Source organism: Flavobacterium ginsenosidimutans (genome assembly GCF_037478105.1).
GTDB lineage: Bacteria > Bacteroidota > Bacteroidia > Flavobacteriales > Flavobacteriaceae > Flavobacterium > Flavobacterium ginsenosidimutans.
The window spans coordinates 4,671,388-4,786,730 of the sequence record NZ_CP147988.1 but is presented as its reverse complement, the minus strand read 5'-3'; the positions used below and the strand labels follow the sequence as shown (position 1 = coordinate 4,786,730).

Annotated in this window: 97 protein-coding genes, 1 tRNA gene and 2 pseudogenes (2 of these 100 only partly in view); 37 read left to right on the top strand and 63 right to left on the bottom strand. The window is 34.3% G+C overall.

The features are described 5' to 3' along the window. The 7 genes from V6624_RS20520 to V6624_RS20490 all read right to left on the bottom strand — a co-directional run. Nucleotides 1-589, bottom strand: partial view of a HAMP domain-containing sensor histidine kinase gene (locus tag V6624_RS20520; protein WP_338840006.1) — the 5' portion only. Its footprint begins 515 nt before the window's first position; 589 of the gene's 1,104 nt are visible here — the first part of the coding sequence; the start codon lies at nt 587-589; the stop codon falls past the left edge of the window. Nucleotides 590-1,009: 420 nt separating this feature from the next. Further along, a complete protein-coding gene (locus V6624_RS20515; RefSeq protein WP_338840005.1) occupies nt 1,010-1,735 on the bottom strand; it encodes a LytTR family DNA-binding domain-containing protein in 726 nt (241 codons plus the stop codon). Between the two features lie 24 nt (nt 1,736-1,759). Next, on the bottom strand, nt 1,760-2,797 hold the full coding sequence (locus tag V6624_RS20510) for a sensor histidine kinase (protein ID WP_239455558.1): 1,038 nt from the start codon (nt 2,795-2,797) through the stop codon (nt 1,760-1,762). A gap of 12 nt (nt 2,798-2,809) precedes the next feature. After that, a complete protein-coding gene (locus V6624_RS20505; RefSeq protein WP_111283484.1) occupies nt 2,810-4,027 on the bottom strand; it encodes an ABC transporter permease in 1,218 nt (405 codons plus the stop codon). A gap of 2 nt (nt 4,028-4,029) precedes the next feature. Continuing rightward, entirely contained in the window at nt 4,030-4,773 is a 744-nt protein-coding gene (locus V6624_RS20500) for an ABC transporter ATP-binding protein (RefSeq protein ID WP_111283486.1), read from the bottom strand. A 2-nt stretch (nt 4,774-4,775) separates the two neighbouring features. Continuing rightward, on the bottom strand, nt 4,776-5,990 hold the full coding sequence (locus tag V6624_RS20495; protein WP_111283488.1) for an efflux RND transporter periplasmic adaptor subunit: 1,215 nt from the start codon (nt 5,988-5,990) through the stop codon (nt 4,776-4,778). 4 nt (nt 5,991-5,994) lie between these two features. After that, nucleotides 5,995-7,317: a TolC family protein gene (locus V6624_RS20490; RefSeq protein WP_111283490.1), complete on the bottom strand. Its 1,323-nt coding sequence runs from the start codon at nt 7,315-7,317 to the stop codon at nt 5,995-5,997. A gap of 223 nt (nt 7,318-7,540) precedes the next feature. Between V6624_RS20490 and V6624_RS20485 the strand changes: the two genes are divergently transcribed. Then, nucleotides 7,541-8,503: a YheT family hydrolase gene (locus V6624_RS20485; protein ID WP_111283492.1), complete on the top strand. Its 963-nt coding sequence runs from the start codon at nt 7,541-7,543 to the stop codon at nt 8,501-8,503. A gap of 19 nt (nt 8,504-8,522) precedes the next feature. On the opposite strand, the gene V6624_RS20480 is transcribed toward V6624_RS20485, so the two are convergent. After that, nucleotides 8,523-9,293 carry a DUF2490 domain-containing protein gene (locus tag V6624_RS20480; RefSeq protein WP_111283494.1) on the bottom strand — a complete coding sequence of 257 codons (771 nt, stop codon included), beginning with the start codon at nt 9,291-9,293 and terminating at the stop codon, nt 8,523-8,525. Nucleotides 9,294-9,917: 624 nt separating this feature from the next. Here V6624_RS20480 and V6624_RS20475 point away from each other — a divergent pair. The 7 genes from V6624_RS20475 (at nt 9,918) to V6624_RS20445 (ending at nt 25,739) form a co-directional block, all read left to right on the top strand. Continuing rightward, nucleotides 9,918-14,861: a tail fiber domain-containing protein gene (locus V6624_RS20475; RefSeq protein ID WP_338840004.1), complete on the top strand. Its 4,944-nt coding sequence runs from the start codon at nt 9,918-9,920 to the stop codon at nt 14,859-14,861. A gap of 413 nt (nt 14,862-15,274) precedes the next feature. After that, on the top strand, nt 15,275-16,528 hold the full coding sequence (locus V6624_RS20470) for a tail fiber domain-containing protein (protein ID WP_111282897.1): 1,254 nt from the start codon (nt 15,275-15,277) through the stop codon (nt 16,526-16,528). Nucleotides 16,529-16,919: 391 nt separating this feature from the next. Beyond that, on the top strand, nt 16,920-19,850 hold the full coding sequence (locus tag V6624_RS20465; protein WP_338840003.1) for a hypothetical protein: 2,931 nt from the start codon (nt 16,920-16,922) through the stop codon (nt 19,848-19,850). Nucleotides 19,851-19,939: 89 nt separating this feature from the next. Next, nucleotides 19,940-21,184: a tail fiber domain-containing protein gene (locus tag V6624_RS20460; RefSeq protein WP_111289287.1), complete on the top strand. Its 1,245-nt coding sequence runs from the start codon at nt 19,940-19,942 to the stop codon at nt 21,182-21,184. 325 nt (nt 21,185-21,509) lie between these two features. Beyond that, nucleotides 21,510-22,799: a gliding motility-associated C-terminal domain-containing protein gene (locus tag V6624_RS20455; RefSeq protein WP_338840002.1), complete on the top strand. Its 1,290-nt coding sequence runs from the start codon at nt 21,510-21,512 to the stop codon at nt 22,797-22,799. Nucleotides 22,800-22,818: 19 nt separating this feature from the next. Continuing rightward, nucleotides 22,819-23,736: a PorP/SprF family type IX secretion system membrane protein gene (locus tag V6624_RS20450; RefSeq protein ID WP_111289291.1), complete on the top strand. Its 918-nt coding sequence runs from the start codon at nt 22,819-22,821 to the stop codon at nt 23,734-23,736. A gap of 23 nt (nt 23,737-23,759) precedes the next feature. After that, nucleotides 23,760-25,739, top strand: a complete 1,980-nt coding sequence (locus V6624_RS20445; protein ID WP_338840001.1) for an OmpA family protein — start codon at nt 23,760-23,762, stop codon at nt 25,737-25,739. A 143-nt stretch (nt 25,740-25,882) separates the two neighbouring features. On the opposite strand, the gene V6624_RS20440 is transcribed toward V6624_RS20445, so the two are convergent. Next, complete coding sequence (locus V6624_RS20440; protein ID WP_338839999.1) at nt 25,883-26,575, bottom strand: TlpA disulfide reductase family protein; 693 nt, start codon at nt 26,573-26,575, stop codon at nt 25,883-25,885. 143 nt (nt 26,576-26,718) lie between these two features. Here V6624_RS20440 and V6624_RS20435 point away from each other — a divergent pair, with 143 nt between their 5' ends. Beyond that, nucleotides 26,719-28,074, top strand: a complete 1,356-nt coding sequence (locus V6624_RS20435; protein ID WP_338839998.1) for a HAMP domain-containing sensor histidine kinase — start codon at nt 26,719-26,721, stop codon at nt 28,072-28,074. Further along, nucleotides 28,071-28,772, top strand: a complete 702-nt coding sequence (locus V6624_RS20430; RefSeq protein ID WP_338839997.1) for a response regulator transcription factor — start codon at nt 28,071-28,073, stop codon at nt 28,770-28,772. The genes V6624_RS20435 and V6624_RS20430 overlap by 4 nt, the downstream gene beginning before the upstream one ends. A 768-nt stretch (nt 28,773-29,540) precedes the next feature. Here V6624_RS20430 and V6624_RS20425 read toward each other — a convergent pair. The 15 genes from V6624_RS20425 to V6624_RS20355 form a co-directional block, all read right to left on the bottom strand. Further along, nucleotides 29,541-30,356 (bottom strand): alpha/beta hydrolase, encoded by an 816-nt coding sequence (locus V6624_RS20425; protein WP_338839996.1) that lies wholly within the window; start codon nt 30,354-30,356, stop codon nt 29,541-29,543. Nucleotides 30,357-30,590: 234 nt separating this feature from the next. Then, on the bottom strand, nt 30,591-32,957 hold the full coding sequence (locus V6624_RS20420; RefSeq protein ID WP_111289303.1) for an FdhF/YdeP family oxidoreductase: 2,367 nt from the start codon (nt 32,955-32,957) through the stop codon (nt 30,591-30,593). A gap of 18 nt (nt 32,958-32,975) precedes the next feature. After that, nucleotides 32,976-33,848: a formate dehydrogenase accessory sulfurtransferase FdhD gene (gene fdhD / locus V6624_RS20415; protein ID WP_111289305.1), complete on the bottom strand. Its 873-nt coding sequence runs from the start codon at nt 33,846-33,848 to the stop codon at nt 32,976-32,978. Nucleotides 33,849-33,963: 115 nt separating this feature from the next. Continuing rightward, complete coding sequence (locus V6624_RS20410) at nt 33,964-34,479, bottom strand: DsbA family protein (protein WP_111289307.1); 516 nt, start codon at nt 34,477-34,479, stop codon at nt 33,964-33,966. 13 nt (nt 34,480-34,492) lie between these two features. Then, the gene (locus V6624_RS20405) at nt 34,493-34,945 is read right to left on the bottom strand and encodes a redoxin domain-containing protein (RefSeq protein ID WP_111289309.1); all 453 of its coding nucleotides are present in this window, start codon (nt 34,943-34,945) and stop codon (nt 34,493-34,495) included. After that, complete coding sequence (locus tag V6624_RS20400) at nt 34,929-35,648, bottom strand: YoaK family protein (protein WP_162615000.1); 720 nt, start codon at nt 35,646-35,648, stop codon at nt 34,929-34,931. The genes V6624_RS20405 and V6624_RS20400 overlap by 17 nt, the downstream gene beginning before the upstream one ends. Nucleotides 35,649-35,659: 11 nt before the next feature. Then, nucleotides 35,660-36,700, bottom strand: a complete 1,041-nt coding sequence (locus V6624_RS20395; RefSeq protein WP_338839995.1) for a cupin domain-containing protein — start codon at nt 36,698-36,700, stop codon at nt 35,660-35,662. 244 nt (nt 36,701-36,944) lie between these two features. After that, nucleotides 36,945-37,496, bottom strand: a complete 552-nt coding sequence (locus V6624_RS20390) for an antibiotic biosynthesis monooxygenase (protein WP_111289313.1) — start codon at nt 37,494-37,496, stop codon at nt 36,945-36,947. Nucleotides 37,497-37,541: 45 nt separating this feature from the next. Continuing rightward, complete coding sequence (locus V6624_RS20385) at nt 37,542-38,510, bottom strand: NAD(P)H-quinone oxidoreductase (RefSeq protein ID WP_111289315.1); 969 nt, start codon at nt 38,508-38,510, stop codon at nt 37,542-37,544. 11 nt (nt 38,511-38,521) lie between these two features. Continuing rightward, nucleotides 38,522-38,953, bottom strand: a complete 432-nt coding sequence (locus tag V6624_RS20380) for a lipocalin-like domain-containing protein (RefSeq protein ID WP_338839994.1) — start codon at nt 38,951-38,953, stop codon at nt 38,522-38,524. Nucleotides 38,954-39,003: 50 nt separating this feature from the next. Further along, on the bottom strand, nt 39,004-39,561 hold the full coding sequence (locus V6624_RS20375; RefSeq protein ID WP_111289319.1) for a hypothetical protein: 558 nt from the start codon (nt 39,559-39,561) through the stop codon (nt 39,004-39,006). Between the two features lie 421 nt (nt 39,562-39,982). Continuing rightward, nucleotides 39,983-40,438 carry an Hpt domain-containing protein gene (locus tag V6624_RS20370; protein ID WP_338839993.1) on the bottom strand — a complete coding sequence of 152 codons (456 nt, stop codon included), beginning with the start codon at nt 40,436-40,438 and terminating at the stop codon, nt 39,983-39,985. Nucleotides 40,439-40,441: 3 nt separating this feature from the next. Continuing rightward, nucleotides 40,442-42,190 carry an ATP-binding protein gene (locus V6624_RS20365; protein WP_338839992.1) on the bottom strand — a complete coding sequence of 583 codons (1,749 nt, stop codon included), beginning with the start codon at nt 42,188-42,190 and terminating at the stop codon, nt 40,442-40,444. 84 nt (nt 42,191-42,274) lie between these two features. Beyond that, entirely contained in the window at nt 42,275-42,970 is a 696-nt protein-coding gene (locus tag V6624_RS20360; protein WP_111289323.1) for a LytR/AlgR family response regulator transcription factor, read from the bottom strand. Nucleotides 42,971-43,016: 46 nt separating this feature from the next. Continuing rightward, nucleotides 43,017-43,490, bottom strand: coding sequence for a Dps family protein (locus tag V6624_RS20355; RefSeq protein WP_111289325.1), 474 nt, complete (start codon nt 43,488-43,490; stop codon nt 43,017-43,019). 293 nt (nt 43,491-43,783) lie between these two features. On the opposite strand from V6624_RS20355, the gene rpiA reads away from it, so the two are divergent. Next, entirely contained in the window at nt 43,784-44,455 is a 672-nt protein-coding gene (gene rpiA / locus V6624_RS20350; RefSeq protein ID WP_111289327.1) for a ribose-5-phosphate isomerase RpiA, read from the top strand. Between the two features lie 99 nt (nt 44,456-44,554). Here rpiA and V6624_RS20345 read toward each other — a convergent pair whose 3' ends face one another. From V6624_RS20345 to V6624_RS20310, 8 genes are all read right to left on the bottom strand, one after another. Then, complete coding sequence (locus V6624_RS20345; protein ID WP_111289329.1) at nt 44,555-45,556, bottom strand: NADP-dependent oxidoreductase; 1,002 nt, start codon at nt 45,554-45,556, stop codon at nt 44,555-44,557. Nucleotides 45,557-45,704: 148 nt separating this feature from the next. Beyond that, nucleotides 45,705-46,508, bottom strand: a complete 804-nt coding sequence (locus V6624_RS20340) for an enoyl-CoA hydratase/isomerase family protein (protein ID WP_111289331.1) — start codon at nt 46,506-46,508, stop codon at nt 45,705-45,707. A 33-nt stretch (nt 46,509-46,541) separates the two neighbouring features. Then, the gene (locus V6624_RS20335) at nt 46,542-47,375 is read right to left on the bottom strand and encodes an alpha/beta hydrolase (protein ID WP_338839990.1); all 834 of its coding nucleotides are present in this window, start codon (nt 47,373-47,375) and stop codon (nt 46,542-46,544) included. Nucleotides 47,376-47,447: 72 nt separating this feature from the next. Beyond that, entirely contained in the window at nt 47,448-48,347 is a 900-nt protein-coding gene (locus V6624_RS20330; protein ID WP_111289333.1) for an AraC family transcriptional regulator, read from the bottom strand. Nucleotides 48,348-48,491: 144 nt separating this feature from the next. Further along, a complete protein-coding gene (locus tag V6624_RS20325) occupies nt 48,492-49,379 on the bottom strand; it encodes a helix-turn-helix domain-containing protein (protein WP_111289335.1) in 888 nt (295 codons plus the stop codon). A 111-nt stretch (nt 49,380-49,490) separates the two neighbouring features. Beyond that, complete coding sequence (locus tag V6624_RS20320; RefSeq protein WP_111289337.1) at nt 49,491-50,330, bottom strand: alpha/beta fold hydrolase; 840 nt, start codon at nt 50,328-50,330, stop codon at nt 49,491-49,493. A gap of 38 nt (nt 50,331-50,368) precedes the next feature. Then, a complete protein-coding gene (locus V6624_RS20315; RefSeq protein ID WP_111289338.1) occupies nt 50,369-51,103 on the bottom strand; it encodes a hypothetical protein in 735 nt (244 codons plus the stop codon). Nucleotides 51,104-51,221: 118 nt separating this feature from the next. Then, entirely contained in the window at nt 51,222-52,046 is an 825-nt protein-coding gene (locus tag V6624_RS20310) for an SDR family NAD(P)-dependent oxidoreductase (RefSeq protein ID WP_111289340.1), read from the bottom strand. Between the two features lie 238 nt (nt 52,047-52,284). On the opposite strand from V6624_RS20310, the gene V6624_RS20305 reads away from it, so the two are divergent. Then, nucleotides 52,285-53,088: an SDR family oxidoreductase gene (locus tag V6624_RS20305; RefSeq protein WP_338839989.1), complete on the top strand. Its 804-nt coding sequence runs from the start codon at nt 52,285-52,287 to the stop codon at nt 53,086-53,088. Nucleotides 53,089-53,126: 38 nt separating this feature from the next. Next, the gene (locus V6624_RS20300; protein ID WP_338839988.1) at nt 53,127-54,032 is read left to right on the top strand and encodes a helix-turn-helix domain-containing protein; all 906 of its coding nucleotides are present in this window, start codon (nt 53,127-53,129) and stop codon (nt 54,030-54,032) included. 54 nt (nt 54,033-54,086) lie between these two features. Here the strand turns inward: V6624_RS20300 and V6624_RS20295 are convergent, their stop codons facing one another. Next, nucleotides 54,087-54,626, bottom strand: a complete 540-nt coding sequence (locus V6624_RS20295; protein WP_338839987.1) for a carboxymuconolactone decarboxylase family protein — start codon at nt 54,624-54,626, stop codon at nt 54,087-54,089. A gap of 47 nt (nt 54,627-54,673) precedes the next feature. After that, a complete protein-coding gene (locus V6624_RS20290) occupies nt 54,674-55,495 on the bottom strand; it encodes an SDR family NAD(P)-dependent oxidoreductase (RefSeq protein WP_338839985.1) in 822 nt (273 codons plus the stop codon). Between the two features lie 177 nt (nt 55,496-55,672). Here V6624_RS20290 and V6624_RS20285 point away from each other — a divergent pair, with 177 nt between their 5' ends. Continuing rightward, nucleotides 55,673-56,575: a helix-turn-helix domain-containing protein gene (locus V6624_RS20285; RefSeq protein WP_111289351.1), complete on the top strand. Its 903-nt coding sequence runs from the start codon at nt 55,673-55,675 to the stop codon at nt 56,573-56,575. A 43-nt stretch (nt 56,576-56,618) separates the two neighbouring features. Here the strand turns inward: V6624_RS20285 and V6624_RS20280 are convergent, their stop codons facing one another. The 3 genes from V6624_RS20280 to V6624_RS20270 are packed head-to-tail and all read right to left on the bottom strand — an operon-like array spanning nt 56,619 to nt 60,194. Then, a complete protein-coding gene (locus V6624_RS20280) occupies nt 56,619-58,106 on the bottom strand; it encodes an L-dopachrome tautomerase-related protein (protein ID WP_111289353.1) in 1,488 nt (495 codons plus the stop codon). Between the two features lie 2 nt (nt 58,107-58,108). Beyond that, entirely contained in the window at nt 58,109-59,197 is a 1,089-nt protein-coding gene (locus V6624_RS20275) for an L-dopachrome tautomerase-related protein (protein ID WP_338839984.1), read from the bottom strand. A 55-nt stretch (nt 59,198-59,252) separates the two neighbouring features. After that, nucleotides 59,253-60,194: an NADP-dependent oxidoreductase gene (locus tag V6624_RS20270; protein ID WP_338839983.1), complete on the bottom strand. Its 942-nt coding sequence runs from the start codon at nt 60,192-60,194 to the stop codon at nt 59,253-59,255. 116 nt (nt 60,195-60,310) lie between these two features. Between V6624_RS20270 and V6624_RS20265 the strand changes: the two genes are divergently transcribed. Continuing rightward, a complete protein-coding gene (locus tag V6624_RS20265; protein ID WP_338839982.1) occupies nt 60,311-61,162 on the top strand; it encodes an AraC family transcriptional regulator in 852 nt (283 codons plus the stop codon). A 158-nt stretch (nt 61,163-61,320) separates the two neighbouring features. Next, nucleotides 61,321-61,470 (top strand): hypothetical protein, encoded by a 150-nt coding sequence (locus tag V6624_RS20260; RefSeq protein WP_162615002.1) that lies wholly within the window; start codon nt 61,321-61,323, stop codon nt 61,468-61,470. 182 nt (nt 61,471-61,652) lie between these two features. On the opposite strand, the gene V6624_RS20255 is transcribed toward V6624_RS20260, so the two are convergent. From V6624_RS20255 to V6624_RS20235, 5 genes and pseudogenes are all read right to left on the bottom strand, one after another. Beyond that, nucleotides 61,653-61,733, bottom strand: a tRNA-Tyr gene (locus V6624_RS20255). 437 nt (nt 61,734-62,170) lie between these two features. Further along, a pseudogene (locus tag V6624_RS20250) lies at nt 62,171-62,557 on the bottom strand (TlpA family protein disulfide reductase); the annotation flags it as partial. Between the two features lie 18 nt (nt 62,558-62,575). Beyond that, nucleotides 62,576-63,337 carry a DUF4369 domain-containing protein gene (locus V6624_RS20245; RefSeq protein WP_111289363.1) on the bottom strand — a complete coding sequence of 254 codons (762 nt, stop codon included), beginning with the start codon at nt 63,335-63,337 and terminating at the stop codon, nt 62,576-62,578. A gap of 262 nt (nt 63,338-63,599) precedes the next feature. Then, nucleotides 63,600-64,040, bottom strand: a complete 441-nt coding sequence (locus tag V6624_RS20240) for a KTSC domain-containing protein (protein WP_095931645.1) — start codon at nt 64,038-64,040, stop codon at nt 63,600-63,602. Between the two features lie 195 nt (nt 64,041-64,235). Further along, complete coding sequence (locus tag V6624_RS20235) at nt 64,236-64,484, bottom strand: hypothetical protein (RefSeq protein WP_111289365.1); 249 nt, start codon at nt 64,482-64,484, stop codon at nt 64,236-64,238. An 85-nt stretch (nt 64,485-64,569) separates the two neighbouring features. Here V6624_RS20235 and V6624_RS20230 point away from each other — a divergent pair, with 85 nt between their 5' ends. The 9 genes and pseudogenes from V6624_RS20230 to V6624_RS20190 all read left to right on the top strand — a co-directional run bounded on the left by V6624_RS20230 (nt 64,570) and on the right by V6624_RS20190 (nt 72,883). After that, nucleotides 64,570-65,112, top strand: coding sequence for a hypothetical protein (locus tag V6624_RS20230; protein WP_111289366.1), 543 nt, complete (start codon nt 64,570-64,572; stop codon nt 65,110-65,112). Next, nucleotides 65,112-65,258, top strand: a complete 147-nt coding sequence (locus V6624_RS20225) for a hypothetical protein (protein ID WP_204251695.1) — start codon at nt 65,112-65,114, stop codon at nt 65,256-65,258. The genes V6624_RS20230 and V6624_RS20225 overlap by 1 nt, the downstream gene beginning before the upstream one ends. Nucleotides 65,259-65,358: 100 nt before the next feature. Beyond that, a complete protein-coding gene (locus V6624_RS20220; RefSeq protein ID WP_111289368.1) occupies nt 65,359-65,592 on the top strand; it encodes a hypothetical protein in 234 nt (77 codons plus the stop codon). After that, nucleotides 65,564-65,962: pseudogene (locus tag V6624_RS20215) on the top strand (YchJ family protein). Before V6624_RS20220 ends, V6624_RS20215 begins: the two are co-directional and overlap by 29 nt. A gap of 106 nt (nt 65,963-66,068) precedes the next feature. After that, complete coding sequence (locus V6624_RS20210) at nt 66,069-67,187, top strand: vWA domain-containing protein (protein ID WP_111289372.1); 1,119 nt, start codon at nt 66,069-66,071, stop codon at nt 67,185-67,187. A 170-nt stretch (nt 67,188-67,357) separates the two neighbouring features. After that, a complete protein-coding gene (locus tag V6624_RS20205; RefSeq protein WP_338839979.1) occupies nt 67,358-68,821 on the top strand; it encodes a magnesium chelatase in 1,464 nt (487 codons plus the stop codon). Between the two features lie 104 nt (nt 68,822-68,925). Beyond that, nucleotides 68,926-69,780: an EamA family transporter gene (locus V6624_RS20200; protein ID WP_338839978.1), complete on the top strand. Its 855-nt coding sequence runs from the start codon at nt 68,926-68,928 to the stop codon at nt 69,778-69,780. Between the two features lie 456 nt (nt 69,781-70,236). Then, nucleotides 70,237-71,523: a Glu/Leu/Phe/Val family dehydrogenase gene (locus tag V6624_RS20195; RefSeq protein WP_204251696.1), complete on the top strand. Its 1,287-nt coding sequence runs from the start codon at nt 70,237-70,239 to the stop codon at nt 71,521-71,523. 136 nt (nt 71,524-71,659) lie between these two features. Further along, a complete protein-coding gene (locus tag V6624_RS20190) occupies nt 71,660-72,883 on the top strand; it encodes a sterol desaturase family protein (RefSeq protein ID WP_338839977.1) in 1,224 nt (407 codons plus the stop codon). Between the two features lie 127 nt (nt 72,884-73,010). Here the strand turns inward: V6624_RS20190 and V6624_RS20185 are convergent, their stop codons facing one another. After that, entirely contained in the window at nt 73,011-74,609 is a 1,599-nt protein-coding gene (locus tag V6624_RS20185; protein WP_111289382.1) for a DUF6377 domain-containing protein, read from the bottom strand. A gap of 473 nt (nt 74,610-75,082) precedes the next feature. On the opposite strand from V6624_RS20185, the gene V6624_RS20180 reads away from it, so the two are divergent. From V6624_RS20180 to V6624_RS20155, 6 genes are all read left to right on the top strand, one after another. After that, on the top strand, nt 75,083-75,604 hold the full coding sequence (locus V6624_RS20180) for a DUF5004 domain-containing protein (protein ID WP_111289384.1): 522 nt from the start codon (nt 75,083-75,085) through the stop codon (nt 75,602-75,604). 8 nt (nt 75,605-75,612) lie between these two features. Beyond that, nucleotides 75,613-76,695, top strand: coding sequence for a hypothetical protein (locus V6624_RS20175; protein WP_111289386.1), 1,083 nt, complete (start codon nt 75,613-75,615; stop codon nt 76,693-76,695). A gap of 25 nt (nt 76,696-76,720) precedes the next feature. Then, nucleotides 76,721-79,735, top strand: coding sequence for a SusC/RagA family TonB-linked outer membrane protein (locus tag V6624_RS20170; RefSeq protein ID WP_239455718.1), 3,015 nt, complete (start codon nt 76,721-76,723; stop codon nt 79,733-79,735). 28 nt (nt 79,736-79,763) lie between these two features. Beyond that, a complete protein-coding gene (locus tag V6624_RS20165) occupies nt 79,764-81,266 on the top strand; it encodes a RagB/SusD family nutrient uptake outer membrane protein (RefSeq protein WP_111289390.1) in 1,503 nt (500 codons plus the stop codon). 291 nt (nt 81,267-81,557) lie between these two features. Then, entirely contained in the window at nt 81,558-82,802 is a 1,245-nt protein-coding gene (locus V6624_RS20160) for a glycoside hydrolase family 71/99-like protein (protein WP_111290118.1), read from the top strand. Nucleotides 82,803-82,827: 25 nt separating this feature from the next. After that, a complete protein-coding gene (locus V6624_RS20155; RefSeq protein ID WP_111289392.1) occupies nt 82,828-84,846 on the top strand; it encodes a glycoside hydrolase family 97 protein in 2,019 nt (672 codons plus the stop codon). A 327-nt stretch (nt 84,847-85,173) separates the two neighbouring features. Here V6624_RS20155 and V6624_RS20150 read toward each other — a convergent pair whose 3' ends face one another. Continuing rightward, complete coding sequence (locus tag V6624_RS20150) at nt 85,174-86,085, bottom strand: hypothetical protein (protein ID WP_111289394.1); 912 nt, start codon at nt 86,083-86,085, stop codon at nt 85,174-85,176. Nucleotides 86,086-86,260: 175 nt separating this feature from the next. On the opposite strand from V6624_RS20150, the gene V6624_RS20145 reads away from it, so the two are divergent. The 3 genes from V6624_RS20145 to V6624_RS20135 all read left to right on the top strand — a co-directional run bounded on the left by V6624_RS20145 (nt 86,261) and on the right by V6624_RS20135 (nt 89,663). After that, the gene (locus V6624_RS20145; protein ID WP_111289396.1) at nt 86,261-86,737 is read left to right on the top strand and encodes a MarR family winged helix-turn-helix transcriptional regulator; all 477 of its coding nucleotides are present in this window, start codon (nt 86,261-86,263) and stop codon (nt 86,735-86,737) included. Between the two features lie 59 nt (nt 86,738-86,796). Next, on the top strand, nt 86,797-88,218 hold the full coding sequence (locus V6624_RS20140) for an MATE family efflux transporter (RefSeq protein ID WP_111289398.1): 1,422 nt from the start codon (nt 86,797-86,799) through the stop codon (nt 88,216-88,218). Nucleotides 88,219-88,493: 275 nt separating this feature from the next. Then, nucleotides 88,494-89,663, top strand: coding sequence for a hypothetical protein (locus tag V6624_RS20135; protein WP_111289400.1), 1,170 nt, complete (start codon nt 88,494-88,496; stop codon nt 89,661-89,663). Here the strand turns inward: V6624_RS20135 and V6624_RS20130 are convergent. Continuing rightward, entirely contained in the window at nt 89,660-90,094 is a 435-nt protein-coding gene (locus V6624_RS20130; protein ID WP_111289402.1) for a DUF6526 family protein, read from the bottom strand. The two genes, V6624_RS20135 and V6624_RS20130, sit on opposite strands and share 4 nt — an antisense overlap. Before the next feature lie 291 nt (nt 90,095-90,385). After that, the gene (locus V6624_RS20125; protein WP_111289404.1) at nt 90,386-90,880 is read right to left on the bottom strand and encodes a DNA-deoxyinosine glycosylase; all 495 of its coding nucleotides are present in this window, start codon (nt 90,878-90,880) and stop codon (nt 90,386-90,388) included. A 192-nt stretch (nt 90,881-91,072) separates the two neighbouring features. Between V6624_RS20125 and V6624_RS20120 the strand changes: the two genes are divergently transcribed. After that, nucleotides 91,073-92,098, top strand: a complete 1,026-nt coding sequence (locus tag V6624_RS20120; protein ID WP_111289406.1) for a helix-turn-helix domain-containing protein — start codon at nt 91,073-91,075, stop codon at nt 92,096-92,098. Nucleotides 92,099-92,271: 173 nt separating this feature from the next. Here the strand turns inward: V6624_RS20120 and V6624_RS20115 are convergent, their stop codons facing one another. The 8 genes from V6624_RS20115 to V6624_RS20080 all read right to left on the bottom strand — a co-directional run bounded on the left by V6624_RS20115 (nt 92,272) and on the right by V6624_RS20080 (nt 102,990). Then, nucleotides 92,272-93,471: an NAD(P)/FAD-dependent oxidoreductase gene (locus tag V6624_RS20115; protein ID WP_111289408.1), complete on the bottom strand. Its 1,200-nt coding sequence runs from the start codon at nt 93,469-93,471 to the stop codon at nt 92,272-92,274. Nucleotides 93,472-93,477: 6 nt separating this feature from the next. Beyond that, complete coding sequence (locus tag V6624_RS20110) at nt 93,478-93,978, bottom strand: low affinity iron permease family protein (protein ID WP_111289410.1); 501 nt, start codon at nt 93,976-93,978, stop codon at nt 93,478-93,480. A gap of 2 nt (nt 93,979-93,980) precedes the next feature. Continuing rightward, entirely contained in the window at nt 93,981-96,803 is a 2,823-nt protein-coding gene (locus V6624_RS20105; RefSeq protein WP_111289412.1) for an AsmA-like C-terminal region-containing protein, read from the bottom strand. Nucleotides 96,804-97,022: 219 nt separating this feature from the next. Beyond that, a complete protein-coding gene (locus V6624_RS20100; RefSeq protein WP_338839975.1) occupies nt 97,023-97,850 on the bottom strand; it encodes an MlaD family protein in 828 nt (275 codons plus the stop codon). Between the two features lie 22 nt (nt 97,851-97,872). Further along, the gene (locus V6624_RS20095) at nt 97,873-98,649 is read right to left on the bottom strand and encodes an ABC transporter ATP-binding protein (RefSeq protein ID WP_394364529.1); all 777 of its coding nucleotides are present in this window, start codon (nt 98,647-98,649) and stop codon (nt 97,873-97,875) included. 4 nt (nt 98,650-98,653) lie between these two features. Continuing rightward, nucleotides 98,654-99,412, bottom strand: coding sequence for an ABC transporter permease (locus V6624_RS20090; RefSeq protein ID WP_338839974.1), 759 nt, complete (start codon nt 99,410-99,412; stop codon nt 98,654-98,656). 268 nt (nt 99,413-99,680) lie between these two features. Then, entirely contained in the window at nt 99,681-101,951 is a 2,271-nt protein-coding gene (locus V6624_RS20085) for a glycosyltransferase (RefSeq protein ID WP_338839972.1), read from the bottom strand. Beyond that, on the bottom strand, nt 101,932-102,990 hold the full coding sequence (locus V6624_RS20080; protein WP_111289422.1) for a pesticidal protein Cry7Aa: 1,059 nt from the start codon (nt 102,988-102,990) through the stop codon (nt 101,932-101,934). The genes V6624_RS20085 and V6624_RS20080 overlap by 20 nt, the downstream gene beginning before the upstream one ends. Before the next feature lie 269 nt (nt 102,991-103,259). Between V6624_RS20080 and V6624_RS20075 the strand changes: the two genes are divergently transcribed. After that, on the top strand, nt 103,260-103,421 hold the full coding sequence (locus V6624_RS20075; RefSeq protein WP_111289424.1) for a DUF1328 family protein: 162 nt from the start codon (nt 103,260-103,262) through the stop codon (nt 103,419-103,421). A 100-nt stretch (nt 103,422-103,521) separates the two neighbouring features. Here the strand turns inward: V6624_RS20075 and V6624_RS20070 are convergent, their stop codons facing one another. The 6 genes from V6624_RS20070 to V6624_RS20045 all read right to left on the bottom strand — a co-directional run bounded on the left by V6624_RS20070 (nt 103,522) and on the right by V6624_RS20045 (nt 107,257). Beyond that, complete coding sequence (locus V6624_RS20070; RefSeq protein ID WP_111289426.1) at nt 103,522-103,989, bottom strand: DUF1440 domain-containing protein; 468 nt, start codon at nt 103,987-103,989, stop codon at nt 103,522-103,524. Between the two features lie 28 nt (nt 103,990-104,017). Then, nucleotides 104,018-104,524, bottom strand: a complete 507-nt coding sequence (locus V6624_RS20065; RefSeq protein ID WP_111290120.1) for a DinB family protein — start codon at nt 104,522-104,524, stop codon at nt 104,018-104,020. Nucleotides 104,525-104,703: 179 nt separating this feature from the next. Continuing rightward, nucleotides 104,704-104,913 (bottom strand): hypothetical protein, encoded by a 210-nt coding sequence (locus V6624_RS20060; RefSeq protein ID WP_111289428.1) that lies wholly within the window; start codon nt 104,911-104,913, stop codon nt 104,704-104,706. A 13-nt stretch (nt 104,914-104,926) separates the two neighbouring features. Further along, nucleotides 104,927-105,307, bottom strand: a complete 381-nt coding sequence (locus tag V6624_RS20055) for a DoxX family protein (RefSeq protein WP_111289430.1) — start codon at nt 105,305-105,307, stop codon at nt 104,927-104,929. Between the two features lie 541 nt (nt 105,308-105,848). After that, entirely contained in the window at nt 105,849-106,580 is a 732-nt protein-coding gene (locus tag V6624_RS20050; protein WP_111289432.1) for a GNAT family N-acetyltransferase, read from the bottom strand. Between the two features lie 71 nt (nt 106,581-106,651). After that, nucleotides 106,652-107,257 carry a Crp/Fnr family transcriptional regulator gene (locus tag V6624_RS20045; RefSeq protein ID WP_111289434.1) on the bottom strand — a complete coding sequence of 202 codons (606 nt, stop codon included), beginning with the start codon at nt 107,255-107,257 and terminating at the stop codon, nt 106,652-106,654. A 270-nt stretch (nt 107,258-107,527) separates the two neighbouring features. Between V6624_RS20045 and V6624_RS20040 the strand changes: the two genes are divergently transcribed. Continuing rightward, complete coding sequence (locus V6624_RS20040; protein WP_338839969.1) at nt 107,528-109,810, top strand: hypothetical protein; 2,283 nt, start codon at nt 107,528-107,530, stop codon at nt 109,808-109,810. Between the two features lie 395 nt (nt 109,811-110,205). Here V6624_RS20040 and V6624_RS20035 read toward each other — a convergent pair whose 3' ends face one another. The 3 genes from V6624_RS20035 to V6624_RS20025 all read right to left on the bottom strand — a co-directional run. Then, nucleotides 110,206-111,624 carry a TolC family protein gene (locus tag V6624_RS20035; RefSeq protein WP_338839968.1) on the bottom strand — a complete coding sequence of 473 codons (1,419 nt, stop codon included), beginning with the start codon at nt 111,622-111,624 and terminating at the stop codon, nt 110,206-110,208. A 326-nt stretch (nt 111,625-111,950) separates the two neighbouring features. Next, nucleotides 111,951-115,115 (bottom strand): efflux RND transporter permease subunit, encoded by a 3,165-nt coding sequence (locus V6624_RS20030; RefSeq protein ID WP_111289442.1) that lies wholly within the window; start codon nt 115,113-115,115, stop codon nt 111,951-111,953. 12 nt (nt 115,116-115,127) lie between these two features. Then, a protein-coding gene (locus V6624_RS20025) for an efflux RND transporter periplasmic adaptor subunit (protein WP_111289444.1) crosses the window boundary here: on the bottom strand, nt 115,128-115,343 show its 3' portion. It continues 1,002 nt past the right edge of the window; 216 of the gene's 1,218 nt are visible here — the last part of the coding sequence; the start codon falls outside the window, past its right edge; the stop codon is at nt 115,128-115,130.

The following is a 115,343-nucleotide window of genomic DNA, read 5'->3' as shown; positions in this document are numbered from 1 at the left end:
ATAATTTGTAGATGTTTTTATTTGAATCATGAAGCATTTCAGATATTTCCTTAATTTCTTCACGGCTGTATTGTTCGATATTTTCCAATAGAATTTCAGAAAGCGAAACAGATGATCCTAATGGCCCTCTTAAATCATGAGAGATAATTGAAAAAAATTGATTTTTATCGTTCAAAAGCTTTTTGATTTTATGATCCTGATTTTCTTTTACTAAAAGCAAAAATCCTACGATTCCAATAAGAGTTAGAAGAAACAAACAAATGCTATACAAACTATCAAAAAGATCATTAGAAATAATAAGATTTTGCGGATACAGATATCTGTAGATTGTTCGTATGACGATTAAAATTTCAAATCCGATATAACAGAGTACATAAAAGGTTTTAAAAAAGCTTTTTTCTTTCTCTGTAAAATAAGTAATTGTTGGGAGTAAATAAATAGCAAATATTCCGATTCCGCCAATTATAACTCGAGTATTCATTGTGGCTTCAAAAAGAGTTCCAATATTAAAAATCAATATGAAAACTGCGGTAATTGCAATTTGCAGCTGATAATGTTTTTTTGCATGTGTTTTAATAAGCGATAACATTGCTATCGTTTCAAAACAGCAGGCACAAAAAATTAAGGAATTGGAAATATTAATTGAAACAAAATCACTGATGATATTTCGAAAAAGAGCAAGCACCCAAGCAACCGTAAGAATCAATTTGCCTAAGCCAAACCATTTTAATGTTTTTCTATTATCGCTCGTCGCATAAGAAAAAGAAAAACTGAAAATAAGAATGCAGGTAAAAAAATTCCCCCACAAATAAAGCAGAAAAATAGTTTTTGGATCTACAGGTAGAAGTTCAAACATTTAGTGGCTTAAGCTTGATTAAAATTCGGATACACAAATATACAAATTAACGAAATAATCTGCGAAGTATTGTATTTAAAGGACTTGAGCAAGAAGATGGTTCTGTGGGGCTTGTATTAAAGGAAATGCTTTTTTTACATTTAAAGTCGGATTTTAGTCCAATGAATTTTCAGATAAATAATTCATGAATTGTGCTTTATATTGATCTGAAACTGTAATTCTTTGTTTGTTGATTACAATCTGGCTTCTTTCAATTACTTCAACATTTTTTAGTGCCACAATAAAAGAGCGGTGAACACGCATAAATTTATCTGCAGGTAATTCTTCTTCCATTGTTTTCAAACTCATTAAAGTGAGAATAGGATGCGGTTCATTTTTAACCCAAATTTTGATGTAATCTTTCAAACCTTCAATATATAAAATCGAATCCAGATTTATTTTCAGCTGTTTGTATTCTGATTTTACAAAGATGAATTCCATCTGATCGGTTTTTTCTTTTTTGGCATTTTTCACCATCGAAAACCATTCTCTCGCTTTATTGACAGCAGTAAAGAATTCTGTATAATCAAAAGGTTTTAATAAATAATCAATTGCTTCAGCTTTAAGGCCTTCTAAGGCATATTGATCAAAAGCGGTTGTAAAAATAATTCGTGTAGATTTCGGAATCAATTTGGCAAGTTCTAAACCTGTTAAATCTGGCATTTGAATATCTAAAAAAATTAAATCGACACGTTCTTCATTTAGAAACTCCAAAGCTTCGATAGCGCTGTTGCACTTTTTTTGTAATTGTAAAAAAGGAGTCTTTACCACATAACTTTCAACTAAATTCAAAGCCATTGGTTCATCATCAACAATCAGACAAGTTATTTTATCAGACATAGATTCGTTTATTAATTACAAAAATTAAGTTTCTAAAGTAAGGTTTACTATAAAAAAGCCATCTACAACAGCTGCATTAAATTCATGTTTATCAGGATACAATAATTTCAGCCTTTTTTTCATGTTTTGCAAGCCAATTCCCGAACCGCTTTTATCACTTTCGGTTTTAGGAAAATTATGATTTTTGATACTGAAATCAATTCGGTTTTCATCAATCGTCATCTTAAAGATAATTTCTGATTGCTGACTTGCCGATACGCCGTGTTTAAAAGCATTTTCGATTAAAGAAATAAATAAAAGCGGTACAACTTGCAGATCTGTTTTTAGAACAGGAAAGTCATATTCAATTTTGGTGTTTTCTGTAAATCGCAGTTTCATCAATTCAATATAATTTACGATAAACTGGATTTCACTTTTTAGGCTAACTTTTTCATCATTAGTCTGATACAATAAATATCGCATCAATTTGCTCAAACTATGAATGGTCTGTTTGGCTTGTTCGGGAGAAGTGTCTACCAAAGAATAAATGTTGTTTAAAGAATTAAAAAAGAAATGCGGCTGTAATTGATATTTTAAATGCTGCAGTTCTGATTCTAATTTGATAGTGACAGCTTCTTTGCGTTCGACTTCGGTTTTTATCCAGCGTTCTGTTGTTTTTACTGCAATAGAAAAAACGACAGGAACGCTAAATAATATAAAATCACTATAGATAAAAAGACTTCTTGAAGGTCTAAAGTCATCATTTTTATCATTATGCGGTACGTGAAAATCGAAGAAAATCTCTTTGATCGATTGGTTTGCCCAAATAAATAAAGTAATCAGTATTAGGTTTGCAATAACGAACCAAATTATTTTTTTTGAAAACAGAAAACGTTCAATAAGAACAAAATAGTTGCAATAAAATATGATAGAATACAAGAATAACGGAATCCAAGAAAAGAAAAGTACCGCTTTTATTGCTTGATTTTGACCTGATGATAACAAATAGGGCAGCATAAATAATACAAACCATATCATGATATGCAGAAACCCTATTATTAATTTATTCTGTTTAAAATTCATTAGTTTATCGTTTTATTCATAACGCAATGCGGTAATCGGATCTAAAGAAGCCGCTTTTTTAGCAGGATACCATCCAAAAAATATTCCTGTAATGGCACAAACTAAAAACGAAATTACAATAGAATAACTTGTTACAGCTGTTGGCCAATGGAGTACTTTTTCGATGAAAAGAGTTGTCCCTAATCCCAAAGATACACCAATTATTCCTCCAGTGACACTAATCATAATGGCTTCTATTAAAAATTGCATCAAGATATCGGTATCTTTTCCGCCAACAGCAAGACGCAATCCTATTTCTCTTGTTCTTTCTTTTACCGAAACATACATAATATTCATAATTCCAATTCCGCCCACTAATAATGAAATGCTGGCAATTGCAACTAATAAAATAGTAAGCATTTCGCTCGTTGAACTAAAAGTAGAAATCATTTCTTCCATGGAGAAAACATTAAAATCATCTTCTTTGTCTCCTGTAATTTTATGTCTTTCTCTTAAAATCTGCGAAACTTCGTCAACAGCTTGCTGTGATTTTTCTTCGCTTAAAGAAGAAGCCACAATAGATTCTAAATAATCTTGAGCTAGAATACGTTTTTGGACTGTAGTATAAGGAGATAAAATAACATCATCTTGATCTTGTCCAAAAGTACTTTCTCCCTTTTTCTCCAACACTCCAATTACTTTAAACGGAATACTATTGAAACGAATCATTTTACCAATTGGATTTTCATTCTGAAATAAATTTGTAGCTACAGTTTGTCCAATCACAGCTACTTTTGCAGCCGATTTTACTTCTTGATCTGTAAAAATACTTCCTGTTTTTACTTCCCAAACTTTGATTTTTAAGTATTCTTCAGTGATTCCGTAAATAGAAGTTGGCCAGTTGCGTGAGCCATAAATAGATTGTCCGCTTCCGTTTACCAACGGAGAAACTGCTGAAAGCATTTTGGTTTGTGTTTTCAGTGCTTCATAATCGCCTAAAGTTAAGGTTTGCATTGCGCTCGGATCTAAACGAACACCGCCACGCATATCGGCGCCAGGACGAACCGTAATCATATTAGAACCCATACTCGAAATTTTGGTTTTGATGCTTTCTTTAGAACCTTCACCAATAGCGAGCATTGCAATAACCGAAGCTACTCCAATAATGATTCCGAGCATTGTAAGCAGAGTTCGAACCTTGTTTAGAATAATGGCTCTCCATGCGATCTTAAATAAATTTAGAATTCTCATAATTATTCATCTTCTTTTCCCAGTGCAGCAAGTGCTTCTGCTGCAGAGTGAATATTAGTATTGGGACTATCTTTTATAATATGTCCGTCTTTTAGCACTATGGTGCGACTGCTGAATGTGGCAATATCCGGTTCGTGAGTTACAAAAACGATTGTTTTTCCTTGTTTGTTTAACTCCTGAAATAATGCCATAATTTCATAAGAAGTTCTGGTGTCAAGATTTCCCGTGGCTTCGTCGGCTAAAATCACAACAGGATTATTGACCAAAGAACGCGCAATTGCAACACGCTGCTGCTGACCACCCGAAAGCTGTGCTGGAGTATGATGCAGTCTATTGCTTAGATTTACCTTTTCGAGAGAGGCTAATGCTAATACATCCATTTCCTCTGAATCGTATTTTGTATTGTACATCAAAGGCAATTTTACATTCTCGATCGCTGTAGTTTTGGGCAGTAAATTGTAAGATTGAAAAATAAAGCCTATTTTCTCATTTCGAATTTTGGCCAATTCCTTTTTAGTCTGCTGTTTTACAGCCACATTATCAATATCATAAATTCCCGAAGTTGGCTGGTCCAAACAGCCTAAAATATTTAAAAGACTACTTTTTCCCGATCCGCTGGAACCCATGATAGTTACAAATTCACCTTCTTCTATAGTAAAAGAAACTCCTTTTAAAGCGTGAATGGTTTCTTCGCCCATTACAAACGAACGCTTTAGATCTTCTATTTTTATAATTGTTTTAGCCATTGTTATTTCTTTTTTCCTGGAGGTTTAGGCATAAAAGGACTGTCATTGTCTCCAGACGTTTCTGGCGCATCTTGTTTTGTAATTTCTCTTAAGCCGTAAACCAATTGATCATCTTGTTTTAATCCGCTTAAAACTTCTACATTAATACCGTCACTTGTTCCTAATTTAACTATTGTAGGTACTATATTTTTACCGTCTAAAATCCAAACCTGAGCCGTTTTTTTATCCTCATTTTTAGGAGATGCTAATGGACTAACAGAAATATTATTTTGTTTTTGATAATTGGCTAAAATTTTAGCATCTGGTTCAAAATTGGCCGCTTTGGCTTCTATTGTTAAAACATCTTTTAATTCTAATGTGTAAATAGAAATTGTAGCCGTAAGCCCTGGTTTTAATTTTAAATTTGAATTATCCGCTTTAATTACCACAGTATAAGTCACAACATTTGAAGTTGTCGTTGCATTAAGTCTTACTTGTGTAATGACACCGTTAAACTCTTCGCCCTGATAAGCATCAACTGTAAAAGTTACGCGCTGTCCTTGTTTTACCTGACCAATATCAGCTTCGTCAACATTTGCTTCAACCTGCATTTCAGTTAAATCTTTAGCAATTGTAAATAGAGTAGGCGTACTGTAACTTGCCGCTACTGTTTGCCCTTCGTCAACTGCTTTAGATAAAATTACGCCATCAATAGGAGAGTAAATAGTTGCATAACTTAAATTAGTCTCTGCTTTCTGCAAATCTGATAAACGCTGAACTACAGTGCTTTTTGCGTTGTTTAAATTGTATAAAGCTTCATCATAATCAGATCTGCTGATTACATTGCTATCATACAAAGTTTTTTGTCTGGCAAAAATGCCTTGTAAATATCTCTGTTCGTTCAAAGCACTGTTATATAAAGCTTTTGCTTGAACTAAAGCCGCTTGTAGATTAGTTTTATCTAATTCTGCCAAAAGCTGTCCTTTTTTAACCACGCTGTTGTAATCAACATATATTTTTTCTACAACACCAGAAACTTGAGTTCCTACTTCAACTTCATTAATTGGCTGAACTGTTCCTGTAGCCGTTACTGTTGTTTTAATATCTGCTATTTTCGCTTTAAGAGATTCTACTTTTATAGGAGTTTCTTTAGATCCTGGAATAAAGGAAAAACAAATTGCTACAATTAAGAGACCTATCGCAGATAATACAAAAATTTTGTTCTTTTTAGTTTTCATTGTTTTAGATTTTAATTTCGTTTCCTTGATAAAAGGATAATAATTGTGTGTATAAAATGTTTAAGTATTTTGCCTGAATGTAATTCTGAGCAGCGTTTGTATAAGTATTTTGGCTGATAACCAAATCTGTTGTACTCAAAGCACCTAATTCATATTTTTTTTGTGACAAAACATACGACTCTTCTGCAGCTTCTTTAGCTGATTGGGCAGAGGTCATTTGTTCGCTCGAAGCAGTTGCATTTTCCCAAGCGGTTTGAATTTTCTTATACAAATCTTTTTGTGCAGTTTGCAAAGCGATTTCGGCTTTATCAATACTTATTTTTGCATTTTGAACTTGCGCTTTAGTTTGATTTCTGTTGAAAATTGGCACTGTCAACGACAAACCTACACGCTGATTGAAATTCAGGTTTAATTGATCTGAGAAATTTAATTCTTGAGTATTTGTGTAACCAGAACCCAAACTTCCTGATAGTGATAAGGTTGGAAGATAAGAACCTTTTGCTATATCAAGTTCTTTCTCAGAAACCGCCACATTAATTTGCGATGCTTTTATTTCAGGCATTAGAGCGATAGCTTTATTGTAGACCTCAATTTTGCTCGGAATTACATCAGGTGTTTTGCTTTCGAGAGGAAATGCAATTTCAAAATCTTCTTCAGGACCTAATTCTAGTAATTGTTTTAAAACCAGAATTTGTTTCGAAAGATCATTTTGAGCAGCAATAAGATTGTATTTATTAGTTGCTGCTTGCGAAAGCGCATCTGTATAATCTTTTCTCGCAATACTTCCTGCGTCCAATCTTAGTTTGGCTCTTTGAACCTCTTTTTCACTTGCTTTTAAATTATTTTCAGCAATTCGAATTCCTTCATTATTGTATAAAATTTGCAGATAAGCTTCTGTAATACTTAATATTACATTGTTTTGCGCTTCTTCAACAAATGAGGAATTTTGGTCAACCAATAATTTATTTTGCTTGATTTGATTCGAAATCTGATTTCCCTGATATAAAGTGACAGATGAATTGATTCCAACACTTGTCGAATTAACTTTCTGACTTACATAATCACTTGTTATGGGATCAATAGAGTTACCGAATGATAAATTTTGTGATGCAGAACCCGTTAAATTGGGTAATCTTGAAGATTTCGATTGATCATAATTTACTTCAGCAGCGTTTTTACTCAATACCGTTGTTTTGATGCTGATGTTTTTTTCTTTAGCGTAAGCAAAACAATCTTCGAGCGTCCATTGCTTTTTAGTATTTGATGTTCCCTGTCCGTAACCGAAAAAGGAACATAGTATAAAACTTATTATTACAGCGACTTTCATTTGATACTTTTTTAATTTGAATCAAAATTCTGAAGTATCTGTAAACTATTGTAATGCAATAGACTGGCGGATGGCTGATATAGATAGAAAGTCTATTTGTATAGATGAAAAATTCTGGAAAAACATAAAAAAACTTCGTTTATAGAATAATTTTAAAAAGAGAAATAGACCTACATATTGATTGATTTCTTAGATTTGTAGTAAGCACCATAAAAAAAATGTCATGCCACTAATTGAACAATCAGAATATAATTTTCCTTCTATTATTCATCGCAACAGACATGTTTCTACTATTTATGCGGCTTTGTTTAAAAAATTTGAAGCCCCAGGTTATACAAGAGAAAAAATGGAGTTGAACGATGGAGATTTTATCAATATCGATTTTATTATAAACGACTCCAAGAAAGCGGTTATTTTATGTCACGGTTTAGAAGGAGATTCCCGCCGAACCTATAATAATAGCTGTGCGGTATATTTTCAGGAAAAAGGATTTTCAGTTTTTGCTTGGAACAATCGCACTTGTGGAGGAGAAATGAATCGTTTGCCAAGACTTTATCATCACGGAGCGGTTGATGATCTTGATGAGGTGGTTCAGTTTGTTTTACAAAAAGGATTCGAAGAGGTTTATATGATTGGATATTCGATGGGTGGTGTTCAGCTTTTAAATTATTTAGGATGGACAAAAGTTGATGAACGTATAAAAGCAGCAGTTTCAATTTCGGTTCCAACTCATATTGCAACAAGTGCAGAAGTTCTTAAACAAGGTTTTAACCGAGTTTATTTAAAAAATTTCACAATTGATATTAAGCGAAAGCTGAAATACAAAGCAGCTCAATTTCCTGATTTTATAAATAGTGATCAGATTGATAAAATTTCAACATTTGATGAGGTTGACCAATATTTTACAGCGCCGCTTCATGGATTTGCAAGTCGAGACGATTATTATGAGCGTGTTTCTCCCGAATTTTCGCTTCAAAATATTACTACTCCTGTTTTAATTATTAATTCGCTCGATGATCCTTTTTTGGGCGAAAGATGTTATCCAAGAGCTATAGCGCAAGATAGTGCGTATGTTTATCTGGAAACTCCAAAATATGGCGGACATTGTGCTTTTCCGCTCCGTAATTCAATGTATTCTTATGCAGAAAAAAGAGCCTATGATTTTTTTAAATCACAGTTGGTTTAGTGAATATTAAAGAAAAGAATCATTCATCACCAGAATTTTCAATTGCTGAAGGAGTTTTTTTTCTGATACTGGTATTCAGATAAAAAAACAATCTAATTGTATGATTCATGTCATATTGATAGCCTGAATATTTCTGTTGATAAACATTCATATAACCAAAATCATAACTCCATTTTGGGTTAATAGTTTTTTTTATTCCAATAAAAAAGCGGTTTTGATCAAATGTATTATAAACAACTTCTTCTCCAAAATGCAAAAGAATTTCATCTGAAAGAACCATTTTCGGCCACGATTTATTATTGAAAACGCTGAAAGTAAAACTCATTAAATAACGAATTCTATTGGTAAAACGCCAATCTCCGCTTGGTTTGTCATCAACAATTTTTTCCTGCCAGCGCTGTTCGTTTCTAAGGCGCTGAAGAATGCTTACGTTTCCCACTTTAGTATTTAACTGCGCTTGCTGGTAAATCCTATTTTCACCTGCAAAAGTACTCCAATCAGGATTTGAAGGTGCAAGCCACATATGAGCATATCCAGCTGTCAACGAAATAGTTGAATTTGGGATATAACTGAATCCGCCTCTTATAAAATAGAAACTGGGATCAGCCACAAAATCATTTCGTCTGATGTGAAAATCGCCAATTACAGCCCAATGATCTGTAAATTTAGTTACACTATTTATAGAAACCCAGGTTTGAAGCTGCTGGTTAATTTCTTTTTCCTGAGTACTTTGTGCTAATAGTCTTAATGGAAGAAAGAAAATAAGAATCCAGATAAGATTGTTCTTCATATTAAATTACAATAGAAATTATTAATTAGAGAATAAATTTCTTGTGAATGGGCAGAAACAATAAAAGGAAGCAATAAGACAGTAAAGGTATTCTTTTTTAGTTTTATCTACCTAAAACATTGTAAATAATGTAATTACATTTAAATAAAAAAAGCTCATTACAATTTCGGGCTTTTTAAATTTTATTTTTTTCTTGCAGTAAATCAAAAATTTAAATGAGAATTAAAAAGTCGTAATCTATTATTTTAAAAATTTATAAGGGCAATGGCGTTGTTTTATTAATAAGAAATTTGCAACTGTTAACACTAAATTTAGCAGTTAATGTTTTTGGTTTTAATATTTAAAAAAAAGGTGAGAACGATATGTTTCTAACCTTTTTTGTTTTAATAGGTTAAGAATATTATTTTTTGAATATATTTTTAAAAATACCCTATAATGTAATTTAAAAAACTTTTACTGGCAATTTCAGTTTCAATTTCGAAGGAACTTTGTACCCTCAAATCAAGCATAAATTATTTTGTATTTTATTGATAGCTAATCATTTAGTTTTTATCTCTTCATACAAAAGGAAATGAGTGCTCTTTTTTGAAACAAAGAAAAAATCGAATTGATAATTTAAATGCTATGAAAAATAAATTACTTCCTTTATTATTTGTGTTAGGTGGTTATTCTGCCTATTCGCAAGTTGTGATAGGAAAACAGCAAACAATCCCTTCTGCACAGTTAGAAGTTTATGCAAAAGACAAAGGTCTTTTGATTCCGCAGATTCCGTTGAAAAGCAGTACAGATCGTACTACTATTAAAAACGGAAATGTAAACAGTCTGCTTGTTTTTAATACATCTACAATTGCAGACATTAAGCCTGGGTACTATTACTGGTATATCGATAAATGGTGCAGACTTGCTATTTCTGATGAAATTGGTACAGGAAACAACGGAAAAAATATTTCGAATACAGTAATTAATCCTGCTGGTAACCTTATTATTACCTTTTCTGACGGAACAACTATTGACGCCGGAAAAGTAAAAGGCGATAAAGGAGACAGAGGTAACGATGGAATAGGAATTACTGGAACCGCAGTTGATGGTTCAGGAAATCTTATTATTACGTATACTGACGGTTCTACAAAAGACGCTGGAAAAATAAAAGGTGCTGATGGAAAGAATGGATTAGACGGGAAAAGCATCACAAATACAATAGTTGATTCTTTAGGTAATCTTATTATTACGTATTCTGACGGATCTACAAAAGATGCAGGAAAAGTAAAAGGAGCTGATGGAAAAAATGGACTAGACGGAAAAAGTATCACAAATACAATAGTTGATTCTTTAGGAAATCTTATTATCACCTATTCTGACGGTTCTACAAAAGACGCTGGAAAAGTAAAAGGCGCTGATGGAAAGAATGGATTAGATGGGAAAGGTATAGCTGGAACTGTTATTGATGGTTCAGGAAATCTTATTATCACGTATTCTGATGGTTCGACTAAAGATTTAGGAAAAGTTAAAGGAATTGACGGAACAAATGGAACTAACGGAATCGACGGACGTGATTTCAAATATGATGATTTTACTCAAGACCAGTTATTGGCTTTAAAAGGAGATCCGGGTACTAACGGTACAAATGGAATTGATGGAACCAATGGAACCAATGGAACAAATGGAGTTGATGGACGTGATTTTAAATACGAAGATTTTACCGATGCGCAGTTAGAAAACTTACGTGGTCCTCAAGGAAAACAAGGCGAAAAAGGAAATGATGGAAAAGGAGTTTTTACATCAGTTTCAGACAGCGAAGGGAATCTTACCATTACCTACACAGACGGGACGACATCAGTTATTCCGAGCGTGAAGGGAGATCCTGGAAAAGATTTCAAATATTCAGATTTCACAGATGATCAGCTTGCGGCATTGAAAGGAGAGCCTGGAAATGATGGAAAAGGAGTTTTTACATCAGTTTCAGACAGCGAAGGGAATCTTACCATTACCTACACAGACGGGACGACATCGGTTATCCCGAGCGTGAAGGGAGATCCTGGAAAAGATTTCAAATATTCGGATTTCACAGATGACCAGCTTGCGGCATTGAAAGGAGAGCCTGGAAATGATGGAGCGCCAGGATTGCCTGGAAAAGATTTCAAATATTCGGATTTCACAGATGACCAGCTTGCGGCATTGAAAGGAGAACCTGGAAATGACGGAGCGCCTGGAGCACCTGGGAATGACGGAGCGCCAGGATTGCCTGGAAAGGATTTCAAATATTCGGATTTCACAGATGACCAGCTTGCGGCATTGAAAGGAGAGCCTGGAAATGATGGAGCGCCAGGATTGCCTGGAAAGGATTTCAAATATTCGGATTTCACAGATGATCAGCTTGCGGCATTGAAAGGAGCGCCTGGAAATGACGGAGCGCCTGGAGCACCTGGAAATGACGGAGCGCCAGGATTGCCTGGAAAGGATTTCAAATATTCGGATTTCACAGATGACCAGCTTGCGGCATTGAAAGGAGAGCCTGGAAATGACGGAGCGCCAGGATTGCCTGGAAAGGATTTCAAATATTCAGATTTCACAGATGACCAGCTTGCGGCATTGAAAGGAGCACCTGGAAATGACGGAGCGCCAGGATTGCCTGGAAAGGATTTCAAATATTCGGATTTCACAGATGACCAGCTTGCGGCATTGAAAGGAGAGCCTGGAAATGACGGAGCGCCAGGATTGCCTGGAAAGGATTTCAAATATTCAGATTTCACAGATGACCAGCTTGCGGCATTGAAAGGAGCACCTGGAAATGACGGAGCGCCAGGATTGCCTGGAAAGGATTTCAAATATTCGGATTTCACAGATGACCAGCTTGCGGCATTGAAAGGAGAGCCTGGAAATGACGGAGCGCCAGGATTGCCTGGAAAGGATTTCAAATATTCGGATTTCACAGATGATCAGCTTGCGGCATTGAAAGGAGCGCCTGGAAATGACGGAGCACCTGGAGCACCTGGAAATGACGGAGCGCCAGGATTGCCTGGAAAGGATTTCAAATATTCGGATTTCACAGATGACCAGCTTGCGGCATTGAAAGGAGAGCCTGGAAATGACGGAGCGCCAGGATTGCCTGGAAAGGATTTCAAATATTCAGATTTCACAGATGACCAGCTTGCGGCATTGAAAGGAGCACCTGGAAATGACGGAGCGCCAGGATTGCCTGGAAAGGATTTCAAATATTCGGATTTCACAGATGACCAGCTTGCGGCATTGAAAGGAGAGCCTGGAAATGACGGAGCGCCAGGATTGCCTGGAAAGGATTTCAAATATTCAGATTTCACAGATGACCAGCTTGCGGCATTGAAAGGAGCACCTGGAAATGACGGAGCGCCAGGATTGCCTGGAAAGGATTTCAAATATTCGGATTTCACAGATGACCAGCTTGCGGCATTGAAAGGAGAGCCTGGAAATGACGGAGCGCCAGGATTGCCTGGAAAGGATTTCAAATATTCAGATTTCACAGATGACCAGCTTGCGGCATTGAAAGGAGCACCTGGAAATGACGGAGCGCCAGGATTGCCTGGAAAGGATTTCAAATATTCGGATTTCACAGATGACCAGCTTGCGGCATTGAAAGGAGCGCCTGGAAATGACGGAGCGCCAGGATTGCCTGGGAAAGATTTCAAATATTCGGATTTCACAGATGATCAGCTTGAGGCGTTGAAAGGAGCGCCTGGAAATGACGGAGCACCAGGATTGCCTGGAAAGGATTTCAAATATTCTGATTTCACAGATGATCAGCTTGCGGCGTTGAAAGGAGCGCCTGGAAATGACGGAGCGCCTGGAGCACCTGGGAATGATGGAGCGCCAGGATTGCCTGGAAAGGATTTCAAATATTCAGATTTCACAGATGATCAGCTTGAGGCGTTGAAAGGAGCGCCTGGGAATGATGGAGCGCCAGGATTGCCTGGAAAGGATTTCAAATATTCAGATTTCACAGATGATCAGCTTGCGGCATTGAAAGGAGCGCCTGGGAATGACGGAGCACCTGGAGCACCTGGAAATGACGGAGCGCCAGGATTGCCTGGAAAAGATTTCAAATATGAAGATTTTACCGATGCGCAGTTAGAAAACTTACGTGGTCCTCAAGGAAAGCAAGGAGAAAAAGGAGACACACCAGAAATTACAAAAGGAAGTTTACTAGCAGGAAGTGATAAAGTCATAGTAGGCGGAGGAGGAAAAGTCCTTGATGCAGATATTACAGTTGATTTAAATTCTAAAGATCTTACAAGTAAAACTTCTAGTAGTGTTTTAGAAATTATAAATAACAAAGGAGCGGTTTTGACAGATGCTCAGATAAATATTGTACCAGCAGAAAGCAAACCAGCTATGTTGATAACTGACGAGCCAGGTACGGTAAGATGGTCTGATGATATGCCGTGGTTGTTAAATGGTAATACAGTTCCTGTTCTAAAAACGTTAGGAACTAAAAATTCTTTTGACCTTCCATTTATTACAAATAATAAGGAATGGATGAGATTGACAACAAATGGTAGATTAGGTATAGGTACTACAACACCACTAGGGGGTATACATTTAATAAGTGCTGATAAGGCAGGAAATGATGTGATTTTTGAAGGAATTAATGATAACACAGCGCTACAGTTAATTCTTACAGGATCGCCATTAGCAAAAGGAACTAGATTAGGACAGCTTAATTTTGGATACAATGATGGTGCTTACAAGTTTAGTTCTAATATTGTGGCTAACTATAGAGGAACAGACGCAGGGGTAACGAATTTATCAGACCTTCAGTTTTATACTTCAAATACGGTAAAAATGACTATTGATGAGAAAGGTTTTGTAGGTATTAATACAACAACTCCAAGTGGGGCTTTACATATTCTTAATAATGGAAATGCTAATAATTTTGATGATCTTATGGTGACATCTTATGGTGATACTGCTATAACTCCAGGAGTCTTCTTACAAAAATGTAAAGGAAACATTTCTGCTCCTGATAATTTACAATTTGGAGACGGATTAGGAACTTTCAATTTTGCAGGAAGATATAATGGAGTAATGGCTCAGATGTCAGGAATGCTTGGTTATTATAAAGGAGATGGAAAAACTCTTCTGAGTGATTTAAGATTTAAAACGTCTGATGTAGTAAGAATGACGATTGATGAAAATGGTGTTGTATATCCTTCAGGAAATGGAAGTCAGGATTTAGGTACTTCATCCCTAAGATGGAAAACAGTATACGCTGCAAATGGTGTGTCTCAAACATCAGACATTCGTTTAAAGAAAAATATTCAACCTTTAAAATACGGTTTAGCAGAGGTTATGAAAATAGATCCAATTACATACAACTGGAAAGACAGTTCAGATAACAATTTAAAAGTGGGTGTTTCGGCACAACAAGTGCAGACTATATTGCCAGAAGTGGTAACCGTAGGACAAGATGAAGCTAAAACACTAGGTGTAAATTATGCTGAAATGGTTCCAGTATTGATTAACGCAATAAAAGAACAACAAGCTGAGATTGACCAATTAAAATCGCTTGTGAAAGAATTGATGGATAAGAAATAAGCTCCCCTTCAAAAATCTAAAAATCCGATTATTTATAATCGGATTTTTTTTTTTGCTTTATATCGAGCAAATAATTGAATTAAATAAAAAAGGAGCGAAAGCTCCTTTTTTATTTAAACAACTAACAACTAACAACTAACAACTAACAACTAACAACTAACAACTAACAACTAACAACTAACAACTAACAACTAACAACTAACAACTAACAACTAACAACTAACAACTAACAACTAACAACTAACAACTAACAACTAACAACTAACAACTAAAAAAATATGTCCTAAAATGTAAGAATTAAAACATTTAAGGGTAATGCGAGTAATGTATTTGTAGGACTTTTGCATGCTTAAAACAAGTGTCTCGATATACCGATGGTATATTTTTAATGGAAATAATTAAAAGAAATAAAGATGAAAAGAATTTTATGTATGTTATTGCTGGTTCAGAGCGGTTTTATAATGGCTCAGACAGAAAAAGTGGTTACAGCAAATGGAAAAAGAATAACCATCAATCCAAGCGGGCTTAATAATGCAGATAATGGTTTAACAGTAACTAATGGAAATGTCCAATTGGGAGGAACGCTTACAAAGCCTTCAATTTTAACTACGACTTCTGCTTTTACATTGGCAATTCAGGGACTTCAGAATGGTGCCGTAACAGATCAATTTTTAACAACAGATGCAAACGGAGTAATTCGTAAAATAACAAATACCGGCTGGAGCACAACCGGAAATGCAGGAACAAGCGCAGGAACAAATTTTATAGGTACAACTGATAATCAGGATATTGTTTTTAAAAGATTTAACTCAATAGCTGGTCGAATAGGAGATAGTAATACGGTTATTGGAGCGTTTAGCATGTTGAATAATACAGGAAATACAAATACAGCATTTGGTGCACGAGCTCTTTATAATAATACCTCTGGAGGTCAGAATGTAGCAGTTGGAAATGGTGCTCTTTTCAATAATACAACGGGTAATAGAAATGCTGCTCTCGGTACAGGTGCTGTAAATTACAATAAAACGGGTAATTATAATACAGCAATAGGAGATAGTGCATTGTCGAATAATGTAGATGGTGAAAATAATGTGGCTATTGGTTTTAATAGTGGGAGTAATTTTTATGGAACAGGATCAAAGACTCTAAAAAATACAAAAGAAAGTATTTTTATAGGAGCTGGTGCACAAGCACCAAGTGATAATTCTGTAAATCAAATTGTGATAGGGAACTATGCAGTTGGTAGAGGTTCAAATACGGTACAAATAGGAAATGATAAAGCAACCATTATTGGTGGTGCAGTAGAGTGGTCGAGTACTTCAGATTTACGGTTAGAAAACACTATTTCTACAAGTGCTTATGGTTTAAACTTTATAAATAAATTACGTCCAGTGACATATGAATTGAATTCAGGAGATTCTAGTTTGCAATCAGGATTTATTGCTCAAGAAGTTGAAACTGCAGCTAATAGTATCGGGTATAGTTTTAATGGTATTGTAAAACCACAATCAGCAAATGATTATTATAGTTTGCGTTATTCACAGTTTGTAGTGCCTTTGGTTAAAGCAGTTCAAGAACAGCAATTGCAGATTGAAGCAAAAGACGCTAAAATTACTGAACTTGAAAGACGTTTAGAAAGAGTAGAACAATTGTTAGAAAATAGATAAAAAAATCTAGCAAAAAATAAAAAAAGGAGCGCCAGCTCCTTTTTTTATGAGCAAAATCTAAAATCTAATCCCGAGGCTTCGGGACTAAAATCTAAAATCTAATCCCGAGGCTTCGGGACTAAAATCTAAAATCTAATCCCGAGGCTTCGGGACTAAAATCTAAAATCTAATCCCGAGGCTTCGGGACTAAAATCTAAAATCTAATCCCGAGGCTTCGGGACTAAAATCTAAAATATGTCTTAAAATGTAACAATTTAAACTTTTAGTGGTAAGAAAAAAGCTATTATAATTAAACCTTTGCAAAATAAAAATATACGATAAGTATAATGTGTTTTTAAAAGAGACACATATCATAATCAATAATTTAATAACCCTTTAAAGATTAAATCTTATGAAGAATAGATTACTTCCTTTACTTTTTGTCTTAGGTAGTTACTCAGCTTACTCTCAGGTAATAGTTGGAGAAAAAGAAATAAAAAATCCTTCTGCTCAGTTAGAAGTTTTTGCAAAGGACAAAGGTATGTTGATTCCGCAAGTAGCCTTGACAGGTCCTACTGATGCTAGTACAATTACAAATGGAAATGTACCGAGTTTATTAGTTTTTAACACTTCTAATTTACTAGATATTAAGCCAGGATATTACTATTGGTACGATAATAAGTGGAATAGAATGATTGCGTCTGGAGAATCTTCAGATGGTAACGGAAACGTTATTTACAATCCAACAACCAATCAGTTTACTTACATTGATGCATCAGGAAATACAAAGATTATCAAGATAAGTGATATTATAAAAGCTAATGAAACTGTAACTACGCTTACAGATAACAAAAACGGTTCTTATACTTATGTAAGTGAAAACGGCACACCGACTACAATCAATGTGGTTAAGGATGTTATAGATAACTCAAAAACAATTTTTGTAGACCAGTCAGTAAAACAGGAAATCGAAAAACTGATTGAATCTGGACAGACTTTGACATCATTGGAATATAATAAAATAGCTAACACGCTTACTTACAAAGATGAGAATGGAAAAGAAAACGTGATTTTGCTGACAGATTTAGTTAAAGGAGCAGAAACTGTAACTACGCTTACCGATAACAAAAACGGTTCTTATACTTATGTGAGTGAAAACGGTACACCGACTACTATCAATGTGGTTAAGGATGTTATTGACAACTCAAAAGAAATTTTCATAGACAAGTCGGTAAAACAGGAAATCGAAAAACTGATTGAATCAGGGCAAACCTTGACTTCGTTATTTTATGATAAAGCTGCTAACACGCTAACCTATACAGACGAGGAAAAAGTGCCTCATATACTTCCGTTAAAAGATTTAGTTGCGGGCGGAGAAACTCAGACAAGTTTAGTTTATGATGCAGCAACAAATAAACTGACGTATACAGGAGAAAACGGAAAACCAACAGTAATCGATTTAAAGGATTTAGTTGCAGGAGCAGAAACGCTTACAGCTTTAGATTACAATAAAGCCACTAATAAGCTTACGTTTACAGACGAGGATAAACAGGATACGGTAATCGATTTGAAAGATCTGGTTGCAGGAGCAGAAACGCTTACGGCTTTAGATTACAATAAAACCACTAATAAACTTACGTTTACCGATGAGGATAAAAAGGATACGGTAATCGATTTAAAAGATTTAGTTAAAGGAGCAGAAACCCTAACTACGCTTGAAGATAAAGGTAATGGATTGTATACTTATACAAGCGAAAATGGTAGGACTACTGATATCAATGTAGTTCAAGATGTTATTGACAACTCAAAAACAATTTTTGTGGACCAGTCAGTAAAAAAGGAAATCGAAAAACTGATTGAATCAGGGCAGACGCTTACAGCTTTAGATTATGATAAAGCCACTAATAAGCTTACGTTTACAGACGAGGATAAACAGGATACGGTAATCGATTTGAAAGATTTGGTTGCAGGAGCAGAAACGCTTACAGCTTTAGATTACAATAAAGCCACTAATAAGCTTACGTTTACAGACGAGGATAAACAGGATACGGTAATCGATTTGAAAGATTTGGTTGCAGGAGCAGAAACGCTTACAGCTTTAGATTACAATAAAGCCACTAATAAGCTTACGTTTACAGACGAGGATAAACAGGATACGGTAATCGATTTGAAAGATTTGGTTGCAGGAGCAGAAACGCTTACGGCTTTAGATTACAATAAAGCCACTAATAAGCTTACGTTTACAGACGAGGATAAACAGGATACGGTAATCGATTTGAAAGATTTGGTTGCAGGAGCAGAAACGCTTACGGCTTTAGATTACAATAAAACCACTAATAAGCTTACGTTTACAGACGAGGATAAACAGGATACGGTAATCGATTTGAAAGATTTGGTTGCAGGAGCAGAAACGCTTACCGCTTTAGATTACAATAAAACCACTAATAAGCTTACGTTTACAGACGAGGATAAACAGGATACGGTAATCGATTTGAAAGATTTGGTTGCAGGAGCAGAAACGCTTACGGCTTTAGATTACAATAAAACCACTAATAAGCTTACGTTTACAGACGAGGATAAACAGGATACGGTAATCGATTTGAAAGATTTGGTTGCAGGAGCAGAAACGCTTACGGCTTTAGATTACAATAAAACCACTAATAAGCTTACGTTTACAGACGAGGATAAACAGGATACGGTAATCGATTTGAAAGATTTGGTTGCAGGAGCAGAAACGCTTACCGCTTTAGATTACAATAAAACCACTAATAAGCTTACGTTTACAGACGAGGATAAACAGGATACGGTAATCGATTTGAAAGATTTAGTTAAAGGAGCAGAAACCCTAACTACGCTTGAAGATAAAGGTAATGGATTGTATACTTATACAAGCGAAAACGGTAGAACTACTGATATCAATGTGGTTAAAGATGTTATAGACAATTCAAAAACAATTTTTGTAGACGAGTCAGTAAAAAAAGAAATACAAAAACTGATTGAATCTGGAGAGACTTTGACATCATTATCTTATAATCCAACGACTAATAGATTAACGTATAAAGCAGAAAATGGACCAGACACAGTAATAGATTTAAGTACTGTAGCTCCTAAACAGGTTGTAAACGAAATAGTTCCTACAGATGGTCAAACTGTTTTTACTTTAGATTACACTCCATCTTCATTATCAGAGGTGGTAATGTATATCAATGGTGTGCGTATCAATAAAAATGCATTCTCAGTAGATGGTAATAAAGTAACTTATGATCCTACAAAAAATGGAAATAACATTTTAGGTTTAGACCAAGCTGACAATGACAATGTAATGTTCGATTATTCAAAATAATATTTTAAAATAGGGAAGGCTGTAAAAAGCAAACAGCCTTCCTAATTTATTATTATTTCATAAAAATATATTTTTAAAATAATTTGAGAATGAAAAAAATAATATACATGTTATTATTACTTCAAGGAGGAGTAATGATGGCACAAACAGAAACCGTTGTCACGGTAAATGGAAAAAAAGTACAAGTTGCACCAAATGCAGGAACTGCAGATAATGGTTTAACAGCAGATAATGGTAAAATTCAATTAGGAGGGAAATTAAATAAACCAACAACTTTGACCACGTCTTCTGTAAATACTTTAAAAATTGCAGGATTGCAAACAGGAACAGTTGCTGACTCATTATTGACGAAAGATGCGAATGGTGTACTAAGACAAATAGCCAATACAAGCTGGAGCACAAAAGGTAATGCCGGGACAGATGTTAGAAAACACTTTATAGGTACAACAGACGATGTAGATTTAATATTTCGAAGAAATTATTGGTTTAGTGGAAGAATTGGTACTGAAAATACTTCATTAGGTCAGGGTGCATTAGAAGAACTTACTGATGGTATTAATAATGTAGCAATGGGGGATTTTAGTTTAACATCTAACAAATCAGGTAGTAATAATACGGCTATTGGTTCTCAGGCTCTTACTGATAATCAAACTGGTGAAGAAAATACGGCAATAGGCTCAGGTGCATTATATCATAATATTGATGGTAAACAAAATACTGCAATTGGTGTTTCTGGTTTACATTATTTGATTAAAGGGGATAATAATATTGCTTTAGGTTATAATGCTGGTGTGAATTACGGTTATAATAGCGAATTGACACAAACATCTAATTCTATTTTTGTCGGAAACAATGTAAAAGCTAAGGCAAATAATAGTATTAATGAAATTGTAATTGGTTATAATGCTACTGGTAGAGGTTCAAATACTGTACAAATAGGAAACTCAAGTATTACAAGTATTGGCGGTGCCGTAAATTGGTCAATTGGTTCAGATTCTCGTTTGAAGAAAGATGTGGTGACCAGTACCTATGGTTTAAATTTCATAAATAAATTACGTCCTGTAATTTACAGAATGAAAACAGGAACTACAGATTTGCAATCAGGATTTATTGCCCAGGAAGTAGAAACTGCTGCTAAGAGTATTGGTTACGAATTTAACGGTATTGTAAAACCTCAAAGCGAAAACGATTTTTACAGCTTACGTTATTCAGAGTTTGTGGTGCCTTTAGTAAAAGCGGTTCAAGAGCAACAGCAAATGATAGAAAGCCAGAAAGCCGATATTGCAGAATTGAAAGCTCAGGTACAGGCACTTTTGCAGGCAGCTAAAAAATAAAAATAAGCTGAGAGGTAAATCTGAAGTACAATTGTTTTCAGTTGCATAAATAAAAATCTAGAAAACAAAATAATTACCTTGATTGTAAAAAATATGATCGAGGTTTTTTTAAACTTCAAATCAAGAGAGACAAAGCCTTTTGTATAATTGGCAAACATCTAATGAAAGCAACTTCATTCATTAGAACCAACTGTTTCATCTAACAAACAGATTAACCCTATTCTAATACAACAATAACTTTTTCGGGGCATACAGGTTTTACACCTGAATTAATTTTGCATAGAAATTAAAATATAAAAAATACCGAATTAAATAAAGACAAGAAATGAATAATGATTACTTGGATATTATAGAAAAAAACTCAGTTTCTGAAAAAACTGCAGTTTGTTTAATTGGTTTTGCGGCAAGTTTGTTTGCTTGTCAAAATGCAAATGCACAAATGGTAAATGCTGGCGATGTAAAAATTGACCCAAATACCATAATGGCCGTTTACATGGATTATGAAAATACACCATCAGGAAATTTTATAAATGACGGTAAACTGTACATTTTTCAAAATTGGAAAAATGATGGTGTAGTTTCATATACAGAAAACCAAAATGGTTCTACCTACTTTAACGGAACAGAAGATCAATTTATTGAAGGAACTCAAGTTTCTAATTTAAAAAATGCATTTTTTGAAAATTCATCTTCTCCAGTGCCTTTTCATTTATCAGGTAAGATAGCCGTAGGAGGTAACTCGGAATTTAAACAAGGAGTTGTTCTGGCTGGCGATTATGGAGGAAAAGTAATTTTCAGAGAAAAAGCAGGTCATACACTTACGAGCGACTTAAGTTTTGTGGATGGTCAGGTAGAAAAAGATGGTAACGCCGCTTTTGAATTCCCAGTTGGGGCTGGTAATTATTTTAGACCTTCTTATCATGCAGCAGGCACTAATAACGGAGATATTTACACTACACAGTATTTTAATAAAAACTCACACTACATTCATTCACATGACAGTAGAGATGTAAAAATTATCACAATCAATAATAATGAGTATTGGGAAGTAACACAAGATAGAGGCGCTGAAAAAATAATCTTGAGCTTAACAATGGATAGCCGTACAACACCTTCAGAATTTTTTAATCCTGGAGACGATTATCAGGTTGTTATAACACGATGGGACGCTGTTTCTGGTAAATGGATAAACGAAAAAGGAGAGGTAAGTGATCCTTTGCCTGGAAAGCCTTATGAAAAATTATTAACAGCACAGGTAAGCGGCTACGGGCTTTTTACAATGGCTTTGGTTAAGAAAACAGACGATGTAAAAGATCTTATTATTTATAATGCGGTTTCACCAAATGATGACGGTTTAAATGACAGCTTTGTTATTAAAGGAATTGATCAATTCCCAGATAACCAAGTCGAGATTTACAATAGATGGGGAGTTAAGGTTTATGACGCTAAGTCTTACAATGAAAGCGATAACATGTTCAGAGGATACTCAGACGGACGTGCAACAATTAAGAGAGGCGATAAACTTCCAACAGGAACATATTTCTACATAGTGAAATATAATACTGGTACAGAGGTAAAAGAGAGAACAGGTTATTTGTATATCAATAATCAATAATTAAAAGAAATTAGAACTAATGAAAAAGATTTCATATTTATTAATCTTGTTGTTCGTGGGAATTTTGGAAGTCTCCGCACAGCAGCAGTCACAGTATACACAGTATATGTACAATACTCTGACAATAAATCCAGGATACACGGGAACACGTGGTATACCAAGTATTTTTGGAATGTATAGAACGCAGTGGGTAGGATTGGATGGAGCACCAAAAACAGCAAACTTTTCTATAGAAGCGCCTATTACAGAGAATGGACAAGGTTTAGGATTATCTGTAGTAAATGATAAAATCGGACCATCACAAGAAACTACTTTGACAGCAAGTTATGCTTATCCAATTCAGCTTTCTGCAGATACATTTTTGTCTTTAGGTATTAGTGCATCAGGTAACTTTATGCAGATTGACTATAATAAGCTAAATGTTTTGAATCCAGAAGATCCATTCCTTTCAGGAAATCTTACTAAGACTTCTCCAAATTTTGGGGCAGGAGCCTATTTTCACTCTTCAAAATGGTATGCAGGTTTATCTGTGCCAATGATTTTGGAAACGAAGTTTTATGATGATGTAAAAACATCTGTAGCTTCTCAAAAAATGCACGTCTATGCAATGGGAGGTTATGTATTTGATCTAAACGATAATCTTAAGTTCAAGCCAGCTGCTATGATAAAAATGGTCAGCGGTGCACCTTTAGCTGTTGATTTATCTGCAAACTTCCTGTTTAATGAAAAATTAACTTTAGGAGCAGCTTACAGATGGGATGCAGCTGTAAGTGCTATGGCTGGATTCCAGGTTACATCAGGAATGAATATTGGTTACGCTTATGACTATGATACACAGAAAATAGGGAATTATAATTCAGGATCTCATGAAATTTTCCTTCGTTTTGACTTATTCTCTGGAACCAAATACAGACTTGTTACTCCAAGATTCTTTTAATAACCATAAACTAGGATAAAAAAATGATATCTAAAAAGATAAGAACTGTACTAACTATTCTTTGTATTTGTTTATTACAAATAGGAGTTGTTAATGCGCAGGATAAAAAGATTGAAAAAGCAAATGAAACTTATAATAAGTTTGCTTTTATTGAGGCGGCTAAGTTGTATAAAAATCTGGTCGATAAAGGTAATACTTCTTTAGAAGTTTATACAAAATTGGGTAATAGCTATTATTTTAATGGTCAATACCCTGAAGCTGCAGAAGCTTATTCAAAGGTTTTTAATTCAGGGCAATCTGTAGATTCTGAGTTTTATTTCAGATATGCACAGGCTCTAAACAATACAAAAAAATACGATGAAGCTAGTGCTGTCATAAAAAAATATTATGCAGTAACGGGTAAAAAAGATCTTAGCGCAAATTGGAAAGAGCAAAAATTACTGTCTGATATTCAAAAAGAGTCTGGACGTTACAGTTTTAAACCAGTTAGCATCAATACACCAGTTTCAGATTTCGGAACTGCATTTGATGGAAAAGATAAAGTGATATTTGCTTCAGCAAGAGATACAGGAGTAATTATTAAACGTAAACACAGCTGGAATGAAAAATCATTCATGAAATTGTATTCGGCTAAACTTACTACAGATGGAGGATTGGAAGATGCTACATTAATTAAAGGAGATGTAAATACTAAATACCATCAGAGTAGTGCAGCAGTAACAAAAGATGGTAAGTATATGTATTTTACCAGAAATAACATTAAAGATGGTAAGTTAGGAGCCGACAAAAACGGGACTACTTTCTTGAAAATTTACGTTGCAGAAAACGTTAAAGGAGAGTGGAAAAATATAAAAGAACTTCCTTATCCAATAAATAGTGATGGTTTCTCTTCAGCGCATCCAGCGATTAGCCCAGATGAATCACAGTTATATTTTGCATCTGACCGTAATAATAGTTTTGGTAACTCAGATTTGTATGTTGTAAGTTTGAAAAAAGGAGTTCTAGTAAACAATGACGTTACGAAATTAAGTGACGAAATAAATACACCAGGACGTGAAACTTATCCTTATGTTGATAACAATGGTATTTTGTACTTTGCTTCAGATGGTCACCCAGGACTTGGTGGTTTAGATGTATTTGCTGCAATGAAAGACAATGAAGGAAAATACCATGTGGTAAATGTTGGTGATGGAGTTAACACGGCTTCGGACGACTTTGCTTATGTGATCAATACAGAAAACAAAAAAGGTTATTTCTCTTCAAACAGAGATGGTAATGATGATATTTATAGTTTTACAGAAAATTCACCAGTAATTTTTGATTTTGACTACAGATCAATAGTATTTGGAACTATTACAGAAAATGGTAAACCAATTGCCAACTACAATGTTCAGTTATTCAATTCAAATAATGAAAATGTTGGCACTACAAAAACCGATGAGGCAGGAAACTACAAAATTGCTGTAGATCCATATATAAATTATAGAGTGTTATACACTAAATTATCTTATGCAGATAAAACGGTAAACACAGAGCTTTTGAAACCTTTAGAGAAAAAGGAAATCAGTTTTGAAATAGTGAGAGAGTTAGAAGTTGTTGTTGATGGTGAGAAAGTCAAAATTCAGGATGGAGATGATTTAACAGACAAATTAAAACTAAGCCCTATTTATTTTGATTTGAATGGTTATAAAATTAGACAATCTTCTAAGAAAGAATTAGATAAGGTAGTTGCTTTACTAAAAGACCGTCCAAATTTATCTTTAAAAGTAAATTCTTATACAGATAGTAGAGGTAGAGACGAGTTTAACATGAAGCTTTCTGAAAACAGAGCAAAAGCAACTGTTGAATACATCGTAAATTCAGGTATTGCACAAGAAAGAGTTAGTGGAGAAGGATTTGGTGAAACACATTTATTAAATCATTGTTCAAATGGTGTAACATGTTCAGAAAAAGAACATGAACAAAACAGACGTTCAGAGTTCATTATAAATTTTAGTAAATAGTTCTTTTTTTATTTAGCTGCTGTTCAATTGAAATATTATTGTCAGCAGCTTTTTATAAAATTTAAAAGGTAAGATCATTTTTTTTGATTTTGCCTTTTTTTGTTTTTGACAAAACGATCTTAGCTTGTTTTGGCAAAAAAGGATCAATTCAAATCAATGATCGTTTTTAAATCATGATATATATTGTCACTTTTGTCCATAATACCTTTAATAATACCGTTTTTATCAATTACAAAACTTGTAGGGAAATAGAAAATATTATACTTAGTGCTAATTTCGCCCGCATTTGGCAATTGTGTGTAGTTAAAAGCACGTTTTTTCAGAAAAGCTTCAACATGTTGAGAAGTGTTATATGTAAGTCCAAGAAAAACAACATCTTTATTTTTGTATTCGTCTACTAATTTATTGAGTTCCGGAATTTCCTTGATACACGGAGCGCAAGACGTAAACCAGAAATTTAGCACTACAGTTCTACCGCGAAGTTCCTTTAGAGACCATGTTTTACCTTCAAGATCTTTGAGTTCAAATTCCGGAGCCGGATTATTAAGCATTTCTGCTAAAGCTTTTTTGCTTTTGGTTTCTTTATCTGTATAATCTGAAGATTTTTTTACAAGATGCATCACGCCGTTTTTATCATCTTCTTCATTATGTCTAAATAGGATCTGACCTTTTCCCCAGGCATTTTCAAGACTGTCAAGATTTTTAAGAACCTTACCATCTGGTAAAAGAAATTGAATTGTTTTTTTTGAAGTATCGCCTCCAAATGAAGTCTGACCTTTCATATTTACAAAGAGGAAACATGCAGTCGCGCACATTAAAAGTTTTCCAGTATTCATGATTTCAATTGTTTAAGTTATACATGTCAAATGTAGTCGTAAACTTTTTCCGGTAGGTTAAAGCGCTCTTAACCAATGTTAACTAGTGTTAACTGAGTTATTCAAATGCCAAAATGAGATATATTTGTATATTATAATTTGCTATGAAAAATCAGTTTAAAATTATTCTAATCACTTCTATTACTGCTTGCAGTATTTTGCTTTTTCAATTTTTTTGGGTTTATAGGACTTATGAGGAAAGTCAGGAAAATTTTCAAGTCAAGGTAAAAAATGCATTACAGCGAAGTATCGATTTATTCTTTCTCGAAAAGGTAAGAACCCCAACGAGTTTATCTAACAGCGATCCTTATTTGTCAATTATAAGTGAAGTTACAGATGAAAATAAAGAAAATTTAAACTTAAAAAAAGATTTTCCAAAATCTGCTGGATCTCTTAAAATAGGAATGCAACCTTTAAAAATAGATAGTGCAAACCTCGAAAGTGTTCGTCTGTTTTTAGTAAAACTAATAGCTGCATCAAATAAGCAAAGTGTTGATTTGTTATTGGTTAATGAAAATTTTAGGAAAGAACTCGACAAAGAGAAAATTTTTATTGACTATAAATTGTCATTGAAAAAAAAGGCAATTTTAGATTCTGAAGAAGTTGTAAGCATTCCATTAGGTACAAATGAAAAAAACTGGATAATTGAAGCCAGACTTTTTAAAACGGGAAAGTACCTGCTCTTAAAAAATAGTATTCCACTGGCAGTTTCTATAATTCTTGTAATTCTAACGGGCGGAAGTCTTTGGTATTTGGGTTTAATAATCTACAGACAGAAACAGCTGGATTCTAAAAAGAATAATTTCATAAGCAATATTACGCACGAATTGAGAACACCAATTTCTATTCTTAAATCGACTAATGAAGCATTATTACAATTTGGCGAAGCTGCTAATCCAGAGAAGACAATTCGCTATTTAAAAATTAATGCAGATGTTTTAAATAAACTGGATTACAATATAGATCGTCTTTTGGACATAACGAGATACGAATTAGGAGTAAAATATGTAAATTTAAATCATGTAAATATTGTTGAATTAGTAAGAAGCATAGTAAATAAGTTTCAGGTAAATGATACTAATCAGATATCAATTAGTACTGAATTGGAAAATGAAACTATTCGAACTGATAAAGATATGATTGACGCAATATTGACTAATCTTATAGATAATGCTTTGAAATACAGTGCTAATTCTGCTGAAATTGTAGTGAAAGTTTTGAGTACATCAAAATACTGGCAATTGGAAGTTCAAGATAATGGTAGTGGAATAAGCGAAGAAAATCTTCCTTTAATTTTTGACAAATTTTACAGAATTACATCTGGCGACCTGCACGATGTAAAAGGTTATGGAATAGGATTAAGTTATGTAAAAGAACTAGTTAGTTTACTTTCGGGTGAAATAACTGTAAAAAGTGATTTAGGATCGGGTACAACCTTTATTATTAAATTTCCATTATGAGTGAGATAATTCATGTTTTGCTGGTAGAAGATGAAGAGGTGTTGTCAACTATTATAAAAGAAACTCTTGAATTGCGAGGGTTCAGTTTTACAATTGCCAAAAATGGAGTAGAAGGCTGGGAACTATTTCAGAGCAAGAAACCAGATATTTGTGTAGTCGATATTATGTTGCCTAGAAAAGATGGATATTCGCTTGTAGAAGATATTCGAATAGTAGATCAGCTGACTCCGATAATTTTTCTTACTGCAAAAAATGAAATCACAGATGTTTTAAAAGGACTAAAAATTGGTGCCGATGATTATATGAAAAAGCCTTTTAGCATGGAAGAGCTTATTCTGCGAATTCAAAAACTAGTAAGACGAAAGTATATCCATTCGGGTAAAGAAATTTCCACAACTTACGATAAAAACATAAAAGTTGGAAATTTTCAATTTAATCTTCACAGACTTGAATTAACAATTGATGGCAAATCGGTCAATCTTTCACAGCGTGAATCGGAATTATTGGATTTACTTATCCAAAATAAAAATCAGTTACTAGATCGCAATAAAGCTTTGTTACTGCTTTGGGGCGATAATAATCCTTTTACGGCCAGAAGTATGGACGTTTACATTACACGTCTCCGAAAATACTTAAGCGCCGATCCGACTGTAGAAATTCTTAGTATCAGAAATAAGGGATTTAAGTTGATTGATTAAATGTCTCGGGTCTAAACTTCTTAGAGCCTAATTTTGATGGGTTTTTATTTTTCTAAAATGTATTGTGGTACAATTCTACTACAAAATTTAGACAGACGCAACATCTGTAAAATTCATCTTAGTTATTATTGGCAAAAATGGAGGTAACTCCAGATTGAAAGTACCACGATTTTGCCACAGAAATTTTGTTCGGTTTGAAAAAAAATGAAAAGTAGCATAAAAGAAAAAAACCTGCGAATCTTACGATTTGCAGGCTTTACCACGTTTTTTTGTGGGGAGAGCAGGATTCGAACCTTAAGCCCAGAACCCGCATATTTCCTGCGTTTCTTTTTTTTAAAACCGGTGTTGTCACGATGTTGCCCAGTGGGTAAAGTTTAATTGTGTAAACAATGTTTGAGAATGCAACCTGATTATAATGAGCATTATAATTCTGCTTATGCATTCAACAAAAGTACTTTTTTTTTGCTGATAAGATTCATAAAAAATCAGTGAGATTTTTTTTATAACTGTTTTATCCCGAATTAGCAGACTATAAAACGGTTGACAGTATTTTCTATCAATCCATTTTTAAATTAAGGTTTGAAGTTGGATTTTAAACAAGCAGATAGCAACGCAAATATAAACTCAGCCATTAATATCAAATAATTTTGAGGACTATCTTAACTTTTTTTAGCGAAAACGAAGGTAATTTCAATATAGATTTATACAGCCAAAAGTCCCTTAAAAACTTTAAGGGACTTAATTTTATATTCTAAATAACTTTAGTAATTATTTTATAAAAGCTAAAATATCTTTATTTATAGTTTCTGCTTCTGTCGTAGGCATACCATGAGGAAATCCAGGATAAGAAATTAGTTTTCCATTTTTCAAAAGTGCAGCTGCTTTTGGAGCCTGATTGTAAGGAACGATCTGATCATCTTCTCCATGAAGTACCAAAACAGGAATATCTAAACTTTTAAGATCTTCTGTAAAATCAGATTCAGAGAAAGCTTTAATGCCTTCATAATGAGCCAGTACAGATCCCATCATTCCCTGACGCCACCAATTGTGTTTAATTCCTTCCTGAACTGTTTTTCCTTCACGGTTCCATCCATAAAATGGAATAGGGAAATCATAGAAGTATTGTGATCTGCTAGATCCAGTTCCTTCTCTAATTTCATCAAAAACTGATAATGGCACACCATCTGGATTGGCTTCATTTTGTATCATAATTGGCGTTACGGCACTAATGATAACTGCTTTTGCAACGCGGCCTTTTCCATATTTTGCTGCGTAGCGAATTACTTCCCCTCCGCCGGTTGAGTGGCCAATATGAATTGCATCTTTTAAGTCAAGTGCAGCGGTTAATTCTGCTACGTCTGCAGCATAGGTTTCCATATTGTTGCCTTCAGAACTTTGACCAGAACGACCGTGTCCGCGTCTGTCGTGAGCAATAACTCTATATCCTTGTTTTAAGAAAAACATCATTTGCGCATCCCAGTCGTCTGCTGATAAAGGCCATCCGTGGTGAAAAACGATAGGTTGTCCTGTTCCCCAATCTTTATAATAAATTTCTGTTCCGTCTTTTACTGTAATTGTGCTCATTTTTTTTGGTTTTAAGATTAATAAAATTAAGAGTATCCTAATTTTGATATTGTCGTTAAATTCTAAGTTTTTATCATTTTTTATTTGACTTAGATTTCTTTGACAAATTTATATAGCAAGAGTAGAGCAGTCGATTAACCTAGATTAAGTAATGAATTGTAACAGCGCTATTACTATTTTAATCTAGATAAATGCCTCAAAAGTCTTCGCTAACTTATTTTTATTTGAAAAGAATTACATGTGTTTTATCTTTTCGTAGATGGCAGGATCGTGTTTTTTTACTTTTATTTTTACGTATTTAGAAGCTGGCATATTGCTTTCTTTCACCACATTATTTACAGAAACCAAAACATTGGTTTCAGGAAAATAAGTGACCGTATTTCGCTCTGGAATTTGATAAGAGACGATAAGGAATAAAGGCGCAATTCTTTCAATGCCATCATTATAATTAAAGAGATCTACTATGTCTCCCGCTTTAAATCCTGCTTTATCAATATCATTTTGATTCATGAAAATAACACGGCGTTCATTTTTTATTCCCCTATAGCGGTCATCCATACCATAAATAGTAGTATTAAACTGGTCATGCGTACGAGTTGTGGCCATCATATATTCATCTGGTTCCAATTCATTATCCGGAATTTCTGTTAAAGTAAATGCCGCACGATCAGCTGATTCTTTAGCAGTAAATTGACCATGACGAGGAGCATTAGGCAGATAAAAACCGCCTTTTTCGCGAACTCTACTATTGTAATTTTCAAAACCTGGAATGCAATTTTCAATAGCTTCTCTCACATCATCATAACTGTCGTGGTATTGCTTCCAGTCGATAACTGATTTTTCTCCAAGAACCTCCATCGCCATTCGGCAGACAATTTGAGTTTCGTTTATCAACTGATCCGAGATAGGTTTAAGCACGCCTTTTGAAGACTGCACCACGCCCATAGAATTTTCTGTACTGATAATCTGCACTTCGCCGTTAACGATATCCATATCACTTCGGGAAAGCGTAGGAAGTATAAGGGATTCTTTCCCGTGTATCAAATGACCTCTGTTGAGTTTTGTCGATACACAGACCAGCAGTTTCAGTTTTCGAAATGCTTCTGCGGTATAAGTCGTATCTGGTGCCGCCGATAGAAAATTACCGCCCATGCAGAACATAAATTTTACTTTCTCGTCATGAATCGCTTTTATCGTTCCAACCACATCATAACCATGATTTCTCGGCGGATTAAATCCAAAGTAAGTTTGAAGACGATCTAATTGTTCATTTGTAGGTTTTTCATCAATAAGCATGGTTCTGTTTCCTTGAACATTACTGTGTCCGCGAACGGGACAGACTCCTGCGCCGGGTTTACCAATACTTCCTTTAATCAATAAAATATTAACAATCTCTCGGATCATATCGACACCATTTGGCTGCTGGGTAAGTCCCATTCCCCAGCAAACAATAATTCTTTTTTTGAAAGCCAGTATTTCTGCCGCTTCTATAATTAAATCTTTTGGAACTCCAGATAGAAAGGCAAGATGATCCAAGTCTAAATTTTCAAACTGTTTCTCAAAATTTTCAAAACCAGTTGTTTTGTCTTTAATAAATTCATGATCAAAAACTTCACCTGGGTTTTTCTTTTCCAATTCAATTAGCAAAAGCTCAATAGCTTTTAAAAGTGCCATATCACCATTTATTTTTATCGGAAGAAAAAGATCGGTAAGTTTTCCGCCTGATCCAATTATCCCTTTTATAGCCTGAGGATTATGGAATCCCATTAATCCAGCTTCGGGTAACGGATTAACCGCAATAATTTTTGCACCATTTTTTTTGCCTTTTTCTAGAGCACTCAGCATTCTTGGAGCATTCGTTCCTGGATTTTGTCCGATTATCACAATCACATCGGTATCATAAAAATCTTCTAAAGTAACCGTTCCTTTTCCAATTCCGATTGTAGTTTTCAAAGCCGTTCCAGAGGTTTCGTGGCACATATTGGAACAATCTGGCATATTGTTGGTTCCAAACTCTTTTGCAAATAGCTGATAAAGAAAGGAAGCTTCATTACTGGTTCTTCCCGAAGTATAAAAGGCCGCTTCATTTGGAGATTCAAGCGCATTTAAATGTGAGGCAATTTTTTTAAAAGCTTCATTCCAACTTATGGGCTCATAATGTGTACCGCCAATAGGTAAATACATCGGTTCGGTCAATCTTCCCATTTTTCCAATTTGGTAATCGTCTAATTTTGAAAGACTGTAAACAGAGTTTTCTTTAAAGAAAGCAGCATCAACTTTTTTGGTTGTAGCTTCTTCAGCTAAGGCTTTTGCTCCGTTTTCACAATATTCGCCCAAAGGAGATCGATCATCATCAGGATCTGGCCATGCGCAGCTGGAACAGTCAAAACCGCCCATTTGATTCATTTTAAACAAAGCTTTTCCACCTCTTATAATGGTTTTATCTTCTATAAGATCGCTTACCGCAGCCATCACCGCAGGAACGCCGGCAGCCCATTTTTCTACTTTTGTTAATTTAAGTTTCGAAAGCTGGTACGGATTTTCTGCTTCAGGTAATTTATGGGTTAAATCATCTGTATTTTGTTGTGGATCTTTCTTCATTGTATTATGGTTTAATGGCTATTGTGTGACGATTACGGTTTGTTCCGATGAGTTGTAGATATTCAATCGGTTTTCTTTTAGAAATCCTAAAAGTGTAATATTAAACTCTGCGGCAAGTTCGACGGCCAAACTGGATGGAGCGCCAATAGAAGCAATAATAGAAATTCCCGCCATTGCCGCTTTTTGGATTAGCTCAAAACTTGCTCTTCCGCTTAGAAGCAAAATATGTTCATTTAGTGGCAGTGATTGATTAGCAAGAGATCTTCCAATTAATTTGTCTAATGCATTATGTCTTCCAACATCTTCAGTTAAAAGAATCAAATCGCCTTGAATATTAAAAAGCCCTGACGCATGAAGACCGCCAGTGGATTCAAAATCGCTTTGAGCAATTCTTAATTTTTCGGGTAATTGATAAAAAACAGATGCATGAATCTGGATCTGCGGTCTCATCAAATTTCCAAATGGGCTTACCGTTTTTATAGATTGAATCGAACTTTTTCCGCATACGCCACAACTTGAAGTCGTATAGAAATTTCGATCTGTCTGCATCAAATTTGGAGTAAAACCTTCTTTAAGATCGACCTGAACAATGTTTTGTTTTTGTGATAAGCAATTCATTTTTATTGCAAAAGCATCTTGAATATCTTCAAAAGAAGTAATAATTCCTTCTGTAAACAGAAAACCAATCGCAAGATCAATATCATTGCCCGGAGTTCGCATGGTAACCGAAATATTCTTTTGAATTCTCTCTGAATTAGAACCGTAAGAAAGCCTGATTTCAAGAGGTTCTTCAACAGAAAGCGTATCTAAAAAAGAAGAGGTTCTGTTATTTTCTATTCTTTGGACACTTACGTGTTTGATGGAAACTAATTCCGTATAATTTATTTCCATGATATTGTAATTGAAGTTGTTACGTAAATTTAATTAAAAATTGGTTCAAAAAATATACTTTCATTCATTAATTGAGAGCATACTATTCGATTTTTATATTTAATTCTCAACCTATTTATTTCACGATTTCACTCATCAGTTGCAAGAGATCTTCTGCACCTGCGTTAAATTTTCTACCATTGACAAAAAAAGAAGGTGTGCCATTTACACCGCTTAAAATACCGCTTTCAAAATCGGAATCTACTTTTGTGGCAAGTTCAGATTTTTTAATATCGACATTGAACTGATGTGGGTCTAGCTCCAATTTCTCTACTAATTCTAATAAAAAAGGTTCGTTTAGAAGCCTTTGGTTTTCGTAGATAGCATCATGCATTTCCCAGAACTTTCCCTGCAATGCTGCGGCTTCTGCCACAATTGCTGCAGGACGGGCGTATTGATGCATTTCTGATAACGGAAAATTTCTAAAAATAAATTTTATCTGTTTGCCGTATTTCGTCATCATTTCTTTAAGAACTGGATAGGCAGCACCGCAATAGGGACATTGATAATCTCCGTATTCTACGATTACTATACTAGCATCTTTTTTTCCTTGTATATGATCAGTTTTACTGACCGCTGGTTTTAGTGACATAATTGATTGGTTTTTATAGTTTTTCTAAAGCTTCAAGAATTCCATCTGCTCCTGGGTTTATAGCCATTGGCGAGAGATAACTCCATTGTATAATTCCTTCTTTGTCAATTATAAAAAGGGCACGATTGCATTCGCCTTCTTTCTCATTGTATACGCCATATTTTTTTGAAGTGTCTCCTTTTGGTTCGAAATCAGCCAATAAAGGAAAATGCAGATTTCTTGATTGAGAAAAGGCCATGTGACACCATTTACTATCTACAGAAATACCGAAAATTGTAGCATCATATTTCTTGAAGTATTTCTGCATTTCGTTGTAAAGTGCCATTTGGTCGCTGCAAACTGGACTCCAGTCGGCAGGATAAAAAGCTAAAATCACGTTTTTTCCTTTAAATTCTGATAAAGTGATTTTTTGATCGGGTGTTGCAAATAAGGTAAAATCTGGCGCAACGTCATTTTTCTTCAGCATAAGATTTATTTTTAAGGTTAAAGTCCGTAATCGGCAGTAACAATGCACAAGCAAGTAGTAATGCAGCAGGCAAAATAAGCGTCCAATTTTTCAATAACGGAAGTATAATTGGTACGACAGATGCACCTAGCAAAAAGCCAATCCATAATAGTAAAAGTCGTATAGCATTGAGTTTATAAAACTTCCGACTGTTTTTATTTCGGGAAAGACTTAACATGGCTGTATTTCTAGCCAGACTATTCAATGTTCCCGTCACGAAATCGGTATTTATTTTTTGACTTCCAACAGATGTTACAATAGTGTTCATAACACCAGTTGAAAAAAGAATGATAGGTATCGACAATCCGTTGTTTATCGTATAATAATTGGATGCCATTGTATAGACAATCAATATTCCTGAAACGATATAAAATGGCAGGGTCTGAATTTTGGATTCTCTCCACAACGAAATGCAGGTTCCAGCATATATTCCGAAGACAAAACAGCCAATTACCGTTAAAGACGAAAGAAGTACGTTGAGTTTGCCACTGGATAATGCGATTCCCAATTGTGTGCTGTTTCCGCTTATAAAAGAGACATATACTTTCCATTTTAGGAAACCAGCAGCATCAAGAAAGCCTGCAATAAAGGCTAAAAATATGGCAAGTTTCTCCTGCGATCTAGTTTGTTCAGACGAATCTATGAACTGTGTTTGGACATCCACAATACTTATGATTACGGTTGAATAAACAGTTTGCTTTTAGGAAATTTTTCTATTTCGCCTTCTTCCAAACCAAAATTGGTTACCACCACATCTTTTGGATTTCCTGCAAGCCATTCGCTTAAATCAATAGATTGATAAGTACCACTGTTAAAACCAATTAAGATTTTGCAAACGGTATTTCCAGTGTTTTTAATATAATGTCCTGCACCCATTGGCACATAACCGACATCTCCAGCGTTGAATTGTTCGGTAACAACTGTGCTTTCTGCTAAGAAAACAGACATTTCGGCTTGACCAGAAATATAATACTGCCATTCATCAGCATTGGGATGCCAATGCATTTCTCTTAAAGCGCCTGGCTGTAATTCTATAATAGATCCCGCCATTGTGGTACTGATAGGGAATTCTTTGCTTGTTACCAATCTTTGCAAACCGGCACCTGGAATTATTCTAGGTTGTTGAGAATGCAAAGGATAACGGTGTAAATTGGTTAATTCGATATCTGATTCTTCAGGTCGTGAAGCGGCAGTAAATGATAATTCGTCAGGAACAATCCCGGCTGCGAAATAGGCTTCTTTTTGAGGTAATGCGGCTACTTCTTTCAAAGTAATTCCCAAGTTTTGAGCAACAATTTCTGGTGGCATGCAGGATACAAAATCGGTAACGCTGAAAGTGTGATCTTCGGAAAAATTTCCATTATCAAAGATTAAAATAAAATGACACTCTTCTGTTCCTGTTGCTTGGATTGAATGCCCGTATCCTTTTGGAAAATACCAAACATCGCCTGGTTCAAAATTATCTGTGTAGCTTTTACCATTCGGATGAATAATCGTGGTGCGAACCGTTCCTGAAATAACATAAGCCCATTCTGCTGCATTTGCGTGCCAGTGTAATTCGCGCATACTTCCCGGCTGTAGTCGCATGGAAACTCCTGCGATGCCAATAGAAGCTGGAAAATCTTTTACGGAAGCTCCTCTTGTTGTACCGCCGTCATTAGTGCGTGGTTCTTTTTTTTCTAGTTCGTATTTGAAACTTAATAATTCGGTAGTCATAATAATAGCTTTTTGATGATTAATTGTATTGGTTTTTAATTCTATTGTAAAGCTATTGAAGATATATGCTGAGTATATTTTGAATTCGTTAAATGGGCAAAATGAGTCGTTGAATTTAGTAAGAGAAACTTTAGGAATAATTTGAAGCTTTCTGATTGTAGAGGATTTGTTTTTTTAGAGTTTAACCAAAAAAAATCACTGCAAACTACAGTGATTTTTGATTTTATAATGAGGGAAGTTTTAATTATTTATAAAGCCATTTTTTGATCAGTTTGGTATAATTGGGCATTACAACAAATACCATTAAAAAGACTATGATGCCCGAAATTATTAATCCATCAAAATAATGATTTGACGGTACTTTCAAAAATCTCAAAAAGGGGAGTGCCAATAAAGGAATTAAAAGAGACAATGGATAAATAGCAGACCATGTTACAAGAAATTGTTTCCAGCGAACAGGAACTTTGTTTCCTTCGTTTTCTGCATTAAAAAGAAAATCCAAACCTGATTTTATCTGGTAGTTGTCATTTTTTCTGAATAATGGATTTGCTTTTTTAATGAGCATTTTGCGGTCTTCCGATTCCATCCAGTATTTAAGGTTTTCAATAGTGTCAAATCGGATAATAACTGTGTAAACAAACGTCAAATGCGGAATTGGCCGTACGATCTGCAAATCGATAAAACCATTGGAGTGTTTGGTAATGGGAACAATTTCATCCAGCCATTTTTCATATTCCTGTTCTTTTCCATCCAAAATATGGTGCGTAATAACAACAGATGCGCCTTGATTTTCCATATTACTATTTATTTTTGGTTGAGGTTTAAGGTTTATTCGGACTAATTATCGAACTAAAATAATTTTGCCCGTATGAGTGCCATCTTCTAACAATCGATGTGCATCAGGAGCTTCGGTGAAAGGAAAGGTTTTAAAAATAATCGGTTTGAATTGTTTTGACTCGATTAATGGCCAAACGTTTTTCTGCACTTCTTTGGCTAGCTGTTTTTTAAAATCATAGTCTCGGCTTCTTAAGGTACTTCCAGTAATTGTTAAACGTTTTATCATTACTTTCCAAATGTCAAGATCTACATGGCTGCCGCTTACCGCATTAATATGAACTAATCTGCCTTCGGGTTTTAGGATATTTACATTTTTACTCAAGTAATTACCGCCAATCATATCTAAGATGACATCGACTCCTTCTTCCTGCAAAACGGTTTCGAAATCTTGGGTTTTGTAATTGATATAAGATGCAGCGCCAAGATCGAGACATTTTTGGCCTTTTTCATCAGATCCTACTGTTACAATTACGCGAATGCCTAGAGAATGAGCAATTTGAATTCCTGTAATGCCAATGCCACTGTTACCGCCGTGAATCAAAAGAGTTTCTTCAGGTTTTAAGTTTCCTCTCTGAAAAACATTTGACCACACTGTAAAAACTGTCTCAGGCAAACTTGCTGCTTCAGCAAAAGTCAGTCCAGCTGGAATTGGCAGACATTGACCTTCCCGAACGCTTACATATTCTGCATAACCACTGCCAGCGAGAATAGCGCAGACTTGATCACCAATTTTTAAATCGGTAACATCTGGTCCGCATTCGACTACAATTCCTGAAACTTCCAAACCAGGAATTTCAGATGAAACTCCAGCTGGTGCAGGATAATTGCCTTCACGCTGGAAGATATCAGAGCGATTTAAACCTGCTGCTTTAACTTCTATTAATACTTTGTCTCCGCTTACTTCTGGAGTTGGATATTCCTGCAGTTTAAGTACGTCTGGAGCTCCAAATTGAGTTATAACTATTGCTTTCATTTGGTTTGCGATTAATGGTTTTTGTTTAATTGTTCTATTCTTTTCCAAGTAAGTTTATGAATGACCAAACGTGAATTGCTTATAAATGGTTTCTCTGTTTCTAAATGAAGCAATCCATCTTTAAAAAGAACTTTTCTGTTTTGTGTCTCATTTCTCCAATTTTCAAAAAGTGAAACAGACATAGTATGGCTGACTATTTGTTTTTCATCATCAGTTTTGAAGGGACCAGAATAGGCGAGATAAGGAGGACTGTCTTTTGTGTCAGAATGTTCAAAATCAGTATTCATTATTTGTGCCGACATATAGCCGTCACTGTTATAAATAATAATGCCTTTTGGTTTGGTTCCCATCGGATTTGTAATTTTTCCGTCCCCTAAAGGTACTTCAATCAATTCAACTAATGTCCAAGAACCGATTAGTATTTCAAACAAATTATTTTTCATAATACTCAAAATAATAAGAGCGCACATTGGTGCGCTCGATTTCTATACTATTAAAAAGGCTGATTGTATTTGCCAGTTAATGCTTTGTTTTCTATGCTTTTAGCAAAGTTAGGAGTTTCTTCATGATTGTGTGCATCAGAAGCAGCTTGTCTTGAAGCAGCAGCGCCAGCTAGATCTACTCCATGTTCTTTTAAGTATTCAAACATTTCTGGTGTTGCAGTTGCATGAATCTCGTTGGTGTAAAGGCAAGTATTTTCATCAATTTTGGTTACTTTAAGTTCCCATAAAACCTGAACTTTAGTGCGTCCGTTTTTAGTAATAGAATCTGAGATAGACAACATACGGCAATAATCTGGACGATGAACCGTTGCCACATAATGCTGCACCATTAAAGCATCGCCAATTGTTTCTACATTAATAGACATGGGTTCGCCCTCGTATGTGCTGGTAATTCCTGCACCAATATGCTGAGTTGAGCAACGTTGGTATTCTGCATCCGGAAGGTTTAAAAGCCAGTCTGCAATATTTACTTTTTCAATAGGAGCATTAATAACTGCAGTTACTGCTGAATGTGATAATGCGTTTTCTTTGGTTTGGATGATTTCCATGATTTCTTGGTTTTAAATGTTTAACTGAAGTAAATTTACTGCCTTACATTTGTGTAGCATTCCACTATTCATCGAATGGGCAAAAACACTCGTTTAAATAGCGAAATCAATCGTTTGTTGTTATCATAGATCTGTATTTAATACGTTTCCCGAGGTTGAAACCTCGGGCTATGTTTTAAAATTGGAACGAAAAATCATCTCAATATGGGTAAACATAGCCAGTGGTTTCAACCACTGGGACACAACGATAATTACGCCTGCAATCATTAATGTATGATTATTTAAATGGGCATTTTATACAGCTATATTTTAAAATGAAAAAAAACAAAAAAGACCGCCTTTTACAGACAGTCTTTCAATTGAATAATATATAGTAAGATGGTTTTTCTTGAATTTAAAACGAGCTGTTGTCTTATTTATTTTATAGTGATTCTAAAAATGTTTTAGCTTCTAAGAGCGAAAAGTTCAGAATCTTTTCGATATCATTTAAAATTTGCTGTAAAGTTGCATTTTGTTCTGTAGCCAATTCAAGAATATCAAGTTTTTCTTCTAAAAGAGGCAATAGTCCCATTATAGCAGCACTTGATTGTAAGTCATGTGCTCTAAGTTTCACCATTTTAAAATCTTGATTTTGATAAGCCGTCATAAGCTGTTCCAAATGTAGTGGCACATTGTCAATAAACTGTTTGGTGACAGTTTGTTCAAACGCTTTATTGCCAGCGCTTACAGATTGCATATACGAAAGATCAATATGTTGAAAAACAGGATTAGATTGTATAACGTTTGTTTCTTCGGAATTTGATTCTTTCAGTCCAAAAGCAGCAATCAGTTTAAAAAGTTCTTCCTCTTTTATAGGTTTTGAAATGTATTCGTTCATTCCTCAGCTCAAACATCTTTCTCTTTCGCCAGGCAGGGCATGTGCTGTCATGGCAATTATGGGAATATCCAGTTTTAAGATTTCTCTAATTTGCTGCACAGCAGTATATCCATCCATTTGAGGCATCTGTAAATCCATTAATACAAGATCACAATCTTTTTTGCTTAAATATTCTACTGCTTCCAAACCGTTAGAAGCCATTTCAAAATCAACATTCCATTGAGAAAGCAAATGTTTCATTAAACTTTGATTGATCGCGTTGTCATCTACAACTAAAACTCTCAAAGCGGTATTTGAGATATCTTTAAAGTGGTTAATATTGGCAATAGGTTTAGAATTGAGCTGTTCTTTAGCAATATCATACGGAATATAAAAGCTAAAGGTTGTTCCTTTTCCTTGTTCACTTTTTACTTCAATATCACCGTTTTGCAATAAAATCAGTTTTTTTACTATTGATAATCCTAGGCCAGTCCCACCGTAATTTCGAGTGGTAGAGTCTTCACCTTGATTGAATCTTTCAAAGACTTCATTTAGTTTTTCTTTATCAATTCCAATTCCCGTGTCCGTAATTTTAAAGCCTACAATGACCTTGTCTTCATGTTGTAGTTTGTTATAGACCTCAATGCTTACAGATCCCTGATGGGTAAATTTTATGGCATTTCCAATGAGGTTTACCAATATTTGAGTTAATCTCGTGGCATCACCAATTAAAGTATCAGGGATCGAAGTATCGACTTTACTGGAGATGGTTAATTTTTTTTCTTTTACACGTTCTGAAAAAAGTGTTTCAACTGAATCCAATAGTCCGTTAATGCTGAATATTCCTGGCGTAATACGCATCATTCCAGCCTCAATTTTAGATAAATCGAGTATATCATTAATAATGGTCATTAAATTTTCGCCCGAACGCTGAATAGAATTTACAAATTCTGCGGAAGTTTCATCCAAAGGCCTTTTTTGTAATAAATTGGTGAAACCTAAAATACCACTAAGCGGCGTTCTGATTTCATGACTCATATTAGCCAGAAAATTTTCTTTGGTCTGAGCGGCGATCGATGCTTTTTTTTCTGCAATATCCAATTCTTTAATCAGAAAATGTTGTCTTCTAAATTGGCGCATAATATGATACCCTATAACGGCACCACTCAAAACTAGTAAAACTAATAAGGAGATGTCGTAAAGTTTTGCTCTTTGACCCATTTCCACACTTAGATTTCGCAACTCTACCATGCGCAATTGACGCTTATGGTAAATCTTTGCTGTAATATCGGTAATCTCATTAGAAATTATTCTGGCTCTAGGATTAGCAATCGAGCTATCATCATCCATATTTCCTAAAGAATCAAAACGATGCAGGAGTTTTCCTTTTGTGACCATTTTATCCTGAGCCAAAACTCCGAGTCTTTGTATTAACTTTTCCTCTTCAGGATCGGCATTATCCACAGAAAGGGAATCGAGAAAATTTCTAATCTGCCTGATCTTTTGATCGATTCCTTCTAAATGTGTAGTGTCATTAGTAGCGATCGAAGCTCGAATTCTGCTTTCGACACCCAAAATATCGCGGTCAATTTCTCTTAAATGATTGCTGGAACGCAATTCGTTTAAAAGGGTATTATTATTTCGTATGAGTTCTTTAGTATTTTGAGCCGAATTAATTTGTACAGCAATCAATAATATACTGCATAAAATAAAACTGCTAATTATAAAATAACTAAAGCGTTTGTTACCCATTACGGTAGACGTATTTATCATATAAATAAGTGTAAATGAAATTGTATGATCTTAATTCAATAAGATAGCATTCTAGTTTACGCAGCAGAAAAAATAAAATGACATTTAGAAAACATTCATCCTAGTGTTAAGTGCTTTTCTGTAAGCATCTGCAACAGGAATAAATTTTTTGTTAATCATAATACCTCCGTCTTGTAAAGTGTCAATTTTACCAATAGAAACAATATAAGAACGATGTACTCTAATGAAATCATCTTTTGGCAGACGTTCTTCGGCAGTTTTCATTTTGCCGTGAATGGCAAACATTTTTTCTTTGGTGTAAAACTTTACATAATCTCCCATTGCTTCAGCATAAAAAATATCATCTAGTTTTAGTCGTCTGGTAATATTAGAATCTCTAACGAATAAAAATTCTTCTTTACCAAATTGTATATTCTCTTTTCTGCTTTCAATGATAGATTGTGCTTTACTCACTGCCTGTAAAAATCGAGCAGGAGTAACTGGTTTTAGAATATAATCTGCGATATTCAATTCAAATGCCTCCAGCGCATATTCTTTTTTAGAAGAAGTGAAAATGATGATGATATCTTTGCCTGAAAGGTTTTTAGTCAATTCAATTCCCGTCATCTCAGGCATTTCGATATCCAAAAAAATCAAATCTACCTGATTTTCCTGTAAATGATGATAGGCTTCAATAGCATTCGAATATTCATTTACAACAGTAAGATTCGGAATTTGTTTTGCCAAATGAGATAAAGTAGTTCTTGCAATATCATTGTCATCAACAATTAACGCTTTCATGGTATTTGGTTTTTGGTTTAGACAAATATACTTATTCCTTGTTATTTTATCTAAAGTAAGAGCGTATCATCCATGCCATTTCTTCATGAATTTCTATTAAACCAGTAATAAAATCGCTTGAACCATAATCTTTGTAATCATCGGCAAAAGGAGTAATGTTGCCACGAATAAATTCAATGATGCTTTCATGGTCTTGCAAAAGATCTTTCATAAATCCTAAACCATCGTTTGTTCTTTCACTGTATTCTGTAAGATGCGTCAATTCAAGATAGGACTTTAAGGTTGCTGGTGCATAGTGGCCAATTTTACGCATACGTTCTGCAACGCTGTCAATGATTTCATCCAACTGTTTGTATTGATTTTCGAAGAAAATGTGATTGGCATGAAAATTATCGCCTGTAACATTCCAGTGTGCATTTCTGGTTTTAGTATAAAGTACAAATTCGTCTGCGAGCAGTTTTGCTAATTCATTAGAAACAGCGTCAGTATTTTTTTCTGTAAGGCCAATGGTTGCTTTCATAATTTCAAGTTTTTAAGTTATAAGCAGTAATGCTTTGTTTTCTTATGTAAAGGTCTTTAGAAAACTTCTTTAAAAGGTATGATTTTAGGTAAACAGGCAAAATGAATCGTTGAAATGGAGAAGGTGTCCTTTTAAGTAGTTTTTAGCTTAAAAAACTACAGTGTTTTTTAATGACAAATAAAAAACATAAATTAATATTAGTGTATTGGATAAGAACAGCATTTATTAAAAAAATAAATTTGTAATAGAATTTACTACTACTTTTAATTGAAGATTCACAAATTTAATAAACCATGAATTTAGAACAAGAAAAAGAGCTAGCGGCAAAAGAAGCGGTTAAATTACTAAGAGATAATATGATTGTGGGATTAGGTACAGGTTCAAGCTCTGTTTATGCAATAAGAGAAATTGCAAAACTTGTCAGCAATGGCCTAAAAATAAAAGCGGTACCAACTTCTAATAAAACTAAAGAACTTGCTGAGGCTTTAAATATTCCTTTGATTGATATTAATTTGATAAATTCAATAGATATCACAATTGATGGAGCAGATGAATTTACCTCTGACTTAATTTTAATCAAAGGCGGTGGGGGTGCATTGCTTAGAGAAAAAATTGTAGCCTCATTAACAAAACAAGAAATTATAATTGCGGATTCATCAAAAGAAGTAAAACAAATAGGGAAATTCAAAGTCCCAATTGAAGTAATTCCATTTGCTTCAAATTATATTTTAAGTCAAATTAAAATATTAAATGGTATTGGAAAAATTAGAATGACAGGAGATAAATCATTTAAAACAGATCAGGACAACTATATTATAGATGCTGATTTTGGCCTCATTTCCAATCCTGTTTCTTTATCTAAAAAGTTAAATGATATTAATGGAATTGTTGGACATGGAATATTTATCGGTCTGACAAGTAAAGTTATAATGGGAAAAGGAGATTCAACCGTAATTTTTGATTAAAGCTGCATTAATTCAATTTAATAGTTTTTATGTGAGCTTCTTTTTTACAAAACCGCCTTAACGTTTCGTGGCAAAATTGAAGACAACTCCATAACACAATTATTTTACTTTTACCACAACCTTTCCTTTTGCATGTCCGCTTTCCAGATAATCAAAAGCATCATTGGTCAGCTCAAAAGGGAAAGTTTTATCTACAATTGGTTTAATTTCTTTTAATTCTAGTAAATTACCAATCAGTTCAAGTTGTTTACCGTTGGCCTTCATAAATAAAAATGAATAATTAATATTTAATTTTTTAGCTTTATTACGGATTTTCAGACTGGTTAACCAAAGGATAAAACTTATTATTGATGATGCACCGATTGATTTTGCAAACTCTGGAGTTGGAGGTCCCGAAATTGAAATAATACTGCCTCCTGGTTTTAAAATTGTCAATGATTTTTCAAGTGTCTTAATATCCTGACTGTTAAGTACCACGTCATAATCTTTAAGAATAGTTTCAAAGTTATCCTTTTTATAATCTATTATAATATCTGCTCCAAGTCTTTTCAGCATTTCAAAATTCTTTTCGCTGGCAGTTGTGGCTACAAATGCTCCAAAATATTTGGCCAGCTGAATCGCTATTGTGCCAACTCCTCCAGAACCGGCCTGAATGAAAACTTTTTGTCCCTTAGTTATATTTGCTCTTTCCACAAATGCCTGCCAGACTGTTAAGGAGACAAGTGGAATAGACGCAGCTTCTTCCATTGAAATAGTATTGGGCTTTAGAGCAGCATCATTTTCATCGACTGCTATATATTCTGCAAGAGTGCCAATCCTCATATCTGAGACCCGTGCAAATATTTCATCTCCTGCTTTAAAACGAGTTACTTTTGCTCCTGTTTTTATTACAATTCCAGCCAGATCGTGCCCCAGAATAAAAGGTGTTTTGTATGGCAAAATTAATTTAAACTCACCGCTTTTCAATTTAGAATCGAGCTGATTAAGTCCTGCGGCATATACTTCAACTAAAATATCATTTTCTTTTACAGAGGGCAAAGCTTCTTCAATTAGTTTCAGTTTCTCATTTTTTCCGTATTTATTTACTATAAAAGCTTTCATGAGGTACGTATTTATTATAATATAAATTTAAGTTTTTTTTGCTTCTAATTACTTTAAGCAGTTTATGCCTGTATAAATCAATTTGCACAAAACTGCAAAGCTTTGTACAAATTGGATTTAGTTATGAAAATTATGAAGGAGGCGGCTATTAAAGATGTTTTCCCAAGTTTAATTCAACATCACCAGAAGTCTGCAGGCCATTATCTAAAAGTCTTTTTATACGTTGTCTGCTTTCCGGTGATTCTAAAGATTGAAAGAAACGGGTCTGTGTTTCCATAATATGGTCATTTTTTGGCAGCACTGCTCTTTCATTCATTATCGATTTTATAGAAGCAATGGCAAACTTGTCAAATGAGGCAATTCTCTCGGCAAAATTCGTAACAAAAGCGTCCAGTTCAGCGTCTGGAACTGCACGGTTAACCCACCCGTAAAGAGCAGCAGTTTCAGCATCATAATCGTTTCCGCTTAAAATGATTTCTAAAGCTCTTGCTTTTCCGGTTAGAAGGTGTAAACGTTCTAGTCCTCCTCCGCCTGGAAATGAACCTATTCCGATTTCTGGCTGGCCGAAAAAAGCTTTTTCTTTACTGGCAAAACGAATATCAAAAGCCTGTACAAACTCGCTTCCCAGACCTCTTGCCCTTCCTCTTATCGATGCAATACTTACGAATGAGGCCTGCTCGAGACGTTTTGCAATGTCTGGCCATGAAATTGAAAGTCCTGTTTTCCCTGTACCTTTTGGAAAATCAGTAATATTTAGAAGTTCAACATGTGCCACAAAAAAGTCAGGGTTTGCACTTTCAAAAACAACAACTTTTAGATTTTCTTCTGCTTCCATTTCATCCATTAAAACAATCAGCTGTTTTGAAAAAGCAGCATCAAAAACGTTAACAGGTGGATTTTCTATCCTTACTTTCCAGTAAGATTCACTTATTTTTTGTGTTGTAAAAATCATGATTAAGAATTTTAATTATTAGTGTAGAATTTATTAACTGAGAAACAAACTGATGTAGCCCGCAATAAGAACAGGCTCCTGATGCTGAAGTCCGTGTCCGGCATCGTTGATAATAATGTGCTGCATTGAAGGTGCATGTCTCAAAAGAGGGAACCAGTTTTCTACAGCAAAACTAATATCATGATCAGCTGATATGACTAAAACCGGATTTTTCAGCGTTTTATATTGGCCGCGATAATCATGAATGTCTTTTTTCATCATTGCGGAACCTTCAAAATATTTTTGAAATTGCTCTGGAGTGGAAGGAATTTTAGTGCGGTCAAGTTTTACCGCTATCCGATCAAAAGAAGCTTTAGAGGCAGCCCTGCTTTTTTCAGATGAAGGCTCAAAAAAAGCAACCGTTTCGTCTTCAAGATCATTTACAGGTTTAAGCGCTCTTTCAAAGAAAGTTTTGTCAAAAGGAACTTCATTAATGCCGGGAGGATTTGTACCAATAAGAACTACTTTAGCTACTTTGTCTCTATTCATGAAAAGAGCAGTCTGCGCGACAAGTCCGCCGTAAGACCATCCTGCAGCATGAAATTTATTAATGCCTAAATTTTCCATTAATTTTACTCCAACAGCAGCTACTTCGGCGATGTCAGACGACAGTTCTCCTTCCGATTCTCCAATTCCAGGGTAATCAAATAATACAATAGTGTGTTTTTCTGCGAGTGTATCCAAAAATAGCGGATCCCATGTATCGAGTATTCCACGGAAACGATTATAAAATAATATAGGATCTCCCTTTCCGAAATGGCGGAACGCCATTTTGAGGGAATTGATGATGCTGAACTGGGTTTGGGAATTTGAAAAATTCGAATTCATCGTAAAGGCTTTTAAATTTGCATACTCAAAATTATGTAAAGCCGTTACCTTCTTATTTCACAAAACACGAAATTACCTGTACTTTTCCCTGATTTCGCCCGGTGTGTAGGTTTTGTTTTTTTTAAAGAGTCTGGAGAAATAAGAAGCATTGTCAAATCCCAGCTGATAGGCAATATCGCTGACATTCATATCGGTTTGAAGCAATAATATTTCCGCCTGTTCGGTTACATATTCATGTATGAGGTTAATGGTAGTTTTCCCAGTTTCCAATCTTATCAGGTCGGTTAGATAATTGGGAGATAAATTCAATTCATCCGCAATGGAGGCTACTGTTGGGACACTTTTTACAGGCACTGATAAATCATTATAATACTGCTGTAAAAGTGTTTTTACTTTTGATGAAACAGAAGCAGAAGCAGTATTTGATCCATTTTCTTTAAACTGTCTTTCGTAGTAGAGCTCTGAATAAGTTAGGATTACATTCAGTAGTGAGAGGATTACATCTTCACTGGCATTGTTTGTATTATTTAGAAGTTCAAGATGGATTTTGGTAAACAGCCATGTTATAGTTTCTTCTTCCTCGGGAGTCATAAACAGAGCATCGCTGATTTCATAGCTGAAATATTTATACTGGCTGATCTTCTGTGCAATGGGATGCTTTTTAATCAGGTCAGGATGAAATACAAAAGCATACCCGTCCCAGAAAGTAAGTGATTCCCATGATACGACCTGGCCGGGGCTGCTGAAAAGCAGTAAGCCATTATCTGTTTTATATTTATTTGCGCCGTATTTGATATCACCGGTAAAGTTCTTTTTTAATGAAACCTTAAACATGTTAACCTGAATTTCTTTGCTTGACTGTGGGAAATTAGGAATAGCCTGCTTGCAAACCCTGCTGTCCATCAAGGGATGAAAAGGTTCTGAAAGATTTAAGTATTTATTATAGGCCGATAGGTTCTCAAAAACTTTCATGTATTCTTTATATTTAGTGGTACACAAATATATGGACATAGTAAGAAAAAAAAACTGGAATGCGTGTTTACTTTTTATGTAATTCGAGTGTCGTCGGTGTTTTCTGCATTGTCATTATTTATTTTCATTGGATGAAACTAATTATTAGTTCAAAGAATGCTTAAAATCGAGTGGACGTAATCCTGTCTGCTTTTTAAAAAGCCTGCTAAAGTAGGATGCATTTTCAAATCCCAATTGAAAAGCAATTTCGGCAACACCTTTATCTCCTGAACGGAGTAAATTTTTGGCTTCGCTTATCAAATAGATATGTATTAACTCAATAGCGGTTTTACCGGTTTCCTGTTTCAATAAATCGCTTAAATATCTTGGCGATAAAAGTAATTGTGAGGCTAATAAAGCAACACTTGGCAGACCATCTTCTTTCAATTTTCCATTGTTTAAGTGCTGCTTTAGAGCGGTAGTAAACTTAGAAACTATCCTGCCCGATAATTGTTTTCTGTCGATAAATTGTCTTTTATAGAAACGCTGTACATATTTTAAAATAGATGCTACATGACTTAATATGATTTCTCTAGTAAATTCATCAGGATTTGCCAGATATTCTATGTTTATCTTATTGTGCAGTTCCCAGATAATCAGCTCTTCAGCAGGAGACAGATGGATGGCTTCGTTAGTTTCATAATCAAAAAAAGCGTATTGCTGTATGATCGAATATAATTCGTTACGGTACAAATAATCTTCATGTATAAATAACATAAAACCTTGTTCCTCAAGTTTTAAATTTTTCATTTCAATAATCTGGCGTGGTTTGGTAAAAAACATAGATCCATTGTCGTGATCGTAAGGAGTTTTACCATACATAATTGTCCCGGATTTAATTTTTTTAAATGCAATCATATAAGAATCAGTGGTGTATTCCCGGTTGCCCAGCGGACAGCTTGACTGGCAGCCCACAATACTAAATAGAGGATTTTGAGGCGCGGGCCAGCCGTTATCTTTATGTAATTCGCTTAATGTTTTATAATGTTTCATCGTTAGAACATTGAAGAAATTGCATTTGCTGTGAATGCAGCAAATGCAATGTTATTATTCAGTCTATAATCAAAACTATCAATTGTTTAAAAATTGATGATTACAGACTATTTAATTATTCAAAAAATAATTTGCCTGGTTGACAAACATTTCAGGATACTGATAAAAAGAACCGTGTGCTGCATCTGGATAATAAGTCAGTACTGCATTTGGTAATTCTTTAAACAGGGTGTATGAACTGTCAGAATCCATCATTTCATCATTGCTTCCTTGTATAAGCAAAACCGGATGCGGTATTTTTTTCAGGTTAACTGAAGGTTTTTCGGTACCCCAGTGCGTAATAGCTTTCATTTGTGCCATTACTGCTTGTTCTGTGGCAGCTTTTGTTCTGTCTTCTGTTCTGGAATATAAACGTTGTAATGCTGCCTTTCCTTTGTTTCTGCTCTCTTGTGATGAAGTAAAGAAAATATACAGAAAGATTTCCATTGGTTCTTTCTCCTGTGCTTTGCCAATTAGCTGAGGGAAATTATGCAGTGCTTTTGTACCCTGCGGAGCTGCGCCTACAATAATTATTTTGTTAATTAAATCAGGATGCTGTTCTCCTAAATACTGCGCAATAAAACCCCCTAACGAAAATCCCAGTACATCAATCTTGGCTATTCCTAACGCCTTAATAAAATTTACTGCGTCATTGGTCATAGCAAGAACATTGTCAGGAGTTTCTCCAGAGGAGTTTCCAACACCGGCATTGTCAAAAATGATTATTTCTCTTTCTGCGGCCAATCCATCTAAAATAATAGGATCCCAGTTGTCTAATGTCCCAGTAAAGTGCTGAAATCCTACTAATGGAATTGCAGATGGTTTTCCGAATCTGCGGTAAGCAAAACTAACTCCGTTTGCCTCTATGTATTGTGTGGGTGCTGTTAGAGCATTTATTTCTAAAGTTTTCATGATTTTTTAATTTTGAGAATGAAAAAAAGTACTCATTATTATTCAAATGAGACATTTAGGATATCAATAGAAACCAATACAAGATCTGTTGAATAACTGTTATCTCCGTCATTCAGCACATAAATATTTCTTTTAGTCCCTGTTACAATGCCATCGAAATTTTTGTGGTTTTCTATGATCTGCACTGCAGATGAACCGCCTAAAACCTCAGGCCAGTAGTCGTGACGTTTTAATAAGCCGTCAGCATCAAAATAAAATATTTGTCTTTTACTGTGCGTGGCAAATCCGTCAGGGTAAATGACTTCTAGTCTTTGGAGGATTGCTCCTTTTTCGTTCCAATCTTCCAATTGATTGATTTCAGCTCCAGGCACTAAAAAATTGAATGGGGCAGTAGCGTAGTTCCAAGTGGCATAACTCGAAAAATAAACTAATTGTGCTTTGGTCCACGGTGTTTCTACAGTATGTCCTTTAAAGGATTCTTTCGGATTTTCTAATTCTTCAATTAATGCGCCTTTATCATCGAAAAGAGCCACTTTTCCAGCTTCAAAACTTGATGTATAACCAGACTGAAAAAGATTTTTCCATGAAGCTTTTTGTTCAGTTAATGATCCGGTAAATTCTACGTCAGCAAGCGCATTTTCATGTCCCTTTACTGCCCATACAGCACCGCCGATATTGGCATGCAGTTTTAAAGTCTGAAATTTACCTGCATTTTGTATGCCTCCGTGGGCATCAAGCGCTTTGTTTACTAATTGTTGTGTTGATGTGTTCATTTTTAGTTTTTAATGGTTGTTTTTTTATACATATTGACAAAAGTATGGTTTGGGCTGCCGGCAGGATAGTTCAAATCCACGAAAAAGCAGCACATAAACACGATTGCTGCCAGATGTCTTAATGTCCGTGAGCTGCAATGCTTACTTCTTTCCACTCGTCAATTTCCGCAAGACGTTTTGTGTACACTTCTTTAACAGTATGGTAGGCAATTTTCCCAAGCAGTAAACGCTGAGGCGGATTGGCACTATTTGCCACTTTTAATATCGCATCTACAGTAGCTTCTGGTTTCCCCCATGTTTCGGGATTTTCTCCAGATGATGCAAAGGCTTCTCTTACCGGATTATAATCTGCAATTTCAGCTGTTGTCTGTACGGCGGAGTTTCCAGCCCATTCTGTTGCAAAACCGTTTGGTTCGATTAAAGTAAATTTGATTCCCAGATGGGCAACTTCACTGGCAATAGTTTCGCTAAGCCCTTCTACCGCAAATTTAGAGGCATTGTATAAGCCTAATAAAGGCAGGGTAGTAATGCCTAAAAAACTTGAAACCTGTATGATATGTCCACTTTTTTGAGCTCTCATTACAGGAAGAACAGCTTGCGTTACCCATAATAATCCAAAGAAATTGGTTTCCATTTGTGCTCTCGCCTGTTCTTCGCTTGTTTCTTCCACTGTTCCAAAAAGGCCAAAACCTGCATTGTTAATTAAAATATCGATAGCGCCAAAATGCTCTTTAACTTTTGCTACGGCTTGAGTTACTTCGTTTTTTTTATTAACGTCTAATGAAATAGGGAGAATGTTACTGCCATATTTTTCGACCAGATCATCCAGTGCCGTAATGTTTCTTGCAGATGCTGCGACTTTATCGCCTGCTTTTAAAAAAGCTTCAGCCCATAGTTTTCCAAACCCTCTTGATGCTCCTGTGATAAAAATTATTCTTGCCATGATATCTAAATTTTAGTATTTCTTATTGTTTTAAATTGATAGTACAAAGATATTTCTGCACTCTCAGAAGCAGTAAGACATATCAGCGGAAGAATAGCACAGAAATACGAATGATGGTAAATTAAACAGTCTTAAATCTTTTAAAACAGAGAAATGTATATGTAATGCCAAGAAATGCATACATGCATCAGAGACTTTCGTTAGAACTTTGCCTTATAAATTTTAACTTATTTTAATTATGAAAAAGACAGTATTTATAACAGGAGCTTCTTCCGGATTTGGAAAAGCCAGTGCTTTATTGTTTAATAGCAAGGGATGGAATGTTATTGCTGCAATGCGCACGCCGCAAAAGGAATCAGAACTTTCTCAACTAGAGAATGTATTAGTGGTGAAATTAGATGTAACTGACATTTTAAGCATTGGTGAGGCAGTCAGAAAAGGAGTGGAGGTTTTTGGAAATATTGATGTATTAGTCAATAGTGCCGGCTATGGGTTGATGGGAGTTTTTGAAGTTTCTGACCAGATACAGATAAAAAGACAATTTGATGTCAATGTCTTTGGTTTGATGGAAGTCACCAAGACGGTACTTCCATTTATGAGGAAAAATAAAAGCGGTTCAATCATCAATATTTCTTCTTTTGGTGGAGTAAATGCAGGAGCATTTTCCAGTTTGTACAGCAGTTCGAAATTTGCAGTTGAGGGATTTTCGGAAGCCTTATCTCATGAATTGGCTTTTTTAAATATTGCTGTAAAAATAATTGAACCCGGAAGTGTTCCTACGAACTTTAGAAATGGCATAGAAATGATTCAAAACACTATCGAGGATTATAACGCAGAACTAGCTTCCTTTATTCCAAAATTTATTAAAAGAACAGAACACTTATCTAAGGCCACAGCAGAAGACGTCGCACAGACCATATGGACGGCAGCAACGGATGAAACCGTAAAACTGCGTTACGTTGCAGGTGACGATTCCCAGTATTATATTGATCTGAAAACTAAAAAAGCAGAAGCTGAATATTTAAGATTGATGAGAAATTGAAATTAGCTTATATTTGAGTTATTAATGAGATCAAAGTAATGATGGAAAAATTTGTAAATATAGATACGATCGCTGACCTTCATCATTATTACAACTACGGGAGTCCTAGGCATCCGCTCATCACAATAATTGATTTGAAGGCAGTAAAGACGAGAAATAGGGGAGTTGAAGATGCCTTTTATAGACTCGGACTTTATACTGTTGTTTTTAAAAAGTTTAAAGGAGAGTTGAGATATGGCCGGTCAACTTATGATTTTCAGGACGGATCATTAATGTTTGCAGCACCAAATCAAGTTTTGAGCCCAAGTGAAAATACGATAATCGAAGAGGGGTGGTTTCTTGCCTTTCATCCGGATTTACTTTATGGATCTTTGCTGGGGAAAAATATCGGTTCTTATTCTTTTTTCAAATATGATGTGAATGAAGCTCTGCATATTTCAGATGCGGAAAGAAAAACTTTAGAAGAAAGTATTCAAAAAATTAAAATGGAATATTCGCAGAACATGGACAAGCATACGCAGGGTTTGATTGTCAGCAATCTTGAGCTTATGCTGCAATATTGTGACCGTTTTTATAATCGTCAGTTCTTAACCAGATCTAAGGTAAACAACGACTTTGTGCAGCAGTTTGAAGATCTGCTGCAAAATTATTTTGAAGCTGACGATCTGGCCGATAAGGGGCTTCCTGAAGTTAAATATTTTGCCGAGCAGTTAAATTTGTCCGCCAATTATCTATCTGATCTGCTAAATAAATACACAGGTAAAACCACTATTGAGCATATTCATCTTCAATTGGTGGAAAAAGCTAAATCAATTTTATGGGGATCCAATAAAAGTGTCAGTGAGATTGCGTATAGTTTAGGATTCGATCATCCCTCTCATTTTAGTAAAATATTTAAAATGAAAACCGGAAAGTCTCCAAAGAACTTTAGACTTGCGCAGTAAATCTGCTTTATGCAAAAAAGAGAAAGACCAGCTTAAAAAGCTGGTCTTTCTCTTTTAGATAGCTGCTGCTGCAGGAAAATCTACAGGAATCTTGGTATTGGCAAAAACATAATTAGTAAAGCTTCTTAAGGCAATCAGCGCTGTTAATTCTATCAGTGCTTTTTCATCATATCCAGCTTCAAAAAAGTTTTCCAAATCATCCTCCTTAGCAGTGCCTTTGTTATCGGCAATAGATTTTGCCAATTGAATGACAGCATTTAATTTTGAATCTGAGTATTCGCCTTTACGAATTTTAATTGTTTCTTCTTCACTGAATCCCTTCAATTTAGCTAGCATAGTGTGCGCAGCCAGACAGTAATCACAATTATTGACTTGTGATACAATAAGATTAATAGCTTCTCTTTCTTTAGCGGTGTAGGAAGAATCCTGTGATAATGCACTTTCTGTATCCAGCATGGCTTTTAAAGCTGCGGATGAATAGCCAATTGTGGCATAAAGATTAGGGATTTTTCCCATTTTAGATTGTACAGCTTCGAGAATAGATTGTGAAGCTGCATTTAACTGCTCTTTTGCAGGAACTGAAATTGTTTTCATGATTGTATTTTTATTAGAGTATTCTTGTGCTGTTTAATTGCATTGAATTAACCATGTGCTTCTTCAGACACTTCTTTCCAGTCGTTCCAGGTTTTTAGTTTTTCGGCATACACACGTTCTGTTTTTTTCAGTCCGACTTTTCCTAAAAATAAGCGCAGAGGAGGATTTTTACTGTCTATCAGTTTTAAGATAGCAGGAACTGTAGCTTCTGGTTTTCCATAATCTTCTGGCAATAAACCTTCTGTTGCTCCTAATGCTTCTTTCACTTTATCATAAGCCGAAATCGATTCGCTGACAACAGCTGAACTTCCTCCAAAATCTGTTGCATATCCGTTTGGTTCTACCAGGGAGACATTGATTCCAAAGTCTTTCACTTCATCTGCTAATGCTTCAGTAAATCCTTCTACAGCAAATTTTGTAGCGTTGTAAATACCTAAAGTTGGCAGAGACCACACACCTAAAACACTTGATAACTGAATTACATGTCCATGTCCCTGTTCGCGGAAAATTGGCAGTGCAGCCTGTGTTACCCATAATGTTCCATAAACATTTGCTTCAAAAACATCTTTAACTGCTTTCTCGCTCACTTCCTCTACAGCACCAAAAACCCCATAACCCGCATTGTTGATTACCACATCCAATGTTCCAAAATACTCTTTTGCAGATTGTACTGCTGTCGCTGCTGCTTCTTTATCTGTAATGTCCAGTTTAATAGCCAGAAATTGAGATCCGTATTGTGCAGTCAAATCCTTGTAGGCGTCGATTGTTCTTGATGTTGCCGCTACATTGTCTCCTCTTTTTAATAATGCTTCGATCCATAATTTTCCAAATCCTCTTGAAGCTCCTGTTATAAAAATTGTTTTTTTCATGTTTTTAAATTTTAATTGATTGTTTCATTTTGATAGGACAAAGTTAGATCTAAGCTGTTTAGGGAAATATCTCATTTCAGCGGAAGAGTAGCACAGAAATACGATGAAGGTATTTTTGGATATAATTTTGTTAATTTGTGTTAGTTATTAACCGCTGCAGTCATTAAAATTATCAGGATGGAAAAAATAAGCCATTATAAAAGTATTTCAGAACTTCATGAAAAGAGCGGCTTTGAAAAGCCACAGCATCCTTTGATTAGTATGATGACCTGTAAGGAACTTATGACGTACTCTGTAGGAGAGGATAGATTTACGGGAGATTTTTACATGATTGCACTGAAAAAAATAAAATCAGGACATGTTTTGTATGGCAAAACACAGTATGATCACAGCAGTGGCTCAATGGTGTTTATGAAACCCAGACAGACCATAGAAGTAAGCAATGTCCAGTTTGCCGAAAAAGGTTTTGTAATGTTCTTTCATGAGGAATATCTCATGGGGCATGCCCTTCACGAGCTGATAAAAAAATATGGATACTTTGAATATGAAATAAACGAAGCGCTGCACACTTCTCCGACAGAAGATAAAATACTATGGGAACTTTATTATAAAATAAGAAGTGAATATGACATGAGCCAGGATGAATTCAGCCGTGAAATTATTTTATCGCATCTGGATTCTATTTTAAAATATTCCGACCGTTTTTATAAAAGACAGTTTATTGACAGAAGCATCAATGTATCGGGAAATACCGTGAATAAATTTCAGAAGATATTGAGCAGTTATTTCGATAAAGGTCTGCATCAGTCAGTCGGGCTTCCGTCTGTTAATTATCTGGCAAACGAACTGCTTTTATCCACTCGTTATTTAAGTGATGTCCTGAAACAGGAAACAGGTAAAACAGCATTAGACCACATTCATATTTACCTGATAAAGGAGGCTAAAAACCTGCTGGTCGGTTCTGATAAAAATGTGGCGCAGATTGCCTATGAGCTTGGTTTTGAAAGCCCGTCTTATTTTACAAGATTATTTAAGAAACAGACAGGTTTTACTCCTTTAGGATATAGAGCAGTGTTATAAAAAAAGCTGACAGGAAACTGTCAGCTTTTTTTAAGAGTAAGGATTATCTGTTGGAAACACCCTTTGATAAAGGCAGAAACCTGAATATGTAAAATGGAGCTCGGGCTTCATTTTTTCCATTATTAAATGCAGCGCCCAAATGCACCTGTGCTGCAGAGACATACATAAATCCATCTGTCGAATTATAACTTACGCCGTCGGGCCAAAGCATTTTTTCATCAGAAGCCAGTGTATGAACGCTTCTGTCCGCGGCCAAAACTATGGAGACACTATGGCTTTCAACAGCTGTGAGGTACAGATTGCCAGCAATATCGATACTTAAACCTCCGTTATTTGGTTTTGCGGAATAGGTTTCAATTTTGGAATTCAGGTCAGTATCTGTATATTGTTCATTAATTAAATCCTGAATTTTGATCCTGTAAATCTTGGTTCCGTTCAACGGCGAATAATACAGCCACTCAAAATCTTTATCTGCTGTTATGCCGTCACAGCCAACTAATAAGTTATTTTTACCTGTGGTTAATATTTTGCCGTCAACTTTGATCGGAATATTTTCAGGAAGAGTAGTTCTGTGCCCTTCCAGAATTCTTTTGGTTATTCCGGTATTCATATCAACAGTTAACAGAGAAGCCGTGCTTCCATCACCGCCGTTTCCAATGCCTTCGTCTGCAATAATAAAAAAGCCGTGCTTGGTGTCAACTACAAAATCATTAGATTGCGTATGCTTTTTGCTGATGATTTGGGGAAGATAGTAAATGCGTTCCAATCGGTTGAAACGAGTATTCCATCCTACAATTTTGGGTGTTACTGCATTTCTCTGTCCCATATCCAGCATCCAGATAATACCATTTTCATCACTTCTGATACCTAACACATTACTTAAAAAATGATCGTCTGCCGCTCTGGGCGTATTCCACTCCAGATTAGGAAACGGCACGCTTTTTTTTGTTTTTGCGTCATATTTTTTTACGCGGATTTCCGGATTGAAAAATGGGTGTAGACTATAAATTAGATCTCCCTGAGGCGTAAATGCAATGTTTCCTGCAGCTTCATCTAAAGACGCAAATATTTCAGGGGTCAAAACTTCACCAGTCCATTTAACAGGTTCTTTTTGGTTGGAATCTTTATAATAATTATCAGAACCTGTAATCCAATCCATTCTTGACGGAGAAAAGAAATCAATGTCTATAGTATTGTCTTCCAGAGAAACAAAGCTATGAGGTACATTAGGAGGAATTATAATGCCTTCGCCCGCTTTAACTATAACTTCCCTGCCTTCAGTAAATACCTTTACGCTTCCTTGCGTTATCAGGGAATACTGCTCATTGCTGTGCTGATGCATTGGAACTACGGCTCCTTTTTTATAAGTGAAATAACCAATAGTTCCTTTTTCTCCCGAAATCATTCCCCGGGTCAAAAGCTCGTTAACCGATTTTGACGGCAGTTCCTTTAACGTAAAGTGCTGTATTTTTTGGGAATTGCTGTTTAATGCAAATGCCAAAAATAAAATGCTGAGAATATTTTTTACCATTTTTAATTGATTTTAATTTTTACAACTTTAAATGGTTTTTTAAACAGCTCTTTTTCCTGATGAAACCAGGGCGAGTTTTGTATTTGTGAAACCGATACATACAGATATCCATCTTCGGAAATACTGTAGCTGTCGGGCCATATCAGTTCATTGTCATTCTGCACTATTGTTTGCATTTTTAAGTCTGGCGTAATCTTTATGATGCTGTTTTTTTCCAGATCGCCAAAATAGAGATTGCCTTTTTTATCGAATATCATGCCGTCGGTAGTTGTAAATTTTCCTAAATTCTCAACATTTTTGTTCAGGATTTCATCAGATGTATCAAATTGTTGAAGCAGTTCTGTTTTGATTCTGTATAATCTATCATCGGTCAGCGCTTTAAAATACAGCCATTTTTTATCTGGAGTTAAAGCAATTCCATCTGAATTCACTTTTAATGGTGTTCCGTCTCCTTTCAGCAGTTCTTTTCCTAAAGGAGAAAAATGATAATCAGGATCTGATTTTACTGCTGGCGAGTCTCCCAAAACAAATCTCGAACTTCCTGTCTTTGTATTTAAAATAATAATGCCGCCAGTATTGGAATTGGTGATGTAAGCAAAGCCATTAACAGTATCAACGCGGATATCATTAAGATAAACATTCTCGCCGGCGACATTTTCAGGAAAACGGTAAATGTGTTCTATCTGGTTGGTTTTCAGATTTATTTTGACAATTTTGTTGCTTTTATTATACACCTTACCAAGTCCGATGCCTGCAGCGTCAACAACCCATAAAAAACCTTTGTCATCTGTTACTACCGCCTGCACACACACAAACTTGTTTTGTCCGTCTTCTCCTTTCTTAAAACTGTTCCATTCTGCGTCAGGGTAGGGAGTAGGTCTGCCTTTTATAACTTCGACTACTGAATACTTATGTTTATCTAGCCAGTAGGGATAATTTACAAACAGCCTGCTGTTTTTTGCAACTGCAACACCCGTTAATTGATAAGTTGAATCAGCGAAGACTTGTTCTATTTTTACTTCTTTGGCAGCATCATCTGAAGAAACGGCATTTATCTGTTTTTTTGAAGAGGTATTGTTACAGCTTACCATAAATGCTGTAATTAGTACTATTCCTATTAGTATAAGTTTTCATTTTATTTCTTTTTTATAACGTGATAATTATTTTTCCTTTTGTTCTGCCTGTTTCCTGCTGCAGATGCGCTTCTTTCATTTTATCAAATGGAAACGTCTCACTTACAAATGGCTTGATGATTTCCTTTTCTAACAGATCTGCAATTGCTTTCATATCTTCGCCGTTTGACTGCACTAAAATGAAATAGCCTTCTATGCCTTTCATTTTGGCTTTTTCAGCCACCTTTTCATTAAGACCTGTCGGTATGCTGATTAAGGTTCCCCCTTTTTTTGTCACTTCTATCGATTTGTCAATATTATCCCCTCCAATTGTATCAAGAATAAAATCGAAGCTGTCCTGATGGGAATTCCAGTCATAAGTATTGTAATCAATGTGTTTGTCGGCTCCAAGTCCAAGTACAAATTCTTTGTTTTTTAACGATGAGGTTCCAGTTACTGCTGCGCCCAGATATTTAGCAATCTGTATCGCGATATGCCCGACACCTCCAGAAGCGGCATGAACTAAGATGTTCTGTCCAGCTTGCACTTTTGCATGATGGACGAGTGCCTGATAAGCCGTCAAGGCAACCAGTGTGGCAGCAGCAGCTTCCTCAAAGCTTACGTTTGCAGGCTTTAATGCCAAGTGTGTTTCAGGTGCAGCTACATATTCTGCATATGCTTTGCCATGCCCGGGAAAATTAACCATTCCAAAAACGGCATCCCCTTTTTTAAACTGGGTTACTTTACTGCCAGTTTTCTCCACAACTCCAGAAATGTCCCAGCCGATTATTAACGGACTTTCCTCTTTTAATCGGCCGTAAACTCCTTTTCCTGCCCTTGTCTTAACATCTACGGGATTAATAGAAATTGCTTTCACTTTGATTAAAACCTCGTTCTCCAGCGGCTCAGGCTGTGGGATTTCTGTATAATGTAATTGATTGACATCACCAGGCTCATTTAAAATTATTGCTCTCATTTTTTTATTAGTTTAAATTGATAAGGCAAAATTATACCAGTTTAATGTATTAAAATGGTACAAATTATCTTTTTTATAGTACATTTGTACTATTATTAAAAGTAATACAGGTAAAAATGAGCAAAGAGCAATTGTACAAGCCTTTTGAGATTGTCTATAAAACTTTAGATGAATGTCCTAAGTTAGAACACCAGCATGCTTTCTTTGAATTGATTTATATTTTGGATGGGAAAGGAATTCAGGTTATTAATGATAATCAGTTTCGATATCATCCTAATCATATGTTTTTAATTACACCTTCTGATATTCATCGTTTTGATATTGAAGAGAAAACCACATTTTTCTTCTTACGATTTACTGATATATATATTAAAAATGGCGGTCTGTCTGCTAAAAACATTGAACAGCTGGAGTTTATTTTACAAAATGCAAATCATCAGCCGGGATGTATCCTGAAAAATCAAATTGATAAAAGCCTAGTAAGACCTATTGTTGAAGGCATTATTCGGGAAGAGCAGAATCAGGACGTTTATAACACAGATTTAATTACCCATCTGGTAAACACCTTAATTGCTATAGTTGCGCGAAATATTGCCAAATACCTGCCCGAAAATGTTAACGAGTATTCTGAGGAAAGAATATTGCAGATACTTCAGTTTATCCAGTCAAATATATTTAATCCGGAAGAATTGAGAGCTGAAAAGATCGGCGCCCATTTTGGACTTTCAACCCGTTATTTAGGTAAATATTTTAAGAAACATACAGAAGTAACACTTCAGGAATATATTGCACGCTATAAAACGCAGCTCATAGAGCATCGGCTAAAACACAGCGACCTTCGTATAAATGAAATTGCAGCTCTATTGGGGTTTACAGATGAAAGCCATTTAAATAAATTTTTTAAAAAGAATAAAGGCACAAGTCCTGTAGGGTTTAGAAAAGCTTTAAGAGCTGGATTAGTAAAATAGTCTCCCTTTTATACAATGCGCAATTAGTAAAGTTAGGTTAATTAAATAAAGTTGAAATCCTTCTTCAATTAGAAGCTAAATCGAAGAAAGTTTGATTACACTGCAGATAGACTTGTAGAAAATGTTTGACCCGTCTCGATTCTGACGCAAAAGTAGGAATGATGAAGAGACTGGTCTTCCAGCTGAATCAGCAATCTTTTTCAAGCTATACAAGTAACGATAAATTCAGAAAATATAAAGTGGTCATGAAGCATTTTACAAATGGTACTGAATTTAGCTGTATTGAGATTAAAACAGACAAAAAATAATGTAAGGGCATTGAAAGTGCCACGATTTTGCCATAGAGATTTTGGGAGGTTTTAAAAAATATGAAAAGCAGGATGAAATAAAAAAAGCCTGCGAATCATTAAATTTGCAGGCTTTACCACGTTTTTTTCGAGTTTTTGAAAAGATTGAAAAACTTTCTTTTCGGCTTCTTTTACCCTTTTTGTGGGGAGAGCAGGATTCGAACCTGCGAAGTTCACACAGCAGATTTACAGTCTGCCCTCGTTGGCCGCTTGAGTATCTCCCCGATCTCAGCTTGTTGCGCTTTGTTGTTCTAAGCGGTGGCAAAGATAGGAACTCTTTCTACATTTCCAAACAAAAAAATGACTTAATTTTAAGTTATTTTAAAGTTATTTTTTAATTCGTTGGAATTGAATAAAATAAAAAACCTTCAAAATAGATTTTTTTTAATTTATTTTTAAAAGTAAGATTATTTTTATGTAAACTCTATGTTTTTTGCTTTGAATTTATTCTTTAATAAAGTCGTTAGATATTGCATTTATTGACAAAATGAATAAATATTGACTAAAAAACATCTATTTACTATTGTTTTGAAATTGGCTTAATAATCTTTTCTAAAGTCGAGTTTTTAATTCTTTTTGATGCAATTCTATTTTTGAGTTTTTAGTAGGAAAAAAAAAATCTCCACGAGGGAGATTTTTTGATATTTATAAAAGTATAGAATTATTTGGCTAACAATTCTAAGATTTTTGCTTTTAATTCAGCGCCTCTTAAATCTTGCGCTACCACTTTTCCAGATGCATCAAGAATAAAAGTAGCAGGAATTGCTTCAACATTATATTGTTGTGCAATTGGCTCTTCCCAAAATTTTAAGTTTGAAACTTGAGTCCAAGTTAATCCATCTTTTGCAATAGCTTCTTTCCATTTTGCAGCATCTTTATCCAAAGATACTCCAATAATATTTAAACCTTTTGCATGTAACTCTTTATAAAGCGCTACAATATGTGGATTTTCTTGTCTGCAAGGTCCGCACCATGAAGCCCAGAAATCTACAATAGTTACTTTTCCTAAACTTTCTTTAAGAGAAACTACTTTCCCTTCTGGATTAGGAGCAGAAAAATCGGCTCTTCATTTTGCGCTACCTACCGCTGGAGCTGTTGCACCAACAGATGGCATTTTCGCTTGACCAAATCTAGTTTTGATTTCTTTTCCTGTAGCTGAATTTTTTAAAGACTCATCAAAAGAATTGAAGATTCCTTCTAATTTTTTAGTATCAGCTGCTGGGTCATTCAATAAATTTTGAACAATAATAGCTGAGATAAAAGATTTTGGGTGGCTTTCAGCATAAGTGAAATATTTCTTTTTGCTAGTTTCACCAACTTCTTTTTGGATTTCCATGTATTGCTTCATTAAGCTGTTGATCACTGCTGTATCTTGAGCTTGTTGAGCTTGTTTCATTTTATCGTTGTTCTTTTTCTGGAAATCGATTAAACTTTTTTGAGTTTTTGTCATTTCTTCAATGAAAGTTGAGTACTCATCATTGTTGTAAGTTCCAGAAATTTTAGATTTATGAATACTATCTTTGTCAATTGCAATTTTAATTTCTCCAGTTTCTAGGATAAATGGAATTGGACCATTAGCGCCTTGTAAAATTAAAGAGTGGAAAGCTGGTTCAGTTACTTTACCTTTTATTTCAAATTTTCCGTTTTCAACTTTTACTGTGTCAAGAGAAATTGGCATTCTTGTAGCAGGGTCAGCACCTTGTAAGATGATCGTTTTTCCATTTTCAATCCCTGTGGCAGTACCTGTAATAAGGTATTCTCCATCTTTAACTTTGCTGCAAGAAATAATAGCTGCAGAAGCTGTAAGTACAAAAAGTATTTTTTTCATTATAAAAAATTAATTAGTTAATTGATTTGTGCAACAAAAGTATCTAAAATTATATAACATACAGAATTTTGCTACCTAAAATTTTGTTATAGTTTTTTTTGGTTTAAAACCCATGAAATCAGCATGTTTGTTGGTCTGATTTGATTTAAAACTCTTAATTAAAACCTTATTTTAATTCTTTATAATTAATTTTTAAATTTTTAGGCATAAAAAAAGCACTCGTTTGATAGAGTGCTTTTTGGTAAAATATAGCGTTTGTAAACTATTCTTGATTTGTTTTCTTTCTCCAAGTAAAAGAGTTTAAAATATGTCTTTTAGCGAATCTTGCTGGAGAATCTGCATTTACCATTTTCACGTAAGTTGCTTTTGGAACACTGATGTATTCGTAAACACTTCCGTTAGAAAAATCAATAATTAAACGACCTTCAACAAATTTATAATCTGTGATAGAACAAGTTGAAATTGTTTCTGTGTACTCAGGTAAATTAAGTTTGATAGTATCAGGGTGAATACTTACTAAAAAGTGGTAAGCTTCGATAATTGTTTTACTTTTTTCTTCTGCTTCTTTTAAACCAGCTTCATTTCCCACAAATTTATCAGGATGAGATTCTTTCATCGCATTACGATAAATTGTCTTTAAATCTTTTAACTCTGCAGTTTTTTCTACGTTTAGTAACTTGCGGTATTCAACTATTTTTTTCATAAATAAAAGGTAACTACTTGTCTATTAGTTTGAAATCGTTCTGTTTTAGTTCAAATCGACAAATTTTTTGCAAAGGTACACTTTTTTTTAACTTTTCAGTTTTGATCGAAAAAATATTCTTTTTGAATTATGAATTATGAATTATGAATTATGAATTACTAGATTAAAACTCATAATTCATAACTCATAACTTTTCTAGTTTTCCCGCTTATGATTCGCTTTATCGAAGTTTCTTGATTTTTTAGGATATTTATCGTAGCTCATGTCACTTGGATTTTCAATAACTGATTTTATAGTAATCCAGTCACCCACATTAAATTTGGCTTGAACCATTTTATAGTCTAAAAGATATTCGCCACAGAAATAATTATTGTTTTCATCCTTTTCGATAATGCCAGTAAATACTCCTTTTTGCGGCATTTTTTGTTCTAAATCTTTAGACATGATTTTTTATTTTGAAATTAAAGTACAAAGGTAAGCAATTTAGGATTGGTTTATGGAGTTCGCCGTAATCTGAGTATATTTGCACATGCAGAAAAATTTTAAGCCACATCCTAATTCTTTTAAAAATACCTTTTGCGCTTTTAATGAAGTGTTGCCAGATTCTATTCAAGGATTGAAAAAGCAATTTGAAAGCAAAGCAGGTAGCACCTATTATTATACAGAAGAAGGAATGTACCGCGTTTCGAACCATTGGGGAAGATTAGCCAATAGTAAATGGCGTTTAATTGCCCGAAATCCAGAAATTGAATCTAAAACTAAAATAGGATTTGCAAAATGGGAGGAGTTTTATCCAGATAATGCTGAAGAAAAACTTTACTATATAAAAGCCGATTTCGAAAACAATCTTGCCAATTACGAGCATAAAAATAATCCAGAATACGATGGCAAAGCAGTTTTAAGGACAAGTTCTGAAACTACAAAGAGATTAAAACAGATTAGAAACCTTCAGCAGCTGACCAATTGGGCAAAGTATTTTGATTATGAAGATATTGATGATTTGAGAAAACAGATTATCAACGAATTGATTTTCACAGAAAAAACGTTAGAACAAATTAAAAGAGAGGTGTAATGGGAAGAAATAACGAAAGGAACATCAAAAAGCATAACGATAAATTGCATAAAGCTCAGGCAAAAACTAAACAAGCCGAAATTGCCCGAAAAGAAAAATTAAAAGAAATCGTTAAGAAATTCAACGAAAGTAAAAACGAAGAGTAAATAATAGTTTCAAATTTCAGGTTTCATGTTCCAAGTTATCTTTACGAACCTGAAACCTAAAACTTGAAACCTAAAACTTGAAACCTGAAACAAAAAAACAATGAATAGTAAATTCGAAACCCTAAAAGCAAACGTACAGGAAATTATTGATTTGATCGCTGCGAAAAACGACAGAGAAGCAAACAATAAATTATTGGAAGTAAGTGAAACATTAGACGAAATGATTGATTTTGCTGAAGAAGACGAAGAAGTGAGAGAAATCACCCGTTATCAAGTTTTGTTAAATCAGCTTCATGTAAAAATTAATGGAGAAGAACCAGTCGATGGAGAATAAAAAATGCTTCTGTGACACAGGATTGCTTTTTGAAAGTTGCTGCGGATTATATCTGATTAACAATCAAAAAGCACCTTCAGCATTAACTTTAATGCGATCACGATATTCGGCATATGCCTCTCATAATGCCGATTATTTAATGGAAACTACTTATGTTTCAGAAAGAAAACATTATTCGAAATCTGAAATTTTAAGATGGGCAGTTTCTAATGAATGACAGAAATTAGAGATTTTGAGTTTTACTGAAAACACAGTAGAATTTAAAGCTTACTTTTTAGATTCTAATGATAAACCGCAAGTGCATTATGAATTTTCTACATTTAAATTCGAAAATGGCGCGTGGTATTATGTAGACGGAAAATTTGAATAATTATTATATCTAACACCGTTAGTTGAAGTTTTTGGTTAAATATTTTAACTAAAAATTAATAAACGATTCTTTTTTCATAATTCTAAAAAGATGTAATTTTAGAATTATGAAAAACGAATTTAAAAAAGGGTTTTATTTTAAGACTTACGAAGCTCCTTTTCAGTCTCCGTTTGACAAACTTTTTACGATTTTTAAAGAGTTGATCACCCATACTTCGGGTGATTTTGATGAAGCCATCAACTGGCTTCGGGAACTGGACAAAGAATATAAACTTACCGACGAAAATTATACTATTGACGATTTTATCGAAGACCTCAAGAAAAAAGGATACATCAGAGATGAAGTAAAAGGCGATGGAAGCTCTGGTTTTGGAATTACAGCAAAAACTGAACGTGCAATTAGACAGCAAGCTTTAGATCAGATTTTCGGAAATTTGAAACGTTCTGGAAGTGGAAGTCATAAAACAAAACATGCCGGAAATGGCGACGAACATACTGGCGAATTCCGTGAATTTAATTTTGGTGATAGTTTAGAAAGAATTTCTTTAACCGAAAGTCTTCGAAACGCTCAAATTAACAACGGAGTTGAAAGTTTCATGCTTACTGAAAACGATTTGGTTGTCGAAGAAGCACAATACAAAGCACAAATGAGTACCGTTCTGATGATTGATATTAGCCACAGTATGATTTTATACGGAGAAGATCGAATTACTCCAGCTAAAAAAGTGGCAATGGCTTTGGCGGAATTAATCACAACTAGATATCCTAAAGATACGCTCGATATTTTGGTTTTTGGAAATGATGCCTGGACAATTCCGATTAAAGATTTACCTTATTTGCAAGTTGGACCTTATCATACCAATACGGTTGCTGGTTTGCAATTGGCAATGGATATTTTGCGCAGAAAGCGTAATACCAACAAACAGATTTTCATGATTACGGACGGAAAGCCGAGCTGCGTTCGCGAACGTGATGGTTCTTATTATATGAATAGTAATGGTTTAGATGAATATATTGTCGATAAATGCTATACGCAAGCGCAACAGGCAAGAAAACTTCATATTCCAATTACTACTTTTATGATTGCCAGAGATCCTTATTTACAGCGTTTTGTGAATCAGTTTACAGAGGCAAATCAAGGAAAAGCATTTTATACCGGAATTAAAGGTTTGGGTGAAATGATTTTTGAGGATTATGAAGCGAATAGGAAGAAGAGGATTAAATAAAGTTGCTAAGGTTCTAAGATGCTAAGAGACTAAGGTTTCTTTTCGCCTGAATATTTGCGTTTTAATAAACGTAATGCATATCGTAGAGACGCACTGCAGTGCGTCTACACACAGAAATGACACAATAATTGTCATTAAAAAATAAATAACAAAATCTATATTTCAACACAATGGAAATAAATACTATAAAGACATTAGGTCAATTAAAAGCCACTGGATATAAAAGTACAAGCATAAAGGATGAATTGCGCAATAATCTTCGTGAGAAAATCAAATCGGGGAAGCCTGTTTTTGAAGGTGTTCACGGATTTGAAAATACGGTAATTCCAGAATTAGAACGCGCGATTTTATCACGTCACAACATTAACTTATTAGGACTTCGCGGACAAGCAAAAACGCGTTTGGCGCGTAAAATGGTTGAATTATTAGACGAATATATTCCATTTGTGGAAGGCTCAGAAATAAATGATGATCCGTTAAATCCTATTTCTCGTTTTGCTAAAGATTTAATTGCGGAAAAAGGTGATGAAACTCCAATTTCTTGGTTGCATAGAAGCGAACGATTTTTCGAAAAACTGGCAACACCAGACGTAACGGTTGCTGATTTAATTGGTGATGTTGATCCAATTAAAGCTGCAAATTTAAAATTGTCTTATGCAGATGACAGAGTAATTCACTTCGGAATGATTCCGAGAGCGAATCGCTGTATTTTCGTAATCAACGAATTACCCGATTTACAAGCCAGAATTCAAGTAGCATTATTTAATATTTTACAAGAAGGAGATATTCAAATTAGAGGATTCAAATTAAGAATGCCTTTAGACATGCAATTTGTTTTCACAGCAAATCCGGAAGATTATACTAATAGAGGAAGTATTGTAACACCTTTAAAAGATAGAATTGGTTCGCAGATTTTAACACATTATCCAGAAAGTATTGAGATTGCGAGAACGATTACAGAACAAGAATCTAAACTAGATCAAAACCAGACCGATGTTGTTTATGTTCCAAGTTTGGCGAGAGATATTTTAGAGCAAATTAGTTTTGAAGCTCGTGAAAGTGAATACATTGACAACAAAAGCGGTGTAAGTGCGAGAATGAGCATTACGGCATTCGAAAACTTAATTAGTACAGCAGAGCGCCGAGCTTTGATTTCTGGTGTTGATAAAACCACAATTCGTTTATCAGATTTTATAGGAATCATTCCAGCAATTACGGGAAAAGTCGAATTGGTTTACGAAGGAGAGCAGGAGGGAGCAGATGTTGTGGCAGAAAGCTTAATTGGTTCGGCAATTAGAACATTATTTCCAGAGTATTTTCCAAAAATTGAAAAATTAGAAAAACCAGATGAAAAAACAGCTTATTCTGATGTGGTGGAATGGTTTTTCGCGGAAAGTGGCTTCGAATTATTAGATGATGCTTCAGACAAAGAATACAAAAGTATTATAGATGAAGTAACGCCATTAGATGATTTACTAAAAAAATACCAGCCTCAAACACCAAAAGAGGACGAATACTTTTTGAAAGAATTCGTTTTATGGGGATTGGTTGAATATAAAAAACTGAGTAAAGATCGTTTTGCAAAAGGAAATCAGTTTAGAGATATTTACGGAAGCTATATCAGTAAATTCTAAAAAAAAGAATACAGATAAAACTTAATCTGGTCTAGCTGGTTTTTTAAAACCGGCTGGGCTTTTTTATTTTGCAATAGTTACTTTTACAGTCCAAAAATAAATTTATGTTATTCCTTATATTAAGTATTCTTTGTAGTGTTATTGTGGGTGTTATATTCAAAATTTCTAGAAAATATAATGCTAATCCGTCACAGATTATTTCGTTCAATTACATCGCTGCAATAACGCTTTGTTATTTTACTTTTACGCCAGATCTAAATGCATTAGACAATAATGCGCCATTAGAAATTTATACTTCTGTTGGAATTTTGCTTCCAATATTATTTCTGTTTCTAGCACTTTCGATAAAATATATGGGAATTGCAAAAACAGATGCCGCACAAAGATTATCATTATTTATTCCAATTTTGGCGGCTTGGCTGTTATTTAATGAAGGATTTAATACTTATAAAATCATTGGAGTTTTGATTGGTTTTGCGGCGCTTTTATTCATTTTAAAAAAGCCATCTGCTAATACCGAAAATAAATGGATTTATCCCGCAATAGTGCTATTTGGTTTTGGACTTGTTGATATTCTTTTCAAGAAAATTGCCTTATACACTGTAGTTCCTTATACAACTTCTTTGTTCTTTGTTTTTCTAATCGCTTTTGTTATTTCAATATTTATTGTCTTGTATAAAGTATTGGTGTCAAAAGAAAAGTTAGAAGCGAAAAACATTCCATTTGGAGTATTGGTTGGGATCTTCAACTTTGGGAACATTTTGTTTTATCTAAAAGCCCATAAAGCATTTGCAGAAAATCCATCAACTGTTTTTGCGGGAATGAATATGGGAGTTATTGTTTTAGGGACAATTGTTGGAGCCTATTTTTTCAAAGAAAAACTTTCTAAAATCAATGTTTTAGGATTGTTTTTAGCTTTAATTGCCATTGTTTTTATCGTTTTATCGCAATTACAGTAATTTTTTTTAAACACTAATCCTTTAGTTTTCAATCGATTTAGTCATTGTTTTTAAATTAATTAAAATAAACTCGACTAATTCTATAGAATTTATAAATATATTTTTGTAGCTTTGTCTCAACAATGAAAAACTATAGCCGAAATATTATGACGTCTTTCCCATGCAGCTTTGCGATGTGCTGTATGATGAAACACGTTTTGAAATGGCGTTAATAGAGAAAGTACTTGTTAGTTATTTTTTTTTTAGCCTTTCATTGCACCATGAAAGGCTTTTTTTTGAATCGTTAAAAAATCTAGATATGAGAACCAATAGAAATATGAAAATTTTGATGCGACGCTGTTTAATAAAGATTCCGTGTTGTATCAGTTTTAAGAGATAAAAGCAAAGGACTTTTATCAAAAAAAAAGATTTTCAATAGATATAAAAAAGATAACCCAAACCTAAAAACTATATATTATGAGTTCAGAAATTATAAAACATAATCCGTTTCAATCTATGATTGATCGCTTTAATATCGCTGCAGATATTTTAAAATTAGATGATTCTCTTCGTCAAAAACTACAGCGCCCTGAAAAACAAATCACAGTAAATTTTTCTATTACTTTAGACAATGGAAACGTTCAAAACTTTGAAGGATACCGCGTAATTCACAATACGGCTTTAGGACCTTCAAAAGGCGGAATTCGTTATGATACCGCTGTAAATTTGGACGAAGTAAAAGCACTTGCCGCCTGGATGACCTGGAAATCTGCTGTAACTGGAATTCCCTTTGGTGGAGCAAAAGGCGGCATTATTTGCGATCCGAGAAACCATTCTAAAACTGAATTAGAAAAAATTACAAGAGCATACACAAAAGCTTTGGCTGATATTTTTGGACCAGAAAAAGATGTTCCAGCTCCAGATATGGGAACAGGTCCAGATGAAATGGGCTGGTTAATGGATGAATTTTCATTATTACACGGAAGACCAATTCATGCTGTAGTAACAGGAAAACATCTTCACTCGGGCGGATCTTTAGGTAGAGTAGAAGCAACAGGAAGAGGAGTAAGCATTATCAGTCTTTTGGCACTTGAAAAATTAAAAATTAGACCTGCAAGAGCTACGGCAGCAATTCAAGGTTTTGGAAATGTTGGATTGCATTCTGCTTTGTTCTTATATGAAAAAGGAGTAAAAATTGTTGCAGTAAGCGATGTTTCAGAAGCATTTTACAATCCGAACGGAATTAATATTCCAGAGTTGATTTTGTATTATAATTTGAATAACAAGACGATAAAAGGGTATCCAAATTCGGTTGCAATTAAACATGAAGATTTATTGCTTTTGGAAGTTGATGTTTTGATTCCGGCTGCAAAAGAAGATGTTATTACGCAGAAAAATGCTGGAGATATTCAAGCCAGAATTATCGTTGAGGGCGCAAATGGTCCAGTTGCTTCAGATGCAGATCAAATTTTACATGATAAAAATATATTAGTTGTTCCTGATATTTTAGCCAATGCGGGCGGTGTTACCGTTTCTTATTTCGAATGGCTTCAGAATTCGCTTTTAGAATCTTGGAGAATTCACCAGATCAATAAACGTCTGGAAGATATTTTAGAAAAAGGTTTTGATACTGTTTTTAGAGTTGCAGTAAAACACAATGTAACGCCTCGTATTGCTGCTTATATTATTGCTTTGAAAAAAGTAGCCGAAACACAATCGGTTAAAGAAGTGGCGCTGGAAGCTCCTCAATATAAACAGAATTAAAATCAGGTTTATTTTCGTAAAAGATCATTTTCGTTGATTACGTTTTTTGTCTCTCCTCAAAAAACGTAATTAATGGAAGTGTCTTTTTTCGTTTGAACTATTAAACAAATTTTTAGAATCGAAAAGTATCATACAAATGAAAAATATCAATTTTCTAGCATTTGCCATGCCTGCCTTTTTTCTTTTTTTATTTTTAGAATATAAGCTTGCTCAACGCAGAAAAAGGCCTGAAATTTTTAATTATGAAAGTTCTGTTTCCAATATCTCCATCGGAATTGCAGAGCGTTTGATTAACTTATTTGTCGCAGCGAGTTTTTACCAATTGTATTATTTGATTTATGACGATTATAGAATATTTGAGATTCCAAGTAATGCTTTAGTTTGGTTTGCATTGATTCTTGCAACCGATTTTGTCTGGTATTGGTATCACCGATTAGGTCACGAAGTTAATTTTTTCTGGGCAGCGCATATTGTGCATCATCATAGTGAAGAATTTAATTTCACGGCTGCAGCTAGAATTACTACTTTTCAGGCGATTATTCGAACAGGGTTTTGGTGTGTTTTGCCTTTAATTGGTTTTCATCCAACGATGGTTATTACGATGTTGATTGTTCATGGCGCTTATTCTTTTTTTACGCATACACAGCTTATTGGCAAAATAAAATGGCTAGAATATGTATTTGTAACGCCTTCTGTTCATGGTGTTCATCATGCTTCTGACGAAAAATATCTGGACAAAAATTATGGCGATATGTTTACGTTTTGGGATCGTCTTTTTGGAACTTTCCAAACCGAAGAAGAAAAACCAAAGTACGGTTTAACGCATCCGTTAAAAAGCTACAGTTTCTTATGGCAACATTTTCATTATTATTTCGAAATCTACGAATTATGGAAACGTTCCATCGGATTCAAAGCGAGATGGAAAGCTGTTTTTGGAAGTCCAGCGCACATGGATCAAGATATTCGTCCGATTCTTGAAAAGCGTTTTCTTCAGGACAAAAGTAATCCGCATCAACGACTTCGTTTTAGAAATTATCTTTATATACAATTGGGAATCTGTACTTTGATTCTAACTGTCTTCACTTATTATTTCGATTACTTACAAACCTACGACAAGATATTTGTGCTTTCGTTGGTGATTCTAACTTTAATCAATTGTGGAGCTTTATTAGAACAACGAAAATGGATGTATTATCTGGAATACACTCGTATTGCTATGATTTCAACTTACTTTTTGTATGAAGAAGATTTATTAGGGTTTTTCTTTGTTCCAATTGCGATTATGATTTTTATGGAGCAATTGTTTTCATTGAGTAAAATTTATCAGAATACCATTTTGCAGTTGGAGACGACTGAATAAAAGATAGATAGCCACGAATTCACGAATTTTTATTTAAAATGATACGTAAAATTTGTGCGCGATAATTACGCGAATAGATATTAAAAAAAATAATTCGTGAATTCGTGGCTAAAAAAAACTTAGAATCTTAGATCGTCTTAATCTCCATAATTTTCTGCTCAAAAGTATCTTTAAAGTCAGATTTGCTTTTAATTCTGGTTTTGTACGTATAAATTGTAGCTACAGAAAGTTCAAGGAATTCTGCCATTTGATTACTGTCTTGGATTCCCAATCTGTACAATGCAAAAATGCGTAATTCGGTATTTAAAAGCTCGCCTTTTTTCATAATGCATTTATGATCGTTTGGAAATAATTTATTGAAATCTGTTACAAAAGTTGGAAACAATTTCAAGAAGATTTCATCAAATTGATGGAATAGATTTTCTCGTTCTTCCTTTACGTTATAACGTTTCAAACTTGCAATAACTTCATCTGTTTTTTTGGTGATGATTTTATGCAATGTACTTTTCTGAATATGATCTATTTTATTAATGAAAGCCGAAGTTGCTTTAATAAAATAGGTGATGTATTCTTCTTTAATTGCATTGGCTTCGCTCAAACTCACATTCATTTCTTGCAATTGCAAATACGAATCGGCCATGATTTTTCTGGCTTTATTTTTCTCCTTTAATTGTTTGAAAATGATGCCGAGAAAAACAAAAATGATAACGGTTAGAATCGTCAAAAGAATAATAATCTTTTCGAGTTTATCATTTTTATCTTTTACATTATTCAGTTGCGCTTTTTCTATAATAGGAAGAATCGACGAAATCTCAATTTTTCGGTGTCTGGCATTATAAAAAGTCGCATCATCCATTGCAATGTTGATATACTCGTTGGCTTTATCCAAATAACCCATTTTAAAGAGTTCGTTGGCTAAATTTCGAAGCGCAACGGTTTCTTTTGTTGCATTTTTCACATCAGCAATTGCCGCAAGAGCTAGATATTGAATCGCTTTTTTGGTATAACCGCGTTCTGAATAAATATAACCAAGACTAGAAGTTGCAATTCCGTAATAATCAGGCGGAAGATTGTAATTGTTGATCCAATAACTAAAAGCAAATTCGGCACCGCGCCAGTCTTGTTGTTTTAAACGTTTTAAACTTTCTGCTGCCCAATATTCATTCGTATTGGTTCCAATTAATTCTAAAGCCTTTTTTAAAAAGTGATTTCCCTGCTGTACATAATGGATATTAAAACGCTGATCACGATTGTAATCGGCTAAATCATAGTAAGCGCGGGCTTTGATATTATAGTATTCAAATTTGTTTCTAAGATCCAGTTTTGTGTCATCAATAACATTTAAAGTGTCAATTGCTTCTTTAAAAAGTCCAGAAGACAATAAAACAAAACCTTCTTTAATTCGGCTTTTGGATAAGAATTTAGGATCTTTTAAAATCTTGGCTTTGATTTTAGATTGTTCCAAATAATAATAAGCAGAATCATATTTAAAAGATTTGTATTCGTCAAATAACGACATATAGCAATTGTACAACTCTTCATTGTTCTGGCTGAGTATAAACTTGGATACGTTTTTCTTTAAAGATTCAATTTTTCGATATTTCTGTTTCAGGTAAATATCTTTTTTCAAGAGAACCTGATCTAATTCTTCCAGATACGGATTTGTCTCTTTCGCAGTAAGAGAAAAACCTATGATGAAGAAAAGCAGCATCAATATTCTTCGCATGATTGGTTTTGGTTTAAGGTAAGGTTTTGATATAGTTAGTTAATTCGTTTTAAAATTAAGATAAGTTTGAGATTAATTAAAATCTAACCTTAGAGATTTTGTAAATAGTTTAATAACATCGCTTTAAAAGATGGTTTTTGAAGGGGAAATGAGCGGTAAATGTTAAAAACAGTCAATTTATTTGCAATTATACAATAAAAAGAGGTTATATATATGCATGCCGAAAAAAATATACCGAATTTTTTGCATATTGTCATTTTTACCATTAAAAAACTATCATTTTTGATCTAAACAACATCTTGATTTTTTAATTGTATAAATAAATATAAAATACTGATTGTTAGATATTTGTATTTTAAAAGTGTTGAATTTAATCTTGATTTTTCTCTGATATTTTTTTTAGGATTTATTTAACGTCTAGTTTCGCTGTATCCTTTTGAAGGGGATAACAAACTAACGAAAACCAAAAATTTATGAAATGTAAAAGTCTTTATTGGCTAGCTTTTATGATGTGTTTTTTTGCTATTGGATGCGACAACACAGATGACGGAAGCTACGTGGAACCGATTACCCTTTATGAAAAAGTAAATGGAAATTGGGGATTAACAAATCTGAAAATGGTTGATGAAGTTGCGAAAGCAAATAAGATCGAACCAAACGAAGAAAACTTGAGTACTTATTTTAACTACGAAGATTTCAAAATTAAATTTAACGTAGATGAAAAGAACAAACCAACAAGTTATGAAGTAACTGGAGATGTTCCTCCGTTATTTGCTCCTAAAGGATATTGGGCGCTTAGCTCAGATTTTCAGCCAACCAATGGCGTTGCAACAAAAATCTATTTGTATAGCGATGCGCAAAAAACGCAAAAAACAGATGAATTGAGATTGACTTCAGTTCCAGGTAAAACCAAAGAAATGCAGATTCAATTAGTGCATTCTTCTGGCGGAGTAGATTTTGTGTCTTATGTATTTAAATTAAATGCTATTAATTAAAAAGTAATATGAAAAAGTTTATATATACAATTTTACTTGCCTTGTTGATGGCTCCTAATTTTATTCAGGCGCAAGAAGCTGCAGGAGCCGTTGGGCCAATGTCATCATATCCTGTTGTTTACAAGTATGACGAACAAGTTACATGGTATTTTGATATGTCGGCATCTACATTTGCCGAAACAGAAGATTTATACATCTGGATTTGGTCTCCATCTGAACCAGATGCAGGAAACTGGGAAAACTCTTCTGACTTTGCGAAATTAAAATATGAAGGAAATAAAATCTGGAGTTTTACTTTAACTCCAACAGTTTATTTTTCTAAAACTCCAGATGAAATCGCTGCAAGTGCAGGATTCTGGTTTCGCTTAAAAAATAAAAATGGATCTAAACAAAGTGATGTGGCAAATATGCCTTATACTGATTTTTCATCTTTTTATACTTCAGATGAATTATTTAGACCATATCCTACAAAACCTTTAATTGATAAGCCTATAAGTATTTTGTTTAATGCAAATCTTAACCCCGCATTTGCTGGTACTCCAAGTGTACATATGCATGCTGGTTTAAATGACTGGGCTATTCAGCAAATGTATGAAGCTGCAAAACCAGAAATTGCCGAAAAAACAAAATTGAAAGACTTAGGGAATGGTTTTTATAGAATGGATTTTATTCCTAAGGAATACTTCAATGCCCCAGATGACTTTGTTATGGAAAAGATAAATTTTCTGATGGTAGCAGAGAATTGGACAGCAAATTCTGGTGATCAGGTTATTTACGCAGGAGAATTTATTCCGCCACCGCCGCCAAGTTTTGCTTTCTTTCCGGCGCAAATCAGTCAAAGAGATTTTCTTGGAATGTCTAGAAAAAACAACGAAGCAGGTGTAAACAAATTAATCTACACAATTACAGCGGGTACAAAAACAATTTCTGGTGAGTTTACTGGAGGAACTGCAGAAATTAAAGGTTTTGTCAACTTAGTTTCAGAACTTAAAGATTCTCCAGTTTTAAGCGAAATTCATGTTTTGGTTAAAGATAACAAAGACAAAACGATTTCGGATACAACGATTCCGCTTAAGACTTTAGACAAATAACTCACCAAATTAAACACCAATTCTAATGAATAGTAAAAATACAAAAAGCGTCCTGCATCAAATGTGGACTGCTAAATCGGCGGTATTGATGATATTTATGCTTTTTCTTTCTGCTAGTTTATTCGCGCAGACGAAAAAGATATCAGGAACCGTTTATGACAATACAGGTAATGTATTGCCGGGAGCTTCTATCATTGAAGTAGGAACTAAAAACGGAACTACAACAGATTTTGATGGTAAATTCAGTCTGCAGGTAGCCGTAGGAAGTGCAATTGAAGTTTCGTTTATCGGATCAACAACACAGAAAGTTCAGATTACTGCAAATACTTCTAATTATGACGTTCGTCTGCAAAATGATGGTTATGCATTGGCAGAAGTGCAAGTCGTTTCTGTAGGTTACGGAAAAGTGAAAAAATCAGATTTAACTGGAGCAATTTCTACAGTTGGAGCAGATGATTTAGTAAAAGGAACCATTTCGTCAACAGAACAAGTTTTACAAGGAAAAGTAGCGGGATTGAATATTATTCGTCCTTCTGGAGATCCAGCTGCGGGTTCTACAATTCGTCTTCGTGGAGGAACTTCATTAACAGCTAGTAACAGTCCGTTAATTGTTGTTGATGGAATTGCGGGTGTTGATATCAACGTGGTTCAGCCATCAGATATTAAATCGGTTGACGTTCTTAAAGATGCTTCTGCTACAGCAATTTATGGTTCTCGTGGAGCAAACGGGGTAATCATGATTACAACAAAATCTGGAACAAAAGGAGTTTCTGTTGTTTACAACGGACAAACAAGCGTTGGTTATGTGAATGATAATTTAGATCTTCTTTCAGCAAATCAATGGAGAGGTTATGTACGTCAGAACGGACTTGCAGATGCTGTAGATTATGGCGCAAATACAAATTGGCAAAAAGCAATTGAGCAGACAGCAATTTCGCAATCGCATACTTTAAGCATTAATTCTGGTAAAGCAGACAGCGGATTCAGAACTTCACTTTCTTATTTAAACAATGAAGGAGTTATCAAAAGATCTGGTTTAGAAAGATTAAGCGGAAACGTTAGTGCTTACCAATATCTTGGAGATAATAAAGACGTAAAATTTGATACGGGATTATTTGCTAACATTGACAAATGGCATCCAATTGATTATAGAATTTTTGAAAGAGCTTACAACTTAAATCCAACAATTCCGGTTTACGATTCAGAAGGAAATTTCACTTCAGTAGCAGGAAATATTTACCAAAATCCAGTTGAGATTTTAACAAACAGAACTTTCGATAATGAAAGACACAGACTTTTAGGTTATTTTAAAACAGATGTAAAATTCCTAAATGACTTTACTGCAACAGCAAATATTTCGTTAGAACATAATGCTGTAAAAGCAGGAACATACAAACCGTCTTATGCTGTTATGGAAGGGCAAACAGAAGGAGGTTTTGCACAAAGAACTTATGGAGAATATACAAATGCTCAAGGTGAACTTTATGTGAATTACAGTAAAACAATCGACAAGCATAACATTAGTGCTTTAGCTGGATATTCTTATCTTGAAAATATCTACCAAGGTTTTGGAGCACAAAGAGGTGGTTTCGTAACAGATGCTTTTGGTTATAATAATTTAGGAGCAGGTTACAACTATCGTTTAGGTGACGTTTACTCATACAAAGGGAAATCAAATTTAGTTTCTTTTTATGCTCGTGCTAACTACAGCTACGATGGTAAATATTTATTGACTGCGACTGTAAGACGTGACGGATCAAGCCGTTTTGGAGAAAACAATAAATGGGGAACTTTCCCATCTGCTTCTGCGGCTTGGAGAGTTTCTAATGAAGAATTTATGAGTTCTACAAAAGGTTGGTTAGACAACTTAAAAGTTAGAGTTGGTTACGGAGTTACAGGAAATCAAGACGGAATTGGTGAGTATAAATCGCTTTCTATCTTAGGAGTTGGAAATGACAGCTACTATGATCCTATTACTAAAACTTGGAGTTTGGCTTATTCTCCAAAACAAAACCCAAATCCTGATTTGAAATGGGAATCTACAGAGCAAATTAACGTTGGTTTCGATTTTGGTCTTTTCAACAGAATTACAGGATCTTTTGAATATTATTCTAAAAAAACAAAAGATTTATTATACACTTATGAAGTGCCTCAGCCTCCATATTTAGTGGGAACAATGTTGGCTAACGTTGGTGAAATGTCAAATAAAGGAGTTGAATTGACTTTGAATGCAGATATTATTAAAGGAGACAAATTCAACTGGAATGCTAATTTGACACTTGGACATAACGTTCAGAAAATTGAAAAACTTTCGAATCCAACTTATAAAACAGATGTGATCTACAGCGGATCTTTACACGGTTTAGCAGGTATGTCTGGACAATATTCTCAAATTATTGCTGAAGGATATCCTGTTGGAACTTTCTGGGGATTCAAAAATGCTGGTTTAGATGCTGATGGAAAAATCCAATATTATAATGCAGCAAATGAAGTGGTAGCAGAAAGTGCTTTGGTTGACGCAGATAAAAGAGATTTAGGAAATATTCAGCCTGATTTGACTTTAGGTATTGGAATGAATTTTACTTACGGAAATTTTGATCTTGGAGTTTCAGGATACGGAATGTTTGGACAAAAAGCTTTAAATGCTACAAACATGATGTTAAACGATCCAAACAGATTACCAGCTTTTAATGTGCCAGATTCTTTCTTAAGCAGTGGTATTACTTCTGCTCCTAAGTATTCTGATTACTGGATCGAAGATGCTTCTTTCTTCAGACTTCAAACATTATCTATTGGTTACACTTTGCCATTGAAATACAAAAAATCTAAAGTTAGAATGTTTGTAATGGGAGAAAACTTATTTGTAATTACAGGTTACAAAGGTGTAGATCCTGAGATTGGTTTAAATGCTCAAGACGGAATTAATCAAACTGGAGTAATGGATCAAACTGGATTGGCTGCTCCTGGAATTGATAGATACAACAATTATCCTCGACCAACTACAATTTCTGTTGGACTAAATTTTACGCTGAATAACTAAGCGAATTGATAACCATAAAATATTAAAAATGAAAATCAAAATAACAGCAGCGATACTTTTAAGCATGCTTTTTACGGTATCATGTACTGATTTGGACGAACAGTTGTATGATCAGGTAGAAGATGGAAATTTCGGAAATACAACTAAAGAAATTGATGCGCTGGTAGGTGGAGGTTATTCTTCATTAAGAGGATTCTCCGATGCAATTTCAAATAACTTTCCAACTTGTGAGTATGTTTTCTTTTTGAATGAAGTAGTTTCAGATGAAGCAACAATTCCAACAAGAGGAACAAACTGGTATGACGGCGGGCAATATCAAGATGCTCAAAAACACACTTGGAAAGCAGATAATAGAATGATTCTTTCAGCTTGGCGTTACAATTATACTGGAATAGCTAAGATCAACGCAATCATTTATCAAATCAACAAATCGTCTTTGACTGAAAAAGCAAAAGAACCAATTTTTGCAGAATTAAAAGCGCTTAGAGCATATTACTATTACAATCTTTTAGATTTATTTGGAAATGTGCCAATCGTAACCAATTTTGAAGACACAGATCTTCCAACAAATTCTACAAGAAAACAAGTTTATGATTTTGTTGAAAAAGAACTAACAGACGCTATTCCATATTTAAATCCAAATGTGGTGTATTCTAAATTAACTAGAAATGTTGCGTACGCGATTCTAGCAAGATTATATCTTAATTCAGAAGCATTTATTGGCGTAGCGCGTTGGCAGGATTGTATTGATACGTGTCAAAAAATTACGGGATACAGTTTAACTCCAGATTTCTTTGCCAATTTCGTAACAGAAAATCAAGGTTCTAGCGAAATCATTTTTGCAATTCCTTACGATTCAAAAGCAGGAACAGTTGGAAATTACATGAACTCAATGTCCTGCCACTACAATCAAAAATTAGCAATTTCTCCAGTAGGAAACTATCCATGGAGTGCTAACGGAATGTGTGCACAGCCAGGAGTATATTCATCTTTTGCAGATACAGACAAAAGAAAAAAATGTATGCTTGAAGGTGATCAGATCAATCTTGCAACGGGTTCTGTAATTATGATGGATAATGGAGAACCGTTAACTTATACAGAGAACCTGACAAGTTTAGAAGATGCAAAAGAGAATGAAGGTGTACGTTTAGCAAAATATGAAATGAAAGCTGGAGAACAATGGGAACGCGATCATGATTTCGTTTTAATTCGTTATTCAGAAATCTTAATGATGCAAGCAGAATGTTTCGTTCGTTTAGGTTCGCCAGATTTAGCAAAACCGTTTTTACAACAAGTAACTGCGCGCGCTGGAGAAGAAATGCCAACAACAATTGATCTTGCATTTATTGATCAAGAGTTACTGAAAGAATTCACATTCGAAGGAAGAAGAAGAACAGATAACATTCGTTTTGGAACATTCTTCGAGCCATGGTGGTCAAAAGGTACAACGGAAAAATACAGAGCAATTTTTCCAATCCCAAGTACAGTTTTAACTACAAATAAAAACCTGAAACAAAATCCTGGGTATTAGGTTAATTAATGTCAGTCTTCCATGTTGGTTAGTCGTGGAAGGCTGACATGTTTTTAATTTTTTAGTAACAGATTCTAAAGATTAGAAACTGAATTAGAGGATTAAAAAAAGATTTTGTTTCACGCAGATTCTGCAGATTAAAGCAGATTTGGTTTTAAATGTAAAAAAAAATAATCTGCGCATATCTGCTTAAATCTTTTTAAATCTGCGTGAAATAAATTAATCACAATAAAATCCTTTTTAATCTTTTAATCTGTGGCAAAATATAAAAATAACAAACAGTACATCAATATGAAGAGATATATCACATCGTTGGTTTTTGGTTTGATGAGCATTGTGATGGTTGCTGGTTGCAGCAGCGATGACAAAGGTTCGGATAAACCGGTAGAACCAGAAAAAACAGAACCTGTTGCGATTGAGAAAACCAACAGCACCAAAATTTATATGCATTACATGCCGTGGTTTGAAACTAACGAAAGCAGTGCAGATAAAAAATGGGGATATCACTGGACAATGGCAAACAAAAATCCGAATAACGTAGGAACAAACGGCCGAAGAGAAATAGCATCTTATTATTATCCGCTGATTGGACCTTATCATTCAGGCGATAAAAATGTGATCGAAAATCATTTATTGTTGATGAAATATTCAGGAATTGATGGAATTCTAATCGATTGGTACGGAACTTACGATGTAAACGATTATAGAATGGTCAAAGAAAATACAGATCAGTTAATTGAAATGCTGGACAAAGTAGGTTTAGAATATGCTATTGTTTATGAAGATCGATTTTTAACGAATGTTGTTAATGCAGGAAAAGCAATTTCGGTAACCGGCGCAGCAAAAACAGATTTGGCTTATGTAGAAAAGAATTATTTTTCTGATGCTAATTACATCAAAATTAATGGCAAACCGCTGTTAATGAATTTTGGACCAATCGTTTTGCAGACTTCCGCAGAATGGACAAATGTGTTTAATACTTTAACCACAAAACCAACTTTCCTGACACTTTGGGATCATTCTTCGATGGCAGGAGAAAATGCTTCTGGCGAATATGCTTGGGTATACAAAGACAATAGCTATCTGACTAATTTCTATACTAATACAAAACCAAAATTGGGCGTAGCTATGGGAAGCGCTTACCCTGGCTTTAAAGATTTTTATGCCGAAGGCGGAGGAGGTGCAGCTATTGGATGGACAATCGAACACAATAATGGAGCGACATTGGATGAAACTCTTGCTTTGGCTAAAAATGCAAATGTAAATTACTTGCAACTGATTACGTGGAATGATTTCGGAGAAGGAACGATGATTGAACCAACAGTTGAATTTGGTTATTCTTTTGTCGAAAAAATAAAAACTTTCGCTGGAGTAAAAAATACTGAAAGTGTATTTCCAGATATCAGCAAATTGTATGATTTACGCTTACAGAAAAAAGGAAATGTCGAGGCCCAGAAAAAACTCGATCAGGCGTTTAATTATTTTGTTTCAATGCAGCCTGCAAAAGCAAAACAAATACTGAGCGAAATTAAATAGAGCTGTAATTAATACAATTTAAATAATGAAAAACAGAAAATATAGATACTGTCTAATCGCTTTTGCATCGATGCTGATGATGGCTTGCAGTACTAAAACAACATATAAAATCAGTTCTCCAGAAAAAATCTCTGAATTAACTTTTGAATTAACACCTTCAGGACAGCCTCAATACAGTTTTTCTTCTAATGGAAAATCGGTTATAGAACCTTCTCTTATGGGATTTGAATTTCAAGGTTTAGCTAAAATGACAGATGGATTTGAAGTCGTTTCGACCGAAGAAAAATCGGCAGATGAAACTTGGGAACAGCCTTGGGGCGAATTCAAAAAAGTAAGAGATCATCATAACGAACTGATTGTTCACTTAAAAGAAGCAAAAGGAGAGGAGCGTTTGGTTGATATTATTTTTAGAGTTTTTGATGATGGAGTAGGATTTCGTTATGAATTCCCGAAACAGCCTCATTTAGGAAAAGTCAAAATTTCTAATGAAATAACGCAATTTACTTTTAAAGACAATAACGAAGTTTGGTGGATTCCAGTACATCGTGAAAATAGTTATTACGAAAGTGAATATCGCAAAACATTAATGAGTAAAACCGACACAATTAATACGCCTGCGACTTTTGAAACTAAGGACAAATTGCACGTAGCGATTCACGAAGCCAACTTAACAGATTTTGCTTCAATGACGCTTTTGAAAACGACAGACAAACAATATAAAAGTGATTTAGTGCCTTGGGCTGATGGTGTAAAAGTATATGCTGAGACGCCTTTTAAAACACCTTGGAGAACTATTGTGGTTGGGAAGAATCCTGGACAAGTAGCAACTTCGACCATTATGCTGAATCTTAATGAGCCTTCAAAAATTGAAGATTTATCTTGGATCACGCCTTCAAAATATATCGGAATTTGGTGGGGAATGCATTTAGAAAAATACACTTGGGGACAAGGACCAAAACATGGCGCGACAACCAAAAACACAAAAGAATATATTGATTTTGCTGCAAAAAATGGTTTTGACGGAGTTTTGGTAGAAGGATGGAACGAAGGCTGGGATGGCGACTGGACTGCTGATGGTTCTGCATTTAGTTTTGTAAAAGCATATCCAGATTTTAATTTAGAAGAAATCACCAAATATGCAGCGATGAAAAATGTTCGTTTAATAGGACATCATGAAACGGCTGGAGCTACTAAAAACTATGAAAACCAATTGGAAGATGCTTTTAAACTGTACCAAAAAATGGGAGTAAACTCAGTAAAAACGGGTTACGTAAACAAATATTTGGATAAAAAAGAATGGCATGATAGCCAATACGGTGCACGTCATTACAGAAAAGTAATCGAAACGGCGGCTAAATATCACATTATGATTGACAACCACGAACCAATGAAAGGAACTGGTTTACAGCGTACTTATCCAAATTTTATGTCGCAAGAAGGCGGACGCGGACAAGAGTACAATGCATGGTCTGTAGATGGAGGAAATACGCCAGAGCATTTAACAACTTTGCCTTTTACAAGAATGCTTTCTGGACCGTTTGATTACACGCCTGGGAATTTCAATTTTGATTACAAAACACCTTCTGGTGCAAAAGTGCAGACAACTTTAGCAAATCAGTTAGCATTGTATGTGATTATTTTCAGTCCGTTGCAAATGGCTTCAGATTTACCTGAAAATTACGAAGGAAAACCAGAATTTCAATTCGTAAAAGATGTTCCTTGCACTTGGTCTGACACTAAAGTTTTAGATTCTAAAATTGGAGAATACACTACAATTGCCCGTAAAGATTGGGAGGAGAAAAATTGGTATTTAGGTTCGATCACAAATAGAAATGCAAGAGACTTAAAAGTAGCGCTTTCATTTTTAGATAAGAACAAAGAATACGAAGCAGAAATTTATGCAGATGGAGAAGGAGCAAATTATAAAACAAATCCATATCCAGTTACAATCTCTAAACAAAAAGTAAACAGTAAAACTGTTTTAAATATCAAATTGGCAGCTGGCGGAGGAACAGCAGTAAAATTCTCTCCAATCGAAAAATAAATTAGTTAAGTTTTATTTTGAGTTAAGTTAAGTAAGTTTAAGTTTGGTAATAAACCCGATAGCTGGAGAGTTATCGGGTTTATTTATTTTGTTTCAGGTTTCAGGTTTCAGGTTTCGGGTTTCAAGTTTGAGTAACTTTGAGTATAATTTTACCGCAAAGAGCGCAAAGTTTTTTCGCAAAGCACGCAAAGATTTTTTAAGGTGGATTTTATAAAAATGTAAAGTTCGCAAAGCTTTGTATAAAACCTTTGCGAACTTTGCGTAATTCTTAGCGTTCTTAGCGGTTAAAAAACCTTAAAACCTTAGTATCTTAGCACCTCAGAACCTTTATTTAGTTACTTTAACATGTTTGCCGAAAGTGTAAACTGCAGTTATTGTTGGTCCATTATATCCCCATTTCAAGAAACCGTTTAATCGGTCTTGGACAGTATCTATTCTAAAATTCAATCCAGTATAACCTGCAGTAAGACTAAAGTTTTGAACAACATTATATAAAACCGACAAATTGTAGCTTATGATTCGGCCATCGGTTTCATCAATTTTTACTGCGAGATAATTTACGTTGGCATATAAACCCCAGCGTTTTCCAAGAACAAATTCTCCCCATATTCCAATATCTGGCAGTGGAGCAGTAAAGTTAAAATTATCATGATATTCTACACTTTGTGTATTAGCATCTAATTTTAAACCTAAATCTGCAAAAAGGACATGCGCTCCAATTAATAGACCAGCTTGATATTTAGGTTTAGATAGAATAGCGTAGCCATAAGCAATTCTGGCAATTTGTACATTAAAAGTACCTCGAACACTTCCATTCACTGGATAAGTATGATCTCCGAAATTAATATCTCTTTGCAGCGTTTTTGTTGCAGTTCTGTCTAGCACAAAATATTCAAAACCTAATCGGGATCTTTTGGATATGCGCCAATCAAATGTTCCTAAAAATGATGCAGTTGATTTAGAAAACCCTAAATCACTTTCAAGATCAATTTCAGTTCCTACATTTCCGTTATTTCCTTCAACTTGAACAACAGTATTATTTACAGGAAAAAAACCGCCGGCAGTAACTTTAAAGCGTCTATTGTGCCAGGGCAGGTCATCTACAGTACTATCTTGAAAATCATCTTTTTCAGTTTTAAAAGTTGTTAAGTCTTCCTCTTTACTGGTTTCAGCAACAGTTTGAGCGTTTAACGGAATCCAAAGGAGCATCATTACCAAAAAAATAAATAATTGTTTCATCAGAGTAGTTTTTAAGTTTTTATTAGGTAATATTTAACAATTAAAGTTAGTAAAAATAATCGTTCATTTTTGTTTTTATATCTGAATTATTTTAAGGAATTAATTGGTTATCAGTAAAATAAGGAATTATTACAAAAAATAGTTGACATGTCACTCTTTTTTGTAATTTTGTCGCATGGAAATTAAACATACCGATAAAGAGAATTTTTCAAATTTTTGGAAAGAAGAAATATCAGATAGTTTCTTCTTTCAGATTCATCGTATTAAACGAGCAATTTTCAGGCGTACAAATGCGTTAATGAATGAATCAGGAATCACATTACAGCTAGAACAGTTGCCATTGTTGATGATCCTGCATCATAAAAGTCTTTCGCAAAGAGAATTGTCAGACAAAACAATGAGGGATAAATCGTCTATTTTAAGAAGTATAACAGCACTCGAAAAAAAGAATCTTGTTGAGGTTGTAAAAGACAAAATGGATAAACGAAAAAACATTGTAAGTCTTACAAATGAAGGAATTACTTTGGCTAAAAGCATTAGATCTCTGATGAAAAGAGCCGAAGAAGAAGTGATGTCTGTGTTTACTCCAAAAGAAAGAGTAGAAGCTTTGAATGCAGTAAGATCGTATGCAGACAAACTAGAAACCCTATAATTTTTTTAATCTTTAAAAGTTGACATGTCAACTGATTTTTAAATACTTATTTTGAATAAATGAAAAAAAATGAATTGTTAGAAGGACCAATCCTTTCTTCATTATTAAAATTAGCAATCCCGATTATGATTGCTAATTTATTACAAGCCGCATATCAGTTGGTAGATGCTTTTTGGGTAGGACGTTTAGGCGGAGATGCTGTTGCAGCCGTTTCGATAAGCACACCCGTAATATTTTTAACCATTGCATTGGGAACTGGATTAGCTATTGCTGGTTCTATTTTAATTGCACAATATTTTGGCGCAGGAAACCAAAAAATGGTCAACCACGTGGCTGCACAGACATTATCGATGGTTATTATCGTTTCGGTAGTCTTGTCGATTATTGGATATATTTTGAGTCCGTATTTTTTATATCTGCTAAAAGTAACGCCTACAGTTTATGTTGATGCATTAGGATTTATGCGAGTGGCATTTATTGGTTTAGTTTTTAGTTTCGGATTTATGATTTTCCAATCAATAATGCGTGGAGTTGGACGTGTTACACTGCCCGTTTATATTGTTTTAGGAACTGTTATTTTGAACTTTGCCCTGGATCCGCTGTTTATTTATGGATGGAATTTTATTCCAGCTATGGGCGTAAAAGGCGCGGCTTTGGCGACTTTATTCACACAGCTTCTCGCGATTATAATTGGATTTGCGATTTTGTTTAGAGGAAAACACGGAATTCATCTCCGTATTGCAGATTTTAAACCTGATTATAAACACATTAAGAGAGCTTTTGAAATTGGATTTCCTTCTTCGATTGAGCAGTCAATGCGCGCATTAGGAATGATGGCAATTACGTTTTTGATTGTTCGTTTCGGAACGCTAACAGTTGCTTCTTACGGAGCTGGTTCTAATTTGATTCAGCTGATTTTAATTCCAGCTTTGGGTTTATCAATGGCAATTGCAACCCTTGTGGGGCAAAATATCGGTGCTGGAAATATTGACCGTGCAGCCGAAATCTCAAAACTTGGAGCCTATCTTGGTTTCGGATTATTGACAGGTCTCGGTATCATAGCTTTTATTTTTGCGCCCTATTTAATTGCATTTTTTGTTCCAAGAGATCAAGCGGTTATTAAAGGAGGAACAGAATTGCTGAGAATTACTTGTCTTTCTTGGGGGTTTTTAGGTTTACAGCTTTGTCTAACTGGCGTTTTCCGAGCTGTCGGAAACACAAAACTTCCTATGATTCTGACTTTGGTTTCACAATGGGTAATTCAGTTTCCGTTGGCTTACATTTTATCTCATAATACTTCTTTAGGTAAAATTGGAATCTGGTGGGCTTTCCCGATTGCTTCTGTTGCAACGGCTTTAATCACTTTGATTCTTTATGTAAAAGGAGATTGGAAAAAAGAAAAGCTTACAGGTAAAACCAACAAATTGATTGATAAGGTTGAAAGTGAAATCTTGAAAGAGGGATTTGATATTTCTAAGTAAAAGTTCTAAGGGACAAAGGTTTCTTTAATGTTACAAAATTAATTTCTATATCTGTAGAGATGCACTGCAGTGCATCTTACGAAAGATTGTCAGATTACATATATTCCACATTTAGACGCACTGCAGTGCGTCTCTACGGAAATTCTTTCGATTAAAGACGTGATTTTTCGCGTCTTTTTTTATTTGTAATATTTTTTTGCTAAAATAAAATTTCAGTATATTAGAAACCTCGAAAAAAAACTTAGAATCTCAGCACATTAGAAACTTTTAAAGCCATGACTAAAAATCTAAAGCGTTATTTCATTAAATCTGTAATCGTATTAGCCCTAATTCACCTAGTTTATTTTTTATATGGTTATTTTACCTTTAAAGGGCTAAAAAATATTAATATCTACACTGAATTTTATCGATTTAAATTTTACGATGATGTTTCGATTTCGCACTTTTTTGTGAGTGGTTTATTTTTACTTTTCTTTTTAATTTTTCTAGTTCGAAATCATTCCAGAGAAAATTATAAAGGCGGAAATGCATTTAAGATTGGAGTTTGTTTATTTCTGATTTCATTTTTGACTTTTTCATTTTTTATAAGTTATAGTTTTGGAATGAATGCAAAACTGAAAACAGAATTATCTGAAAATGATTTTAATAATGACAAAAAATTACTCAATGTATTAAATCCGTTTTTGTATGGATATACCTCTTATAGTTCTGAAAAATTGTTTAATTACGAGAATATTTTATATCCAAAACCGTATCCGGTGACTAAAGAAGAAGATACGATTTCGGCTGGAGAATACCCAATAATTGAGAATAGCTATTATAGTATTGACACAATTAAAACATTAGCCGACACTTTTGATAAAACGATAGATAGAGCCGATAGCATTCTAAATATTTTGAGTTTTAATAAAGAGGAATTATACAAAAGAATTATTTCTAAAAAGGTTATAAATGATAGTATAGAAATTATTTTTAAAAGTGTTCCAGTGCATCCAGAACATGACGAAGATATTTGTATCTTTTTGGAAAACAAATCTTTATTTAGCCCCGTTCAAGGAGATTCAATTGATAAACAAAGATATCAAGCGGCAGTAGATCGCTATAAATTGCTTTATAATTCTAAGAAAGATTCACTGACGTTTACATTTCAAAAATTGGATACGCTTTTTAGAAAATACAATATAGAAACGAATCTGATTCCGAAGCAACTGACTCAAGATGTTTATCATTATAGAGATAATCGCGATGAACCGCTGAACGGAATTCGTAATAATTTTGATAGAAAAGCGCTTGGCGAAAAATTTACAACTTTAGATAAATTATTTTACGAACCAAATTACCTTCATCCCAATATTATTGGAATCTATTTTATTGTAATTGTTTCCGTTTGGATCGTATTGTTTGTGTTTTATCTTCTTTTCAATAAAAAGAAAAATAGAAACTAAACCCTATGATAATCGGCTTTCCAGTGTACAATTGCTTTTTTGATGGCGTTTCCAGTTAAATTGTTCTTTAAAACATCTTTTATAAGCGGAATTAATTCGTGGTCTGGTGCAAAACGTAAAGCAAATATTTGATCGTCAGTTAATTTGTATTCAAATTCTTCAAATCTTTGTCCAGTTAAACTGAAATAGCGATAACGCATTTCTAATCGCACAATTCTGTTTTGAAGTGTAAGAGCATAATGCTGGCGCAACATATACGCTATGACGAATAGAAATACAAATGCAACACTGATAAATCCCCAAATTAAATGATCTTCTGTTTTAATACTCAAATAAATGCTGGCGATTAAAAACAGAATTAAAATAGGATAATATATAAAATGGTGCGGTGTGTAAAACCTTATATGATTGTAATATGTTTGAATTTTCATGCTTTTTTGTTTAGATGGTAGCCTATAAAAACAAAGCTACTCTATATTTCTATAGAGTAGCTTTTTCCCAAAAATAAACTAACATAACCAATGTTCTCTTTATAGACTAAACCTTTTACAGTTTGCTTTGTCGATTTTAATAAGAAGAAAGCCTTTCCATTTCGTTCATCAATCTACAATATGGCTTATTTTTCTTTGATGTAAAATTACTTTAAGAGTGGTTGCGATTTGTTATATTTTAATCGGAAAAAGTTACATGATTCCAATATTTGCATTTTAATTATATAAAATTCAAGCTATTGTAATAAGCTCTTTAATGACATTCCATTCGCTCAATTTCTCTTGAAAAGTCTTGCCAGCATTGGCGGGACTTGTTGACGGAAGAGTAAAAGTCTTGTATTCTTTAGTTAAATGAACATACTTTTTAAAAAATGCCGCCGATTTCTGTCCGTTAAAAAGAATGCTTTCAATTTTGGGATGTTTTTCTAAAAAATCTTCAAAATCGTTTGCAATTTCATTTTTAATAGCGCTATCTAGACTTCCCACACGTTCGCAAAATTGTAAGACATCCCAAACAGCAATATCATTTTTTATTAATAAAGTTTTTCTGATTTCATAATCATTAGAAAATTGTTCACCTAAAATCTGGAACATAAATTTCCAAAAGTTATTCTGATTATGACCGTAATATTGATTGAGTTCTAAAGATTTTGTTCCAGGCATCGTGCCTAAAATCAGAATTTTAGAATTTGGAGAACTTATAGGAGCAAAGGAGAAACTTTTCATTTTTATTTAATTCGATTTTTTTCTTTTAGTTAAAATAATCATTAATAAGGAATTATAAAACAAAACGAGAAAATTATATAACATTTTTGGTCTGTCTTTGGGCGAACTTTGACTTTCAGTTTTTTAAGAAAAGCTTTATGGCTTTCATCTAAAAAACGGTTTAGCAAATTATAGAATTAAAATCCAGTCACCATGAAAATAGTTACTATAAATACAGAAAAAACTCAAAATATATTTGATGAACTTCATACTAATTTTGGCGGAAAAGTGACTTTTGACTTAGACGAATATACACTAGAAGTACAAAATAGTTTTGCGGAAGGTTCAATTATGGGGGCTTCTTTTAATGATAATATTTCGTATGTTCAGTTTGATATGACATTTTCAACTGATGTTAGATTGGATATTCTAAATGTAAAATCTTCGCCTATTTATTTTGCTTATTGTTCGAAAGGCAATCTTTCGCATAGCTTCGGATTAAATGGCGAAGAGCGAAAATTAAAAACCTTTCAAACTGCAATTGTAACTTCTAAACAGAATCAGGATAATGTTTTGTTTTTTGAAAAAGGAAAAAAAACGAAGCTTACTTTAATAATAGTTGGAACCGAAATTGATGCAAAAAATCAAAATCATTCTTTAAATCAACAAGTAAAAGATACTTTTTTCGAAAATAATTTAGTTCAAGATTTCTTTTACATTGGTTCATATAATTTGCAGATTGCAGAAAAAATTGAGCAGCTTAATTCGATTACACAAACAGGCATTGTCCGTAATTTATTGAAAGAAGGAATTTTGAGAATTATTCTTGCAATGGAAATTCAGCAACATTCTGACGATTTACACGCTTTCGCAAATGAATCAAACGGATTGACTTTAAGAGAAATGGAAGAAATAAAAGAGCTTTCTGAATTTATAAAATCAAGTCCAGAAGAAGCTTTTTCAATAAAAGCATTAAGTAAAAAATCTGGTCTTTCTCCAAATAAACTTCAGGAAGGTTTTAAAATGATTCATAATCGCACAGTCAACGATTACATTACACACATGCGAGTTTTAAAAGCCGAAATCTTAATTAGAACTTCTGATTTAAATATTTCAGAAATAGTGTATTGCATTGGTTTTACCAGCAGAAGTTATTTCTCTAAAATATTCAAACAAAAATTCAACTGCAGCCCAAAAGAATATAAGTTTAATTTGAGTTCTTTGGCTATTACAGCGTGATAAAGTTTCTGAGATACTAAGATTCTAAGGTTCTAAGTTTTGTCGTTAGCTATAAAGCATGATATATAAAGTAAAATCCTCAGGTTTTGAAGAATTCAAAACCTGAGGATTTTGTTATTTACTTAAAGTAAAAACTTAGAATCTTAGTATCTCAGAAACTTAGCAACCTTTCTCTAACGTCCAAATCGATAATAATCTAAATCCGTATTCTTTTTATTATTAAGTGAATCCAAGATCGAATTCATTCCGATTACACTAAAAGTGATTCCGTTTCCTCCAAAGCCAAGAATATAATGCTCATTTTTCCTCGGATTTGGTTTTCCGAAGTAGGGAAGTCCGTCTTTCGTTTCACCAAAAGTACCCGCCCAAGAATAATCGATCTTAAAATCTAAATCGGGAAATCTCTTGAAAAACTGTTTTAAAAGATATTGTTCTTTTTTAGGAAGCAATTTATCACGTTTATTGGTGTCTTTAAAATCTTCATCACCGCCACCCATTATGATACGGTTATCTTCAGTTGTTCTAAAATAATGATAAGGCGATGCTGTGTCCCAAAAAATAGCATTTTTGAAATTTTCTGGAAGATCAGTCTGACTTTCAGAAGCAATAACGTAAGTACTTTTTAAATCGACTACTTTTTCTTTTATTGTTTCTGTACTTTCATAACCCGTACAATGTATAATATGATCGGCTGTTATGACGCGTTTTGAATCTGTTGTAGCAATAATGTTGCCTTTTTGATGCTGTATTGAAGCTATATTGGTTCGATCAAAAATCTGCATTCCTTTTTCATGACAATGAAATAAAAGATCAGTTGCAAATTTAAACGGATCCATAACAGCAGCAGTTTTAGATTCGATTCCGGCAATTGCATTTAAACCCATTTTTTGAAGTTCAAATCGGCTGAGCCAGCTAATTTCAAAACCATGCTGTTTTCGGGTTTTAAATTCATTTTTTAAATACGGAACATCCTTCTTCAAAGTAGTAAAAAGGATGCTTTTTTTGAATTCAAAACCACAATCGCTGCCAACAGTGTCAATGATATTTCGAAGATCAAAAATGGCTTTTTTACCATTTTGGTAGCTATCAATAGCACAGCGCGCGCCACGGAGTTTAATTAACTGATGTAAAGGAACATCAATTTCATATTGCAGTAAAGCAGTGCTTCCAGAAGTACTTCCGCCACAAACGTCGCGACGGTCTACAAGAACAATTTTTTTTCCTTCATTCAATAATTTATAAGCGATTAATGCGCCTGTAATACCACCGCCAATAATTAGAATGTCAGTGTTAATATCGGAATCTAATGAAGGGTAACTTTGTTTTATGGCATTTTTTAATGGCCAATAGGTTTCGGTTGAACTTAGTTTCATTTTTGGTTATTTTTTAGAGCTGTTTTTGGGAGTTCGTTTTGTTTTATTTGGTTTTACATTTTTTTGTTTTTTACGATTATGAAGTTCATGTGCTTCGGCGATAGAATGTGAAGTTCTGATGCTTTGGTCTTTTTTGGCCAGTTCACTTAATCGGTGATAATATTTCTGAATGATAATCATTTCTTCTTCGGTCATGCTTTCAATATCAACAAGACTATTGCTCGATAAATCATTTGACGCTACGAGTTCATTTAATTTTAACTGAATGGCAAGCGAATCTTTATTTTGTGCTTTTTGAATTAAAAAAACCATCAAAAAAGTAATAATCGTAGTTCCTGTATTAATGACCAATTGCCAGGTTTCAGAATAATCGAAAATAGGACCAGAAACCGCCCAAGCAACAACAATAATAAATGCGCTGATAAAAGCAGTTGTGCTTCCGGCAGCTTTTGAAACTTTTGAAGCAAACTTTTCGAATGCACTGCTTTGCTGAGATTTAGAATTCATTACTATTTGTTTTTTGTTTTGCTTACTTTTTCTTCTCGAATTACTTTATTGTTCTTCTTGTCATAAACAGCAGGATCTATTTCCTGGCCTGTTTTGCTGAATATTTTAATTTTTGGAGCTTCATGCGTGCCTGTAATTACAATCGGGAAACCTATAATTCCGAAAAGCGGAAGACCTAAACGCATTCTAAGATCCAATAGTCCATCAAAGCTTGTAGTTCCTTTAATTGTGGGTTTAAAACCTGCCACACTAAAGGTAAATGGCTCAACATTAATAAGGTTTTTATCTATAGTCGATTTGATTTCAATTCCCTTTATATCAGGATTATTCAAACCGTTTTGTCCTGTTTTAGAACTAATTCCGTCAAAAAGTTTCAGTCCTTTAATTTTTACATCACGTAAATTTATCGTTCCGCCGCCTTGAAGAGATTCGTAAATTGGCCCCATATTTCCATTCAAATCTCCTTTGACTTTATAGTCGACAGATACGATTCCGTATGCTTTTTCAGCAGCAGTAACCATGTCATGAAACATCGGAATCTCTTTATAAGCTCTTTGAACATCAAAATCTTTTGCTGTAAAATGAGCATCAAAGTGTGCAGATGTTGGCGATTCGTCTCTATAAGAGGCATTTATACCTAAAATGCAGTCGATGATATTAAAGGTAATGTTTTCTAAGTAAAATCCTTCTTTTTTTATACCAGTTTTTCCAGTTAATTTATTAAGGACCAATCCGTTGTATTCTATTTTGTCTGCATTGGCGTTTAGACTGACATTCAGGTTTTTAGGAATGATCACTACACCGCTCATTTTTGGGTGATCTTCCTTGGCATAATCAACGGCAAGCGTACGGTCTTTATTTTCTCCTTTTTCGAGCGCCATAAATTCATCAACATTGATCAGTTTTGATTTTAAATTGAAGTTTCCGCTCAAAGTTCCGTTAGATTCTAAGAAATAATTAATTGTATTTAAAAGATAACCATTTATGTCAAAATCAGATTTTCCATAAGAAGCGTTGAATTTTTCAAACCACATTTTCTCATTTTGAAAACGGAAATTTCCTTGTTTAATAAAGAATGCCTTCGGAAACAATTCTGAAGTCGCTTTTATATTTTTAAGCAATAATGTGCCTTTGTTATCCAGTTTATCATATTGACCAGTTGTAGCGTAACTTTGTTTTCCTTTTAGCGAAAGATCGGCTTTGGCATAACCCGTCAAATCAAGACCTTTTTCTGAGAAAACCTGATAGATTCTGCCTACATTAAGCTCGCCTTTAATTTTTGCATTATAAGCCAAATCACTAAAATCAGATAAAGTGGCGTTGACATAAACTGGATTTCCTTCAAAGACAAAAGAAGCTGGAGCAACGGCAACAATCAAATCCTGATAAGTTCCTGCTTTATTAAGCATATTGGCTATAAAAGTGATATTGGTAATTGGATTTGGATAATATTTTGTTTTAAGCCAACCATTTCGCAGAGAAATTCCGCCAATAGTTTTTGGAAACAGTTTTTTCGAAGTGCTAAAAAGTCCTTTTGCCTGAATATTGGTTTTTAAAATTCCTTTTAAATCAATATTTTCCAATCCCAAAGCAGCATCAACAACAGCAAGATCTAACGCGCCTTTTACACTTGCATTAAGGTTCATTTCGCTTAAACCTTTACTGTGCAAATAAGCATTGAAATAGTCTTTTTCGCCAACTTTAAATTTTAATGTTCTAAGATTTACCAAAAGCTGTTCTATATCTAAAGACGGAAGAATAGCATTCAAATCCATTTTAAAATCGGTTAAAGGAACTGGTGCGTTTTTATAATTTACCGAACCTTTGTTAATTTTTAAATTGAAAGCCAAGTTTGGTTTTTGCTTTTTTTGAACATTATAATCTCCTTTAAAACTAAGCAATAAATCGCTTCTTCCAGAAATCTCGGTTTTTTCCAGCCATGTTAAATATTCTGGTGGCATTACTGACAATAAGTCTTTTACAGTTGTATTTTCTGAAGCAGCTTTAATGTTGATTTTATATCCATCTCTTAAAATAGAAAATAAACCAGTAAATTTTAAAGGCAATTTATTGATATGAAGTTCATTTTTTTGCAAAATAAAAGTAAGGGCGTGCGTATTGATTCGAGTAATTAAATCTGCACTAACTTTTTTTCGTCTCAAATAACCAGTTCGGTCATAATAGAAATCGAGATTATCAATTTTAGCATCGGTAGCAAGGTCAAAAATGTCTTCGCTTAGATTTCCTTTTCCGATGTAATTAAAACCTTTTGCATCAACTAAAATTTTTGCAGAACGATCGTTATATTTTACATGACAATTTTGTAAATCAATACGTTCCAATCGAATTGCTGTTCCTTCTTCTGGAGCATTTGGATCTTTTTTTTCATCTTTTCGATCTTCTGGAGCCACATAAATATTATAATTCGCCTGACCTTGTTCATTAACCATAATATTGATTAAAGCATCAGAAACGTAAAGTTTATTGATTTTAACTTCGTTATCAAAAAGCAGTTTTTTTATATCGATTCCAAAAGCAACTTGATCCGCTTTTAGTAAAGTGTCGTTGTTGAAAGGCTTAGAACCCGTTAAAGACAATTCATCTAGCGAAACAGTCAACGAAGGAAAATGTGTAAAAAAAGAAAGTTTAGATTTTGTAAAATCAAGCTTTGTATCTAAACGTTCGTTCGCAATCTTCTTTACTTCCGAAGCAATTTTTCCAGGAAAAAGTAAAGGAATAATAAACAGCAAAAACAAAATTACCGCAATTGTAATTCCAGTAATTTTCAAGACTTTTAAGGCGGTATGTTTGAATGTAGAAGGCATATACTTTTAATTGTGAATGGTAAATTATTAATTGTGATATATTTTGCTGATTTTTGATTTCTTTTCAAAATAATTGTCACAATGTTTGTCCTCCTGAGCGTAGTCGAAGGATCGCATGCTTAATCTATATAAGTGTGTTTTGCTTTGCGTGTCCTTCGACTACGCTCAGGAAGACATAAAATGAGAATTGGAATTTAAAATTTGAGATTTATTATCTTTTTATTTTTTCTTTTCGGCTTCGGCTTTTTTAGCTTCTTCCTGTTTTTGTTTTTCTTCTTTCTCTTTCTGTTCTTTTTCCTCTTTTTCTTTAGCAGCTTTTTCTTGTTGTTCTTGTTTCTCTTTTTTAGCTTCTTCTTGTTTTTCTTTTTTCTCTTCTGCCTTTTTCTCTTTTTTCTTGAAGTAACCTCTAAAAAGGAAATTGCTTTTTGCGGCTTCCATGTTTTCGCTGAAGCCTTTTGTACCGCTTTCTAGATTAGAAAGTGTATTCGAAACGCTGTTGGCCATTTTATCATCTCTTACCAATCTTGCTAAAGCGCCGTTTCCGTTGTTCATGCTATGGCTGAAAATGGCAATTTCATCTGAAATTATACCAATATTATCCACGCTTTTCTTCACACTTTTCATAATATCATGCATTTCAATTCCGTCAACAGAAGCAATTTGGCCGTTGTCTTCAATTTCTTTTTGAGATTTGGCACCTGGAGAAATCGTTAAAACTTTGTCTCCCATTAAACCGTCAGAACCAATACTTGCTGTAGCATCGGTTTTAATGAATTTTCGAACATCTTCTTTCATTACCAAAATGACGTTTACTGTCGAATCATTTTTTAACTGAATTTGTTCTACTGTTCCAACATTAATTCCAGAGAAACGCACATTATTTCCAACTTCTAAACCACTTACAGTTTTAAACTGAGAACTAATGTGAAAGGTTGAACCAAAAAGATTTTGCTGTTTTCCAATGAAATACACAGCCATTATAAAAAGCAGTAAACCAATTGTTACAAACATTCCTAATTTCCAAGTAGATCCTGATTCCTTTTCCATGATTTCTATTATTTATTTTGCTTTATTCAAAAAATGAGCGAACCCATTCGTCTTCGTCTTTTTCTAGTTCTTCGTATGTTCCTTCAGCGTGAATTACACCGTCTTTTAAAACCACAATTCGATCAGAAGTTAATTTGGCGCAAGCCATATCGTGTGTGATAATAATCGAAGACGTTTTTTGTTTGTGTTTAATGTCTAAAATCAATTCGCTGATTTCTCGTGATGTTATCGTATCCAAACCAGTTGTGGGTTCGTCATATAAAATGATTTCTGGTTTTAAGATTAAAGTTCGTGCTAAGCCAATTCTTTTTTTCATTCCGCCCGAAAGTTCAGAAGGCATTTTGTCAATTGCATCGGCTAAACCAACATTTTCTAGTGCTTCGATTACTTCATTTTCAACTTCATCACTGCTTAAATCACGTTTATGTTTGGTCAAGGTAAAAGCCAAATTTTCGCGAACCGACATTGAATCGTACAATGCGCCACTTTGAAACAAAAAACCAATTCGAACTCGAATGGCGTTAAGTTCTGTTTTAGAAATATTAAGAACGTTTTCATCAAAGACTTTAATTTCGCCTTTGTCTGGTTCAATCAATCCGACGATACATTTTATGGTTACTGATTTTCCAGAGCCAGATCGTCCTAAAACCACTAAATCTTCACCTTTATTCAAAGTGAGATTTACGCCTTTTAAAACGGCATTATCTTTTCCAAAAGTTTTATGCAGATCTTTAATCTCAATAATTGGAGTTAGATCTTTTTCTTTTGTTTTAGGTTCTTTATGTAGTTTTTCCTTCATCATTTTAAAAGAATAAATCGGTTATTTGAACAGCAACCATATCAATTATAAAAATGCTTAACGACGCCGTTACAACAGCAGAGTTTGCGGCTTGTCCCACACTTTCTGTTCCGTTAGAAGCATTAAAACCTTTATAACAGCCAATCATTCCAATAAAAAATCCAAAAAAGAAAGTTTTTAGCGTCGCAGGAAGCAGATCTAAATATTCTAAGGATTGAATGATTTGGGTTAGAAATCTGTAAAAATTGACGTCTCCATGAATGTTGATGCCTACATATCCGCCAATAATTCCAATTGCGTCTGCAAAAAAGACTAAAATAGGCACCATCAAAGTGCAGGCTAAAACACGTGTCACCACCAAATAGTTATACGGATTTACAGCTGAAACTTCCATAGCATCAATTTGTTCTGTCACTTTCATAGAACCTAATTCGGCACCAATTCCTGACGAAATTTTTCCAGCGCAAATCAAAGCTGTAATAACGGGAGCAATTTCTCTGATTAGTGAAAGCGCAACCATTCCTGGAAGCCAAGATTCGGCTCCAAATTTCACCAACGTTGGACGCGACTGAAGCGTAAGCACCAATCCCATAATAAAACCTGTAATTGCAACTAATGGGAGAGATTTATATCCAATAATATAGCATTGTTTTAGAAACTCTCTGGTTTCATAAGGCGGAATAAAAACCTCCTTAAAAAACCTTTTAGCGAATATTGTGGTTTCTCCAATTTCGGCGAATGTATTTTTTATGTCGAGAATCAAAATGTTTTGTTTTAATGTGAATCCTAAAAAATGAAAAACTGAATGGTGAAAAGACACTTTCAGTTTCTATATGAAGGTACTTTTTTTTAAGAATTAAAATCTTACAGAACTTTTGAGGAAGTTTATATAATTTTCATCGAATGATGCACAATAAAAAGGAAGAAACAACGTTTTAGGAAATGTTTGAAAACAAAAAATCCCTTTCGATAAGAAAGGGATTTTCCGGGTTTAAAAAAGTGAAGTATTTGGTTAGCTTCATTTTATAAAATTACGAATTAATTGCTAATCCTGTACGGGATTTCATTAAAGGTATAACTCGTGATTGTGAAATTGCTAATTTTTCCATTAAGAGTCTGGCAGTTAAGAAACATACGGTTGATTCTGCACCTTGATTTAAGTTGACATTATGTTTTTCAAGTCCGTCGTAACCGCCACCGCTTACGGGATTATACATAATTTGGTTCAAATGATTTTTGCCTAAAAACCAGTTGAAAGCCGCTTTCATTTTCTTTTTATAATCTGGAGTTTTAAAAGCATTATAAAATGCATTTAATGTCTGAATCGTATAAGTAACGTCAATTGGCTGTTCGCCATATTCACTTGGTTCTGAACCTTTATGATGCCAGCTTTGATTTGAAATGGCTTTAAAGTTTCCGTCGATAAATGTTTTAGAAATCAAGAAATCTAGAGAGTCCAAAGCTACTTTTTTATACACCGGTTTGTTGGTAATTAAATAAGCATAAAGCATAGATTCTGGAAGAATTCCGTTTCCATAAGTCAGATAATTTTCAAACCATTGCCAGTCTTCTGTAGCTGTATCTTCGTAATTTGCCAAAAGTTTAGCATTCAATTTATTAATGATTGCAGCAACATATAAATTAGGAATTGTAGAATGGTACAAATACAAACCTTTTGTAGCAAAACCAATTGATCGTGGCGACTGAATATTTTCGGCCCATTTTAATGAATTCAATAAACATCTTGTCGCTTTTTTGGTAATCGCCTCTGGAAGAAGATCTGACATTGAAACGACAGTTCCTAAAGCCCAGATTGCTCTTGCATTAGAATCTTCTAAATTCACTTCTGCATTTTGCTCAATATGTTCGCGGTTTTCCTGATCGACATAATTGATAAAATCTCCTTTAGGTTTTTGGCAACGTTGAATAAAATCTAAATAAATTAAAATATAAGCCAAATCGTCTTTGTCCTGAGTCAGTTTGTAATGCATGCAAAAAGCAATTAAAGCTCTTGCATTATCATCTAAAGTATATCCTGAATCTAAATCTGGGATCGAAATTTTACTGAATTGGATAATTCCTAATTCGGTAGTTAATTTTTTAATATGTTTTAACTGAATAGCAGGATAGCTATATTTAATTTCTGATGGATTTTTCATTAAGTTTTTATAAGTATTCATTTGAGTAATCGCAGCATTTTCCCATGAAGAAGCACGCATTTTGGTGAAACAACCAATTCCCATTTCGTGTCTTAAGTTTTCATCTTCGATCAATTTAATTGCGGCTTCTGCAAATTGATCAGCATTTCCAATATCACATAAAATTCCAGAATCTGGAGTTAAAACTTCTTTGGTATGCGGAATTTTAGATGCGACAATCGGACAAGAACAACTCATTGCATAAGCAAAAGTGCCACTCACGGCCTGATTTGGATCTTTGGAAGTAAACATATAAATGTCTGTCGCTTTCAAATATTCCAAAAGTTCATCAGTATCTAAATATTTATTTATGAAACGAACATTATCCTGAAGATTTAACTCTTTAACCAAACCTTCCAATTTATCTCGATAAGTATCAACGCCGTCTTTAATTAAATTTGGATGTGTTTTTCCTATAATTAAATACAAGGCATTTGGTGCTTTTTCGATAATTTTTGGTAATGCCTGTAAGCCTGTTTCTATATTTTTTCCTTCGCCTAAAAGCCCGAAAGTTGAAAGTACTAATCTGTCTTGAATATTTAATTTTTCTTTTGCCTGTTCTGGTGCTTCATATACCACAATATGAGTCCCATGAGGCACGCAAGTAATTATTTCTTCATTGATGTCGTAGTCTTTAATTAAAATTTCTTTTGATTTATTAGTCATTACAAAAACCGAATTGCTGTAGCTCAATAATAGCTTTACAAATGTTCTCAATTCGTCATTCGGATTAGGAATTACACTGTGAAAAGTAAACGTAACTGGGATTTTTATAGCATTTAAAAAATCTAAAAGATGGTCTCCATAATTTCCTGAAAACAAACCAAATTCATGCTGAATATGAATCAATTTCACAGTTTTATCTGCATTAATTTCCTCGGCGACTTTAGCATATTCTTCTCGATTTTTTGTGTTTAAGGTAAATGCTTGTGTCGGTTGGTCTTTGGGTTTATCAACAAGTTCACATATTTCGCATTTGATAGATTTACCGTAAACATCTGTGATTCCTTTAATGGTATCCTGAGTATAGGTTGCTATGCCGCATTGCGTAGGCGGAAAAGTAGATAAAAAAACTATTTTTGATTTATTTGATATTGTTTTCATGAGAATTCATTTTTAGCTCGGTTAATAACTCGTTCAGGTTCAGAGATGCCACCGCAATCTTATCATCGGCAGCGCCATAATAAATATATAGTTGGTCGTCAAAAATGGCTGTTCCAGTGGGGAAAACCACATAATTGACATATCCATGTCTTTCATAATATTCAGAAGGAGTAATAATAGGTTTTGGTAGTCGGGCTATAACTTTTGAAGGATCTTCTAAATCCAATAAAGCAGCCGCAGCATGATAAACCAAACCTTTCTCTCTTCTTTCAGCAGCATGATAAATTAAAAGCCAGCCGTCTGCTGTTTCTATTGGCGGGGCTCCTGGACCAATATGACTTGTTTCGTGATCATATTTAGGTTCCATTACAATATGATCGGGAAGATTTTTTAAGTAATCTTTCCAAAAATCTTCTGTGAGTTCAGATTTTTTTTCAAACGAAAAAATCTGAATAGATGGAAATAATCGATGCAGTGCAACAAATTTCCCATTGAACTTTTTCGGGAATAGAACTACGTTTTTATCCCAAACAAACAGGTTTTCTTTAATGGTTTCCGTTAACGGATAATTTCTTTCTGTATTAAAAGCTAAAATCTTAGCAATGCTCGGATTCTGTAAATGCTTTCTAATTAAGTTTGTAAATTCGTGAAGAATAAACTTCGGTGTAATAATTCCTTTCTTCTTAAAAACTTTCAAATCTTTAGAAACAGCGAGAGCTCCACAAGCGTTAATTCCGTCGTAAGTAACATAAGTCATGTAAAAACTGTCGTCTATTTTAGTAATTCTAGGATCTTCGACACCATGAATTTCATAAATATATTCAGGAACAAAAATGGGTTGTGTATTTCTTTCCACTAAAGTTGTTGGGCCTTCAAAGCGGCAATAACCAATCGTAGAGAAATTCCCCTTTTTTGCAGCTCTGTAAAACATGTGTATGTTGTTTCCGTCTTGATAAATTGCAGGATTTAAAACTCCTAATTCTTCAAAATTTCGATCTGTTTTTTCTAAAATGACTCCATGCTTTTTAGCTGCTTCCATTACTGTAAAAAATTTTATCTAAAATTACTTTAGTATAAAAGTGACCATTAATGCAATCCATTAAAAAATTAACTCAAATGCATAAACATGGTAATTCTGTAAGGCTTGTAGATAATCGTGAAAGTGGCGTGTAATCTGGCGTTGTTTTAGTTTATAGCGATAACAATAAAGCGTATAGAGTTAACAAGATTTGTAAGAATAAAAGAACTTTGAGATAAACAAGAGAGGCTTATAAAATAGTCATATTAAGAACTTAAAAATCAAATATTATGTTACGTTGGACAGTTATATTTATAATTCTTGCTATTATAGCCGGAATTTTTGGTTTTGGCGGTATTGCTGCCGGAGCCGCAAGCATTGCAAAAGTTTTATTCTTTATCTTTTTAGTCTTATTTATTATATCATTAATTACAGGAAGAACGAAAGTTTAGTCTTTTTTTTTAAGGTTCAGAGGTTCAAAGTTGCAAAGGTTCAGAGTATTCGAAATAAAACCTCTGAACCTTTGCAACTTTGTCCCTTTGTAACTTTATCTCAATACCATTTTGCGTAATACTTCCTGGTTATAAAAGCGATCGGAATTCCGACACAGCAAATCACAATCAGAATAGAAAGCAAAAGCGGAAAATCTAATTTCTTTTCTGGTAAAACTGGAAACACTATAGGGAGAACGATAAGATTCATTACAGCCCAAATAAAGAATCCGTAAGAGATGCCAGATAGGAATGTGTTTATTTTAAAGAACGGGATATAAGGAAAAATTTTAAAGTAAAACCAAGCAAAAATAAAAGCAATTAAGAAATGAAAACCCAAACCTGCAAAAGTCATTTCTGGTCCGCCTGTGTAGGCTTCTTTTTTAAAAATACCGCTTGCAATAGATTGTAGAATCTTTTCGGCTGTTGTTTTATGAAGTATCACTGCATAAATCAAAATAGCGGCAGTAATGTCTAATGTTCCTGCAACTAAACCAGATGAAACAATGGTTTTAACTTTTGATCTCATAAAAATAGTTTAGAGTTAAATTCATTCCTTATTTTTTAATATGTTCGTAAATCGATTTTAACTGGTGTGTATGTCTCTGCGTGTGTACAATGGCAAAATGGAGCCATTCATAAATTGTGAAATGTTCAAATCCAGGTACTTTAGCATCCAGACAAGTAAGCGTTAAATCGTAAGTTTCTGCTGCTTCAAATAAATCATTTTGTATTTTTTTGATAGAAGCCAGCAGTGTACTTTTTTCATACTCAATTTCAGCAGGTTTTATATTTTCAGGCGATTGATATTTGGTATTAAAATCTAAAAAGATACCATCAAGAGCTTTTACATTTTCGTCAGGTTTTCTGGTTGTTTTTTCTGTTTTTCCAGCAAACAGCATTGTTAATCCTGAACAGGCGAGAATAATATGCTGTGCGGTTTGTCCAGCAGTCCAGCTTCCTTCAAACGGCACAATATTGATTTCTTCTTTTGAAAAAGAAGAAAGAAGATCATTCAATTTGGTGTAGGTCTCAAGTATGGTATTTTGAATAGCACTTTTCATTTTCATTAATTTTAGAAATTAGATACTCGACAGTATATATTTACCGATTGGTTTAAAACTACGGTATATAAACTGGTAAACTAAATTTATAGAATTAGGCGAATGAATGATGGTATTTCAAATATACAATAAAAAATATTAAAATACTATGAATCAGATATTTGAGAAGTGTTAATTTTTTAAGGAAGAGCTTCGCACAAGTAGCCGTGCGAATTTAAAATGTCGATAATTTTTGTATTCGAGATTGCAGTTGCATGAATACGGAGAATTTTGTCGCAATCTTCTAAATCGAAGTTGATCAAGCTATTGGGATAATGCTCAAGAAGTTTCTCAATGATGATGTTACATTGCGATTCTTCTTGAACATTTGTTTTAAAAACTTCAATCATAAAGTTTTGGTTTTTAGAGCGCTATGTTTTTATAACGCTGTATTCTATGATATGTTACATACGATATAATTAATATCGCTAAAACGATTAAAGGGAAGAAACCTTGAAAACCGATTCCGTCAACTGCGAAATGGCTTATTGAGGCAAAGATAAAATCAAAAGCAAATCCTGCATAAGCCCATTCTTTGATTCGTCCAGGAACTTGCGGAATAATTAATGCTAAAACTCCAAGAATTTTAAAAACGACTAACGCATTGCCGAAATATTCCGGATAGCCCAAGTGTCTGATTCCTTCTTTTGCCATTTCAGACTGAGAAGTTAAAGCCGGCATAACGCCTTCGAATAAAAAAATAAGAATTGTAGTAGTCCAGAAAATGATTTTCGTTGTTTTCATTGAATATTTATTTAAAAGGTTATTAGTTAAAGTATTACAAATCTAATAATGTTTTCCTTTTAAAGAAATACATATTTACGACTATTTTAGGGGCATTTTGGACATTGTTAGTTGTTAGTTGTTAGTTGTTAGTTGTTAGTTGTTAGTTGTTAGTTGTTAGTTGTTAGTTGTTAGTTGTTAGTTGTTAGTTGTTAGTTGTTAGTTGTTAGTTGTTAGTTGTTAGTTGTTAGTTGTTAGTTGTTAGTTGTTAGTTGTTAGTTGTTAGTTGTTAGTTGTTAGTTGTTAGTGTTGAACTTACCTTACTATTTGTCATCCTGACGAAGGAAGGATCACACTAGTAGCTCGACAAAGTTTTGTCTTCCTGAGCGAAGTCGAAGGATCGCACAGATAATCTACAAAGATTGGCGATTTTGATTGCGGGGCTTCGACTTCGCTCAGCCTGACATAAGATGCGAAAAAAATGCAATTAAAAAAACCTTTGTCAAAGTTTAAAACTTTGGCAAAGGTGTATCGTGATAGTTTGGAATTTGGAATTTAAAATTTACGTAAGTTGATAATTCGTAATCGTAAACAAATCCTCAAAACCTAATCTGGTATAAATACCTTTTCCTAAAGCCGAAGCTTGCAATTGTGCATATTCGCAATCAGCGTCAATACCTTCGTTGATGGCAAATTTCATGATTTCTTCGGCGAAACCTCTTTTGCGCATTTCTGGAATAACGCCGACACCGTGAATTCCCATGATATCTCCTGTTTGAAAAAGAGTCAACGTTCCAATCGCCTTTCCTTCAAAATGAACCAAGTAGAATTTCACATTCTCATAATTATGAACTAATGTTTCTTTGCTAATTACATAACTAAAAGACAGCGGATAAATATCAGACCAAGTTTTGGCATCTTCTTCATTTAAAACTCTTCTAAAAGTAAGATTGTTTTGAAGCGGAAATTTCTCTCCCAGTTTTAAAGTCATTGCTACAAGCTGAATTCGGATATTAAACCCATTCTTTTCGAAAATTTCTTTAGAATTACTTCCAAAAATATCCCAATATGGAATAACCAAACCTGGATTTTTCTCCATGATTTCTTGAATTTGCGGAAAGTTTTCTTCGGTAATATCTTCTCGAAACCATAATCTATTGGGCCAGCCTGAATTTTTAATTTGAGAAAATTCAAAAGGATCGTTTTTATGATAAGAAAGGAGAGGAGTTGCAACAGTTTTCCAAAGAGTGGTAAGATTGTCAATATTGTCTTTGATGAGGTCTATTTTGGTCATTGTAGTAACGAATTTGAATTATAAAGCAAAGATAAATCTGGTCTTTTAGAAAAACCTTTACATATGTTGATTTACAAATCTTTTTCCAGACTTTTTCTTATTCGGCTTAACTGTGTTGGCGTAATGCCCAAATGCGAAGCGATATGTAATAACGGCACGCGATCGGCAATAGTTGGATGTTTTTCCAAAAGACTGACATATCTTTCGGTTGCGTTCTGCATGACCAAAGCGACTTCTCTTTGTTCTTTATCAATAATCCAGTTTTTCTCTAGATGAGCAATATAGAAGCTTTTGAGATCATCGTTTTGGTAGATCAGCTCCATATATTTTTTATAGTTGATGTTGATTACAATGGAATCCTCTAAAGCTTCAATTGTAAAATTAGAAGGAGTTTGGAGCATCAGCGAAACTTTAGAACCTGCAAAATAATTCTCAAGAAAAAGGTTTTTGTTATAGAAATTCCCCTGCTGATCTGTTATAAAAGCCCTTAAAACACCTTTCGCAACGAAATGAAGATTTTTAGCAATTTCTCCGTTTCCTAATAGTGTTTCTCCTTTTTTAAGAGTTTGGAAATAGGTAGTGCTTTCAATCAATTCCCATGATTTTTCAGAAAGAGGGTAATAGCTTTCGATGGTTTGTTTTAATTGATTAAGGTATTTCTGTTGGTCAGATGTCATTTTATTTTTGCTTTTGCGAAAGACTAAAATTAGATAAGTTTTTTGGTAGATGCAAACTCAGTTATGGTTCTCGAAAATCTTAAGCCTAACTGAAATTCTTTACTGCATTGAAATCGCAAATTATCTTTTTAAAAATATAGAGACAATATATTTTGAAAGAAATTACACCTTATTTTGTTATAAAGAAAACTTTTTCGGGCAAACTACGACAAACCATAGTTTCATTTTTGTAAACATTTTATCACATAATCAATATAAAATAAATAAACAATGAAAATGAAAAAAATTGTCTGTATGCTTTTATTGATCCAAAGCGGATTTTTGATGGCACAAACAGCACAAACAGAAGAAACATTTGTTACTGTTAATGGTAAGAGGGTAAAAATTAATCCCAATTCAGTTAACAAAGCAGATAACGGATTAACAGCTGATAGTAGTAAGGTTCAATTAGGTGGAGCCTTATTAAAGCCTACTAAAATTACAACAACACAAAAAAACACATTGACTATAGATGGTTTACAAGTTGGAGCATCTACTGACAATATTTTAGTGGCTGATACAAATGGAGTTTTAAAATGGGTTGTTAGGGATTCTATTGGAGATAATTTAGGAAACCATATAGCAACTCAAGCCTTAAATATGGCAGGATATGCTATAAATGATGGTGGAGGTTTATGGGGATTGGAATTCAGAAAAGGTGTAAATGAAAATGTTAATGGCGATTATTTTAGTTCTAATGTTGCTGCTTTTGGTGGGACTTATGTTCAAGTTGACGAACTACCTAATTTATTGCCAAATGATTCTTCTGAATTGGCACCTAATGGTTTTAATTTTATTACACAAAATTATAATGGAGGAATATTAAGGAGCACATCATTAACAGATGTGATAGATGCTGCTCAAAATCAATATTTCATGCCTAAAATTAATCTGACTAATGATATTGTAGATGATGCTAAAGATGATTTACTTCTACAACCTCAAATTGGACAGTTTGTATTTAATACAAATCCTGATATGGAAAATGGAAATGGGGATGGAATATATTATATGGATGGATCTCGTAAGTGGGTCGCTATAAATAAAGGGGATAACCTTGGTAATCATACAGCAACTCAGGATTTAGATATGCTTGATCATAATATTAATAATGGAGGTGGTGATTGGGGATTACAATTTGTGAAAGGTAAAACTGATTTTGATCCTCTAACTAAAAATTATTTAAGTTCGAATTATGCTTTTTTTGGAAAATCATTTGTTAGAATTGACCATTTGCCTATTCTAAAACCAAATGATCCTACTGAAAGTGCACCAAATGGCTTTGAATTTGTTACACAAAATCATCCTGGTAATATATTAAGGAGGACATCGATAGAAGATGTAATGGATGCTGCTCAAAATAAATATTTCATGCCTAAAGTTAGTCTTACTAATAATATAGTAAATAAAAATGAACCTAATTTTCTTTTAGAACCTCAAGATGGTCAGTTTGTATACAATACAAATCCTGATATGAAAGATGGAAAAGGAGAAGGAATTTATTACAATAAAAGAGGCTATTGGGTTCCTGTTGTTTCAGAAGGTGCCGATAATTTAGGAGACCATAAAGCAACTCAGCCTTTAGATATGGGGAATCTTCCTATCAATGATGGTGGCGGAAATTGGGGATTAGAATTCAAAAAAGGGCTAACTGCTTTTGATTCCAATACTAAAGATTATTTCAACTCTAATCTTGCGCTTTTTCAGGCAACATTTGTAGCAATAGAACATTTACCTACTATATTACCAAATGATCCGACATTATTAGGTAAACCAGGTTTGCTTAAATTTGTTACACAAACTAATAGTGGAGAGGCATTAAGAAGTACAGAATTAGGCGAAATAATGGACTTTGCTCAAAATCAATATTTCATGCCTAAAGTTAGTCTTACTAATGATAGTGTATATAATACTACAGCTGATTTACTTTTTATACCGCAAGAAGGGCAATTTGTATATAATACGAATCCTGATATGGAAGATGGAAAAGGTAAAGGAATATATTATAATGAAAATGGCTCTTGGATTCCTGTAGTAAAACCTTCTTCTGAAGGTACTTTAGCTTCTGCTAAAACTGTTAAAATTGGTACTTCCACTGGTAATGCTTACAGAGTAGATACTAGTCAAGGATTAGGATCATCATATGTACTAATTAATAAGAAGTCTAAAGTAATTTTATCGGGATCAGTAGTAATTGGAGCAAAATCAAATACTATGGGAGCTGGATATATTATTGTAAAGAAAAATGGAGTTGAGTTGTCTGAAATTGGGGCTAAAGTAAAATACTCAATTTTAAATCCAGTTTCAAACGGCATTGGTAATATTAATCAAGATGCAAGTTTGACATCAACAGTATCTTATGAAGTAGTTATTGATGATATTGAGCCAGGTTATTATACCTTTTCTGTTGATATAAATCCTACATGGTCTGCTCCATTTACAGGAACAAGTTATACTCCAGAACATTATTGTACAGGTAATAGTTATTTAACTTATAAAGTATATAATAAATAGGTAAAATTTTACTAGAAATAATAACCTTAAAAAAGAGATTGCTCCAAAAGCAATCTCTTTTTTGTTTACATAAAATAATTTTTATTGTAAAGTTTGGTGATTCTTCGTTCAAAAGAATGACAAGATTATGTTGAATTTATGATCGCTCTGCATGACATAAAATGGGAATAAAAACTCTCGAAGTCCCGATAGCTATCAGGATGGAATTAAGCAGATAAAAATCCTTTTAATCTGTGGCATAAAAAAATCTGCTCAATCTGCGAGAAACTTAAAAAAACTTTGCGCCCTAGCGCCTTCGCGGCAAATTTAAAAAACTAAAAAACGCCATGAAACCCAAAGGTCTCACAGCGTTTTCATCTCAAAAAATAAATAATTAACGGGTAATGTAACAGGTATTATTTCCAGCCTCCGCCTAGAGCGCGGTACAAATCTGTATTAGCTGTAAGTTGTTGTCTTTTAATATCAGCAAGTTCCAATTCACTTTGCAATAAATTGGCTTGCGCTGTTAAAACTTCAAGATATTCTGCCATACCATTTTTGAATAATAGGTTGGCATTTTTAATTGCTTGCTGCAACGTTTTTACTTTTTCTTTTAAGAAAGTTTCTTGTTGCTGTAATTTCTCTACTTTAACCAAAGCATCTGAAACTTCGCTTACAGCAACCAAAACAGATTGTCTAAAACTTAAAACAGCTTTTTCTCTTTCCGCGACAGCGATATTATATTGTGTTCTCACTCTTTTGTTATTTAAAAGAGGTTGAGTTAGCCCGCCTGCAACAGTTCCGAATAATGAAGCCGGAATGTTGAACCAATTGCTGGCTTCAAAAGAGTTTACACCGCCTTGAGCTGTAATTCTGAGAGCTGGATATAAATCGGCTTTTGTGATGCCTACATTTGCGTTGGCAACTTTTAGAGCTAATTCGGCACTTTTTACGTCTGGTCTTCTGCTTACTAATGAAGACGGAATTCCAATTGCTGTATTATGTTTTACTTCAAGTGCGCTTAATTTAACTGATCTTTCTTTAGAATTCGGAAAAGAACCTGTTAAAACACTCAAAGCATTTTCCTGAATCGCAATGTTTTGTTCCAATAACGGAATCAATTGCGCTGAGTTTAATTTCTGTGCTTCCGATTGTTGAATTGCTAAAGTGGTTACCTGACCCGCATCGTATTTTAATTTGATAATATTCGTTGTACTATCATTTAAACGAAGGTTTTGTCTGGCAATATCCAATTGTGCATCCAGCATCAAAAGATTATAATATCCTCTAGAAACATTAGCGACAATATTCGTCTGCAATGCTTTTTTTACTTCTTCAGATTGAAGATATCCTGCGTAAGCCCCTTTCTTTTGGTTTCTGATCTTTCCCCAAATATCAGCCTCCCAAGAAAGAGAAGCTCCAGCAGAATAGTCGTCAATATGTTTAGCTCCAATTGCCTGATTTAAGTTTAATCCCGTAAAACTATTGTCAGACGGATTGCTTGTGCTTGCGTTTACAAATAAGTTAACCTGAGGTACATTTCCCCATTTTGACTGTGTAAAACGGTATTGTGCAATTTCGACGTTCTTTTCGGCAATCTGCAAGTCGTTGTTTCTGGCAACGGCGCTGTCAATTAATTTTATAATATCTTTTTCTGTAAAAAAGTTTTTCCACTCCACATCGGCAATACTGGTTGTATCACTCGAAACCGATGCATTCCTGAAATTCTCAGGAAATGCATCTTTTGGAGTTTCAATATCCTTTGAGACTTTACAGGATATTAAAGTCGTGATCAGAATGGCGAAGGTCACGATTTTGGTTATATTATTTTTCATTGTTTTTTTATTAAATTTTTTTATCCGTTGGGTTTAGTTTTTTAAACACATAGAAACATAGTTTGTAGAGGCATTAAAAAAGGCGTTTCACTTATTTTAAATCCACATAGTTTTCTATGTGTGGAAACTAGTTTCTTTTGCTTTCTTTTGTTAGAAATAGACAAAAAACTATGTCTCTATGTGTTAAAATATTTTTTCATCCCAAAGGGTTAAATTTCTGTACAAGTATCTTTTCTGGTTTCCAGATCTCTTGAGATTCTGTACGATATATATCCGATGCCAAATATGATGGCGACAAGAATGGTTGTTATATAATTTTCCATTTATTATTTTTCTTCGTTATGAATTACAGCGATTGGTTTTCCGCTCACTTTTTCTTGTAAATGCTGGAAGATGATGAATAAAACAGGAATAATAAATAATCCTAGAATTACTCCTGAAAGCATCCCTCCAGCTGCCCCAATACTGATGGAGTGGTTACCTTGTGCAGATGGCCCTTTTGCACTCATCATTGGCACTAAACCTACCACAAAAGCAAGAGACGTCATGATAATTGGTCGCAAACGTAATTTTGCTGCCATGATTGAAGCTGCTACTAAACCTTGTCCTGATCTTCTTCGCTGCGCCGCAAATTCCACAATCAAGATGGCATTTTTGGCGAGAAGCCCAATCAGCATGACAAGAGCAACTTGTACGTAAATGTTGTTTTCAATTCCAGTTAAACCAATAGCAACGAATACTCCAAAAATACCTGCAGGAATTGATAAAATAACTGCTAGAGGAAGGATATAACTCTCATACTGTGCAGCAAGTAGGAAATAAATGAATATCAAACACAGTAAGAAAATTGTAGCCGATTGCCCTCCTGAAGAAATCTCTTCACGCGTTTGGCCCGAGAATTCAAACCCGTAACCTGCAGGTAATTGTTGTGCTGCTACTTCTTCAATTGCTTTAATGGCATCTCCAGAACTAAATCCAGGTTTCGGAATGGCATTAATAGAAATTGAGTTAAATAAATTATATCTGGAAGCGGTTTCTGAACCATAAATACGAGTTAGTTTTACTAAAGTATTTATTGGCACCATTTCGCCTGTTTTGTTTTTTACAAAAACTCTGTCAATTGCTGTTGGATCTGCTCTGTCTTCGATATCAGCCTGAACAACCACACGGTAATATTTACCAAATCGGTTAAAATCTGAAGCCTGTGCGCTGCCAAAGTAAGCCTGCATGGTTTGTAAAATGTCTTTTACATTAACACCCAATTGATTTGCTTTTTCGTCGTTAACTTCCAATTGCAATTGCGGATAATCGGCTTTGAAAGAGGTAAAGGCAACTGCAATTTCAGGACGTTTCATTAATTCACCGATAAAGTTTTGAGAGATTCCACTGAACTTGTCAAGTTTTCCTCCTGTTTTATCTTGTAAAACTAAATCTAAAGCCTCAACGTTACTAAATCCAGGAACAGTTGGGAAACTGAATACGAAGAAACTTCCGCCAGAAATAGCGCCCAGTTTACCACGAACCTGATTCATGATTTCGTCAATGTTTTTTACTTCTCCACGCTCTTCGTTTGGTTTAAGCAATACGAATACAACCGCAGAAGATGGACTTGTAGAGTTGGTCAATAAGTTGAAACCTGAAATCGCTGTAACGAATCTTGAAGCGTCTAATGCTTTTAAAGTATTCTCAGCTTCAGTCATTACTTTTTGAGTTCCGTCTAATGATGTTCCAGATGGCGTATTTACTGCAATTGCAATAAATCCTTGATCTTCTGTTGGAATAAACCCTTGAGGGGTTGTTTTTACCATTACCACTGTTGCCAATGTAATTAAAGCCAATCCGCCTAAACTCAACCATTTTCTTCTGATTAAGAACTTAAGTCCGCCTGTGTAACGGTTTGTCAACGATTCGAAACTGCTGTTGAAAGCGCTAAAGAATTTCTCTTTAAATCCTTTTTTCACATAAGGCGCGTCGTGATCGTGAGCTCCGTGATTATCTTTTAAGAATAATGCGGCAAGCGCAGGGCTCAATGTTAAAGCATTTACAGCCGAAATTACAATTGCAATTGCCATTGTAAAGGCAAACTGACGATAGAAAACTCCTGTTGAGCCTTCCATAAAACCAACCGGCAGGAATACAGCAGCCATTACCAGCGTAATCGAGATAATAGCACCCGTTATTTCGTGCATTGCTTCATGGGTTGCGATTTTTGGAGACAAACGTTTATGCTCCATTTTCGCATGCACCGCTTCGACTACCACAATGGCATCATCGACCACAATACCAATCGCCAGAATTAATGCGAAAAGCGTTAAAAGGTTGATCGAAAATCCGAATAACTGCATGAAGAAGAACGTTCCTAAAATTGCTACAGGTACAGCAATGGCCGGGATTAATGTTGATCTAAAATCTTGCAAGAAGATAAATACCACAATAAATACTAGAATAAAAGCTTCTAATAATGTATGCTCAACTTGTTCAATAGATTGGTCAAGAGATACTTTTGTACTATAGAAAATATTGTGTTTGATACCTTTAGGAAAATCTTTAGAAGCTTTTTCCATCATTTTGTTAATGGCAATCTGAATATCATTTGAGTTAGATCCAGCTAACTGAATAACCCCAATTACAATTCCTTTTTTACCATTTAAACGAGTTAAACTGTTGTAAGAGTAAGCACCAAGTTCAACTCTCGCTACATCTTTTAAGCGAAGTACTGAGCCATCTGCATTAGAACGTATAGCAATATTTTCATAATCTTCTGGTTTCGTTAATTTCCCTTTGTATTTAATAACGTATTCAAAAACTTCTTTGCTTCGCTCTCCAAATTTCCCTGGAGCCGCTTCCAAACTTTTGTCTTGAATAGCGCCCATAACTTCGCTTGGCGTTACTTTATAAGTTGACATTTGTGTTGGATTCAACCAAACACGCATAGAGTAATCTTTTACACCACCAAAAATACTAGCAGAACCTACACCTGGAATACGTTTTAACTCCGGAATAATATTAATCTGTGCATAATTGGCAACAAAAGTCTGATCGTATTTTGATTCATCTTCGGTGTACATACCAATTGCCATGATGAAACTGTTTTGTTGTTTCGCCGTAACAATACCTTGCTGCACAACCTCGGCAGGCAATTGACTTGTCGCTTGTGCAACTCTGTTTTGTACGTTTACGGCAGCTTGGTCGGCATCAGTTCCTAGCTTAAAGAAAACGGTGATTGCCAAAGTACCGTCGTTACTCGCTGTAGAACTCATGTAGGTCATGTTTTCTACACCATTTATAGATTCTTCGATAGAAGGTGCCACAGAACGTAAAACCGTTTCTGCGTTAGCTCCAGGATATACCGCCGTTACCAAAACCGATGGAGGCGCAATATCAGGAAACTGTTGTAAAGGCAGTTTAGTTAAACCCAATACTCCCAGAATCACCAATAAAATGGAAATTACGGTTGCCAGTACAGGTCTTTGTATAAATATTTTGAACATTATTTCTTCTGATTATTTTTTATTAGTTACTTCGGCAACTTTAGTTGATTTTTCAGGCTGAATCGCTTGCCCGTCCTGAAGTTTGTCAATACCGCTTAACACGATTTGGTCGCCAGTTTTTACACCTTCTTTAATTAAATAATTGGTACCGCTTTTACCCACAACGGTAATAGGCATTTTAGTTACTTTGTTGTCTTTGCCTACAGTGAAAACAAATACTTTGTCCTG

Bases quoted from the DNA above. Each gene is read 5' to 3' on its own strand.
- V6624_RS20515 (WP_338840005.1), bottom strand. From the start codon at position 1,735: ATGTCTGATAAAATAACTTGTCTGATTGTTGATGATGAACCAATGGCT.
- V6624_RS20510 (WP_239455558.1), bottom strand. From the start codon at position 2,797: ATGAATTTTAAACAGAATAAATTAATAATAGGGTTTCTGCATATCATG.
- V6624_RS20505 (WP_111283484.1), bottom strand. From the start codon at position 4,027: ATGAGAATTCTAAATTTATTTAAGATCGCATGGAGAGCCATTATTCTA.
- V6624_RS20500 (WP_111283486.1), bottom strand. From the start codon at position 4,773: ATGGCTAAAACAATTATAAAAATAGAAGATCTAAAGCGTTCGTTTGTA.
- V6624_RS20495 (WP_111283488.1), bottom strand. From the start codon at position 5,990: ATGAAAACTAAAAAGAACAAAATTTTTGTATTATCTGCGATAGGTCTC.
- V6624_RS20490 (WP_111283490.1), bottom strand. From the start codon at position 7,317: ATGAAAGTCGCTGTAATAATAAGTTTTATACTATGTTCCTTTTTCGGT.
- V6624_RS20485 (WP_111283492.1), top strand. From the start codon at position 7,541: ATGCCACTAATTGAACAATCAGAATATAATTTTCCTTCTATTATTCAT.
- V6624_RS20480 (WP_111283494.1), bottom strand. From the start codon at position 9,293: ATGAAGAACAATCTTATCTGGATTCTTATTTTCTTTCTTCCATTAAGA.
- V6624_RS20475 (WP_338840004.1), top strand. From the start codon at position 9,918: ATGAAAAATAAATTACTTCCTTTATTATTTGTGTTAGGTGGTTATTCT.
- V6624_RS20470 (WP_111282897.1), top strand. From the start codon at position 15,275: ATGAAAAGAATTTTATGTATGTTATTGCTGGTTCAGAGCGGTTTTATA.
- V6624_RS20465 (WP_338840003.1), top strand. From the start codon at position 16,920: ATGAAGAATAGATTACTTCCTTTACTTTTTGTCTTAGGTAGTTACTCA.
- V6624_RS20460 (WP_111289287.1), top strand. From the start codon at position 19,940: ATGAAAAAAATAATATACATGTTATTATTACTTCAAGGAGGAGTAATG.
- V6624_RS20455 (WP_338840002.1), top strand. From the start codon at position 21,510: ATGAATAATGATTACTTGGATATTATAGAAAAAAACTCAGTTTCTGAA.
- V6624_RS20450 (WP_111289291.1), top strand. From the start codon at position 22,819: ATGAAAAAGATTTCATATTTATTAATCTTGTTGTTCGTGGGAATTTTG.
- V6624_RS20445 (WP_338840001.1), top strand. From the start codon at position 23,760: ATGATATCTAAAAAGATAAGAACTGTACTAACTATTCTTTGTATTTGT.
- V6624_RS20440 (WP_338839999.1), bottom strand. From the start codon at position 26,575: ATGAATACTGGAAAACTTTTAATGTGCGCGACTGCATGTTTCCTCTTT.
- V6624_RS20435 (WP_338839998.1), top strand. From the start codon at position 26,719: ATGAAAAATCAGTTTAAAATTATTCTAATCACTTCTATTACTGCTTGC.
- V6624_RS20430 (WP_338839997.1), top strand. From the start codon at position 28,071: ATGAGTGAGATAATTCATGTTTTGCTGGTAGAAGATGAAGAGGTGTTG.
- V6624_RS20425 (WP_338839996.1), bottom strand. From the start codon at position 30,356: ATGAGCACAATTACAGTAAAAGACGGAACAGAAATTTATTATAAAGAT.
- V6624_RS20420 (WP_111289303.1), bottom strand. From the start codon at position 32,957: ATGAAGAAAGATCCACAACAAAATACAGATGATTTAACCCATAAATTA.
- fdhD (WP_111289305.1), bottom strand. From the start codon at position 33,848: ATGGAAATAAATTATACGGAATTAGTTTCCATCAAACACGTAAGTGTC.
- V6624_RS20410 (WP_111289307.1), bottom strand. From the start codon at position 34,479: ATGTCACTAAAACCAGCGGTCAGTAAAACTGATCATATACAAGGAAAA.
- V6624_RS20405 (WP_111289309.1), bottom strand. From the start codon at position 34,945: ATGCTGAAGAAAAATGACGTTGCGCCAGATTTTACCTTATTTGCAACA.
- V6624_RS20395 (WP_338839995.1), bottom strand. From the start codon at position 36,700: ATGACTACCGAATTATTAAGTTTCAAATACGAACTAGAAAAAAAAGAA.
- V6624_RS20390 (WP_111289313.1), bottom strand. From the start codon at position 37,496: ATGGAAAATCAAGGCGCATCTGTTGTTATTACGCACCATATTTTGGAT.
- V6624_RS20385 (WP_111289315.1), bottom strand. From the start codon at position 38,510: ATGAAAGCAATAGTTATAACTCAATTTGGAGCTCCAGACGTACTTAAA.
- V6624_RS20380 (WP_338839994.1), bottom strand. From the start codon at position 38,953: ATGAAAAATAATTTGTTTGAAATACTAATCGGTTCTTGGACATTAGTT.
- V6624_RS20375 (WP_111289319.1), bottom strand. From the start codon at position 39,561: ATGGAAATCATCCAAACCAAAGAAAACGCATTATCACATTCAGCAGTA.
- V6624_RS20370 (WP_338839993.1), bottom strand. From the start codon at position 40,438: ATGAACGAATACATTTCAAAACCTATAAAAGAGGAAGAACTTTTTAAA.
- V6624_RS20365 (WP_338839992.1), bottom strand. From the start codon at position 42,190: ATGATAAATACGTCTACCGTAATGGGTAACAAACGCTTTAGTTATTTT.
- V6624_RS20360 (WP_111289323.1), bottom strand. From the start codon at position 42,970: ATGAAAGCGTTAATTGTTGATGACAATGATATTGCAAGAACTACTTTA.
- V6624_RS20355 (WP_111289325.1), bottom strand. From the start codon at position 43,490: ATGAAAGCAACCATTGGCCTTACAGAAAAAAATACTGACGCTGTTTCT.
- rpiA (WP_111289327.1), top strand. From the start codon at position 43,784: ATGAATTTAGAACAAGAAAAAGAGCTAGCGGCAAAAGAAGCGGTTAAA.
- V6624_RS20345 (WP_111289329.1), bottom strand. From the start codon at position 45,556: ATGAAAGCTTTTATAGTAAATAAATACGGAAAAAATGAGAAACTGAAA.
- V6624_RS20340 (WP_111289331.1), bottom strand. From the start codon at position 46,508: ATGATTTTTACAACACAAAAAATAAGTGAATCTTACTGGAAAGTAAGG.
- V6624_RS20335 (WP_338839990.1), bottom strand. From the start codon at position 47,375: ATGAATTCGAATTTTTCAAATTCCCAAACCCAGTTCAGCATCATCAAT.
- V6624_RS20330 (WP_111289333.1), bottom strand. From the start codon at position 48,347: ATGAAAGTTTTTGAGAACCTATCGGCCTATAATAAATACTTAAATCTT.
- V6624_RS20325 (WP_111289335.1), bottom strand. From the start codon at position 49,379: ATGAAACATTATAAAACATTAAGCGAATTACATAAAGATAACGGCTGG.
- V6624_RS20320 (WP_111289337.1), bottom strand. From the start codon at position 50,330: ATGAAAACTTTAGAAATAAATGCTCTAACAGCACCCACACAATACATA.
- V6624_RS20315 (WP_111289338.1), bottom strand. From the start codon at position 51,103: ATGAACACATCAACACAACAATTAGTAAACAAAGCGCTTGATGCCCAC.
- V6624_RS20310 (WP_111289340.1), bottom strand. From the start codon at position 52,046: ATGGCAAGAATAATTTTTATCACAGGAGCATCAAGAGGGTTTGGAAAA.
- V6624_RS20305 (WP_338839989.1), top strand. From the start codon at position 52,285: ATGAAAAAGACAGTATTTATAACAGGAGCTTCTTCCGGATTTGGAAAA.
- V6624_RS20300 (WP_338839988.1), top strand. From the start codon at position 53,127: ATGATGGAAAAATTTGTAAATATAGATACGATCGCTGACCTTCATCAT.
- V6624_RS20295 (WP_338839987.1), bottom strand. From the start codon at position 54,626: ATGAAAACAATTTCAGTTCCTGCAAAAGAGCAGTTAAATGCAGCTTCA.
- V6624_RS20290 (WP_338839985.1), bottom strand. From the start codon at position 55,495: ATGAAAAAAACAATTTTTATAACAGGAGCTTCAAGAGGATTTGGAAAA.
- V6624_RS20285 (WP_111289351.1), top strand. From the start codon at position 55,673: ATGGAAAAAATAAGCCATTATAAAAGTATTTCAGAACTTCATGAAAAG.
- V6624_RS20280 (WP_111289353.1), bottom strand. From the start codon at position 58,106: ATGGTAAAAAATATTCTCAGCATTTTATTTTTGGCATTTGCATTAAAC.
- V6624_RS20275 (WP_338839984.1), bottom strand. From the start codon at position 59,197: ATGGTAAGCTGTAACAATACCTCTTCAAAAAAACAGATAAATGCCGTT.
- V6624_RS20270 (WP_338839983.1), bottom strand. From the start codon at position 60,194: ATGAGAGCAATAATTTTAAATGAGCCTGGTGATGTCAATCAATTACAT.
- V6624_RS20265 (WP_338839982.1), top strand. From the start codon at position 60,311: ATGAGCAAAGAGCAATTGTACAAGCCTTTTGAGATTGTCTATAAAACT.
- V6624_RS20260 (WP_162615002.1), top strand. From the start codon at position 61,321: ATGATGAAGAGACTGGTCTTCCAGCTGAATCAGCAATCTTTTTCAAGC.
- V6624_RS20245 (WP_111289363.1), bottom strand. From the start codon at position 63,337: ATGAAAAAAATACTTTTTGTACTTACAGCTTCTGCAGCTATTATTTCT.
- V6624_RS20240 (WP_095931645.1), bottom strand. From the start codon at position 64,040: ATGAAAAAAATAGTTGAATACCGCAAGTTACTAAACGTAGAAAAAACT.
- V6624_RS20235 (WP_111289365.1), bottom strand. From the start codon at position 64,484: ATGTCTAAAGATTTAGAACAAAAAATGCCGCAAAAAGGAGTATTTACT.
- V6624_RS20230 (WP_111289366.1), top strand. From the start codon at position 64,570: ATGCAGAAAAATTTTAAGCCACATCCTAATTCTTTTAAAAATACCTTT.
- V6624_RS20225 (WP_204251695.1), top strand. From the start codon at position 65,112: ATGGGAAGAAATAACGAAAGGAACATCAAAAAGCATAACGATAAATTG.
- V6624_RS20220 (WP_111289368.1), top strand. From the start codon at position 65,359: ATGAATAGTAAATTCGAAACCCTAAAAGCAAACGTACAGGAAATTATT.
- V6624_RS20210 (WP_111289372.1), top strand. From the start codon at position 66,069: ATGAAAAACGAATTTAAAAAAGGGTTTTATTTTAAGACTTACGAAGCT.
- V6624_RS20205 (WP_338839979.1), top strand. From the start codon at position 67,358: ATGGAAATAAATACTATAAAGACATTAGGTCAATTAAAAGCCACTGGA.
- V6624_RS20200 (WP_338839978.1), top strand. From the start codon at position 68,926: ATGTTATTCCTTATATTAAGTATTCTTTGTAGTGTTATTGTGGGTGTT.
- V6624_RS20195 (WP_204251696.1), top strand. From the start codon at position 70,237: ATGAGTTCAGAAATTATAAAACATAATCCGTTTCAATCTATGATTGAT.
- V6624_RS20190 (WP_338839977.1), top strand. From the start codon at position 71,660: ATGAAAAATATCAATTTTCTAGCATTTGCCATGCCTGCCTTTTTTCTT.
- V6624_RS20185 (WP_111289382.1), bottom strand. From the start codon at position 74,609: ATGCGAAGAATATTGATGCTGCTTTTCTTCATCATAGGTTTTTCTCTT.
- V6624_RS20180 (WP_111289384.1), top strand. From the start codon at position 75,083: ATGAAATGTAAAAGTCTTTATTGGCTAGCTTTTATGATGTGTTTTTTT.
- V6624_RS20175 (WP_111289386.1), top strand. From the start codon at position 75,613: ATGAAAAAGTTTATATATACAATTTTACTTGCCTTGTTGATGGCTCCT.
- V6624_RS20170 (WP_239455718.1), top strand. From the start codon at position 76,721: ATGAATAGTAAAAATACAAAAAGCGTCCTGCATCAAATGTGGACTGCT.
- V6624_RS20165 (WP_111289390.1), top strand. From the start codon at position 79,764: ATGAAAATCAAAATAACAGCAGCGATACTTTTAAGCATGCTTTTTACG.
- V6624_RS20160 (WP_111290118.1), top strand. From the start codon at position 81,558: ATGAAGAGATATATCACATCGTTGGTTTTTGGTTTGATGAGCATTGTG.
- V6624_RS20155 (WP_111289392.1), top strand. From the start codon at position 82,828: ATGAAAAACAGAAAATATAGATACTGTCTAATCGCTTTTGCATCGATG.
- V6624_RS20150 (WP_111289394.1), bottom strand. From the start codon at position 86,085: ATGAAACAATTATTTATTTTTTTGGTAATGATGCTCCTTTGGATTCCG.
- V6624_RS20145 (WP_111289396.1), top strand. From the start codon at position 86,261: ATGGAAATTAAACATACCGATAAAGAGAATTTTTCAAATTTTTGGAAA.
- V6624_RS20140 (WP_111289398.1), top strand. From the start codon at position 86,797: ATGAAAAAAAATGAATTGTTAGAAGGACCAATCCTTTCTTCATTATTA.
- V6624_RS20135 (WP_111289400.1), top strand. From the start codon at position 88,494: ATGACTAAAAATCTAAAGCGTTATTTCATTAAATCTGTAATCGTATTA.
- V6624_RS20130 (WP_111289402.1), bottom strand. From the start codon at position 90,094: ATGAAAATTCAAACATATTACAATCATATAAGGTTTTACACACCGCAC.
- V6624_RS20125 (WP_111289404.1), bottom strand. From the start codon at position 90,880: ATGAAAAGTTTCTCCTTTGCTCCTATAAGTTCTCCAAATTCTAAAATT.
- V6624_RS20120 (WP_111289406.1), top strand. From the start codon at position 91,073: ATGAAAATAGTTACTATAAATACAGAAAAAACTCAAAATATATTTGAT.
- V6624_RS20115 (WP_111289408.1), bottom strand. From the start codon at position 93,471: ATGAAACTAAGTTCAACCGAAACCTATTGGCCATTAAAAAATGCCATA.
- V6624_RS20110 (WP_111289410.1), bottom strand. From the start codon at position 93,978: ATGAATTCTAAATCTCAGCAAAGCAGTGCATTCGAAAAGTTTGCTTCA.
- V6624_RS20105 (WP_111289412.1), bottom strand. From the start codon at position 96,803: ATGCCTTCTACATTCAAACATACCGCCTTAAAAGTCTTGAAAATTACT.
- V6624_RS20100 (WP_338839975.1), bottom strand. From the start codon at position 97,850: ATGGAAAAGGAATCAGGATCTACTTGGAAATTAGGAATGTTTGTAACA.
- V6624_RS20095 (WP_394364529.1), bottom strand. From the start codon at position 98,649: ATGAAGGAAAAACTACATAAAGAACCTAAAACAAAAGAAAAAGATCTA.
- V6624_RS20085 (WP_338839972.1), bottom strand. From the start codon at position 101,951: ATGAAAACAATATCAAATAAATCAAAAATAGTTTTTTTATCTACTTTT.
- V6624_RS20080 (WP_111289422.1), bottom strand. From the start codon at position 102,990: ATGGAAGCAGCTAAAAAGCATGGAGTCATTTTAGAAAAAACAGATCGA.
- V6624_RS20075 (WP_111289424.1), top strand. From the start codon at position 103,260: ATGTTACGTTGGACAGTTATATTTATAATTCTTGCTATTATAGCCGGA.
- V6624_RS20070 (WP_111289426.1), bottom strand. From the start codon at position 103,989: ATGAGATCAAAAGTTAAAACCATTGTTTCATCTGGTTTAGTTGCAGGA.
- V6624_RS20065 (WP_111290120.1), bottom strand. From the start codon at position 104,524: ATGAAAAGTGCTATTCAAAATACCATACTTGAGACCTACACCAAATTG.
- V6624_RS20060 (WP_111289428.1), bottom strand. From the start codon at position 104,913: ATGATTGAAGTTTTTAAAACAAATGTTCAAGAAGAATCGCAATGTAAC.
- V6624_RS20055 (WP_111289430.1), bottom strand. From the start codon at position 105,307: ATGAAAACAACGAAAATCATTTTCTGGACTACTACAATTCTTATTTTT.
- V6624_RS20050 (WP_111289432.1), bottom strand. From the start codon at position 106,580: ATGACCAAAATAGACCTCATCAAAGACAATATTGACAATCTTACCACT.
- V6624_RS20045 (WP_111289434.1), bottom strand. From the start codon at position 107,257: ATGACATCTGACCAACAGAAATACCTTAATCAATTAAAACAAACCATC.
- V6624_RS20040 (WP_338839969.1), top strand. From the start codon at position 107,528: ATGAAAATGAAAAAAATTGTCTGTATGCTTTTATTGATCCAAAGCGGA.
- V6624_RS20035 (WP_338839968.1), bottom strand. From the start codon at position 111,624: ATGAAAAATAATATAACCAAAATCGTGACCTTCGCCATTCTGATCACG.
- V6624_RS20030 (WP_111289442.1), bottom strand. From the start codon at position 115,115: ATGTTCAAAATATTTATACAAAGACCTGTACTGGCAACCGTAATTTCC.